Consider the following 93,274-nt stretch of genomic DNA (forward strand, 5'->3'; position numbering starts at 1 on the left):
GGGGTGAGGGTCTCGGCCTCGATGCGCGGGCGCGTTGCATGGCTGTTGTTGTAGAAGTCGACATAGGCGCGACCGAGAGAGTCGGTCTCCAACGCCGGATTCCAATAGAGCGTGCGACGGTAGTCTGCCTCATCGGGCAACACGCCGTGGCTGTAATCGGCATGATAGAACTCCGCCGGCATGGAATAGCCTTGCAGGCGCGTCAGCCGGTAACCCGGCTTTTCGTATTTATACTTGTCGTCGGGATAGGGTATGAGCCGTATGACTACACTGTCCATATTTTCCGTAATCTGTATGCGTTCTATACTCCGCAATGGTATAGTCTCTACACAATTCAAACTGTTCCAATTATCGCCACAGAACTTATAAACTTCGTCCCGTAACAAGAAATGGACGCGACGTCCCCGATAAAAACAATCGCGTATAAGTTTTAAACGCAACGTTATCGGATCCATAACATACATATACCTATCGAGAAAATAGGGATTGGTGCGACGGAGAAAATCGACGATATTATCGGCATAGTCGCGCACCTGGGTGTCGATCATCTTATCGACCTCCTCGGCCACGACATACTCGATGGCCGGACGTTGGGAGGCCATTAACTTTCGGGCCTTGACCTCCACTTCGCCAAGGTTGTGCACCTTGATGCTGTCGGGCAACTCCGAGACCAGGGTATCGGGCAGGTCGTAGGTTTCATCGGTGTAGGTGATGGACGAGGGGCTCTTCTCGGCCAGCTCCGTCTCTTCGGCATTCAGGCTCCGGGCCGTAGGGCTGAAATACCGGTCGAGTTCGACCAGGTAGGGGGCGTTCTTCTTTTTCCCCCGCTTGTTGGTGATTTGGGTCTGTATCACCATGTCGTTTTTCCCCCAGATGTCGCTGTCGGAGAGGAAGGTGAAGCGTCCCAGCGAATCGGTGAAGCAATGCCCCCGGCTGTTGGTCAACTCGGAATAGACCCAGACCGACAGTTCCACGCCGGCTTTGGCGCGGGCACCGCGGAGACGGTAGTCGTAGACCTGTCCCTGCACCATGATGCCCTCTTCGACCCGGTGGACGGGCTCGAAGGGTTCCACGCCGGCCTGCTGACGCCACTCGTAACGCCGCCAGCCCTGCACCAGCAGCAACAGGTCGAGTGCCGCCCGGTGTTCGGCGTCGTCGGACTCGAAGTAGTATCCGATGTCTTCGATGTATCCCTTGACGTCGGACTCCAACAGCAGGTTGGCCGACAGCGTGCTGGCGTAGTGCGTGGGTATCTCGGTGACGGCATCGCGCACCGATACCGACAGGGTCGTTGCCACCGGGCTGCCTTCCGCATCTGTGACGTGCAGCGGCAGGGTGATTTTTTCGTAAGGCCGGTAGCTGCTTTTCTGCCCGTCGGCGGTGATGTGCAGCTGTTGGTCGTCTCTTTGATGGTAGGCCAACCGCTCGCCGAGGACTTCGCCTGCGGGGGTGAAGAGCGTGATTTGCTGCACGCCGGCGGGAAAGTCGGCCTTGCTCAGGTGAAGCTCGGCTTCTTCCTGTCCGCGCAGGTCGGCGACTTCGAAGGCGTGGGCAATGCCCCGGCAACTGACGGTGAGGCCGACCCACCCGCCTTTGTGGTTCTGGCTTCGCCTTATCTTGATGTGCAGGCTGTCCCGATGGCTGTTGTCGACCCGGAGGGTGTAGCCTGCGGCTTTGGCCTCGGGCAGGGTGTAACGGTAGGTCTTTCCGTTATAGCTGATTTCGGCACGGCAGGGTTTGTCGCCGGGGGTGAGGGTGAAGCTTCCCATACCGCAGTGCAGGGTTTCCAATGTTGCAACGGGGCGCTCGTCGGAGTCGTACACGGTGCCGCTTACCGCCACGCTGCGACCTTCGTCGTCGACGGCCTTGAAGGCCACTCGGCCGGGCAACCCCTCGACCAGCTCTCCGCCTTCGGGGTAAAAACTCAGGTTCAGCGATTTGTAGTCGGGTGCGGCCGCGCGTTCTTCGGGCACTCGCTGGGAGCGCGGGTAGCGGGTGATTTTCATGGCATACTGCCCCGGCTCTTCGGGTCGGTCGAAAACCGGGAACACCCGCGTATAGTAGCTGCCTTCCCAGTTGAGCATCACCCGTGTGTAGGCGCGCACTTCGTAGAAGCCGCCTACCAGCAGCGGCGAGGTGAGGTCGAACTCGCCGTGACACCGCCCCTCCTCTATCTTCAACTTCTTCGTCTCGACGATACGCCCCTCGGGGGTGAGCAGCTCGACATAGAGCACCTTACTCATCTCGGTGGGTCGCAACTGCGGCGCGGTGACCACATAGGCGGCAAACCACATGGTCTCGCCCAGGTAGTAGCCCGTATTGTCGAAGTGCAGGTAGACCTTCTCCTGCGGATTATACTTACCGAAATGATTGTAGGCCTTCACCCAATCGGCCATCGCCAGTATGCTGCTGTCGACCTGGGATAAAAGTCGCTCGGGGAAACAAACCCCCAACATAAGCAAAAGCCCTACTAAAAAACATCGGCCATTCATCTCTTTCCTGAAATTTCTGATTGTTGCAATTTATATAAAAAAGGAGGATTTATCAAGCTTTTTGCCAACAATTTGTCACCTTTTTGTTCATCATTAAACAAGAAGCCCTCTATCCCCAAAAACGGGCAGAGGGCTTCGTATCGGAATCGGGGAAACGAGACTCAGGAAACTTCGGCAAAAAGCTCGAAAGGTTGTGCCGAGGTTATCGTCACCTCATAAAAACGGCCGATGTGCAAAGGCTTCGTCTTCTCGATGAGAATTTCGGGGTCGACTTCGGGCGAATCGTACTCGCTGCGCCCCACATAGTAGTCGGCCTCCTCGCGGTCGACAATGACCCGCAGGCGCTGCCCTACCTTGGACCGGTTCACTTCGAGGGAGATTTCTTCCTGCTCGGCCATCAAGGTGTCGAGCCGTTGCTGTTTCACGGCATCGGGCACATCGTCGGTGTAATGGCCGGCCGAATAGGTTCCCTCCTCCTCGGAATAGGCAAATGCTCCCATGCGCTCGAAACGGGCTTCACGCACGAACTGCAACAGTTCACGGAAGTCGGCCTCGGTCTCGCCGGGGAATCCCACCATGAGGGTCGTGCGCAGGTGAATGCCGGGTACCTCCCTGCGGATACGGGCCAACAGCTCTTCGGTCTCGCGGCGGGTCACATGCCGGTGCATGCGCGCCAGGACGCTGTCGCTGATGTGTTGCAGGGCGATGTCGAGGTACTTGCACACGTTGTCGTGACGGGCCATGACGGGGAGCAGGTCGAGCGGGAAACGGTCGGGGTAGGCATAGTGCAGCCGTATCCACTCCACACCGGGAGTGGCGGCCATGCGGTCGACGAGCTCGGCAATGCGGAACTCCCCGTAGAGGTCTTTTCCGTAATAGGTCAGGTCCTGTGCGATGATTTGGAACTCTTTTACGCCCCGGGAGACGAGTATCTCCATCTCGGCCACGATGTCTTCGATGGGTCGTGAGACGTACCGACCGGTAATGATGGGTATGGCACAGTAGGCGCACATGCGGTCGCACCCCTCGGCAATCTTCACATAAGCATAGTGGGGAGGAGTGGTCAACTCGCGTTGAAGGCGCAAATCTCCGTGGTAGGCTTCGCCCAAATCGGCCAGCAGGTCGGTGTAATCAAATTTTCCATAGAACTTGTCGACCTCGGGTATCTCGCCCATCAACTCGGTCATGTAGCGCTGCGAAAGGCAACCCATGACATAGAGCTTGCGAATCTTGTGACGTGCCTTGGCCTGCACGCACGAGAGAATCATGTTGATTGACTCCTCCTTGGCGTCGCCGATGAAGCCGCAGGTGTTGACGACGACTATTTCACCTTTGACCTCGGGTGCGTCGTGATGCACGTCGTAACCGGCCTCGCGGAATTGCCGCATGAGAAACTCCGAGTCGACGAGATTCTTGGAACAACCGAGGGTAATGAAATCGATGCGATTCTTTATCATGTCGGGGGGGGGTATTAATTATCGCCGAAAAGCGAATCGACAAATTCGCGGCGACGGAACGGCTGCAAATCCTCGATGCCTTCGCCGAGGCCGATATATTTCACCGGGGTCTTGAACTGGTCGGAGATGCCGATGACGACGCCGCCCTTGGCGGTACCGTCGAGCTTGGTAATGGCCAGTGCCGTGACCTCGGTGGCAGCGGTGAACTGCCGAGCCTGCTCGAAGGCATTCTGCCCCGTAGAGCCGTCGAGCACGAGGAGGACCTCCTGCGGGGTGCCGGGCACCACCTTGTCCATCACCTTCTTTATTTTGGTAAGCTCGTTCATAAGCCCCACCTTGTTGTGGAGACGGCCGGCGGTATCGATAATCACGACATCGGCATTGTTGGCCTTGGCCGAACTCAGCGTATCGAAAGCGACCGACGCCGGATCGGCACCCATCTTCTGCTTCACGACGGGAACACCCACCCGCTCGCCCCAAATCGAAATCTGCTCGACGGCGGCGGCTCGGAAGGTATCGGCCGCACCGAGGTAGACGTTGAGGCCGTTTTTCTTGAATTGGTAAGCCAGCTTTCCTATCGTGGTGGTCTTCCCCACTCCGTTCACACCCACCACCATGATGACATAGGGACGGGTAGCCCCCGCGGGAACGACAAAATCGTTTTCGTCGCCCGTGTTGTTCTCGGTGAGCAGCGCAACGATTTCCTCGCGTAGGATATTTTTCAACTCCGAAGTCGAGAGATATTTATCGCGGGCCACACGCTGTTCGATGCGTTCGATGATGCGCAGGGTCGTCTCCACCCCTACATCGGAGGTGATGAGAATCTCTTCGAGGTTATCGAGTATATCGTCATCGACGGTCGACTTCCCGGCTACGGCACGGGCCAGTTTCGAGAACATTCCCTCTTTGGTCTTGGCCAGACCTTTGTCGAGGGTCTCTTTTTTCTCTTTTTGGAAAAAATCAAAAAATCCCATATTGGTTTGGTTTTAACGCACACCGCCCGGTCGATGGAGAGAAAAGACTTGACGGCCGCTATTTCTTTTTTCGGTTTCTCAATCAAAAATGCCTTCTATCGCCTCCTCTTCGAGATTGACATCGGGCTCGGGCAGATTTTCCTTCGGCACACTCGGGTCGATCAAGCCTTCGCAAGGTATGAATATCGTCGAGTCGACCGCAAAAGTATCGACCGGTGTATAGATGAGAGTCGAATCGGCATAAACTTTCTTTATATACAGGGCATATATGGGCAACGCCGTGTTGGCACCCTGCCCGTCGGCCATCTTGTCAAAATGGATAGAGCGCTCTTCACCGCCCACCCACACGCCGGTGGCCAGCGAGGGTGTGAAGCCCATGAACCAACCGTCGGAGTTGTTGTTGGTGGTTCCCGTCTTGCCGCCCATCTGTGCCTTGATGCCATAGCGGTAACGCAAGCGGATTCCGGTTCCGTGGTCGATGACATCGCACATCATGGGGAGCATTTTGAGGTAGGTCGACTCGCTGAACACCTCCGACACCTGGGGGGCAAAGTCGGTGATGACATTGCCGTAGTTGTCTTCGATGCGGGAGACGTAGATGGGGTCGATGCGCAACCCGTGGTTGGAAAAGGCGGTGTAGGCCGTCACCATCTCCTCGACCGACACGTCGGCCGAGCCGAGGCAGAGAGCCATCACCGGGTCGATGTATCCCTTGATGCCGAACGAGTGCATGAGCCGCACGAGAGACTGGGGCGAAAGGCGGCTCATGAGATAGGCCGAAATCCAGTTGACCGACTTGGACAACCCCCAACGCAAGGTGACATATTCACCCGAGCGTTCGTTGGTCGAGTTGCGGGGCGACCATACTTCGCCCGTGGCCCGGTCGAAAATATTGGGCTGCACGTTGGGCGCCAAGTCGCAGGGCGAATAGCCTTCCTCCATGGCCAACGTATAGAGATAGGGTTTGATGGTCGAGCCGACCTGCCGACGGCTGTCGGAGACCATGTCGAACTTGAAGTTGCGATAATCGATGCCCCCCACATAAGCCTTGACATGCCCGCTGCGGGTATCGACCGACATCATGCCCGTGCGCAGCAGGGTCTTGCAATAACGTATGGAGTCCATCGGCGTCATCGTCGTGTCGAGGGGCCCGTTCCACGAGAAGAGGCGCATGGGCACGGGTGTCGAGAAAGAGGCTTCGATTTCGGCATCGGTGGCGTCGTTGGCTTTCAACACCCGATACCGCTCGCTTTGCTCCTTGGCCCGCGTCATGATGGCAGCCACCTCATCGGGGGTAAGGTCCTCGGTAAACGGCCCGTATGGCTTATCTTTTGTCTCGGCTTCGAAACGCGGTTGGAGATAGCCGCCCAGATGCTCGGCTACGGCCTCTTCGGCATAAGCCTGCATGCGGGTGTCGATGGTGGTGTAGATTTTAAGTCCGTCGGTATAGAGATTATAAGGCGTTCCGTCGGCCTTGTGGTTTTTGTTGCACCAGCCATAAAGCGGATTGGTGGCCCAGGCTATCGAGTCATCGACAAACTGCTGCCGTTGCCACCCCCTGTAATTGCTCCGTTTGGGCTCACGCGCCGTCATCATTTGGCGGATATGCTCCCTGAAATAGGGTGCCACGCCGGCTTCATGGTTGACCCGGGTGAAATGGGTCGTTATGGGAAGCGCCTGCAAAGAGTCACGCTCGGCGAGCGTAAGGTAGTCGGCCTTATACATCTGGTCGAGGACAACGTTGCGGCGTTCGAGCGAACGGTCGGGATAAAGTATGGGGTTGTAGATGCGGGGGTTCTTGCACATGCCCACCAGCACGGCAGCCTCCTCGACAGTAAGTTCCTTGGGGCTCTTGCCGAAGTAGATGGTCGCCGCCGACTGCAACCCCACGGCCTCGAAGAGGAAGTCGAACTTGTTGAGGTACATGTTCACAATCTCTTCCTTGGTGTAGAAATACTCCAACTGCACGGCTATGACCCACTCGATGGGTTTCTGGAAAAGACGCTCCTTGACATTCCCCGCCGTGGGCGAATAGAGCAACTTGGCCAACTGCTGGGTAATGGTGCTACCGCCGCCGGCGCTCTTCTGCCGCAACAGTCCGCGCTTGACAACAGCCCGCAACAAAGCCTTGAAGTCGATTCCCGAGTGTTCATAGAAACGCACGTCTTCGGTGGCCAACAGCGCGTCGATGACCGGCTGCGAGATTTGGTCATAGTCGATGGAGATGCGGTTGCCCTGTTCGAGGTAATACCGGCCGATGGGTACCATATCGGCCGAATAGATTTCCGACGCCAATTTGTCTTTGGGGTTCTGCAACTCCTCGATGGGGGGCATATAGCCGATGCGGCCTTTGGAGATGGCCGAGAAAAGGCAATAAACACCTATGGCCACGGCCACAAAGAGCGTCCACAATACGATGACAATGACCCGGGTTATATCTTTTTTCCCGCTCTTTTTCGGGGGAGAAGAATCGGCTTTCTTTTTCGGAGGAAACAGTGTTGACATCTGTAATGTATTTTATTCGGCGACAAGGCAGATACAGACGACCTACGCGTCGGCACATATTCGTGTCAAAGATAATACAAAAAATCTTTCCCTGCCGAAAAATGGCAGGGAAAGATTTTATTTCGCATTCGCAAAATGGAATCTCTATTCCTCCCCGGCGAGGGAGAATTTGGCGGCAGCGGCCCGGCGGTCGAACTTCAACAGGTAGGTGTCGGGGGCAGGCAGACGTGAAACGACGGGAAAGAGCTCGGGATTCTTCTGTATGGCGGGATAGAGATAAAGCGGCGTGGAGCTGAATCCGAGTTGTTCGAGTATGACATAGTCGACCTTCTTCTTGCACAAGTCCTTCACCACGTCGTCGGGATTCTGCGAGAAAAGATAGCGCTCGGGAAAATGCGACGGGGCAAAGTAAGAATACAGTTCGGGTTTGCGGCAGGCCACCACGGTACCGGCAGGGAGCTGCCGCTCCATGGCCTTGGCCAACTCGAAATAGTTGCGATAGGCCGGCGGGAAAGGCCGACGAGCTGCATCGGACTGTGCCGAGAGGGGCTTCATCACGGGGATAGCCAACAAGAGCAACACATAGACCCAACGTCCCAAGAGCACCTTGTCGAGCGACATCTTGAAGAAATAGCGGCCGACCAGCACAACAAGGTTATACACCCCGTAATAGAAGAAGAGGTAAAGGAAGGGAGCCACAGGCACCACATAACGGCTGCCGTTGCCGCCGTGCCAGAGGGCAAAGAGGCCGATATTGGCCAAGAGGAACCCGAGGAACGGGAAACGGAGATTTTTCCCGCCCAACACCCAGCAGCCATAAACAATCACCGCCAGGACAAGCAGCCCGGCCACCCAGCCGCCGAAACCCGACGGGTGGGCATAGTCGATGGTGAGGAACGGAAAGAGTATCTCACGGAAACCTTTGAGCACCGTTTCATCGAAATTGGTTACCATCTTCGACATCATCTCCCCGACACTCGAAACCGTACCCATCTCGGGGCGCCACGGATTGACGGTCATAATCGTCCCGAAATAGCGCGACTCGATGCCGTATGCCGCATTGCGCAACGACCACGGCAGGAGCAACAACACGATACCTCCCACCGAAGCCACCGAGGCTCTCCACTCCTTGCGGAACAGGAAAAACAAGACGACGGCAAAGAGTATCGAAGCCCCCACCGTGCGCACATAATAGGCGGCCACCGCCGTCACGATGGCCACATAGAACCACGGCGAACGGTAAAACGCCACCGGCTTGCCCGCCGAATAGAGATACAATGCCGCAAAGGCAGCCACGGTGCAGATGAGATAGAGCATCTCCGACATGGCCATCGAGGCAAAATGCAGCAAGTGGGGAGACAGGCAGGTCAGCAACATGGCGGTGAGAGCCACGGCCGGTTGTTCCGACAAACGCCGCGAAAGCCCGAAAAGCATCATCAGCGAAAGACACAGCAAGATGCCGTTGAGTATCTTGAAAAATATCAAATTATCGATGCCCAGCATCATGAAAAATGAGAGGAAAGCGGGATAACCCGGCGGGAAATGACTGGCCGGGGTAAAGCCCGAGGGCGAAGCATTGGAATAGCCGTGCCCCTCGGAAAGGGTGCGCGCCAGTTGTATGTAGGAGGCATTATCGCCGTTCAGGTCGAGTTTCGAGTCGAAACAGAACTGGTAAGAGGCCACAAAAACAAGGGCGAGTACCAGGTAGGGAAGATACTTTTTCATCATGGCATGCTATTTTTTCTTTTTGGGGAAAAGTCTCGATGTAGCCAGGTGCCACTTGCACAGGCGGTAAACTATCGACACCCGCAGCACACCCAATCCGTAGATACTGCTGCGAATCATATTGATGGAAGAAGCCTCATCGAAATATTTGGTGGGGCAGGTCACCTCTCCTATCTCGTAGCCGGTCCAGAAGATTTGCGCCAGCATCTCGTTGTCGAAAACGAAATCGTCGGAGTCGGTATTGTAATTGATTGCCCGCAGCACCTCGGCCGAGAAGGCCCGATAGCCGGTGTGGTATTCCGAGAGTTTCTGGTTGAGCAGGATATTCTGCGTAAAGGTCAAGATGCGGTTGGCCACATATTTCACCCACGGCATGCCGCCTTTGCGGGCCCCTTTGCCCAGTATGCGGGAAGCCAACACGACGGGATAGACATCGTTGGCAATGACGTATGCCATCGAGGCTATGAGCTTGGGGGTGTATTGGTAATCGGGGTGCAGCATGATGACGATGTCGGCACCCAGCTCCAACGCCCGGTTGTAACAGGTCTTTTGGTTGCCGCCGTAGCCCTTGTTGCGCTCGTGCACGAGAATCTCCTTTATGCCAAGGCGGGCAGCCTCCTCCACGGTATTGTCTTTGCTGCAATCGTCGGTGAGAATGACCTCATCGACAATGTCAAACGGTATTTCGTCATAGGTCTGCTTCAAGGTCTTCTCGGCATTGTAGGCCGGCATCACCACGACGACTTTCTTGTTTCCTATCATATACAATGCATCATTTTACGAAGCAAAGGTATATAAACAAATTTTTACTACCAACTCTATATAAGAAAAAGGCGGCAAAAGTTCCGGGCCGTACGCATGGCAAAGGCATAACCACCGAAGCAGTGAAACTTGAAAAGCGGCAAGCCCGATTGGTCGCGCCGCCGGCTTGCACAGATAAAAAAGGGGTCAAAATTTTTCGGAACCAAACGTTGGCGGAACCATTTTTTTTGTACTTTTGTGTGATATATGGACGGGAAGTTGAGACATAGGGCCGAAACACATCGTAAGGAGCGGCAGCTCGTTGCAGAAGAGGCTTTTTTCTTTTTCCCGAACGCCGACCGACCGGAACACTGACAAGGTGACCGCATCGGTCTTTTTTGTGTCTTATCCTTACAAATAATAAACGTTATGAGAAGAAACGAGAGTTTAGTATCCATTACCGATTATTCCAAAGAAGAAATTTTGGAAGTGCTCGAAACAGCCAAACTCTTTGAGAAGAACCCCAACCGCCATGTTCTCGACGGCAAGGTCATCGCCACCCTGTTTTTTGAGCCGTCGACACGCACGAGACTGAGTTTTGAAACAGCCGTGAACCGATTGGGCGGCCATGTCATCGGATTTTCCGATGCCTCGACGACCAGTTCGACCAAAGGGGAAACGCTGAAAGACACCATCATCATGGTGAGCAACTATGTCGACCTCATCATCATGCGCCACTATCTCGACGGTGCCGCCCGCTACGCCTCGGAGGTATCGCCCAAGCCCATCATCAACGCCGGAGACGGGTCGAACCAACACCCGTCGCAGACGATGCTCGACCTCTACTCCATCTACAAGACACAAGGCACTCTCGAAAATCTCAACATCACCATGGTGGGCGACCTCAAATACGGCCGCACGGTACACTCGCTGCTCATGGCCATGTCGCACTTCCACCCCACTTTCCACTTTGTCGCTCCCGAAGAGCTGAAAATGCCCGAAGAGTACAAGCTCTACTGCGACAAGCTGGGCATCGCCTATGCCGAGCACCACGACTTTACCGAGGAAATCATCAACCAGGCCGACATCTTGTATATGACCCGTGTGCAACGCGAACGATTTACCGACCTGATGGAGTATGAAAAGGTGAAAAACGTCTATACCCTGCGCAACGCCATGCTCGAAAACAGCAAACCGAACCTGCGCATTCTGCACCCGCTGCCCCGTGTCAACGAGATTGCCTACGACGTCGACGACAACCCCAAGGCTTACTACTTCGAGCAGGCCAAGAACGGCCTTTATGCCCGACAAGCCATCATCTGCAAAGTACTGGGCATCAAAATCAACGACTAACTCCACCCCTCAAAAACATTCACTATGGAACTCTCTGATAAAGAACTGAAAGTGGCCGCCCTCGAAAACGGCACCGTCATAGACCATATACCCTCGGACCAACTTTTCAACGTCGTGACCCTCCTCGGCCTCGACAAGCTCGACAAGAGCATCACCATCGGCAACAACCTTTGCAGCCATAAAATAGGGAAAAAAGGCATCATAAAAATCGCCGATACCTACTTCAAGCAAGACGAGATAAACAAAATCGCCATTTTGGCCCCCAACGCCAAAATCAACATCATAAAAAATTATACCGTCATCGACAAGCAAACCGTGTCACTGCCCGACACCCTCATCGACACCATACGCTGCGCCAACCCCAAGTGCATCACCAACAACGAACCGATGCCCACGGTCTTCGACGTCATCGACAAAGAACACATCGTCGTGAAGTGCCGCTATTGCGAACAAGCGATTGCAAAAAACGAAATCAAGCTCAAATAAGCTCGCGGAATGGCCAAAGAGAGAATCACCCCATCGGGTGAAAAAGTAGAATGGAAACCCGGCACGATGATATACCCGCTGCCGGCCGCCCTCATCAGTTGCGGGGCAACGCCCGACGAATACAATGTGCTCACCGCCAGCTGGGTGGGAACGATATGCAGCAATCCGCCCATGTGTTATGTCTCGGTGCGTCCCGAACGCCACTCCCACCCCATCATCGAGCGCAACATGGCCTTTGTCATCAACCTCACCACCGAAGAGCTGGCCCGCGTCACCGACTGGTGCGGCGTGCGCTCGGGCAAAGAGTTCGACAAATTTGCCGAATGCGGCCTCACCCCCGTCGCCTCGAAAAAAGTCGCCGCGCCCTACCTGAAAGAGTCGCCGCTGAGCATCGAATGCAACGTGCGGGAGGTCCTGCACCTCGGCAGCCACGACATGTTCATCGCCGACGTAGAGGGAATACTCGCCGACGCCGCTTTCATCGACACCGAGACCGGAGCCTTCGACATGGAAAAAGCCGGCCTGCTGGTCTATTCCCACGGCCACTACTACAAGACGGGCGACCCTATCGGGAAATTCGGTTGGTCGGTCGAGAAAAAAAGGAAATGATTTTCGACCCCACCTGCACCATAACCCACAAAAAAAGATTATCTTTGCCGCTTCTTACAATAAACACCGCAACGTATAAACTTTAATCCAAAAACAATGAAGAGAGACAACGCCATCTTCGACATCATCGAGAGCGAACACCAACGCCAGATGAAAGGAATCGAACTTATCGCCTCTGAAAATTTCGTTAGCGACCAAGTGATGCAAGCCATGGGCTCGTGCCTCACCAACAAATATGCCGAAGGCTATCCCGGCAAACGCTACTACGGAGGTTGTGAAGTGGTGGACCAAGCCGAGCAACTGGCCATCGACCGGTTGAAAGAGATTTTCGGCGCCGAATGGGCCAACGTACAACCCCACTCGGGTGCACAAGCCAACATGGCCGTATTCATGGCCGTACTGAATCCCGGAGACAAATTCCTCGGTCTCAACCTCTCACACGGCGGTCACCTCTCGCACGGTTCTCCCGTGAACTTCTCGGGATTGATGTTCCAACCCTTGGAATATGGCGTAAAAGAAGATACCGGCTATGTCGACTATGACATGATGGAAGAGGTCGCCCTGCGCGAACGCCCGAAACTGATTGTCGGCGGTGCATCGGCCTACTCCCGCGAATGGGACTATGCCCGCATGCGTCGCATTGCCGACGAGATTGGCGCAATCCTCATGATAGACATGGCACACCCGGCCGGTCTCATTGCCGCCGGATTGCTCGACAACCCGTTGAAATATGCCCACATCGTCACCTCGACCACCCACAAGACACTCCGCGGCCCGCGCGGCGGTATCATCTTGATGGGCAAAGACTTTGACAACCCTTGGGGCAAAACCACGCCCAAAGGAGAAATCAAGAAAATGTCGGCCCTGCTCGACTCGGCCGTTTTCCCCGGCGTACAAGGCGGCCCGCTCGAACATGTCATCGCAGCCAAAGCCGTAGCCTTCGGCGAAGCCCTGCAACCCGAATACAAGGAATACCAAAAACAGGTGAAGAAAAATGCAGCCACCATGGCTCAGGCCTTCATCGACAAAGGCTACAAAATCATCTCCAACGGTACCGACAACCACTGCATGCTCATCGACCTGCGCACCAAATTCCCCGACCTCACCGGTAAAGTGGCCGAGAAAGCCCTTGTTGCCGCCGACATCACGGCCAACAAGAACATGGTACCCTTCGACAGCCGTTCGCCGTTCCAGACATCGGGTATCCGCTTGGGAACGCCGGCCATCACCACCCGCGGCGCCAAGGAAGACCTCATGCTCGAAATCGTCGAAATGATCGACACCGTGCTCAAAGCACCCGAAAACGAGGCCGTCATCAAGAGCGTCCGTGAGAAAGTAAACGCCACGATGAAAAATTATCCCATCTTCGCTTACTAAACGGAAATCACATATAGACAGATAGGGCAGGTACCGAACCTGCCCTATTTTTTTACCCATTTGCCCCAAAAGTCCACCCAAGATAGGGGGAGATATCGTATATTTGAGGAAATTTAAAAACCGAACTTCATACAAATACACCTTTCAACCATGAAAACAAAGTCACTCATCTGTGGCATGACAGCGCTCCTGTCTCTCGGCCTTGCCCCGATACAGGCCCAGCAATACGACCCGCCCTGTGTCGTCGAACAGTGGAGCAATGCTTCGACCTGCGAAAAAGTCATCGACATCAATTTCTCCGACGCCGACATGCCCGACACCTGGCCGGGCGGCACCGGCATGGCCTGCCCCTCATACAGCGAAGGTGGCTACTACAACGGCATTCTCGAAGTGCCCCTCTACGAGGGTGGTGAGAAAAGCGCGCACACCTATCCGCTGCTTTTCCACAACTGCACCTTTGCCAACCGGAATTCCAACAACGGCTATGCCGCTGCCACGGCCGCCTTTGCCCGGCAGTACTACGAAGGACAGAATGCCACGCAGAAAAACGACTGGACACAACCGGGACACACCGTCTATCTCGAAGACGAAATCACCTACGCCAACGGAAAACCCAATCACGGCATCGCCGGCTACGCCCACCTGTGCCGCGACGGCGCGACGACCGATGGCAACGGCAACAAGGTGAGCATGCACGGGTGGATTGAAATCGACCACATACCCTACGTCGAACGCGTGCAATGGTCGTGGTCGTCATCATCGTGGGGGCGTGGCATGAAGTGCGACTACAAGATAGGCGACGGCGAGTGGCAACCCCTCGTGTGGATGGGCAGCAACCGGCAGAAAAACGGCTACACCGTATACAGCGACCAGGGCTATTTCATGGAGAACATCATCGACGCCCCGGACGTCTCACTGCGCTGGCGCATCTGGGACGGCGACCCGGGAACCACCACGTTCCAGACCGACGCCTCGGGCAATCCCCTCTTCAACGTCGCCATCGACCCCTACGGACAGCAACAGCCGGTGAAGATACACAAGATACAAATCTTCGGCAGTCCCATCTCGGCCGAGCAAGCCTCGTATGCCCGTGAAAACCCGGTTTCGGACGTGGGCGAAATCACCTTCGGCGGTGACGAGACCGACCCCGACGACCCCGAGGGCTCGCAAGATGAAGATGTGCCCTGCACATTCGGCATCGTGGCCCAGGACGGCAGCGGCGACTACACCACCATACAGGCCGCCATCGACGCCGTGGCCGACGGTACACGCGGCATCATCTTCATACGCGACGGCATCTATGACGAAAACATCTATGCCGGCACATCGAACGACAAGGACAAATACATCAGCCTCATCGGCGAAAGCCGCGACGGCACGATACTCACCTCGTCGACCGACCGCGGCAGCGGCAACCCACAAAACAACTACACCGATTGCGCCGCGCTGAACGTCTACGTCAAGAAATTCTACGCCGAGAATCTCACCATACGCAACACGGCGGGCAACGTGGGGCAGGCCGAGGCCCTCTACACGGCCGGTGACGCCCATATCTTCAACAACTGCAAAATCAGCGGATTCCAGGATACCTACAAATCGAACTCGGGCAGCCGCGGCTATTTCTACAACTGCCTCATCGAAGGCGCCACCGACTTCATCTACGACAGCGGGCTCGAATGGTTCGAGAACTGCACCATCAACTGCCTGCCCGGCGGCAGCTACATCACTGCGGCAGCCGACGCCTCGCTGAAAATGACGCAAGTGCTTTACCCGCAACTCTCCAACGCCACCTTCTATGCCGGACTCTTCTTCAACCGCTGCCACATCACCGCCGCTGACGGGGTGGCCAATGGCAGCTACTACCTGGGACGTCCGTGGAAAGAAATGTGCGGAACCGCCTTCCTCAACTGCACACTGGGCAACCACATCAAAGGGGCAGGCTGGTCCACCTGGAACGGTGCCGAAAACTCGGCTTCGTACTATGAATACAACAACACCGACACCGAAGGGAACCCCGTCGATGTGTCGCAACGTGCCGCATGGAGCCGCCAGGCCACCCAAGCCGAATATGAAACCTACTTCAACACCACGTTCCTGTATGATGCACAAAACCCCAATGAGCTGTTCGACCCCGCGAGCCTGCTGGCCGGCATCAAAGCCCCCGGCCGTGCAACCATTAGCGGGAAAGAACTCTCCTGGGAAGCGGTGGACAATGCTGCCGGATACATGGTTATGCGCAACGACAAGGTGGTAGCCTTTACCACCGAAACCGTTTACGAAGCCGACGACAACACGGCCGCATGGAGCGTAAAAGCCGTTTCGCAACGCGGCATCACCAGTGAGGCAGCCTCGTGCAAATCGCCCTTGCTGGCCTTCCCCACCGCCGAAGGATTCGGCAAGTTCGCCACAGGAGGCCGCGGCGGCAAAGTGGTAACCGTGACCAACCTCAACGACAGCGGCGAAGGGTCACTGCGCTGGGCTTTCGAACAATACAAGGACCAACCGCTGACCATCGTATTTGCCGTGTCGGGCGAAATCGTCCTGCAATCGGAAATGAAGATCAACCGCAAGAACTGGACGCTGGCGGGACAGACCGCTCCCGGCGACGGCATTGTCATCACCCACCACAAGATGAACTTCGGCAGTTCCGAAAACTTCATCGTGCGCAACATGCGTTTCCGCATCGGGCAGAAAGACGCACAAGGGAACATTCTCGCCGAGAACGCCTGCGGCGCCGAGAACTGCACCAACTTCATCTTCGACCACTGCACCTTCGGCTGGTCGGTCGAAGAGAACATGAACGTCTTCGACTCACACTTCCACACCGTGCAATACTGCATCATACATGAAGGGCTCTACGACGCCGGCCACTCCAAGGGCGCCCGCGGATATGGCTGCCAATGGGGCGGCTCGCCGGCCACCTACCACCACAACCTGTTGGCCCACAACAACAGCCGCAGCTGCCGCTTCAACGGCGCGCGCGGAGAAGACTATGTCGTGTATCTCGAATACATCAACAACGTCAACTACAACTGGGGCAGCCGACTGGGGTGCTACGGCGGTGAAAACACGGCCGACATTACCGAATTTAACGGATTGAACTCGGCGCACGAGTGCAACTTCATCAACAACTACTACCGTCCCGGCAAGAACACAACGAGCCAGACCTTCGTGGCGCCCTCCTACGCCCGCGACGGAGCCACGTCATGGGGCCCCTCCCAATGGTACATCAACGGAAATGTCATGCACGGGAACACGTCGGTAACCAACAACAACTGGAACGGCGTTGCTCCCGATGCCGGCTACTCGCTCGCCCAACTGCGTGTCGACACCCTCATCGTGCCGCAGCTCAACTACTACCGCTGGACGCTGCCTGTCAAGTATGGCGAATACGACTTTGAGACCTACGCCTACGCTGCCAGCGAATACGAAACCGCACAAGAGGCTTACGAGACCGTTCTCGACAAAGCCGGCACCATCAACCGCGACGCCATAGAGCAACGCATCGTCAGTGACGTGCGCAACGGAGTCACCACCAACAATGGCGGCAGCAAAGGCAACGGCATCATCGACACCGAAAACGACGCCGAGGGATTCATCGCTTACTCGACCGACTACACCGTACCCGCCGACAGCGACGGCGACGGCATGCCCGACGCTTGGGAAACGGCACACGGGCTCAACCCGCAAGTGGCCGACAACAACATGGTAAACAGCGACGGATACACCGCTCTCGAAGTCTATCTCAACAGCCTCATGGGCGAAGAGATGGATACCCACTTCACCAGCGGCATCGTTGCGCCCGAGACCGATGAATGCGGCGTGTGGTATGCCGACGGTATGCTGCACATCGGCTCTGCCGCCGGACAACCGGTCGTTGTTTCCAACAGTGCCGGACAGACAGTGCTGCTCACCCGGGCCAACACCGAAAGCCTCAGCCTCGAACACCTGCCAAGAGGGTTCTACATCGTCAGCCTCACACAAGCTACCGGGAAACGCGAAACCCTGAAAATCATTCGCTAAACAATATCCCATTCAATCCAAGAGCCGTCCCCGGACAAGTCGGGGACGGCTCTTGTGATATATCCGTACCTCAAAAAACGATGCGGCAAAGAGAGCCGCTACGCTTGAATCCTACATGAGGTGTTGGGGAAAGCGCATAAAAAAAGCCCTCGTGAGAGAGCAAAAAAAGAGATTGCGCCGTATGATGCGATGAAACTCCGAACGACAGGTTTTGAGTGCCCCTCCCCCTTTGTAATCCACCGTGCTAAGCATACCATAAAGGCGTGGCCCGCCATTGGAGAAGAAAGCTTGTCTCGGTATTTCATAAGATTTGAAGAGTTTCCCAATCCAATACGACGCAATCTTATGTCTTAACCGTAATTGACTATGACAAATATATAGGAATAAATCGAGAAAAACAAATTTTACGGCAAAAAAATAGTCCCACCATGACTGATGGGACTTATTTCTATTGCAAATTGCTCTTTTACTGGGCATTTTTTGCTTGCAACACGATAGCGCGGAATGCTTCGGGATTGTTCATGGCCAGGTCGGCAAGAACTTTGCGGTTGATCTCGATTCCGGCTTTGTGCAGGGCACCCATCAGTTTCGAATAAGAAAGACCTTCGAGACGGGCGGCTGCGTTGATACGCTGAATCCAAAGGGCGCGGAAGTTGCGTTTTTTGGCTTTGCGATCACGGTAAGCATAGGTAAGACCTTTTTCCCAGGTATTTTTGGCAACGGTCCACACGTTTTTGCGGGCACCGTAATATCCGCGGGTAAGTTTCAGGATTTTTTTTCTTCTTGCTCTTGAAGCAACGTGATTGACTGATCTTGGCATAGTTTTAGTTGTTTTGAATGTTAGCGTCTTCTCGACAGGGAGAAGCTCTTCGGGCTAAGGCATTCGGTTAATACTGCTTTGTTGGAAAATCGCTTTTAAAGACTGAATGAAATTTTCTCGGTATCGGAGTTTATCTCAGGGTGAGCAACTCTTTTACGTTCTTCATGTCGGCACGATCAACGAGACCAAAATGGGTCAAATTTCTTTTTTGTTTCTTGGTCTTCTTGGTCAGAATGTGACTTTTGAAAGCGTGTTTTCTTTTGATTTTTCCTGATCCGGTAAGGGTAAACCTTTTTTTGGCACCGGAGTTAGTTTTCATCTTCGGCATTTTGCTAATTTTTAATTTTGTTTTTTATGTTGCTGAGTTTCCTCATTTTTTATTTTTTCTTGGGGGTAAGCACGATAATCATGCGTTTCCCTTCGAGAAGGGGCATCTGCTCCACTTTTCCGTAGTCTTCGAGGTCATTGGCAAAGCGCAGCAACAGTACCTCTCCCTGCTCCTTGAAGAGAATCGAACGGCCTTTGAAAAAGACATAAGCCTTTACCTTGGCGCCTTCTTCGAGGAAGCCTTTGGCGTGTTTGAGCTTGAAGTTGTAATCGTGGTCGTCGGTCTGCGGTCCGAAACGGATTTCCTTGACAACGACTTTCGTCGATTTGGCCTTTTGCTCTTTCAGTCGTTTCTTCTGCTGATAGAGAAACTTCTGGTAATCGATGACCCGGCAAACCGGGGGGACGGCATTGGGAGAAATCTCGACCAGGTCGAGACCTTGTTCTTCGGCAATGCGCAGAGCGTCGTGTGTGGAATAAACTCCCTGTTCGACATTTTCTCCGACAAGGCGGACTTCACGCGCCCGTATTCTTTCGTTGATAGAATACTGGTTTACACCGTCTTTTTTGGGGGGAACGTTTCGCTTGTTATTATTCCCTACTTCGTTGTTTTTCTCCATTCAATTACCATTGGTTTATCATATCCTCGACCTCTTTGGTGAGAATTTCGGCAAAGGTAGTAATTTTCATAATACCTTTATCACCTTCGCCCTGTTTTCTTACAGAAACTTCATCATTTTCTGCTTCTTTCTCTCCAACGATGAGCATATAGGGTATTTTTTTCAACTCATTGTCGCGAATTTTGCGTCCGATTTTCTCGTTGCGGTCATCGACGACGGCGCGTATATCTTTTTGTTTGAGCTCGTGTGCCACTTTGGCGGCATAGTCGTTGAATTTCTCGCTGATGGGCATGACCACCACCTGCTCGGGGGTGAGCCACAAGGGGAACTTGCCGGCGGTGTGCTCGATGAGCACGGCCACGAAACGCTCCATCGAGCCGAAGGGGGCACGGTGAATCATCACGGGGCGGTGTTTCTGGTTGTCGCTGCCGGTGTATTCGAGTTCAAAACGTTCGGGCAGGTTGTAGTCGACCTGAATGGTTCCCAACTGCCAGCGGCGGCCGATGGCATCTTTGACCATGAAGTCGAGTTTCGGGCCGTAGAAGGCGGCTTCGCCGTATTCGATTTTGGCTTTGAGCCCCTTCTCCTCACAGGCTTCGATGATGGCCTGCTCGGCTTTTTCCCAGTTTTCTTCGCTTCCGATGTATTTTTCGCGGTTGACTTTGTCGCGCAACGAAATCTGGGCTTCGAAGTTTTGGAAGTTCATCGAACGGAAGACGATGGAGATGATATCCATCACGCGCAGGAATTCGTCTTTTACCTGGTCGGGGCGGCAGAAGATGTGGGCATCGTCCTGCGTGAAACTGCGCACACGGGTAAGGCCGTGCAACTCACCGCTCTGCTCATACCGGCACACGGTTCCGAACTCGGCCAAGCGCAGAGGCAGGTCCTTGTAGGAACGGGGTGAGTTCTTGTATATCATGCAGTGGTGGGGGCAGTTCATGGGTTTGAGGAAGTACTCTTCGCCCTCCTCGGGGGTGTGTATGGGCTGGAACGAATCCTTGCCATACTTGGCATAGTGTCCCGAAGTGATGTAGAGGAGCTTGTTGCCGATGGGCGGAGTGATGACCTCTTGGTAATCATAGCGGGCCTGTATGCGACGGAGGAACGATTGCAGACGCAGACGCAACTCGGTACCTTTGGGCAACCACATGGGCAGACCCTTGCCCACGGTGTCGGAGAACATGAAGAGCTCCATCTCCTTGCCTATCTTGCGGTGGTCGCGTTTCTTGGCCTCTTCGAGCAACGTCAGGTACTCATCGAGCATTTTTTTCTTGGGGAACGTGATACCGTAGAGGCGGGTGAGCTGGTGACGTTTTTCGTCGCCACGCCAATAGGCTCCTGCCAACGAGAGTATTTTCACGGCTTTGATGGGAGCGGTATTGGGGAGGTGCGGGCCACGGCAAAGGTCGGTAAACGCGCCTTGGGTGTAGGTCGAAATCGTACCGTCTTCGAGCTCGCTGATGAGTTCTACCTTATATTCTTCTCCACGGTCGCCAAACATTTTGAGGGCGTCGGCCTTGGAGATGTTCTTGCGCACGATTTCTTCCTTGCGGGCGGCCAGTTCCATCATCTTGGCCTCGATGGCGGCAAAGTCGCCTTCCTTAATGGGGGTCTCTCCCGGGTCGACATCGTAATAGAATCCGTTCTCGATGGCCGGACCGATACCGAACTTGATGCCGGGGTAGAGCTCCTGCAAGGCTTCGGCCATGAGGTGTGCCGAGCTGTGCCAGAAAGCGTGTTTGCCCTCGGGGTCGTCCCATTTGTATAATTGTATGGTGGCATCGCTCTCGATGGGGCGAGTAAGGTCCCATTCTTGTTCATTGACTTTGGCGGCCAACACGTCTTGTGCCAACCGTTGACTGATACTCTCGGCGATTTGCAGCGGGGTGGTTCCGGCAGCGAATTCCTTCACCGAGTTATCGGGGAAAGTAATTTTTATCATAATCTTACATCTTTCTTCACCGCGACTCTTTACGAGGGAGCCCGGCGATGGTCGTTATTGATTTTTTCCGGGTGAAACGCACGCATTTCCCCGTGGCGGATCTCCTCACGAGGGAAAAGCGTACTTTTCAAGCGTACAAAAGTAGGGATATTTTACAATTCAGACAAACCTATGCGTCATTATTTTTTCGGATTTCTTTCTCAAAAAGAGAGACAAAGCCCGCCGGAGAGAAAAGGTCAGCCCCCTACACGACGATGCCGGCCGAAGAAAATATTAAAAAGTAAAGGCTTAGGAGCATGAAGAAAATGGTAATCACCGGCCAAATGAAGCAAAATATAAGCACATTTATTTCTTCATAACTCATATCAAACCGTTTACCTGTGTGCATCAGCCACTGTACGCATAGATTGAACAGTGTCTTAGGCATATCCATGGTATGGTATTTGTTCCAAAAGTGAGTAAACAGTCTCTTGGAACAGACACTCAACGGAAGTATGAAAAACAGTTTTATCCCTTCTATTATTAACAGGGGAATTTTTATAAGAATTTTTCCCATTTTACAGACGGAAAGGTGTATTTATTGAAATCTTCAAACTGAACCCATTTATAATCATCTGCATCTATACGCAGACGACAATGTCCAGCAGCAAGAACCTCTTCCAGTTTTGCCTTATAGATTGAGAAATGATAATATACATATATATTATCGTCTACTATAACATGATGAGGAAATTGTTCCACAATTTCAGGACGAAGATTCTCTTGTAACCTCATGCCTTCCATGTCCTTGGTACAAAGATAACACAATGCTTCCGCGGGAGTCAGATCAAGAGCGAGATGTGCCTTAACTTTTGCGTGATTAAATTCATAACAGTCATCTCTAAAAAAGAGGTCGGACAACCATTTTTTAAATCTTTTCATATTATCTTATTTTTAAAATTTCAACATTTTCCTCCTTCTATAAAGGACTTCTTTTTGTTTTAATAGCTATCTTATCAGGCTCAGACATATAAGGTAATACCATATCCTGAGTGAATACTACGGGGTCTTTCGTTGTGCCTATAAGAGAGAACCGACCCACGCCTCAATCTCGGGCATAAAGTACGAGGGAGTGCCTCAGCCCCACAAGACGCGCAGCACATGTAATTATTAAAGATAAAAATAATGTAAAAGGTCTTTTAGTCGCTAAGCCGCTTGATGACGTTGTAAGCGGCAACGATGCCCAGCTCGCCGGCCTTGCTGAGATCGGCAATACCTTCATCGTTCCGACCGAGATAGATATACACCAGCCCACGGTTGTAATAGGCTTCGGCAAAATCGGGATTGCGCTCTATGGCGGCCGTGTAATCGGCAAGGGCGGCCTTGAAGTCTTGACGGCCGCACCGCACATTGGCCCGGTTATAGTAGGTATAGGCAAAGCGGGGTGCCAGAGCTATGGCCATGTCGTAGTCGTGCAGGACCATTTCATACTCGACCGTGGAGGGCTCCCGCACGAGGCCGAGGTCGGCGAGCTTGCTCGGTTGGGTGACGACACCGGGGGTCGATGAGATGGAATAGGAACCGATGGTCTCGGTCGTGGTCGTCGAAAGCTGGTAATCAATCTGCTTGCAACGGACGTAGGCACGCAGGAAATAGGCAAACATGAAATCGGGACTCAACGTCACCACGCGGTCAAGGTCGGCCAAGGCATTGTCGAAGTCTTGCAGGAGCATGAAGTCGATGGCCCGTCCGAAGAAGGGCACGGGATTGGACGGATTGATGGCGATGAGACGCGAATAGTCGGCCACCGACGTAAAGTGCGAAGCGGCTTGCAAGGAATCGAGCGGCTGTGAGGCATTGGAGAGAAGCAACCGTTTGGCAAAAAGACGGGAGCGGTTGAGCTCGGCCAACTCGGGCACATAGGCGACGTTGCGTCGAACGCCGTCGTTCTTCTCATAATAGGTGAGCGCAAACTGCGGAGAAATTTCGACTTTCTGCATGCGGTCTTGTATGCGGCCGCGAATGTGGCTGGCATACTCTTGCTCTACGCCGGCGGTGTTGTCGGCCACCAAAAGGCGGTCGAACTTGTTGATGTTGCGGTCCGACTCCTTACGCACTTTTCCGTCGGCATCGTTTTGGCTGGCCTTTGTCGTATCCGTGACGGCCACGCCCGATTTTTTCGACGCTTCATAGAGAGCCATGGCGTGGTCGTAATCTTTTTTCCCGCCCGACGCGTCGCCCGACAGCCTTTTGGCCTCGGAACGGGCATAGAATCCCTGGTAAAAATCGGGATAGGCTTCGAGCACGGCATCGAAATCACCGACCGCCGCGCGATATTCGCCCAAGTCGCTCAGAAGAATGGCGCGATTGTAACGAGCCATAAGGTTGTCGGGTTCCCGTTGGAGGTAATAATTAAAATCGGAAAGGGCATCGTTCTTGGCACCGACCGTCAACGAGAGCAGTCCCCGGTTGTAACGGGCAATGAGATTGGTCGGGTCGAGCGAAATGACCTTGTCGTAATCGTCCATGGCACCGCGCAAATCCTCGCGGTAATAACGTATGAGTGCTCGGTTGATGTAGTGCGAGGGGGTGTTGGGTTCGAGGCGCAACGCACGGTCGATGTCGGCCAGTGCCGCATCGTAATCGTTGCGATAGAGTGCCGTGAGCACTCCGCGTTGGGCATAGGCTTGCGCCCGGTTCTTGTCGACCCCGATGGCCTTGTCGAGGTCGGTCAGGGCGGCCAGCGTATCGCCCCGCAGGATATGGTACTGTCCCCGGCTCACATAGGCGTTATAATAAGACGGGTGCAGCGCGATGAGGCGGGAGAAAGAGCTGTCGGCCCGGGCATATTGCTCCGACTGCACCTCGGCGATGGCCTTATTGAGCAACATCTGCCGGTTTTCGGGCGCATAGCGCAAACCCGCTTCATAATCGGCTATGGCTCCCTGGTAATCACCGCTGTTCTGCCGGGCGATACCGCGCACCTGATAGGCATCGACAATGAACGGATTCCGCTCGATGGCTTCGGTGGCATCTTCTTCGGCACCGCTGAAATCTTCGAGGCTCAGCTTGGCGACCGAACGGTAGAAATAGGGTTCGGCCAAATAGGGTTTCACCTGTATGACGCGGTTGAAATATTGAATGGCCAGCACATAATCTTCGAAATAGAGTGCATTGCGCCCGATGTAGGTAATACGCTCGGTATTGAGCTGCGCCACAGTCGGCCGGAAAGCTGACATGAACAACAAAAACAAAAGTATGAATCGGCGCATGATGTTGGGGCTGTTTTTATGTCATATTGCAACATTTCATCGCAATAAGGCACAAATGTACATAATTTCCGACAAAACAATCAGAGAATAACAGTTTTTATGGCTTTCGGGGAACGGACAACGGGAACAGATTCCCCCTACCGGGTCAAGACCGGGTAATGACAAGATTTTTAATATCTCTTTTCTGTTTTTTACCCGTTCACCTCTACCGGCTTACAGAGAAAGGTCGTATATTTGTGGTTGAAAAAACGGCTATAACCATGAACGAGAACTTTATCATAACCATCGGCCGGCAGTTCGGCAGCGGAGGCCGGGAGATAGGACGGCTCCTTTCCCGCATGATGAACATCGGTTACTACGACAAGGAGTTGATGCAGGAAGCCGCCCGGGAGAGCGGCATCGACACGCACTACTTCGAGAAAGCCGACGAGACGACGCCGACAGGCTTCTACCATGCCATGTTGGGACTCTCATCATTCAATTACGGGAACACGCTATGCAACGAGACCATTTTCAAGTTGCAGGCCGATGTGATACAAAACATCGCCCGCAAGCACTCTTGCGTCATCGTGGGTCGGTGCGCCGATTACATTCTAAGGGAAAATCCGCGTTGCATTTCGATTTTCATACACGCCTCCATGAGCGACCGCGTGGCCCGCATTCAAAAACATGAAGCGTTATCGGAAAAAGAGGCGATAGAAAAGGCAAACAAGACCGACAAACGACGTGCCAGCTACTACAACTTCTACTCCGACAAGGAATGGGGAGTAGCTTCGTCATACAATCTCTCGGTCGACTCTTCGCTTTTGGGAACCGAAGATACCGCCCGCATGATAAAAGAGTTTGTCGAGAAACGCCTCTCCCTTATCGACAGGTACGGCGTCCTTCTGCCTCGTCAATAATACAAGGTAGCCAATATACGCCGGTCGCCGCCATAGTCGCGGAACTCACACAGGTAAATGCCCTGCCACGTTCCAAGGGCCAACCGGCCGTCACGCACAGGTATCGTCAGCGACGGACCGATAAGCGAGCACTTGATATGTGCCGGCATGTCATCGCACCCTTCGAGCGTGTGGGTGTAATAGGCTTCTCCCTCGGGCACAAGGCGATTCAGGGCCGACTCGAAATCGGTCCGCACCGAAGGGTCGGCATTTTCGTTTATAGTCAGTGCCGCCGAAGTGTGCTGAATGAAAAGATGGAGCAATCCGGCCTCGGGCAATTCGCCCAAAGCCTTCGATATAGAAGAGGTAATCAGATGGTACCCCCGACAACGAGCCGGGAGGACGATGAGATGCTGGCGTATCATGCTTGCATGTTTTATGTTTCCACAAAGATATAAATAAGTTTTTAGTATCGAAATAGTCTTCATGCAAATAAAAAATGCTACCTTTGCGGCAAAAATGAAGACATTTTTAACCTATTAACGATAAAAGTATAACAAAATGAAAAGAATGAGAGCTGCCATCGTAGGTTATGGCAATATCGGAAAGTATGTCCTCGACGCCCTGCAAGCCGCCCCCGACTTTGAAATCGCCGGCATCGTGCGCCGAGACGCCACCAACGTTCCCGACGAATTGAAATCCTATCCTGTCGTTTCGGACATCGAAGCACTGCAAGATATCGACGTCGCCGTGCTGTGCACCCCCACCCGCAAAGTCGAAGAGTATGCCGAAAAGATTCTTGCCCGCGGCATTCACACGGTCGACAGCTTCGACATACACACGCAAATCGCCGGTCTGCGCAGCCGACTTGACGCCATCTGCAAAAAGCACGACACCGTAGCCATCACGGCCGCCGGTTGGGATCCGGGAAGCGACTCGATTGTGCGCACCCTCATGCAGGCCGCAGCGCCCAAAGGGGTTACCTACACCAACTTCGGCCCGGGCATGAGCATGGGTCACACCGTCGCCGTAAAAGCCGTTGAAGGGGTAAAAGCCGCCCTCTCCATGACCATTCCCCTCGGCACGGGTATCCACCGCCGCATGGTATATATCGAATTGAAAGAGGGCTATAAATTTGAAGAAGTGGCACAAGCCATCAAAACCGACCCCTACTTTGTCAACGACGAGACGCATGTGATGCAAGTCGAGTGCGTCAATGACCTGCTCGACATGGGTCACGGCGTGCACATGATACGCAAAGGCGTCTCGGGCAAAACCCAAAACCAGATTTTGGAATTTAACATGAAAATCAACAACCCCGCCCTTACGGCTCAGATATTGGTGGGCGTGGCCCGTGCGTCGTTCCGCCAACAACCGGGCTGCTACACGATGATAGAGATTCCCGTCATCGACATGCTCCACGGAGAGCGTGAAGACCTCATCAAGCACCTGGTTTAACCGACATCTTGCATCATGTTGATTGACGCCATAACCTGGACGGCCGACCCGGCGATATTCTCCATCTTCGGACGCGAAGTGCGCTGGTACGGCCTGTTCTTCGCCATCGGATTCCTGGTGGGTTACGCCATCGAAGAACGCATCTACAAGCACGACAATGCCCCGGCAGGGTGGTGCGACAAGGCTTTTATCTACACCATCGTGGCCACCATTGTCGGTGCCCGGTTGGGGCACTGCATCTTCTACGGTTGGGAGTACTACTCGGCACACCCGCTCGACATTCTCAAAATATGGGAAGGCGGGCTGGCCAGCCACGGAGGAACCATCGGTATCCTCATCGCCCTCTATATCTTCTCCCGCAGGGTGACACACCGCGGCATGCTCTGGGCCGTAGACCGCTTGGCCATACCCACCGCCCTGGTGGGTGCCCTCATACGCATGGGCAACCTCATGAACCATGAAATCTACGGTCATGTAACCGACCTGCCCTGGGGTTTCCGCTTTATCGAGAACGTGGGAGCCTGGCACACTTACGGCGCACAACCGGTCTTCACCGACCCGTCGCACCCGACGCAGATATACGAGGCGCTGTGCTATCTCGCCGTTTTCGGATTGCTTATGTATCTCTACTGGAAACGCCGTGCCGGTGACCGTCCGGGGCTGATACTGGGCATATTCTTCATCGGCGTCTTCCTCAGCCGCTTCTTCATCGAGTTTGTAAAGAACGACCAGGAAGCCTTCGAGGCCGACATGGTCCTCAACATGGGCCAATGGTTGAGCATACCATTCGTCATTGCAGGAATATGGCTCGTCATCAGGGCATTGATACGCCCCGAGGTATCGGGACGCATTGAAGGCCCCCATGACCGGAAGAAGAAACAATAATTTTCTATTCGCTGAGCATCAGCGACAGATAAGGTGCCGGCGTGACGCCTTCGACCAACAACCATCGGGTGAACGTCCGAATGTCGAAATCATAATCACACACGGTATCCCGTGCCACAGAGAGGGGCTGCTTGCAAGAGCGCCCCTCTTTTATGGTATAGACCCCGGCGTTCGAGGGCAAAAGCCCGTCACGCAACCTGAGGGTGAAAGAGCGCCCGGGACAGGCCGTGGCATAAGAGCCGAGCAATCGTCCGGCATCGACAATGCGCACCATGCCCGACGGGCATCTCACGGCCGATTCACACACGAGCCCGGGAAGCAAGCCGGCAAGGGAATCCTCAACGCCCGCGCCTTCGGGCAGGGAAAACGAGATTTCCCGCACGCCGTACCGGGCAGCGAGAGCCATGAGCATTTGTGCCAGCGAAGGAGCGTCGAGTGCACACACTTCGAGCAAATGCAAGGCCGCATCACGCGGGACGGCAACGGCAAGAGCACAAAGGGTCGCATCGGGTCGCCGGGCCTGCCACACCTCTCCGCCGGCCAAGCGGGCATCGGCACAAATCACGGCAAAATCGTCGGCATCGTGCAGCACCCGGCAGGGAATGGCTGCCGTGAGGCAAGCCCAATCACGGCTCAACTGCGCCATGTCATGGCCGACGGCCGTGAGCCCGGATCCGTTGCAGGAGAGCTCCCCTCCCACCACATAACGATAATGCCGGCGGAAAAACGTCGTCTCAAAACCAAACCGCGCATAGTAATCATATAACGACGCCTCGGCCGGAATGAGTGCGACCAGCGGGAAGCCGCGCCGCCCCAACAACGAAAAGGCATGGGTCATGAGGGTCGCCATGAGACCTCGGCCGCGTTCCCCGGGGACGGTCGACAAGCCGGCCCAATAAGAGAGAGGTTCTTCCCCGCCCCACAAGGAGAGCATATAGGGCAGATGATGCAATGCCGAACAGAGCTTGTCTCCTCGCACGACAAGGTAGCTCCTCTCGGGCGAGAACTTCCTGTCGAAGAAGAGTCGGAGGAAACGGGGGTCGTCGTGAAAACAGGTCTGCCACAAATCCATTACCGCCGGGCGGTCGGCATCGGTAGCCCGGCGCAACGACAGCGGAGCAGAGCCATCGGCCACCCGCGCTTCGAGGGGGAGTGCCTCGGGCGGAGTTCCTTGTCGGGCATGCCAACAGATGGCAGCCATCTTCTCTTGCAGACGGAACGGGTGATATGAGAGCTTGGCTTGACGCAAACCGGGAATGCCAAGGTCTTCTTCCCGGTTGACATAACGATAGGCGACCGGTAAGGTACGGGCAAACTCGCGATTGATCATGGCATAAGCGCCCTCGAACGAAGCGTCGGCCTTTTCGACATGCACGCCGAAAGTATCGTCGGTAATGGGGGAGCCGTAGGTGAAAGCCACCAAGCGGCCACCCACCCAAAGCGTTCCGCCGGAAAGTTCCAAGTCGTCGAAACGGGTCAAAGCCCGGGTTATTGCCTGACGTTCGAACGAAAGGTCTTCGCCCGAGCCGGTCTGACTCGCCAACCACTCGTCTTCAAAACGCAGACATTCCGCGACAAGCTCGCTCGTCAAAGGCAAATAGCGGTAATCGGGATATTTTTTGAGAAACTGGTTGATGTGATTGCGTTTGGGCTGGAAACGTTTTCCCGAAAGCGCGGCCAACTCCTCCCGCAAATAAATATAATCGGCATAATCGCGCTCGACCACAAAACGGAATTCCCCGGGACAGGCATCGTCTATGGCCGCACGGCCTTCTTCTGAAATACCCAACAGGCACAACGTATGCCCCAATGCCGAAGCATCGGCTCGCAACAAAGCGATACTCTCCCGCAAGGGCCGGGTGCCACGGGGAATCATGTAGGCCGGCCGACGACCGTCGAGATAGAAACGAATGAACAAGGTATCCTCGACAACGGCATACTCGCTCCGGTAAAGAAACTGCCAACTGTACATGTTGGCAAAAGCGAAGTCGCAATTACGATAAGGTCCCGAAAGCGTATAACACATGATTTCGGAACGGGCATTGAGCGTGATGGGACGAAACGGTATTTCCATATACAAAAAACAACAACTGCGAAGATACATGGTTTTTGCATTCGACGTGCTCGTCACGGGTTTTTCGATGCCGATTTTTCTTTACGCCGGCCGGAACGCAGGGTCAATTCTCCCGTTCCAAGATGCGACGGAAAGGGTCGACAACCTTCCCGGCGGACTTCCGTGCTTACCGGCAGCCGATGAAGATACCCGCAAAAAGCAAGGGTTGCCCCTCGACGGGCAACCCTTGCCATTATATAATAATGTATGCTCGGAATCAATCGATTTCTTCGTCAGCCTCGTAACCACCCATTTCGCGAAGGGCATTTTTGAGCATGACATATTGCTGGAAGAGGTGATTGACGGGAACCTCACCCTGCGTATAGTCGTGCATCGGGCTTTTGAGGAAGAAACTCAGGAAACGTTGTGTCCCGTAACGGCCGGCACGAGCAGCGAGGTCGCTCAACAAGACGAGGTCGAGGCAGAGGGGTGCGGCCAAGATGGAGTCACGGCAGAGGAAATTGATTTTTATCTGCATGGGATAACCCATCCAACCGAAGATGTCGATATTGTCCCAGCCCTCCTTGTTATCGTTGCGCGGAGGATAGTAGTTGATGCGCACCTTGTGATAATAATCGGTATAGAGGTCGGGCTGATTTTCGGGAACGAGAATCGATTCAAGGGTAGAGAGCTTGCTCACCTCCTTGGTGTGGAAGTTGGCCGGCTCATCGAGCACGAGACCGTCGCGGTTGCCGAGAATGTTGGTCGAGAACCAACCCGAGAGGCCTAGGCAACGGGTGCCGATGATGGGAGCGAATCCCGATTTCACAAGGGTCTGCCCCGTCTTGAAGTCTTTACCTGCAATGGGCATCTTGGTCTTCTCGGCCATCTCCCACATGGCAGGAATATCGACCGTCGTGTTGGGAGCACCCATGATGAAGGGAGCACCTTCGGCCAAAGCGGCATAGGCATAGCACATCGAGGGAGCAATGTGTTTGCGGTCGTCGTCTTTCATGGCCTTTTCGAGATGAGCCAAGGTATCATGCACGTTCTCATCGTAGGGCACATAAATCTCGGTCGAAGCCGCCCACAGCACGACAATACGCGAGCAGTTGTTTTCGGCCTTGAATTTGCGAATGTCTTCACGCAACTGCTCTACCATTTCCCAACGGGTGGCACAGTTTTTCACATTGTCACCATCGAGGCGTTTTGCATAGTCGCGATCGAAAGCCGCTTTCATCGGAACGATTTTTTCCAACTCGTCTTTTACCGGATTGATGTCTTTTTCTTTCAACACCTCGGCATTGATGGCCGACTCATAGGCATTGGCGGGATATACGTCCCAAGCACCGAAAACAATGTCGGACAACTGTGCCATAGGCACAATTTCATTATAATGAAGATACTTTTTCTCGGCACCGCGACCTACACGGATTTTATCATATTGGGTCATCGATCCAACGGGTTTTGCCAAACCTTTACGAACCATCAACACTCCTGTGATAAACGTTGTGGCAACAGCGCCCAAGCCTACACACAAAACGCCCAATTTACCGTCTGCCGGTTTTACATTCATTTTTTCCATTTTCTTATAAATATACTTTTTCTTTTTTCTATTTTTTCCCGCAAATAATTGCGAGGCAAAGATAGCTCTTTTTTTGCAAAAAAAGAGTTTTATGCAGTTCTTTTCTGAGGCTTAAAGAGAATACCCGATACATTGCGATAAAACGAGCAGCGGCTGCGACAAAACGACCAATATCTACAAAACACATTTTTCAACAGCTTTGTTCGCCCTCCTCCAAAAACAGAAAGGATATTAACGCCAATTCTTCATTTTCCCCAATCGAACCCCCACATTCAGGACCATGCAGTCGGCTTTTGAAAGATGGGCTTTTACATGATATCCTATATAGAGCCATTCGAGCCGCGGGATATAGAATCGCAAACCGATGGTTTCATAATAAGGGGTCTCTTTCTCGGTCATGCCATACCGCGACTCGTCCGCTTCGTCGGGGACTTTTCCCATCTGACGGAACAGATAATACCCCAAACTGAAATAGAGTGAAAGATGCTTGTAGAATACCTCATGCCGCAGCGAAACGCCCAAGGAATGGGGGCTATACAGCAGACCCGGCATCGACTTCTCCTCGTTTATCCTTTTAAGTTGCTCGGCATAGGGCACATACATATAGTCGACACCGATGCCCGAAGCAAATTTCAAGCGATAGCGAAACATGGGTGCCACGGACACTGACAGGGCCGAATATATCGGATAATCGGCCGTTCGGTAACGAGCATCTTCGGGCGAAAGCAAATAGTAATACAGGAACCACTCGTCGAGAAATGACTTGGCCGCCCAACCCACCGAAAGGTCACAATAAAAATTCTTCCCGTAGGCTCTTTGGAATTTGTTCCGAACTGGCAATTTCGGCTGGTCGCCGGCCGGATAATAACGCACGCCGGCCGACAGGCCCACCGTGTTGGCTCCCTTGTTGGGACGGTCCAGCGCGCCATTGGAGAAATGCTTGAACTCTCCCTCGACAAAGACTTCACACGACGGAGCCACCCGCATGCGCGCCTGCACGCCAAAGCCGAAATATATCGACAACGGCGAACCGATTATTTCGTTATCGACATTATCGGCCGGATTGTAGGGTCGCGTGCAAAAGCCCAATCCGTTCTCGAACGAATAAGCCAGCGTAAAACGCGACGCGCGCACCACGTCGCGCTTGAAAGCGGCATAAGCCGCCACCATGTAACCGAGCTCCGAATCATAAGGCGTGTGCCGATTGTCCATGTGCAGACGCACCCGGCTGTAATCGACCAGCATCAATCCGCCCCTGATGGTGGGATAGCCAAACGCCATATCATACCGGCTGCTGTCTGACAGCAAGGCCCGATAGGCTCCATACACATTATACACAGCCCCATGAGGCGATTTTATCAATTCACGGGCGTATTTATCCACACCCAGGAGATAGACCCAGCCGGCCGAGGCTCCATACGACAGCCGCGACCTCTTTTCTTGCATTTCCTCGGCTTGCAGGCCGTGAGCCACAAGAAGCATGGCAATGACAAAAGTCCCTATTCTCCGCATAATAAACTCTTCGGAACAAAAACGTGTGCGGCACGCCAAAAGCGCAAATGCTTTCGCGCCGGAGCCTGTTTCTCCCTCATTCCGGTGAAATAGGGACAAATATACCTTATTTTTTTTATTGGCCGGAGATTTGTTCTCAAATTCGGCAATCTGAATAATTTATTGGATTATTCCGACGAATTTATCTAATTTTGTATGCCGATAACCGGAGCCCCTCCACGTCACTCATCGGGAAGTGCCTCAAATACATTGTACAACAATCATTATAATCCCTGACACGTTTTGTCGGCAAAACAGAAATCGGGAACAACAACAGAATGGAATATGCCATCATAGCGGCCGGAGAAGGGTCGCGTCTCGCCCAAGAAGGGGTCGCTTGGCCCAAACCGCTGGTACCGGTATGCGGCGAGCCCCTGCTCGACCGCCTGTGTCGAATATTCGCCGCAAACGGGGCATCGCGCATACACATCATTATCAATGAAGAACGCGACGAAGTGCGCCGCCACGTCGAGGGGCTCCAAGACCGGTATCCGATACGCCTCCTCATAAAAAACACGCCCAGTTCGATGCACAGTTTCCACGAACTGGCCGCAGGCATCACCGCCGACCGTTTCTGCCTCACAACGGTCGACCCCGTTTTCGACGAAGAAGAATTTTCCCGATATATCGGCACCTTTTGCAACGACACGTCGCTCGACGCCTATATGGCCGTAACCGACTTTATCGACGACGAAAAGCCCCTCTATGTCAAGACCGATGAAGAAATGCGCATCAGAGCATTCAACGACACGCATACCGGCAACAGTCTTTATGTCTCGGGAGGCATCTATGCGTTCACCCAAGCTGTGGTGCCGGTATTGCGGCAAGGTATCGCAACAGGCATGTCGCGCATGCGCAACTTCCAAAGGGCCCTCCTCTCGGCCGGCTTGCGTGTAAAAGCACACCCTTTTTCCTGCATCATCGACATCGACCATGCAGCCGACATCACCAAGGCCGAATCGTTTCTCCTCACCCACAAACGTCCTACGCCATGAACCATTCCTGTGCCGGCATAAGCCGGGCAAGCCGATTCTCTCCCAATCGTGAATGCCACGATGCCGCCGTTTTTGTCCTCACAGCCGAATACCTGCGAGAGGAAGGGTGGCAGGTCGAGCTTTTTACCGAGGAGTCTTTCCTGACGAGCCGTGACGACCGGCCATACATCTTCCACATGGCCCGAGGGTGTGAAACGCTCGACCGTCTCAAAGAACTGGAAGACAACCACGCCTCGGTCATAAACACGACACCCAGTATCAGGAACTGCCGCCGCGACCGTCTCACCAGTATCTTGCTGCAAAACGGCATTCCTTATCCCGACAGCTTCATCATCGATACCACCGGCTCCATCGAAGAGCGTTTGCGCCAAAAGGGAATGGAGTCGTGCTGGCTGAAACGAAGCGACGCCCACACGACACACCCCGAAGACATCGGGTTTGCCCCGACCGCCGACGCCGCCCGGCGCCTGCTCGCCTCCTTCGCCGCCCGAGGCATCGGCCAAGTAATCGTGAACCGCCATCTGCCGGGCGATGTCATAAAATTCTACGGCGTGGAGGGTGAACCGTTTTTCTACTGGTGCTATCCCACAAGCAAGGGCCTCGACAAATTCGGCAACGAACGCATCAACGGGACGACGACCCGAATCCCGTTTGAAGAAGAGGCTTTGCGCGACATCGCTTCTCATGCCGCCCGGCTCCTGGGTCTCTGCATCTATGGCGGAGACGCCATCGTCTCACCCGACGGGTCGGTATATCTTGTCGACATAAACGACTGGCCGAGTTTCTCGCCCTGCCTCCACGAGGCGGTAGCGCACATCGGCCGGGCCATCATAAAAAATTTCACTCGCTAACATGTCTGCCCAACCAACCAACACCCCGGCCTCTCCCCGGAAACGCCCCTCACTGGCATCGACACTGAAATCGCGCGATACCGAAGAGACGTTCGACCTGATTTTCTATCGCCCCATCGGTTATGTGTGGGCACTGCTTTGCCGCCGGCTGGGCATCGTCCCCAACGCGGTAACCATCGTGGCCATCATTCTGGGAACCGCCGGCGGCATCTTGTTGGGGTTTGGGACGCTCTCCCTCACCCTGTGGGCCATCGCCTTGATTGTCCTGGCCAACTCACTCGACAGCGCCGACGGCCAGCTGGCCCGCATGACCGGCCAATACTCGCGACTGGGTCGTTTCCTCGACGGCATGTGCGGCGACATCTGGTTCATTGCCATATACGTCTCGGTGGCCTACCGCATCTCCGTCGAAACAGACTGGGGCATCTTTTCTTGGCCGCTGGGCGTGATTACCGGCGTGTTCCACGCCAAACAGGCGGCAATGGCCGACTATTACCGCAACTTCCATCTCTTTATCCTCAAAGGAAAAGCGCAAAGCGAATGGGACGAATCGGTCCAACTCGCCGTCACCTACCGCAACACGCCGTGGTTTCCCCATCTCTTTGCCAAACTTTCGGCACTTTCTTATTGGAGGTACACCCGCGAACAAGAGCGTTCCACCCCCGCCCTGCAACGACTCCGCCGGCTGCTCGACAGCCGCTACGGCGACGAGTGGCCCCTGCCGTTGCGCGAGGCATTCCGGCAGAAGAGCAAGCCGCTGATGAAGTACACCAACATTCTCTCCTTCAACACCCGCATCTTTGTCCTCTTTGCCGTCATGCTGCTCAACAAGCCGCTCTACTATTTTCTTTTCGAACTCACGGTCATGAATCTCATACTGGGGTATATGATTTGGCGCCACGAACGCATTTGCAAGGAATTCATTGCCAAAATAGAAAAAGGAGAAACGATATGAATGGCACAACCGTCAAAGGGATTCTTTTCGACTTCGGGGGGACACTCGACACCAACGGCACTCACTGGGGCATCGTATTGCAAGAGGCATACCGCGATGCCGGTTTTACACTCGACGAGGCGGCATTCAGAGAGATGTATGTGCAAGGCGAACGCCAACTGGCCGCCCGTCCCGTCATCTCCGACCAAGACACATTCGACATCGTGTTGCAAAAAAAGCTCGACCTCGAATGTGCATACGGCATCGCCCACGGTTTTCTACCCGATGAGCCCGCGACCCGCACACGCATCGCCGGCATCGCCTGGCACTGTTATGAATCGGCCCTTGAAAACACCCGCCGGGCAGCCGAACTCCTGCGAAAACTGCAAACCGGTTACCGGCTGGCGCTGGTCTCGAATTTCTACGGCAACTTGCAGGCGGTACTGGCCGATTTCAACTTGACCGAGTGCTTCGAAGCGGTCATCGAATCGGCCCGGGTCGGCGTGCGCAAACCCGACCCGGCCATCTTCGCACTCGCACTCGACACCTTGCATCTCGCCCCGTCCGAGGTTGTCGTCGTGGGCGACAGCTACAAAAACGACATCGCTCCCGCTCTCGCGCTGGGTATTACTCCGATTTGGCTCAAAGGACGCGGTTGGGACGAGAACGATGCCCACCGCACGGCGCCCCACATCATCGGCGACCTGGGCGAGCTCGCCGACGTGTTGCAGAACCGGCCCGACGCAAGGTGACCACCCGCCGGGGAAATGGCCATACGCCGTGCGACAAATCTTCCCTCAGAAATACAACACAGGAAGCCGGCAAGAAGAATCACCCCCACCCATTCTCAAACGTGGCGGCAGCCGGGGCGGGAATCCACCCCGCAAAAAAACAAGTCAAAGATGAGAAAACAAAAAAAGGAGACAACCCTTGGCTGTCTCCTTTCAAGGTGATCGAGGAGGGATTCGAACCCTCGACCCACAGCTTAGAAGGCTGTTGCTCTATCCAGCTGAGCTACCCGACCGGCCACTCTTTCAGAATGCATAACCCTAAAAAAGCGTTGCAAAGGTAAGTGATTATATTGTAAACACCAAATCCGCATTCGTTTTTTTGACAAAGCCGCCACACGGGCGTGCAAGTCTCCGGTTTTTCGGCAGGGCAGAAAAGGGCATCGGTTTCCACGCGACAATCCGCGCCGACGACCGGGGCTGCCACACCCCGTTCCTGCCGGCAAAAGCAGGAGCACCAAGACGGCACACTTCCGCCCCCAAAGGGAGCAAATAAAGAAAACCGCCGATATTCAGCGAGAAAACTGTTGGAGATACCAAAAAAAACACCTACCTTTGCGGTGCTTTTTTAAGTATTCCGTGCGATGGGAAATTAAGAAGCTTATAATCTTAATTTTGAGTAACACAAAAACCAAACAAAATGAAAACATTCCAATTAGTAGGAACCCCCAGAACCGACTTGGGCAAAAAGGCTGTAAAAGCCTTGCGCAAAAACGACCTCATTCCTGCCGTACTCAATGGCGGAGAAGTATTTAACCTCCCCTACACCGGCACGCTGAAAGAAGGCGAGAAAATCGTAGAAATCGGCAACAACCAAGGTCTCATCGTTACCGACTTTGCCGTTTCGACCAACGCCGTTCGCAAACTGGTCTTCACCCCCGAAATCTTCGTAGTCGAACTCACCATCGGTGAAAAGAAAGTGATGGCTGTCGTCAAAGACATACAATTCCACCCGGTAGAAGAGAGAATCCTCCACATGGACTTCCTCGAAGTTACCGAGAAGAAACCCGTGGTAATGGAAGTTCCCGTTGCCCTCGAAGGTCACTCCGAAGGTGTGAAAGCCGGTGGTAAACTGAGCCTCGAAATGAGAAAGCTCAAAGTAAAAGCCATTTACACCGCCATTCCCGAGAAAATGGTCATCAATGTCGACAACCTCGGTTTGGGCAAAACCATGCAAGTGGGCGACCTGCACTTCGACGGTCTCGAAATCATGAACGCCAAGAACGCCGTGGTATGCGCAGTGAAACTGACCCGCGCCGCCCGTGGTGCCGCTGCCAAAGCCTAATAACAAGGACAAGACAGCATGAAATACCTGATTGTAGGCCTGGGCAACATCGGAGACGAATATGCTGCCACCCGGCACAACATAGGTTTCAGAGTATTGGACGCCTTAGCCAAGGCGTCCAATCTCGTTTTTGAAGACAAGCGATATGGCTTCGTGACCCAAATGCGACTCAAAGGCCACATTCTTACGCTGCTGAAACCTTCGACCTATATGAACCTCAGCGGCAACGCCGTGCGCTATTGGTTGCAAAAGGAGAACATCCCCGTCGAAAACCTCCTTGTCGTAGTCGACGACCTCGCCCTCCCGTTCGGCACCCTGCGCCTGAAACCCCGTGGAAGCGACGCCGGGCACAACGGGCTGAAACACATACAACAAATCCTCGGCTCCGACGCCTACGCCCGCCTGCGTTTTGGCATCGGCAACGACTTTCCCCGTGGCGGACAGGTCGACTTCGTCTTGGGCACCTTCCCGCCCGAAGAAGAACAGCTACTGCCCGAACGGCTCGAACGTGCCGGCGAAATCATCAAGGAATTCTGCCTGTCGGGCATACAAAATGCCATGAACCATTACAACAACAAATAGCACCATGCCGAAAAAAGAGGGAGAAATAAGGCTCGACAAATTCCTGTGGGCGACCCGCATCTTCAAAACCCGCACCATCGCCACCGAAGCCTGCAAAAAAGGGCGCGTGTCGATAGGCGGTGCCAATGCCAAACCGTCACGCCCGGTGCAGATAGGCGAAATCATCGAGGTACGCAAGCCACCCATCACCTACTCCTTCAAGGTCCTGGACCTGGCCGAAAACCGCATGGGAGCCAAACTGGTGCCGCAATACCTCGAAAACGTAACACCTCCCGAGCAATATGAACTCATAGAGATGATACGCCTCAGCGGTTTTGTCAACCGGGCCAAAGGCGAAGGTCGCCCCACCAAGCGAGACGGACGCGAGTTGAAAAAATTTACCGACGAATGCTACTACGGTCCCTCGCCCGAAGAGAACGACGACTTCGATTTCGATTTTGACATGGACGACCTCAACCCCTAAAAAGTTGAGGTCGTTCTCGTTGTTATCGCTCCCGGCAAGCCGGTCCAAAAGACAAGGGGGCTCAAAACATTATAAGACATCACCACAAAAAAGAGGCAAAAAAAGAGCGATTTTTGGCAAAAAGTTTTACCTTTGTGACTCTCTATAAGTAAAACCCTAAAAATAAAAACATCATGAAAGATATAGATTGGTCGAACCTTCCGTTCGGATACATGCGCACCGACTATAATGTACGCTGCTACTACCGCAACGGGGCATGGGGCGAGTTGGAACTCTGCTCCGAAGAAACCATCAACCTGCACATGGCCGCCACAAGCCTCCACTACGGACAAGAAGGTTTTGAAGGTCTGAAAGCCTATCGCGGCCAAGACGGCAAGATACGCATCTTCCGTCCCGAAGCCAACGCCGAGCGTCTGCAAAGCACCTGCCGCGGCATACTCATGCCCGAATTGCCCACCGAGTTGTTTGTCAACGCCGTGAAGAAAGTGGTCAAAGCCAACGAACGCTTTATCCCGCCCTACGAAAGCGGAGCCGCCCTCTACATACGACCGCTGCTCATCGGCATCAGCGCCCAAGTGGGAGTACACCCCGCCAGCGAATACCTCTTCGTGGTGTTTGTAACCCCCGTAGGGCCATACTTCAAAGGCGGATTCGCCACCAACCCCTACGTCATCATTCGCGAGTTCGACCGTTCGGCCCCTCTCGGCACCGGCATCTACAAAGTCGGCGGCAACTACGCGGCCAGCTTGCGTGCCAACAAAATGGCGCATGACTTGGGCTACTCCTGCGAATTCTACCTCGACGCCAAAGAGAAAAAATACATCGACGAATGCGGTGCGGCCAACTTCTTCGGCATCAAAGACAACACCTACATCACCCCGCTGTCGACCTCGATTCTGCCCTCCATCACCAACCGCAGCCTCATGCAGCTGGCCGAAGACCTGGGCATGAAAGTCGAACGTCGTCCCGTTCCCGAGGAAGAACTGGCCACCTTCGAAGAAGCCGGCGCCTGCGGAACCGCCGCCGTCATCAGCCCCATCGAGCGCATCGACGACCTCGAAAACAAGAAATCGTATGTCATCGCCAAAGACGGCAAGCCCGGCCCCGTGTGCACCAAGCTCTACAACAAGCTGCGCGCAATCCAGTATGGCGACGAGCCCGACACGCACAACTGGGTAACCATCTTGGACTAAAAACAAAAAACGCACCGAAATGGACCCGTTTACCCTCATCGACAAATACTACACCAAAGGCACAAAGCTCTATGACATACTGGTCACGCACAGCCGGAAAGTAGCCGAGAAAGCAATAGAAATAGCCCGCTTGCACCCGGAACTTGATGCCGACGAGACCTTTCTCCACGAAGCGGCCATGCTGCACGACATAGGCATCTACCTCACCCATGCCCCCGACATCGCCTGTTTCGGCACCCGCCCCTACATCTGTCACGGCTCGTTGGGCAGCGAATTGCTCAAAAACGAAGGGTTACCCCGACATGCCTTGGTGTGCGAGCGGCACACGGGAGCAGGGCTCTCACTCGACGACATCATCAGAGAAAACCTGCCCATTCCCCATCGCGACATGTTGCCGATAAGCATCGAGGAACAAATCATCTGCTACGCCGACAAATTTTACACCAAATCGGAACCCGACTGCGAAAAAACACCCGAAGAAATCAGACGGAGCCTGTCGAAATACGGAGAGGCATCGGTAAAACGATTTGAGCAATGGGACTTATCTTTCTCATCTAAAAATTATTAAAACATCTGCCCGACACCCCAATGTCGGGCAGATTGCCTATCTTTGCGGACGGATTGCCCACACAAGAAGTGAATGCCACCGAAATATAAGATTTTCTACCTCATACTCTTCTTTCTCGGATTATTCTCTACCGCCATCTCGGCTGCCACAGATAGTCACGAGAGCACCAGCGGCATATCCCGTCATGACATCGAAGCCTATCACGCTTACCTGAGCACACTCTACGCGCCAAGCGCCGAAAGCGTCGGCAAGGAACGGAAACGGAGAAAAGACAAAAAAAGCGAACTGGCCGACTCGACCGCGACGGTCGACACGGCCCTGCAAACGACCGGCCCCCTTCGGCAAGAACCGGTCGACACGGCCACGGCAGGCTCGGCACTTTCCCGCGGCGGCCTCATCTCCGACACCACAAACCGGGCAAGCACCCCCTCCGACTCGACATTCTCCCTCGTAGCCGACACGACCGGCATCGGGCTCGACACCACGTCCCTGGCACCCGACACGGCCGCCACCGACTCGGCCCGCGCACCGCGCAAAGAGGCGTTCGAAGACGTCATCACCTACCATGCCAACGACTCGGCCGTCTTCACCAGCAACAACATGGGATTCCTTTTCGGCGGCGGCGTCGTAACCTATCAAACGATGGAACTTACCGCCGACGAGATGCACATGGACATGGACAGCAGCCAGATTTTCGCGACCGGGCGTCCCGACTCCGTGGGTGACATCGTGGGCAAACCCATATTCAAAGACCCCAGCGGCGAGTATGAGACCTCGACGATGAAATACAACTTCGACACACAGAAGGCATTCATCACCAACGTCATCACCCAACAAGGCGAAGGATTCCTCACGGGCGGCAAAACCAAAAAGAACCCCGACGACTCCTACTTCCTCAAAGACGGGAAATACACGACTTGCGACAACCACGAACACCCGCACTTCTACCTGCAACTGACCAAGGCCAAGATGCGACCCAAGAAAGACGTCGTGGCCGGTCCCGCCTACATGGTGCTGGGCGGCGTACCGCTACCGCTGGCCATACCGTTCGGATATTTTCCCTTTTCCGAGAAATACAGTTCGGGTATCATCATGCCCACCTTCGGAGACGAAAGCGCCCGAGGGTTTTACCTGCGCGACGGCGGCTACTATTTCGCCATCAACGACTACATCGACCTGGCACTTACCGGGGAGATTTACACCAAAGGGTCATGGGGCATCAACGCCCAGTCGGCCTATGTAAAACGGTATAAATTCTCGGGCAACTTCTTCATCAGCTACCTCGTCACCATACTGGGCGACAAAGGAATGCCCGACTACTCGAAACAGACCAACTTCAAGCTCACCTGGTCGCACACCCAAGACCGCAAGGCCAACCCCAACCTCACCTTCTCGTCGAGCGTGAACTTTGCCACCAGCGGTTACAGCCACAACAACCTGACCAACTACGGCAACTCCACGGCCTTCACCAACAACACGACCAGTTCGACCGTGAGCCTCTCCTACAACATACCCAACTCTCCTTTCAGCTTCGCCCTCACGGCAAACGTGACGCAACGCAACTCCGACTCCACCCTGAACGTCTCTTTCCCCAACCTCACCATCAACATGAGTCGCATTTACCCCTTCAAACGGAAAAACCGTGTAGGAAAAGAGAAATGGTACGAGAAAATCAGCCTCAACTACTCGGGAAACTTCAAGAACTCGATACAGACCAAGCAAAACCAGTTCCTCAAATCGAATCTTATCAAGGATTGGAGCAACGGCATGCAGCACAACATACCGATATCGGCCACGTTCACGGCATTCAAATATATCAACATCACCCCGTCGTTCTCCTTCACCGACCGCATGTATACCAACCGCGTCATGCAGTCCTGGGACCCGCGCACCTCATCGGTCGTCAGAGATACGACCTACGGTTTTTACAACGTATATAACTACTCGTTCAGCGTGAGCGCACAGACCAAACTCTACGGTTACTACCGCCCGTTGCCCTTCATCGGGAAGAAAATCCCCATGATACGCCACGTCCTCACCCCCACCGTGCGTTTCTCGGGAGCCCCCGACTTCGGTGCTTCACGCTATGGTTACTGGCAACGCTACATGCGCATCAACTCCGACGGCACCCCCGAAGAGGTCTACTATTCACCCTTCTCGGGCAGTTCCTACGGCGTGCCCGGTCGAGGCAAGACCGGCTCGGTGAGCCTCTCGGTGGCCAACAACCTCGAAATGAAAGTCAATACCGACAAAGACACTACGGGTGTGCGCAAAGTAAGCCTCATCGAAAATCTCTCGGCCAGCATGAGCTACAACATGGCGGCCGACTCACTCAATTGGAGCAACCTCAACACATCACTTCTCATCAAACTCACCAAGCAGTTCAACCTGCAAGTGAGCGCCGTCTTCGACCCCTACACCTACCAGCTCAGTTCCAACGGCTCACCCGTGAAAGTCAACGTGCCGCGCTGGAAAGCCGGCAAAGGGTTTGCCCGCCTGTCGAGTGCCGGCACCTCGTTTTCCTACACCTTCAACAACAGCACTTTCCAACGGAAAGATAAAAAGAACCAGCCTCAAAACGAGGAAGAACCCATCAACCCCGAAGATGAAATCCTCTCAAACGCCGACCAAATAACCGAATCGGAGAATAACGAGTCGAAAGAGAAAGATGAACCCATGAAGATGCGCGACGGGTATATGGTGTGGGAAGTCCCGTGGAGCTTGTCGATCAACTACTCCATCAATTACAGCTACGGCAACTTCAACAAGGAGAAAATGGAATATGACGGCCGCATCAACCAGAACCTGAGTATTTCGGGCAACATTCAGCCCACCAAGAACTGGTCGTTCTCCTTCTCGGCCAGCTACAACTTCGTAACCAAACGCCTGGCTTACATGAACTGCAACATCACCCGCGACATGCACTGCTGGTCGATGAGTGCCAGCCTCATACCCGTGGGTGCGTTCAAGTCCTACAATTTCAGCATACGCGTAAAATCGTCGATACTCAGCGACCTGAAATACGACAAGAGCGGCAACTCCTACGACGCCCTCGACTGGTATTGACGATACTTTGCGACCGTCCCGCGAAAAAAGCGCCACCGCAACATCGATATTCGCACAGAAATTTTTACATTTGCCCTATCACCATCTAATCCTAATCTTGTCATCATGAAAGCAAAGATACTCGTCACCGGCGGTGCCGGATACATCGGGTCGCACACGACGGTCGAACTGCAAAATGCCGGTTATGAAGTGGTCATACTCGACAATCTCTCCAACTCCAACGCCGATGTCATCGACGGCATCGAACGCATCACAGGCACCCGTCCGGCCTTTGAGAAAATGGACATGCAAGACAAAGACGCCCTGCGGGCACTCTTTGAGAAACACCCGGGAATCAAAGGCGTCATCAATTTCGCGGCCAGCAAGGCCGTGGGCGAATCGGTCAAGAAACCGCTGCTTTACTACCGCAACAACCTCGTGACCATACTCAACCTGCTCGACCTCATGCCCGAATACGGGGTCGAAGCACTCGTCTTCTCGTCGTCGTGCACCGTCTACGGTCAACCCGACGTGCTGCCGGTCGACGAGTCGGCCCCCATAAAACCGGCATTGTCGCCCTACGGGAACACCAAACAGATATGTGAGGAAATCATCACCGACACGATACATGCGGGAGCCCCCTTCAAGTCGATACTGCTCCGCTATTTCAACCCCATCGGGGCTCACCCCAGCGCCGAAATCGGAGAGCTGCCTCTCGGCACGCCCCAAAACCTCTTGCCCTACATCACGCAGACGGCCATCGGCATACGGCCGCAACTGAGCGTCTTCGGCGATGACTACGCGACCCCCGACGGCTCGTGCATACGCGACTACATCAATGTTGTCGACCTGGCACAAGCCCATGTGAAAGCCATCGACCGCATGCTGGGAAACCAAAGCGACGAGAAGGTAGAGATTTTCAATCTCGGAACCGGCCAAGGAGTATCGGTATTCGAACTGATTCACACCTTCGAGGAGGCAACCGGCGTGAAACTCAACTACAAAATCGCACCGCGCCGCGAAGGCGACATCACCCAAGTGTGGGCCGACCCCCGGAAAGCCAACACGGTATTGGGGTGGAAAGCCGAAACCTCCCTGGCCGACACCCTGAAATCGGCTTGGAGATGGCAACTGCACCTGCGCGAAAAAGGCATCATGTAAAAAAGATTCTCCCCCATACGTTCTCACGGCGGGCCGCTCTTGACAATGAGCGGCCCGCCGTTTTTTCCCGTCCCGCCCCCTTGCGCACATCGGCTCCATGCCCCACAGCGGCGACATTTTTATCCGCCGCCGATTAACAATATATAACTAATTATTTTATTAGAACATTTCTTAGATTAGAATTATTATCGTATCTTTGCAACAAGAAAAAACAAGAGACATGAGCGACAACGACATCATAGAACTGTTCAGGGAAAAGAAACTGCGGCTCACACCGCAACGCATGAGCATCTATCGAGCCGTGCGGGAACTGCATCACCCGACAGCCGAAGAGGTATGGGAGCTCGTGCGCAAGAAAATTCCCGCCCTCACCGTCGCCACGGTCTACAACACCCTCGAATGCCTGGTCAACGCCGGGCTGGCCGAAAAGGTATTCACGCTCGACAACAAAATGTATTTCGACGCCGACACCCGGCCACACCAACACCTCTACGACAATCGCACCCACAACATCAGCGACCTGCACGAAAGCGGTCTCTCCGAGGTGATCCGGCGGCACATCGAGGGTCTCGAAGAACTGAAAGACTTCGAATTGGAAGACATAAAAATACAACTCATCGGCCACTACAACCGGCCGAAAAAATAACCCCGTTATTCACCCCATAACACTCACAATCATGAAAAGTATCAAAGGAACAAAGACCGAACAAAACCTGTTGAAATCGTTTGCCGGCGAATCGCAAGCACGCGGACGCTACGTCTATTTTGCCAGCATCGCCAAGAAAGAGGGATACGAGCAAATCTCGGCCATTTTCAGCGAAACCGCCGAACAGGAAAAAGAACACGCCAAACGCTTCTTTAAATTCCTCGAAGGAGGCATGGTGGAAATCACTGCCTCATTCCCCGCAGGCATTCTCTCGACCACCCTCGAAAACCTGAAAGCCGCTGCCGCCGGCGAGAACGAAGAGTGGAGCGAACTCTACCCCGAATTTGCCAAAGTGGCCGACGAAGAGGGATTCCCCGAAATAGCAGAAGCATGGCGCCGGATAGCCACCGTAGAAGCCGGGCACGAGGCCCGCTACCTCAAACTCTATGAACGTATGCTGAACGGCACCGTATTTGAAGATGAGGAAGAAATCGAATGGCAATGCCGCAACTGCGGATACATTCACAAAGGGAAAAAGGCTCCCGACATGTGCCCGGCCTGCCAACACCCGAAAGCCTATTTCGAGCGCAAAAAGAACAATTATTAAGCCGGGAGGGTTATATAGAAAAATCCTATCCCCTGCCATCGTGAGGGGAACCGTTAAGGTATTTATGTCACGATAAGGTAAAAAAAAGATTGTTTGCATCGACGAGGGGGATTACCGCGACAGCGATAATCCCCCTCACTTCTTATTTGAACTTCCTCCCACAAGTTTTGAGTCTACCATTTCAGGACACGCCGACTGCATAGGGAGCGGGAAATCTATTTTACGGGAATCTTTTCGATACGACGCTGGTGGCGCCCGCCTTCAAATGCGGTACGAAGGAACACTTCCACCACAGCCCGAGCCTCGTCGACAGAGATAAAACGGCCGGGCATGACACACACATTGGCATCATTATGCTGACGGGCCAGGCGGGAAATTTCTTCACACCAACAAAGGGCGGCCCGCACCCTCTGATGCTTGTTGAGGGTAATGTTGATACCGTTCCCACTCCCGCAAATGGCAATTCCGGGATAACATTCTCCCCTTTCTATGGCACCGGCCAAGGGGTGAGCATAATCGGCATAGTCGCAACTCTCCGACGAATAAGTACCAAAATCTTTGTAGGAGATGCCCCACTCGGTGAGCCAGGCCATCACATGCTGCTTCAACTCATATCCGGCATGGTCGCAGGCCAATCCTACCGGAATGCCGGGTTTCAAAATACTCATAATCAAGATTTTTTAATGACACCTATAAAAATCTCTTCAACGATACTTTCTTCCACAAAGGTAAAAGATAACAGGCACATAACCAAGAAAAAAGAAAATTTATCACTATTCGCGGCATATTGAATAGATTTAATCACTCTCCGACATGACATTACAGAAAAGTTTTGCTTATCTTTGAGACGTGCAATATCTATTCTTGAAAAACCGGTCATCATGAAAACATTCCTGAAAATCTTTGCCATCATTATCTTGGTCATTGTCGCACTGCTCATCGCCATACCCTTGATACTGAAAGGGAAACTGGCCGACATCGTAAAGGCCGAAGCCAACAAGATGCTCAATGCCAAGCTCGACTTTGAAGAACTCGACATCAGCCTGCTGCGCAACTTTCCCCAAGCCACGCTCGTGCTGAAAGAGCTGTCGCTCACGGGGGTCGGCGAATTTGAGGGCGACACCCTGGCAACTGCCGACGAGGTCGCAGCTGCCGTAAACCTGATGAGCCTCTTCGGCGACACCGGCTATGAAATCACCTACATCACCTTGGACCGGCCCAAAGTACAAGCCCTCATTCACTCCGGCGGAGCGGTAAATTGGGACATCATGAAACCCGACAGTACCGCCGCGGAAGAAAACCCGGCCGAAGAGGAAAGCAGCAGCTCGTTCGACCTGCAATTGCGGAAATTCCGCATCAAGGACGCCTGCATCGCCTACATCGACGAAGCGGGCGACATGGCCTTCTCCACAAACAAATTCAATCTTGCCCTCACCGGAAAACTGAGCGGAATGGAGACCGCCTTGCAATGCAAAGCCATGATGCAAGACATCAACTTTACCATGGAAGGGGTGAGGTATCTGCATCAAGCCGAACTGGAAGCTGAGCTGAAATTAATTGCCGACCTCGACAACTACAAATTCACTCTCGATGAGAACCATCTGCGTCTCAATGCCATAGAAACGACACTCGATGGTTGGGTGGCTCTTCCCGACGACGGCATCGAGATGGACATAAAACTGTCGACCCCGAAAATCAATTTCAAGGACATACTGTCGATGGTTCCGGCCATCTACCAAAACAACTTTGCCGACTTGCAAACCTCGGGTAACGTATCTCTCACGGCCGAAGCCAAAGGACGGTTCGACGACAACTCGCTGCCGGCCTTCGCCATCGCCCTTGATGTCGACAAAGCCAAAGTCTTCTACACCGGCATGCCCCGCTCTGTCGATGACATCGCCATTGCCCTGCGAGTAGCCAACAACGGCGGCGACCTCGACTTGACGACCATCGACGTCAACACGTTCAAGTTCACGTTTGCCGGCAACCCGTTTGCCTTGACCCTCCATGCCTCGCACCCGATGTCGGACTTACAGTTCAACGCCTCGGCCAACGGCACCATCAACCTCGGCGAAATCGAGCAAATCTATCCCTTGGGCGATTCCATTTCGCTGAACGGCATCATAACGACCGACATCACCCTCGCCGGCCGCATGTCGGACATCGAGAAGAAGAACTACCAAAACATCAAAGGCAAAGGCGACCTGTCCATCTCGAAGATGAGCCTCTCGCTCACGGGACTTCCGCCCATTGTGGTAACCCAAGCCGACGCCCAAATAACCCCCGAAGCCATGAGCCTGACCCGCTTTGACCTCACCGTAGGGAAAAGCGACGTGAAAGCCACCGGAAAAATAAGCAATTACCTGCCTTATGTCATGGCCGGAGGCACCCTGCAAGGAAACCTCACCCTCGCGTCGTCACAGCTCGACCTCAACGAATTCATGACCACCGAAGAGGGCTCAGGCAACGAAACAGAAACCGACACCCCCACACCCGACAACGACACCACCTCGCTCAGCGTCTTCGTCGTGCCCGAAAACTTGCAGCTCTCTTTACAGGCCCAAGTGAAAAAGATAATTTTCGGCGACATGGAGCTGAAAAACTTCGCAGGGAAAGTTTCGCTCAAAGAGGGGAGCTTGTCGTTGAACAATGTCGCAGTCGACGCCCTCGGCGGAAACATCTCGGCCAGCGGCTCTTACAGCACCGCCTCGTCGGCGACATCACCCGACGTCGCCCTGTCGCTACGCATCAAAGAAGCCTCTTTCAAAGAGACATTCGAGCAACTCGACCTCGTGCAGCAAATGGTACCGCTGTTTGCCAAGACCGGAGGCAATTACTCGATTACGGCCGACCTCAACACGCGCCTCGACCAACAGATGTCACCGATACTCAACAGCCTCTCGGCAAAAGGAACCCTGCAATCGAAAAACATCGAGATACAAAACCTTGAAGTTTTCGACCTGCTGGCCAACCTCCTGCAAAACGACAAGTTGCGCAAGGTCGAAGCCAAGGACATCAAAATCGCATTTACGATTACCGACGGCCGGGTACGGACCTCTCCTTTCGACCTGAAAATAGGAAACACCAAACTCACCCTCGCGGGAACCACGGGGCTCGACCAGACCATCGACTACACGGCCACCATCGACCTCAGCCAGGAGAAAGTCATCAGCGACTATGTGGGTGTCGTTGAAGCCCGCATCGGCGGCACCTTCACCAAACCGACCATAGACATCGACACCAAGGAAATCGTGAAGCAAGCCGTCACCAACAAAGTCGTCGAGGCCATTGCCGGGAAAGGCTCCACAGATGAACAAGTGGCCAACATACGGAAAAAAGCCGAAGAGGCCGGACGCCTACTGGTAGAAACGGCCGAAAGAGAAGGCGAGAAACTGGTGGAAAAAGCCTCGAACCCCCTGGCTAAAATTGCGGCCAAAGCCGCCAAAACGACCATGGTCGAAGAGGCCGAGAAACAAGCCAAGCAATTAGCCGATGAAGCCGAAAAACAGATACGTCAACTCAAAGGCGAATAATCGAAAACCGGCCACAAAAGACCCTTTTATGTAAAAAAGGGTAAAACGAAATCTTATTTCGACATTTATTCGTAGATTTGCAAACCTTTACGTCAAGAAGGCGGCATGACAAACTTGCATGCACAGATGCAAGAAATGCCCATAAAAAACAGTGGATTATGAAAAAACTTATCACCTTAGCCAGCATATTCGCCCTCGTACTGACAACGGGCTGCAAGCCATCGGCCGGGCAAAGAGAGGCGGTCAATCCCGCTGCTGCAAACGACACGCTGACCGGAGAAATCTCTCTCTCAGGAGCCTTTGCCCTCTATCCCATGGTTGTAAGATGGGCCGACGAGTTCAAGCAACTGCACCCCAACGTGCGCATCGACATATCGGGCGGCGGAGCCGGCAAAGGCATGACCGACGCCCTGGCACAAGTAGTCGACTTGGGCATGGTCTCCCGCGAAATCTATGACGTGGAAACCGAAAAAGGAGCCCTTGGTTTTGCCGTCGTGAAAGATGCCGTCGTGGCAACCATCAATGTAAACAACCCCCATTTCACCGAAATATGCGCCAAAGGGCTGACCAAAGCCAGCGCAGAAGCCCTATGGGACAACCGATATAACACCTACGGCGATTTTTTGGGAACAACGAGTACCGTACCGGTACACGTTTACACCCGTTCCGATGCCTGTGGGGCAGCCGAGACATGGGCCGTGTGGTTTGGCAAACGGCAAGAACAACTGCAAGGTACGGCCGTATATGGTGACCCGGGCGTATCGGCCGCCGTACAGAAAGACCGTGTAGGCATCGGCTACAACAACATCGCATACGCCTACGACATGCGCACGCACCAACCCTATGAAGGACTGGCCGTCATTCCCATCGACGTAAATGAGAACGGCCAAATCGACGAAGACGAGAAATTCTACGAAAACAGCGCCGACCTTATTGCCGCCATCGGCGACGGCCGTTACCCCTCCCCTCCCGCTCGCGACCTGTATTTGGTAAGTAACGGCGTACCCGACAAACCCGCTGTGGTAGAATTTATCAAATACGCCCTCACCGAAGGGCAAAAATATGCCATCGAAACAGGATATATTCCGTTGCCCGAGACAACAATAAACAAGAGTCTTCAAAAACTCAATCTCTAATCGCCGACGATGGATTTATCGCTGTTACAACGACGCATATTCAAGGACAAGGCAGCCCGCTGGGTCATGCTCGCCCTCACGGGATTATCACTCTTCCTGCTCATCGCCATAGGCATCGGGCTTTTCTTTAAAAGCCGCCTCATCTTGTCGGAGCACTCCTTGTGGGATTTGCTCTCGGGTTCGTCATGGAAGCCACTCAGCGGAGAATTCGGCTTCCTGCCGTTTATCGTGGGAACCCTTTTCGTAACCGCCCTCTCCATCGCCATTGCACTCCCCATCTCGCTGCTCTCGGCCATATTCCTCACCGAGTATGCCAACTCATGGGTGAAACGGGTCGTATTTCCCATCTTCGACATCTTGGCCGGGATTCCTTCGGTCGTCTATGGCGTATGGGGCACCCTCATCATCGTACCTTGGATTGCCGACAAACTGGGACCTCACTTTGTCGACTACACCAGCGGTTATACCGTACTGGCCAGCGGTATCGTATTGGGTATCATGATACTACCCATACTGGTGAGCCTGCTCATCGAGATATTTACCATCGTGCCGCAAGACTACCGCGAGGCATCGGCCTCACTGGGTGCAACCAAATGGCAGACCTGCTCGAAGGTGATTCTGCGCAAGGCCATGCCGGGTATCGTCGCCGCCGTGGTGTTGTCCATATCGAAAGCCTTCGGCGAGACCATCGCCGTGCTGATGGTGTGCGGCAACTACGCCGCCATACCCCGGTCGCTCTTCGACCCCTGCTACCCGCTGCCGGCTCTCATCGCCAACAACTACGGCGAGATGCTGTCGTTGCCGCTTTACGAATCGGCCCTGATGTTCGCCGCATTCATATTATTCTTTATCATTTTGATATTCAACATCATATCGCGATGGATATTGCGCAATATCGAACGAAGCTACAAGATGTAACCGGAGGAACGCTGACCTATGAAAACCAAATTTATCGTTGAGAAAATTTTCTTCGGGCTGATGATTATCTCGGTCATTATCGTCTTTGCCTTCCTGGGCAGTATCCTCATCACCATCATACGCAACGGTTGGCCGGCCATGTCGTGGGACATGATTACCCAACTGCCGGGCGGAGGTTTCTACATCGGCAAGGAAGGCGGCGTACTCAATGCCATCGTGGGCTCCATCTACATCGTGGGCGCCTCGACCATTCTCGGACTGCTCATCAGCATACCCATCGTCTTCTTCATCAACATCTACCTGAAAAGCGACTCCAAACTGGCCAGTATCACCCGGCTGTCGTTTGACGTGCTCTACGGTATCCCGTCGATAGTGTACGGTGCATTCGGCTTCACCATCATGATATTCCTGGGATTGCGCACCTCGCTGCTGGGCGGAATCATCGTCATCACCCTACTGATAATCCCCATTTTCGTGCGTTCGATGGACGAAGTGGCCCGCCAGTTGCCCAAGCATCTGCTCGATGCCACCTATTCGCTGGGCGCCACCCGCTACGAAACCATCAAAGTGGCCATACGCCAAATCGCACCGGGCATCGCCACGGCCACCCTGCTGTCGATAGGCCGCGCCATCGGCGACGCGGCCGGTGTCATGTTCACCGCCGGTTTTACCGACAGCATTCCCACCTCGCTCGACCAACCGGCCGCCACCCTGCCGCTGGCCATCTTCTTCCAGCTGAGCAGTCCGCTGCCCGAAGTGCGTGAACGTGCCTATGCAGCCGCCCTGCTGCTGACACTAATCGTCCTTGTATTGAGTATCGTGGGACGCATGATTACGCACCGCTTCTCGAAAAACAAAATTAAGTAATGGAGAAAAATCGTTCTATGTTGAGTCATATTTTCGGTCATAAAAATCAGGCTGCCCAACAAGACAATGCCGGTTCTCTCTCAGAGGCAGTAACCCGAGACGAAGATTCGGTCATCAAAATCGAAGGTCTGAACATCTATATCCACAACAACCATATTCTCAAAGACGTCAATCTCACCCTGCACGACAAGAAAATCACCTGCATCATCGGACCGTCGGGGTGCGGAAAAACCACCTTGCTGCGCAGCATCAACCGCATGATCGACACCACCGAGCACCTGCATGTCGAAGGACGCGTATTGGTAGGCGGCGAAGACATCTACGACCGCAAGGCCGAAATCACCCACATACGGAAGAAAATAGGGCTGCTCTCGCAACGCCCCACGCCGCTGCCCATGTCGATATACGACAACATCACCTATGGCTGCCGCATACACGGCGTGCGCAACCGCAAAGTCCTCGACGCCACGGTCGAGAAATACCTCAAAGGCGTCAACCTGTGGGAAGAGGTGAAAGACCGCCTGCACAGCCCGGCATCGGCCCTTTCCATCGGCCAGCAACAACGATTGTGCCTGGCTCGCGGACTGGCTGTGGAGCCCCAATTTATCCTGGCCGACGAGTCGACCTCGGCACTCGACCCCATATCGAGCAAACACATCGAAGACCTCTTTGCCAAACTGCGTGAGCGCTACGGCATCATCATGGTCACCCACACTCTGCGACAAGCCCTGCGCATTGCCGACTATGTGGTGTTCATGTATATGGGAGAGGTCATCGAACAAGGCACGGCCGAAGAGTTGTTCAAAAACCCGCAAAACGACCTCACCAAACAATATCTGAGCGGCGTTTTCAGCTAAACGCAAAACAAAGTTACAACAGCGAGGCTTCCAAGAAGGAAGCCTCGCTGTTTTTTGCTGAAAACAAATATTCCCCGCAAAAATCTTTTTTAGAACGGATAGCCAATGGCCAGGTGGAAGGCCAGGCTTTTACCGAAACTGTCCATGTTGTAATAGTGCGGCTTGTCGTTGTTGTAGGGGGCATGCAAGCCTATTCCCATGTCGAGGCGGAGTATCAGGAAACTGATGTCATAACGCAACCCCACACCGGTACCGAGGGCGATGTCGCGCCAGAAGGTTTTCTTGTTGAGCGTTCCTCCGGGACGGTTCGCCTCGGCTTTGAGCAGCCAGATATTTCCGGCATCGAGAAAAACGGCTCCATGAAGGTCTCCCAAAATGGGGAAACGCAACTCGACATTGCTTTCGAGCTTGAAGTTTCCCGTCTGGTCGAGATAGGCATCGGCCTCGTCTTTCGGTGGTGCATAGCTGCCGGGGCCGACGGTGCGTATGGTAAAGGCCCTTATGCTGTTGGCTCCGCCGATGTAGAACTGTTCGCTATAAGGCAACACCGACGAATTGCCATAGGCCCAACCCGCCCCCACGAGGAACCGGGTGGCCAACTCCACATCGCCCCACAGGTGTCGGTAATACCGGAAATCGGTCGTGGCCTTGGCAAACTGGGAGAAGGGTATGCCGAGGAATTTTTTCTGCCCTTGGGTACCCGGTACGACCCATGACAACAGATTGCCGGCCGTGGAGACCGAGGTCTGCCAATAGATGTGGTTCCAATCATGGCGGCCCAATTTCTTGTCGAATCGATAGGTATAACCCACGGTGGGTATCAACTGGTTGCGGAAACTCAGGGCAATGGCCGGATTCTCTTGCAGGGTACTGTCGAAAGAGGCGGTCGAGTTCATCAGGTAATTATAACCGATTTTGGGTAGTTGCAGGGTGTGCGAACTCACCTCGGAGGTCTGGAAGTCGAACGCGAACGAGGTATTCAACGACATCATGCGGAAATATTGCGGGCGGTTCATCAACTCGGCACTGAGCTGCACCGTTGTCTTGCCGCCGTAACGGCGCTCGACCCGGGAATCCCAAAAGAGAGCCGAGGGCAGGAGGCGGGGAAAGGCCAACGAGGCTTTGAGCCCGAACTCATAGGAGTTGAGCAACGACGACTTGGTGGCGGAGGCCTGCCGTTTTCCCGTCTGCCACTCATACGAGCCCGTGAGTTCGAGCGACAACCGTTCGCCCCCGCCGAAGACGTTGTTGTGAGCCAAACCGAAGATGACCCCGGGGCCGATAAAGCTGTTGGTCGAAGAGGTGACATTGGCCTCGAACCACGCCTCCATGGGCGTATCCATGGCCGCATCGAGGGTGATGTCGAGTGCATCGGAGAGCGTATCGGGTCGGGATACCGCGACGTTGACATAGCGGAACACGCCCATGCGCACGAGGCTGTTGAGCGACTCGGTCTGCCGGTCGAGGGTATAGAGGTCGCCGGTGCGGAGGGTGATGTTCCGCTCGACAAAGCGTTTCCGTATTTTAAGCGGAGCCTGGTAGATGAAGGTCACGTTGGAGAGTTCGACCGTATCGACAGCCCCTTGCCCCGAAGCCGACTTCAAGTCGAAGGTTACATGCCCCACCCGATAGGGCCGCAACGCCTCGGGGGGGAGTTGATTCAATAATTGCAAACGCAACGCGACCTCATAAGAGGCAATCGTCGTATCGGCCAAATAGGAAAGATATTCGGGTCGGAAGAAGTAATACCCCCGATTGCGGAGCACCGAGGCAATGCGCGACCGCTCCGAGGCCAAAACGTCGGCCTGATAAATGTCTCCAACCCGAATCAGCGAGGAGGTGCGTGTGGAATCGATGAGGGCGGTCAACGGCGTTAGCGGTTCGGGATAGGAAACCGTCTTGTAATGCCACGGCCGGCCATAAGTCACGTCGTAGGTGACACGGGCTTTCCGGGGGTTCTTCTTGTTGTAATCGAGCCGGTAGGTCGCCGACGAGGAGAAATAGCCGTAATTGGCCAGTATGTCGGGGACGACGGCAACCCGCAGGTCGGGCTGCACGGCCGAGATGAGCACGGGCGTCTTGGCAAAACGCTCATAGAACCAGTGTTTAAAGCCTTTGTCCCGTTGGGGGGTTACATGATTGTAGACCCACAGGCCGAAGGGGAACGGCCAACGCACATAAGGGCTATACAGGGCGTTGTTGGGTTTTACCGAGAGGGCATCGCGCACCGCCGATTCGGCATCGGGCAAGAGTTTCACCCCTTCTGCCTCGGGCTCGATGCGCATCTTCTTCACTCCGGTGTAGAGTACCTCCCCATCGCCCAACTTGCTCGTCGTGTCGCAACCGGCGACGATGAGCAACAACAATACCGACAAAAGGATTTTTTTCATGGCTGCTGCGATGGAGGGTTCGACGATTGTTGTTTGCGGGAAGAGCGTCGGAAAAGGTCGGCAAGCCGCGACAGTTTCTTGCGCACGGCAAAGCCCACTCCCGTCTCGGTCACCTCGCCTTCGAGAATGGTCTCCTGCCCGGTGTGGCGGAATATCTTCAACACCATGTTGTCGCGCCGGTCGAGCTTGTATTCGAGCGCGATGTCGTCGACCAGATTCTCTTTCAATGCCTGTGTCGAATTATCGTCGGGCGAATAGCTGCCACCGACCACGATGCGCACCCGGTCGTTGAAAAGGTCTTTGGAGAGCTGGTAGGAGTAGTCGGTGTGCGTTGTCCCGTCGGCTTCGCCACGGCTGTTGATGCCGAAACTGAGGTTGACGTTTTTGAGGTTGTTCCGCGACCACTTGTTCAACTCATTTTGCAGGAACTGGTTGAGCGGGTTGCCCGAGAAGAGGTCGCCCTGTGAGGCGCTGGGACCCGTATAGGCATTGTAAATGAGCAGGCTCATCGCCTGCGAAGCCCGTTGTTCGGCGGTCATGGAGGTGAGCTCGTTCTGAATGGTCATGTCGCCGGGCGCTGCCACATCGAAAACGATGGAGAGATTGTCGAGCGACTGGGTGATGGCAATGGATACCTGGAACTGTACCGTACGGGTCGAGCCGCCCGAAGCGACATCGACCGACAACCGGTCGATGGCCGTGATGTCGAGCACGGGGTCGGCTATGTCGCCCTCCCATACCACCGAGCTGCCCTCCTTGATGGAAAACAGTTTCTGCCCGATAAGCGGGGGCGTGTAGCAGACCGTTCCGCCCGAGAGTTCATAACGGCCGGTAAAACGGCTGTCGCCCAGCTCGTTCATCGAATAGGTGAGGCTACCGCCCCCTTGCAAGTCGATGCGGCTGTTCCCGTCGGGAGTAAGTTCCACCGAGAGCGACACCGCATTGCCTATGTCGACATTCACCAGCATATCCATACCCGACACCGGTCTGAAAGCGGGCGCAGACTCTACGTCGGCCGTATCGGCAAACGTGGTGAAGGTCACCATGTCGCCGTAATTGCTGACGCCCGGCAGCGTATTGCTTTCCTGCAAGACATAAGTCGCCTCGGTCCCGTTGAGCAGGACAAGATTCCCGCGCAACGACAACGCGTCGGTATATCCGCGCACCGATGCGGCGACATCGGCCGCCGCTTTGCCGTAAAGCATCGACGTGCGGTTCTTGGGCAGATTGAAAATTTCGAAGTTGTGACCGGCGACACGGGCATCGACAAAAGGTCGGGAGAGGTCGGAAACATCGACACGTCCCGAGATGTTCAACGGCTCATTGTTGGGGCCCGACAGGCAGAAGGTATCAATCTGTATGCTATTCCCCGCCATCGAGACAACCGCCGGTGAGAAACGGAACGAAGCCCCCACCATCGGTATCACGGCACGTCCCTCGTCGATGGCGAGCCGTCCGGCAAGGCGGGGTGCGTCGATGCGTCCCGAGACGGACACATCACCCCGCAACCGTCCCTCCACCCTCGCCATGTCGTCGGGCAGGAAAGCATTGGCCACCGACAGGGGGAACGACGGGAATCGTACCGTCAAATCGAGCGGCTCGGCCGACAAGGTATCGGTATCGTAACGGAGCGCCAGGTCCACGGCATCGAGCGTATCGACTGCAAGTGCCGCCCCCACCTGCATGAGCGACGGCGAGAGTTGCCGGTAATCGAGGGCAAGAGCCATGTTCCCCACCCACTTGGTGTTGTAAAATGCCGAGTCGAGACGCACCGTCCCAGCGACCATCGGACGGCCATCGGAGAAATGGGCCGACAAGGCCGTGGAGAGAAGCGCCGACACCGGGGGCGTGCCGGGCAAGGTCTGTAAGATGGGCGCCAACCTCAGGTTCTCGACATCGAGATATATCGTGTCGGCACCGGGGTGCGCGCCCGACCGCAGCGAAAACGACTGAATGTCGTGCTGCAACAGCACATCGGCCGCCAGACGGCCGTCGAAATAGTAATCGATAAAGTTTCCGGCGTTGAGCGACCAACCGGGTACCCCCAATGTGGGAGAGTCGGGAGCCAACGTCAGGTGCAAAAGGGAATCGGACGCTCGCGCATCGATGTCGAGAACCAATCCCGCCACCTGTTCCTGGTCACACTGCCGCAAAGCGGCATAAAGTTCGTTATGCCCCACATATCCCGAGACGCCGGCTCGCGCCAACAGCGTCGATGTAGCCGGCGTATTTCCCATCTGCACGGCATAACGCAACACATCGTCCTCCTGCCGCAAAGAGGCGGTAAGCGTATCGGCCGCAAACGAGGAGAGCGCCAAACCGTCGACCTGCGCCTCAAATGCAAAGGGAGCCGCAGAGGAGTTACCCGCCGAGAAGCGGAGAGAGTCGAGCGCGAAGCCGCTCTCCGACAATATTTTCTCGACGACCTGCTCGGGCACCAATCGTCCCTGCACCTGAAAATCGGGCAACAGGGCACACAACGCCGAGGGCTTGACCTGCATCGTCCGAAGCGACTGCGCAACCGAATCGCCAAACGCCGACACGCACGACAGGAACGAATCGATGCCCTGAGACGACGAGAACGCCATCTGCATGCCGGGAAAATCGACCCGGGCGTCGAGCGAATCCTGCAACACATCGGCCGTGACGACAACATGGTCGAAAAGATTGTCCATATCAAGGAGATACAGCCCCACCATATCGAACCGCGTCTTTACCGCATATTCGTTTTTATTGTTGGCCCACGCCCGCACATCGACCGAAGAGGAGATGGTCAATGAATCTTCAACAAGGCGGGCGGTCTTCAAGTCGAGCCGGTCTATCTCCCCGGCAAGGCGCGCCGTGTACTCGGTCGGTGTCAAAAGACCCGCCAACTGCAAATCGAGACGAGCGGCACTGTCGACACACAGTATTTGTGCCCCCACCCGGCCGGAATCGAGCGCGACATCGAGCCCGAAATCCCGGAAGCGGTAGCCCCGGTAATCGAGACTGTCGACATAGAGAGCCGCCTCGGCCTGCATTCGGGGTGAAAAGGGGTCGGCCCCACGCCCATCGGCCGACAGGGAAAATGTAAGCGGACCGACGCCTTCGTGCGGCAAGAACGCATCGATGGGGAAGTCATGCCACCGGGTCTCCACCCGATAGGCCGTGTCGGCAAAGCGATAGGAGGCATCGAGGTCGGCTCTGCCCTGCAAGGCTTCCCAGGCCAACTGCAACCGGGCATCACGGCCATTGCGGAAAATGACATTGGTGCTCAACGTCATCGAATCGGGCAAAGCAAAACGCGCCGCCGCCTCGGCACCCGCCAAGCGCGGGAGGAAGCCCAACTGATAGAGCCGTGCCGTGAGAGACGCCTGCGCCAGGAGACTGTCGGCACAGGTGAGCGACTGCACCTCACCGACTGCCGAAAAATCGGCCGTGCCGGGCAACCCGGCATGGAAACGCGTCAGCCGCAAGTCGTCCAACGCCCCTTCGGCTCCTACCTGCAACGTGAGCGACCTGAAAGGCAGCGCCGACAACAACGTATCGAGCGCAGGCAGGAACAACTCGACATCACCGAGCCCCGCCTCCATGTCCATCGTCGCCGAGACGACTGCTTCACCGTTCATGGCAAGAGCCGTCGCATCGGCCGCCAAAGAGGCCGTGAGAGAAGAGTTGCGGGTATCCAGCCGCAAGGCATCGAGCCGCACGGCGGCTGAATCCATCGAAAACGAGGCTTCGCCCCGGTCGACCGCCAAGCCCGAACGTTCGGTCAACGACAACGAACGCAACCGCGCCGCCACCTCACCTCCTCGGTTATAAACCGAGTCGAGCCGCAAAGACAAATCCTGAATTTCTATGAAAGAAGCATCGAAACCCTTATGGGGGGTATGGCCCTTCAATCCGTAAACGACATGCGTATCATCGATGCCGACCTGCCGGGCCATGACCGTCCACGGAGCCGACGGAGATTCGGTCACGGCAGCAGAGGGTGCGGCGGGTGCCGGCACGACAACGGAGGTATCGGAAAGCATCGACACGCGGCCGCCCTGCAACGAAAGGCGCTCCACATCGACCCACTGCCGGGACAGGTCGACCGAGGCGCCAAGAGCCTCCACGGCATGAGCTCCGGCCGTGAGGAATGACTCCCGATAGGAGCCTTCCATTCGATAACCGATGTCACGCAAAGCTATCGAATCGACCACGAACCGGCCTGACAAAGGAGCCGTCGACGACGTATCGACAGCCGGCGGGTCTGCGGGAAGCCCCAGCGTGAGGGCGACGTCTCCCCCACTCAACGCCAGAGAACGCGCATGGAGGGAGGTTTCGACAAGGTGTACCTTCACGGCCGTGACCGAGGCACTATCGAGACGCACGGCGATTGAGAAACCGGCCGTATCGGCATAGGCAAAGAAAACGTCCCGGAGCGAAAGCCGGGGTACGGCCGCCACGCCGCGGAGCAGCGGCATCACCGGCACCTCGGTATGCAGGGCATGCAAGGCACACAAGGTATCCCCGCCGGTGACCACACACACGTCGGAGAGGTCGAGGCGCAACGGGAAACGCAGACGGAAGTCCGAGACCGAGACCGACATCGCCGAGTCGGACAGCGCGTCACAGGCCGTCTTCACCACCGCCCGCTGCACGGGCGGCACATAGAGCGACGCCACCACCAGGAACAGCAGTCCGAGAACAGACAGCAGCGTCATGGCCATATATCGAAACAAACGCCTCATTCCTCCGCAAATAAAACACGACGAATTTACTAAAAAAGAGGTAGCGGAAAGTAGTTTTTCGAAATTTTTCATTTCCCGCTCGGGGAAAACGTCCCACCGGGAAGGTTTGTTTGAGCCGACACTCAAAAAAATAAGGCAAAGGCCCCGAAGGCCCCGCCTTATTTCCTACCTAATATTAAAAAAAGAGAATCAGTTGTTTTCGGGACGAAGTTTGCGAACCACGGCTCCGGTGCGCCACATTTCGCTTTCACGCAGGGCGGCGAGTTCTTTTTCGAGACCTTCGCGATAGTCGGGTTTGCTGTTGGTGTCGATAGAGCGTTGTGCCTCGTTTCCGCAAGCCACTTCGTTGTAGAGTTTTTCAAAGACGGGTTTCACGGCATCGTGGAACGGGCCCATCCAGTCGAGAGCGCCGCGTTGAGCGGTTGTCGAGCAGTTGGCATACATCCAGTCCATACCTTTTTCGGCGAAAAGGGGCATCAACGACTGGGTAAGTTCCTCAACGGTTTCGTTGAAAGCCTCGGAGGGTTCGTGGCCGTGCTCGCGGAGCACTTCATACTGAGCCAGCAGAAGGCCTTGGATAGCGCCCATGAGGGTTCCGCGTTCGCCGGTAAGGTCGGAGTAAACCTCTCTCTTGAAAGTCGTCTCGAAAAGATAACCCGAACCTACGCCGATACCGAGCGCGATGACACGGTCCTTGGCACGGCCGGTAGCGTCCTGGTAGATGGCATAGCTCGAATTGAGGCCGCGGCCTTGGAGGAACATGCGACGCAGGCTGGTGCCCGAACCTTTGGGGGCAATCATGATGACATCGATGTCGGCAGGAGGAATGATGTGGGTGCGCTCCTTGTAGGTGATGCCGAAACCGTGCGAGAAGTAGAGGGCTTTACCGGCCGTGAGATAAGGTTTGATGCGGGGCCAAACTTCGATTTGAGCAGCGTCGGAAAGCAAGTATTGAATGATGGTGGCACGCTTGCAAGCCTCTTCGATTTCGAAAAGGGTTTCGCCGGGTACCCAACCGTCGGCAACCGCCTTGTCCCAAGTCTTACCGCCTTTGCGTTGTCCTACGATAACATTGAAACCGTTGTCGCGCAAGTTGAGGCTTTGGCCGGGACCCTGCACGCCATAACCGATTACTGCGATAACCTCATCTTTGAGGACTTCTCTTGCTTTTTCCAAAGGAAATTCTTCACGGGTAACGACATTCTCGTCAACACCGCCAAAATTAATTACTGCCATTTGTGTTTGTTTTTAAGTATGAAACAATTATATAAATATCACTTTACTGCGGCAAATGATTTCGCCGTCATCTTTTTTCACTTCTACATGGTACTCTCCCGCCCCCTTGTCGTCGCAATAGAATTGCAGCGTGTCGCCATAATGGCTCTCGTTGGCATAGGCAATCTCGAAACGTTTCACCCGCCGGGTCTTGTAGAGGTCGAGCGGGAAAAGGTCGAGTATGTGGTCGATATACTTGATGCTGTTGACATGACCGTTGATGTCGATGTCGCTATACTTGATGTCGCGTGTCGCAACAGGAGTGGCGGTGGTGTTCTTCACCTTACCGGGACGTTCTATGGGACAAGGCTTATCGCAAATGTAATCGGTAATGCCGCCTTCGTGCATGGAGAGCAGGTCGACCGGTTTGCGGGTATCGATGTCGATCATGGCCCATACCGAACGGGCATAGCCCGTAGGTGTCCCCGACGAATCGAGTATGGCAAAGTCGCGCTCGGTAAAGAGTCGATAGACACTCTCGACCCACGTCTGAATGGTGAATTTCTCGGTCTTGCACGGGGTATCGTCGAGGAACTCCAAGACCAATCGCGACAAGACCCAGGTGTAATGGCCTTCATTGATGGTTACGATACCGAATCCGCGGTCGGAGGCATGGAACTCGGCCACATTGAGCAGGAGGTTTCCCAAGACGCCAATGGACATGTGTCCTCTGAAATCGGAGCAGAATGGCTCTACCACGAAATCATACGAACCGACTTTTTGTTCTTCTGATGACATGACAATCTTCAATTTTCGGCACAACCTTGTTTGGCTCTCAGATAGCGGGCTTCGCGGTCGGCCAAGAATTCATTTACGCGTTCTACGCAACTCTTGGTAAGCGCGACACGCCCCGAACGCACAAATTGGAGGACACACCCCAGTTGCTGCAATTCGTCATAGAGAGATGTAATATCTTCTGTGGTCCCGTCCTTTTCGAGTGCCGAATAGGTGGGATTCACCTCCACGACACGGGCGTTGTAACGGCGTATGAGTTCCGAGACCTTCGGCTCGCGTTCGAGTACGGGAGTCGAGAGTTTGTAGAGGGCTATCTCATGCGAGAAAATCTCATCGTCGGTAAAATAATGGGCCTGCAAGACATCGATTTTTTTCTCGATTTGCCGCACGATTTTCTTGATGTTCTCCTCATCGACCCATGCGGTAATGGTGTACTTATGCACCCCCTTTATCGAGGAAGCCGACACATTGAGGCTTTCGATATTGATTTGCCTACGGGTGAAAACGGCCGTAATCTGGTTGAGCAGACCGGCGATGTTCTCGGAGTAGACAATCATCGTATATAATTTCTTGTCCATAGGTTCTTGATTTTTTTAACATTCGAGCAACATGGCATTGACCGAACCTCCGGGAGGCGTCATGGGCAGGACGTTGCCCTCCTCTACCACGCAGGCTTCGAGAAGGTAGGGTCCGTCGGTTGCCAACATTTCGGCAATGGCCGAGGCCAAATCGTCCCGTTCCATCACCCGGCGAGCCGGTATACCGTAGGCTTCGGCAATCTTCATGTAATCGGGGTTGAGCATCGGCGTGAAAGAGTAACGGCGATTGAAGAACATCGCCTGCCACTGACGGACGTTTCCCAAATAGTTGTTGTTGAGCAATATCATCTTCACCGGCGCTTTCTGCTCCATCACCGTACCCAGCTCCTGCAAGTTCATTTGCAAGCCACCGTCGCCCATGAACGCGCACACCGTGCGGTCGGGTACCGCGAAGGTGGCTCCCACGGCGGCGGGAAGGCCGAAGCCCATCGTACCAAGGCCGCCCGAGGTTATAATGCTGCGGCGACGGGAGTACTTGAAGTAACGTGCCGACATCATCTGATTCTGCCCCACGTCGGTGACCAGCACCGCCTCGTTGCGGGTGGCTTCGCTCACGGCACGCACCACTTCGCCCATGTTGAGAGGACCGCAGCCGGGGTGTATCTCGGGCTCGATGACCTTGACCCGTTCCTCCTCGGCATAGGGGGCAAAAGAGTCGAGCCACTCTTTGTGGCGAGCCGGCACCATGAGTTCGGTCACGGCTTTGAGGGTATCTTTGCAATCGCCCAAGACGGCCACGTCGACTTTCACATTCTTATTGATTTCGGCCGGGTCGATGTCGAAATGTATGATTTTGGCCTGCTTGGCATAGGTGGCGAGATTGCCCGTCACCCGGTCGTCGAACCGCATGCCTACGGCGATGAGCACATCGCACTCGTTGGTCTTCACATTGGGAGCCAGATTGCCGTGCATGCCGAGCATTCCCACATTCAAACGATGGTCGCTGGGAAGTGCCGAGAGTCCCAAAAGGGTACACCCGGCAGGCATTTCGGCTTTCTCGATGAACTGAATCAACTGCTCTTGTGCATTGCCCAGTTCAACGCCTTGGCCGACGAGGACCAACGGGCGTTGAGCCTTGTTGATGAGGTCGGCGGCCATGACAAGCGACATGGGGTCGGTATCGGGAACGGGTACATAGCTGCGGACAAAATCGACCGTTGTGGGTTGATATTCGAACGTTTCGACTTGCGCATTCTTGGCAAAGTCGAGGACAACGGGGCCGGGACGTCCGCTCGATGCGATATAGAAAGCACGAGCTACCGCCCAAGGCACGTCCTCGGCACGACGTATCTGATAGCTCCACTTGGATATTGGCTGGGTAACGCCCACCAAATCGACCTCCTGGAAGGCATCGGAACCCAGGAACGAAGTACCCACCTGGCCGGCAATGACCACAATGGGAGTGCTGTCGATCATGGCATCGGCAATGCCGGTAATCGTATTGGTGGCACCGGGGCCGCTGGTTACCAGGCACACGCCGACACGCCCGGAGGCGCGGGCAAATCCTTGTGCCGCATGGGTGGCACCTTGCTCGTGACGCACCAAGATGTGGTGCAAGGTGTGGCGATGGTCATAGAGAGCATCGAAAACAGGCATAATCGACCCCCCGGGATACCCGAAGAGGGTGTCGACGCCCTGATGTTCGAGCGAGCGCATCATGGCTTCTGCGCCGGTTATTATTTCTTTGTTGTCCATTGTCTTCTTGGTTTTCAATCAGAGGAATTCCTCTCATTAATCGATGATGCGGGTAGCGCCTTTGTCGGCCGAACTTACCATGGCGGCATAAGCACGCAAGGCTTTCGAAATCTGACGTTGGCGGTTGCGGGGCGTAAACGCCTCCTTGCCGCGCTGTTCTTCTTCCTCGCGGCGACGCTGCAATTCTTCGTCGGAGAGCTTGACCTGTATGCTGCGGGCGGGAATGTCTATTTCGATGATGTCTCCGTCGCGCACCAGTCCGATGTTTCCTCCGGCGGCGGCTTCGGGCGATATGTGTCCTATCGAGAGCCCCGACGTCCCTCCCGAGAAACGGCCGTCGGTTATAAGGGCGCATTCCTTGCCGAGGTGGCGGGACTTGATGTATGATGTGGGATAGAGCATTTCCTGCATGCCGGGGCCGCCTTTGGGCCCTTCATGGGTGATGACCACGACATCGCCGCTCACCACTTTGCCGCCCAGGATTCCTTCACACGCGGCTTCTTGCGACTCAAAGACTTTGGCGGGGCCGGAGAATTTCCAGATGGAGGCATCGACACCGGCAGTCTTCACGACACAACCGTCGAGGGCAATGTTGCCGAAAAGCACGGCCAGACCGCCGTCTTTGCTGTATGCGTGGTCGACATCGCGTATGCACCCTTCGGCGCGGTCGGTATCGAGGGTCGGATAGGTTTCACACTGGGTTCCCATGTTATTGCTGAACACGCCACCGGGAGCGCTGGAATAGATGCGAAGGGCTTCGGGGTCGACAACAGCCTTGTCGATGTCGTATTTCTCGATGTCCTCGGCCAGTGTCGCACCATTGACACGACGGCAGGTGGTATCGAGCAGGCCGGCCTTGTCGAGTTCTCCGAGAATGTTGAGAATGCCTCCGGCGCGGTTGCACTCCTGTATGGAATACTTCTGCGTGTTGGGAGCCAACTTGCAAAGGCAGGGTACATGACGGCTCAGGCGGTCGATGTCGGCCATTTTGAAATCGACGCCGCCCTCGTTGGCAACGGCCAGCAGGTGGAGCACCGTGTTGGTAGAACCGCCCATGGCTATGTCGAGAGTCATGGCGTTGAGGAAGGCTTGGCGGGTGGCAATGCTGCGGGGCAGTACGCTCTCATCGCCTTCTTCATAATATTTATAGGCGTTTTTCACGATGAGACGGGCTGCATCACGGAAGAGTTGCACCCGGTTGGCATGGGTCGCCAAGATTGTTCCGTTGCCGGGAAGGGAGAGACCGATGGCCTCGGTGAGACAGTTCATCGAATTGGCGGTGAACATGCCCGAGCAGCTGCCGCAACCGGGGCAGGAACAGCCCTCGATGCGGGCTATCTCCTCGTCGCTCACCGACGTATCGGCGGCTTTCACCATCGCCGTGATGAGGTCGGCATTCTCGCCGTTGTATTTGTGCGACTCCATGGGTCCCCCCGAGACAAAGACGGCGGGAATATTCAAGCGCATGGCCGCCATGAGCATGCCGGGGGTTATCTTGTCGCAGTTGCTGATGCACACCATGGCATCGGCTTTGTGGGCATTGACCATGTATTCGACGCTGTCGGCGATGAGGTCGCGCGAAGGGAGGGAATAGAGCATTCCGTCGTGCCCCATGGCGATACCGTCGTCGATGGCTATCGTGTCGAACTCGGCGGCAAAGCAACCGAGTTTCTCGATTTCGGATTTGACAACCTGCCCGATTTCATGCAGATGCACATGACCCGGCACAAACTGGGTGAATGAATTGACGACAGCGATTACCGGACGTCCCATCTGCTCTTCTTTCATGCCGTTGGCGCGCCACAGGGCTCGCGCGCCGGCCATTCGTCGGCCTTGTGTGCAGGTCGCACTACGCAATTCGTGTTTCATATATTTCTCTTAAAAAAGGAACCTTTCTTCTTTATGGTTGAAGAAAGGTTCCCTCGTCGTTATATCCTTATGTTTTACATAAACATCTGCATAACCTTTCTTCCTTATCATGCGCCCACGACGACGATAATCACTGATAGTAGACCGGAAATATGCAGAATCGAGCTAATCATAATCAAGCTGTGTTATGGCTTATCGTAATGACGTTGCAAAGGTAAGTCTTTATATGAATATTCCAAAATAAAAGAGAGAAAAATAAGGCTTCAAGTAGAAATATATCCAACTTTACATACTTTTTCTATCAATTTATCGAAAAACCGCCGCCAGAGGCCAACATTTTTCTTTTGAGGACTCCCGCCGGCGACCCGACATACGGGCCCCGGCCTCCCCTTCTCCTGAAAACCTTCACGGGAGGCCGGGCGCGAGATGTGGCGAGCCGGGTGCCGGCACGGCAGGGCAATCCGAGGGAAGGAAGTGCATCGGATTTGCTTTTTTTGAAAAGCAAGAATTTGTGTATCCGATGAGAATTATGTACGTTTGTAGCTATAATTCCGGCTGTCGTTTTTTTCTTGTGGAAACACCTTTATGAAACTTCGCCTGTTGCTGCTCATTCCGATTCTTGTCCCGCTGCTATATTCGTGCCGGGCCACCAAATATGTGGGTGAGGGCGAATACCTGCTCGACCGCGTGTCGCTGTCGACCGACAACCGGGAGCTGAAAAACAGCGAACTCAAATCATACATTCGCCAAGAGCCCAACCACAAGACATTCGGGCTCATCGGGCTTCCCCTCTTTTTCTACAACCTCTCCAACGACAAAGACAACGGCTGGAACCGCTGGTTGCGCCGCATCGGAACGCCACCGGTCATCTATGACAGCCAGCTGACCGAGAAATCGCGCAGCCAAATCGAAAAGGCGCTCAACAACAAAGGCTATACCGACGCCATCGTGACCGTCGACACCGTAAAGCACAAAAAACGCATCAAGATAAAGTATGAGGTAAAATCGGGAACGCCCTACCACATCGACCGCATGACCTACCGCATTCCCGACGACTCGATCCGGAGCATCGTCATGGCCGATTCGGCCAGCTCCCTCATACGCCCGGGCAAGCTCTTCGACCGCAACGTGCTCGAACAGGAACGCCAGCGCATCACCGACCGGCTGCGAAACGAGGGTTATTTTGCATTCAACAAAGAATACATATCCTATGTCGCCGACACGACCATCGGGCACAAGGGCGTGGACCTCGAACTTTTCCTTTCGGACATTCCCGTGGCAGACTCTTCACAAACGGAACTGGTCTCGTTCAGGAAGCACAACACCTACACCGTGCGGAATGTCTACTTCATCACCGACTATAATCCCATGGGCGGTACCCCCGAAGAAAAATATGCCATCAAAGACACCATCTTCTACAAGGGCTACTACATTCTTTATGGAGAGAAAGAATACCTGCACCCCGGGACTTTGGTGGAGAACTGTTATATCATGCCCGGCGCAAGCTATTCGACCCGCATGGTAGATCATACCTATTCGGCCTTTTCGAGGCTTGAAGTGCTGAAATACGTCAATATTCAATTCACACCCGTACACGGTAGCGAAACGCCGCAACTCGACTGCCACATTTTGCTCACCGAAGGGAAGACCCAACTGGTCACCACCGAGGTCGAAGGCACCAACTCGGCCGGCAACTTCGGGTTCTCGCTGGGTCTCACCTATAAACACAGGAACATCTTCCACGGCTCACAGACGTTCAGCGCTCGTTTTAGAGCCGCCTACGAAAACATCACGGGCGACCTCGGCGGGCTGCTGGCAAACAACTACCTCGAACTAAACGGCGAAATGGGGGTTTCATTCCCCAAATTCCTTTTCCCGTTTGTCAGCACATCGTTCCTGCGACGCATGCGGGCGACAACCGACTTCACCATCAACATCGACTACCAGCAACGTCCCGAATATGTGCGAGTCATCTCGGGTGCGGGGTGGAACTACAAGTGGTACACGAGGGGCAACCGGTTCCGTCACCACTTCGACCTGGTAGACATCAACTATGTGTATCTGCCCCAAATGACATCGGCATTCAAAAACAACCTCGACAGTATCGCCGCCGACAATCCCCTGTTGCGATACAGCTACGAAGACCACTTCATCATGCGGTCGGCCTATGTCATGTATATGTCGAACTTGAAGAGCAACATTGCCTCATCGGCCAAACAGCGAGAAATCTATACCCTGCGGTCGGCATTCGAAATCGCCGGTAACCTGTTGTATGCCATCTCTTCCCTCTCTTCGATGAAACGGGCGTCGTCGGGCGAATACGAGATACTGGGCATCAGCTACTCGCAATATGCCAAAGCCGACCTCGACTACGCCTACACGATCAATCTGAATGAGAAGAATGCCCTGGCCTTCCACATTGGAGCGGGAGTTGTGTACCCTTACGGCAACTCCGACATGGTACCGTTTGAGAAACGATACTATGCCGGTGGCGCCAACAGCGTGCGAGGGTGGTCGGTGCGGACTTTGGGGCCGGGCACCTACTCGGGCAACAACCCGCTGGCCGACTTCATGAACCAGTGTGGCGACATTCGCCTCGACATGAATGCCGAATACCGAAGCAAATTGATTTGGAAACTCGAACTGGCGCTCTTCCTCGATGCAGGAAACATCTGGACCATCAAAGATTATCCTTCCCAACCGGGCGGGGCGTTCAAGTTCAACTCTTTCTACAAAGAGATTGCCTTGGCTTACGGCTTGGGCGTACGTTTCGACTTCAACTACTTCTTGATACGAGTCGACATGGGTCTCAAAATGTATGACCCCTCCCGCATAGGGAACCGCCCGTGGGTGATTGCCCACCACTCGTTCAACCGCGATGCCTCATTCCACTTTGCGGTGGGTTACCCGTTCTGACAATCCACCTGCCTCCCGATAAAAAACACGCCGCTCGAAGGTTGCTCCGAGCGGCGTGTTTTTTACTGTCTCGCAAATCTGTTATGGACATTTGTGGGTCATAATGTCGAGCACAAGGCGATCGGTCTCGTTCATGCCCTGTGCACCGATGCGGGTCAGGTTGTGTATCGTGCGATCGACATCGTTTTCCACAATACCCTCGACCGCGGTCACGCACTTGTGTTCTATGGCCAACATGGCCGAAAAGACGGCCGTCGAGACTCCGCTGGTGAGCTTCATGGCACAACTGGGTTTGGCACCGTCGCAAATCATGCCGGTGAGATTGGCAACCATGTTCTTGACAGCATACGTTATCTCTTCATATCCGCCACCCATCAGATAGGTTATTCCACAACTCGACCCTGTCGCGGCTACAACACAACCGCACAGTGCCGAAAGTCGCCCAAGGCTCTGTTTGATATAAATCACCGTGAGATGGCTGAGCATGAGGGCGCGTATCAACTCTTCCCGGGGCTTGTTGTTTTCTTCGGCATAAACCACGACGGGAAGGGTGGCCGCAATACCTTGGTTTCCACTACCGGAGTTGCTCATGACGGGAATCATGGCTCCGGCCATGCGGGCATCGCAGGCTCCCGAGGTATAAGAAAGTATGTGGGTAAAGACGCTGTCGCCCATGACCCGTCGCTCGTTATCATCGCGCAGGGAACGGCCCAGCGAGTGCCCATAATCTCCCGTGAAGGAGGTTTCTGCCGCCGCCTTGTTGAGACGGGCCGATTCGAGAATGAAATCGATTTCTTCAAGAGGAGCCGTCATGGCAAAATCATAAACCTTGCGCAAGGAGAGAGATGTGTCGTCATCTTCTTCCTCATCGGCCGAGGCCGAACGGCGATCGAGCAACACCTGCCCCATCTGCTCTTCATACACAAAAGTGGTGTGTCCACCGGCGATGATGGCCGCGGCCTTATCGGACCCTGCCGAAACATGTATCTCGATATATAGTTTTTCGGTAATGTCTTCTTTCAGTTTTATGTCGATGCGATTCTCGGCGATGAACTGTTTTCCCCGTTCCACATCGGCCGGAGTGATGTCTTTGAGCACTTCGAGTTGATAATCGGGATTCCCGGCCAACGCACCGAGAGCCACGGCAATGGGCAATCCGATCATGCCCGTCCCGGGTATGCCGACCCCCATGGCGTTTTTCAGGATATTGGCACTCAGCAGCACTTCAATTTTTTCGGGTTCTTTGCCCAGTAATTGCGCGGCTTTCGATACACAAAGGGCTACGGCTATCGGCTCGGTACAACCAATGGCCGGGACGACTTCACGTTTCACCAGCCGTATGATGGCATCTCTTTCTGTTTTTTCCATGTTTCGGATAGGTTTTAATACCTGCAAAAATACGAAGAATCGAGATAAATAAGAAATTTTACCGTCGGAGATTTGTGCCTTAACAATTGTTTATGGGGAAAGCAGCGATTCCGAGTACCGAATTTTATATATTTGGCAACTTATCTTTCTCGCATCACAATGAAACACATCTGTTATCTGGCTTTTCTTATTCTCGTGTCGGGGTTATGGCTGCCGGTCGACGGCCTCGCCGCAATCGGCAAAGAGTTGCCCGAAAATCCGACCGACAGCCTGCAACGCACCCAAACGCGTCTCGAAAAAGCGTTGTCCCGAAAAGATTATCGGGCAGCGACCGGATACCTCATCGACGGCTGTGAATACCAACTGCTACTGAGCGAAGACAGCCTGCCATCGCTGATAGGGCATATCAACCGTCAGGCGCGGAATTGCCCCGACACCGCGGCACAATCGCTCCTGTATGCCTACGAAGCCTCGCTGTTGCACCGCTATTACGAGAGCCATCGCCGAGAGATACAGCAAAGGGGAACTTTGACCGAACCGCCGGCCGACATGCGGGAGTGGGACACCGAAAGTTTTGCCGCCGCCATCATCGGACTATCCGAGCAATCGTTGCAAGCCGAGGAGCTCCTGCTGGCCACGCCGCTGGCACGCTTTCCGTTCCTGCCGCAGAACGACTCTATCGGCACGCCTCAGGTCTCGACCTTATATGATTTTTTGGCCGGGCAAGCCATCGACCTATACAAGACCCTGATAGTCCGTTATCCCACGCCACGGGTTGTCGAAGAGTGGCCGCTCCGCATCGACACCACCATGCTGTCGAGCCCGGAAGGGTCGCTGAGCCACAACCTGCGTCGCCGCATCATCGGCCTCTACGAGCGGCGCTATGCCTTGCACAGCGACACGCCGCAATCGCCACTTGCCTTCCTGGCACGGCTCGACCGGGAACGGTTCCTGCAAGAGCAGGCTCCCGACTCGACCTACGCCCGCCGGCTGCTTGCGCTCTACCGGGAATACGAGACACAACCTTACTCGACCGAAGCCCTGATAAGCGCGGGAGAGGCGATGACCGCCCAAGAGCCGTTGTTGGCGACCTGGCTCTCGGCCTGTGAGGAACAGATGCAACGATTTAGCGACTATTCGCGCATCAGCTGCCTGCGGAATCTTTATCTGAGTATCACCGCCCCGCTCTTTTACGCGACCGTTCCCGAGGTGGTCTACCCCGACAAAGTGACGGACTTCACCTTCACCTATTCCCGGGCCGACAGCATCACCCTGCACATCTTCCCGCGACAGGACTCCACACCCCTCTTGTCGCGCGACCTGACCGTGGCCGGCACCCGGATAGGGGAAACGCGGGAATGTGAAGAGAGGATTCCCGCTCTCGCCCCGGGCCGTTACCGCATCGCTTTCGATGTCAAAGGCACAGCGGCCACGACCACCGAAGCCCGCTTTTCGGTATCGCGGTTTTTTGCCTATACCCAGAACCGCACAGGCAACGGCTCGGCCAACATCGTCGTAACCGACGGTGCGTCGGGAGCCCCCCGAAGCAACTGCGAAGTGAGATTATACACGGCCTCTCCCCGTTATTCCGACCATTATGTCTACTTGAAAAGCCTCTTTACCGACCACAACGGCATCTTGACGCTCGACGACCGGGAGGTAGTGGCATTCAGGCCCGTGACCACCCAGGACACGCTCTACCCCATCACCCGCATTTCCGTAGGAGAACGCCTTCACGGCAACCCCTCGGGCAACGAAATATGCACGGCACTCTTTACCGACCGCTCCATCTACCGTCCCGGCGACACCTTGCATTTTGCGGGCATCGTCTTTTCCCGGGAGATAACCGGGAGCCGAGCCCTTGCCGGTGAGAGCCAGACGGTCGAGTTGTATGGTGTCAACGGCAAAATCGCCGAATGCCCGGTCGAAAGCGACGCTTACGGCTCGTTCGCGGGACAATTCGTCTTGCCGAAACAGATTTCGGGCTACTTGCGGCTGCAAGGGTACAACGGCACCCAGAGCGTGCAGGTGGCCGAATATAAAAAAGGGTCGTTCGACATTTCACTCGACACCCCCGCCACGACTTATTTCTCGGGTCACCCCATCAAGTTGTCGGGACGCATCACCGGTTATGCGGGAGAGGCCATCGCCCATGCTCCCGTCAGGTTCCAAATCAAAGAGTCGGTCTACTATCGCGGAAACAGAGCCGGACAGACCCTGTCGGGTATGGCGGTAGCTGACGCCGAAGGGAAATTTCATCTCACATTCGAGCCTCAACCCTCCGACCCTCGCGCTTCGTTCCGCATGTACCAAGCCGAATTTTCGGCCACCGCCGCCAACGGCGAGACACAGAGCGTGCAGCATTGGTTCGGCGTAACGGACAAGCCGCTGCAAATAGAGCTGGAACTACCTGAGCGGCACGACAAGCAGACGCCGCTCTCCCTCTCGGCCACGGTAACGGCCGCTCCCAACGCCGCACCCGTCACGCGTCGCACCTACGAAGTTTTCGCCTTAGAGCTGCCCCGGGACGGAGCGGACGACACACGGTTCCTCACCGAGAACCGTTATGACACGCTGCGTAACGGGCACCGCGTCGACGCCGGCGAGATAAAAGGCGACGGGACATGCCGGTTGAAAACCCGCAAATGGGCATCGGGCGTGTACCGCGTCGTCGTAAGCGCAGTCAACCAGGAAGGGAGCGCCGACAGTCTCAGCCGTCACGTCATCATCTATGGCGACAACGACAAGCGTCCGCCGCTGCCGACGGCCCTGTGGGTTCCCCGGCGGGAAATAACGGTGCACGAGGGCGAAAAGATGCGCATAGCATGCGGAAGCTGTTGCCCCGACGTGTCGCTCCTCTGCCAACTTTTTGAGCAGGGTGAGATGAAGTGCTGTTTCCGGACATCGGTCGACAACGAAAACATCGAACTCGATATTCCTCATGCAGTCTCGGCCGACTCACCCGCGACCCTCGTGCTATCGCTGGTCAAAGGGAACCGGCTCCATACCTCCGAGGTCATCGTGCGGAAAGCGAGCCACGACCACACCTTGAAAATCATACCCCGCACCTTCCGCGACCGACTCACCAGCGGGAGCCGGGAAGAGTGGACATTCCGAGTGAAAAACAGCCGGGGCAAAGCCGTGCAGGCCCGCCTCATCGCCACCCTGTATGACCAGGCGCTCGACGCCATCGCGCCCCATGCGTGGTATTTCAACCCCTTCATTACCCCGATACCCACACCCGTCTATACCCAATCGCCCGGCCACCTGTACCTCTCGGCACAGGTGACTCCGGACGAAGGGTGCCCTGCCCGCGAAGAGTGGCAAACGGGGTGGTTCCTTTCCTCCTCCGGCCTGATGTGGGGGAACGGCCTTGCCCGGCCGAACCTGCGAGCCGACGCCGCCCTCCTTACCGCCAACAAAAGCGAAAGCCGGTTGTCGACGACCGACGGAAGCGCCACAACCGAGCCGATTCTGCGTCGGGATTTCAGGGAGACCGCCTTTTTCTATCCACACCTCAAAAGCGACAGGAAAGGATTTGTCGACCTCTCCTTCACCCTCCCCGACAGCCACACATCGTGGAGGCTGATGCTGCTGGCCGCGACGGAAGATATGCACAACGGCTTCTACGCCGACACTGTCATTGCTTCAAAACCGCTCATGGTGTTTCCCAACCTGCCCCGATTCGCCCGCATCGGCGATCGGGTGTCGATAGCGACCCGCATCAGCAACACCTCGCGACAAGCCTACAAAGGACATTTGTCGATGGAGCTGTTCAACCCCGAGAACGATTCACTCCTGTACCGTAGCAAAACGCCGTTCGAAACCGCACCCGGAGAGACGCAAAGCCTCACAAGCACATTCGCGACCGGGGCATGGAGCGACATGCCGTGCGTGGGTGTGCGCATCGTCGCCACGGCCGACGACGGGACGTCGGACGGCGAACAACGCCTGCTGCCGCTGCTGCCCCGCAAGATATTCCTGACCGAAGCCGCCTCGCCCGAGAAACGCGGCGATGAGGGGTATGAAATCGAGATGCAAAGCCTCATCACCCCGCCCGAGGGGGAAAGCCTTTTCGACGTCACCCTGAGCTACGCGCCCTCGCCCTTGTGGTTTGTCGTGCAGGCGCTTCCGGGGCTGACCGACCTACCCGACGAGAACTCGACCCCCGACCTTCTCGCCGCCTTCTACGGCAACACGCTGGCCGCAGCCCTGGTAGAGAAGAATCCTTCTTTTGCATCGGCCATCGCTTCACAAAGCCAGTCGGCCGACACCCTCGCATCGCCCCTCTCGCAAAATGCCGACCTGAAAATGCTCCTGCTCGAAGAGACTCCCTGGCTGCTTGAAGCCCGCCATGAGAACGAGCGAATCGAGCAACTGTCAGCGCTGCTCGACCGGGAACGTTGCGCCGCGGCACAATACCGGGCATTGGAACAACTGCTCGCCTTGCAAAACGACGACGGTGGGTTCCCGTGGCGGAAAGGCATGGAAAGCCACATCGGGCAGACCCTCCCGGTCATGGAGAGTTATGTCCATCTCCATCGCCAAAACCTGCTCCGCGAGGACGAGTCACAGGTGCAACTCTACTCCCGGGCCATGAGCTACCTCAGCCGCAACCTGGCGGGCGATACCGCGCGGATAAGGCAACAAGAAAAGGTATCGACGCAACAGCTCCGTTACTTGGTCTTGCAAGCGGCATTTCCGCAATCCCTGACCGAAAATGAAGCGGCCGGATACGCCCTGCTGTATAAGAAAGCCACCGAAGAGTGGCGTCAAATGGACCTCATCGACAAGGCACTCACCGCACGGCTGCTCTACGACACCGGCCGGGAAGAGGAGGCCCGACGCATCGCCGCTTCGCTCATCGGCTATGCCACCACCCGCGACGAGTCGACCGCATGGGCCAATAACAAATCGGGCAACAGCACCATGGGCGACATCGAACGCCATACCCTGCTCATGCAGACGGTCGCACAGATTCTCCCCGGCGACGAGCATCTCACGGGTATGGCCACCTGGCTGTTGCAACAGAAAGAGACACGCGACTGGGGTTCGACCCCGGCGACTCTCGATGCCATCTCGGCCTTGGTCGCCCACTGCGGCCTCTCACTCGACGAGACGGGAGGAGCGGCCACCCTCATTTGGGGGAACGATACCCTACACACCGACCGCCACGCCTATGGATATGTGCAACTGAGCCACAGAGGTGAGACGTCGAGCCCGGAACTGGGTCGAGTTTTTTTCCCGGCCGACCGTGAAAGCGGCCACGCGACCAAGCCCTGGGCCGGACTATACCGGCAATATTTTGCCGACGCCGACAAGATTGTGAAACGGGGAAACGGCGTGTCGCTCGAAAAACGATTGTACCTCGTGCGGGGCGACTCGCTCGTTGAACTGTCGGAGGCCACGCCGCGAGTCGGTGACAAGATACAAACCCGGCTCGTCATCATCACCGACCGCGACCTCGACTTCGTTGTCGTCAAGGATCACCGGGCCGCCTGCCTCGAACCGGCCGACCAGACCACAGGCACGACCTTCCAAGGAGAGTTGCGCGCCCTGAGGGAGACCCGCGATGCCGCCACCCTCTTCTACCTCGAACACCTGCCCAAGGGACATCATATCCTCTCCTACGAGGCATACATCGACCGCACGGGACACTACCTCGACGGCAGCGCCGCCCTGCAATGCCTCTACGCACCGCAAGAGACCGCCCACAGCCGGGGAGGCCGCATCGACGTCGGCAACGACTGAGATTACAGATTCTTGATTTTGAAAATATTGTACGACACGCCGTTGTCATACACATCGGCTCCCGAATAGCGCTTTACCCAACGTACCACACGCACGGTCAGGGGAAGCGCTATTACTTCATAGGCCGACTTCAACAACGTCTGCGAAAGAATCATCACCCCAAGCGTTTCGACGGGGAGAATGCCGCCAAAAGCCAAGGGAAAAAACAACAGAGAGTCGGCCCCTTCGCCCAAGAGGGTGGAGACGATGGCCCGCAACGAGAAACGACGTCCGTGCGAAGCCAATTTCATGCGGCTCATCACATAAGCATTGATAAAAGAGCCCACCAAAAAAGCGATGAAACTTGCCAAGGCAATGCGAGGGGTGAGCCCGAAAAGCGAAGCGAAGGCGTCCTGCTGTGTCCACACCGGTGCCGCCGGAAGCCAAATGGCCAACTGAATAAACGCCACCGCAATGAAGTTGGCCGCAAACCCCGCCCAAATAAGCAGTCGGGTCTTACGGTAGCCCCACACCTCGGCTACACAATCGTTGATAATATAAGAGATGGGAAACACGATAAGGCCGGCCGTCATGGTGAGCGAACCCACCGAAACGATTTTCACCTCCAAAATATTGGCCATCGTGAGGCACACGCAAAACAGTATGCCCATCAAGGCAAACGCCAAATTCACAGTCTGTTTCATCGTTCTTGTTTTTTACGTGGTTGTCCTGGAATACACGACCGCCCGCAGGCGGTATCTGATAGAGGCGACAAAGGTAGGCTTTTCTGCCCTTTCTCACAACCGGGCGAGAAAATAAAGTCGATTTATCACCGTTTTGACGGCAAAATCACTACATTTGTCTTTACCCCGAGGCGGCACGCAAGAAGGCGACGTGCCGCCCACCGGAACCAAACCGAATATCTACCATGAAAAAACAGCTTCTTTCCGCAATTCTGCTGGGTGCGACCCTGTTTGGCGCCAAAGCCCAACTGTCGCCGCATGACCTCAACGCCCCGTTCGGTTGGGCAACCTGCACCTCCCTGACCACGGGCGACACCTACCCCGTGACAGGCGGGAACGACGGGTCGCTCACTACCCTGAAAAGCAACGGAGGTGACATGAAAGCCGCCCTCAATGACGCCATACAGCACTACGACATCGTTGTGCTCGACGGTTCGGACGGCGACTTCACGATTTCGAGTTCGCTCACCCTGAAAGAGCTTCGCGACAAGACCATCGTGGGCATCAACAACGCCCGTCTCCGCTCGCAATTCCATGTCACCGACGAGATAAAGGCCGCCCTCGACAGCGTCGGGGTGAAAAACATGAGCGGGAACGATGGCGGCGGCACCCTCGTCAACGGGGTGTCGGTAAAGGAAGAAGGAGAATATTACACCCGCAAGACGCTCATCGAACTCCTCGGCGACGAAAAGGAGAGTTATCGCAAATCGGGCATTTTCACCCTCAACCAGTGCGAGAACATCATCATTCGCAATCTCGCCTTTATCGGGCCGGGGTCGGTCGATGTGGGCGGATATGACTTGATTTCGGTCATTGGCAGCACCCACCTGTGGATAGACCACTGCGCGTTTACCGACGGCATGGACGGGAACATGGACATTACCCAAAAAGCCGATTTCGTCACCGTCTCGTGGTGCACATTCGCCTACACCGAGCAAAGCTACGCCCACGCATTCAGCAACCTGATTGCCGGTTCCGACGACCCGAGCCAAGGCGAGTTCAACCTGAACGTCACCTGGGCCAACTGCTGGTGGCAAGCCGGCTGCCAAAACCGCATGCCCATGGCCCGCTTCGGCGTGATACATCTCTTCAACAACTTCTATGACTGTCCCGGCGCATCGCGGTGCATCAATCCGCGCAAAGACAGCGACTTCCTCATCGAGAACAACTATTTCGCCCCGGGAGTGACCCGCATCTTCTCCCAGACCGACGCGGCGGCCTATGTGTGGCGAGGCAACCTTTTCAGCGAAGCCTTCACACCCCAAGATTACGGCACGGTACTTGTTCCCTACACCTACACGCTCTATGAAGCCTCCGAAGTGGAACCGGTCGTAAGCGACCCCCAAAACGGAGCCGGTGCCACCCTGAAAAATCCACTCGACATGACGCCCGGCACTTCGGCCATGGAAACGGCCGAGACAGCGGCGCCCTTGTGGCGGAGCGGCTCCTTCATCATTGCCCGCGACGCATCGGCGACCATCGACCTGTACTCGATGAGCGGTTCTTTGCTCGACAGCCAAAAGGGACGACTCGACACCGCACCCCTTCCGCCGGGGAATTACCTGACGCGCTGCCGGGGAGAGGTGATGCGCGTCATCTGCCGCTGAGCCGGCTCCCCAGGGACAAGGAAAAGGCAAGCGACAAAATCTGCCTCAGCAGACAAGACCGACAAGGCCGCCACGCAACAGGACAAACGCCACGGCAGAGATTCCACCCCGCGTTACGAGAGGCACGCCCGAGAGGCAAACAGTTTCTACAAGCGCACCCGAAAAAGGGGGAAAAACAAGAAAAATTTTCCACGAAACGGTTTTCGATAACAATTTATTTTCCTACATTTGCGATACCTGCAAATAGGTTTTGTAAGAAAGATTGTTTTATTAAGGTAAAAAACATCATGGACGAAACAGTAACAAAAAAAGAAAAATTCTGTATTGGAATCCTCACTTCGGGGGGTGACGCCCCAGGTATGAACGCAGCCGTCAGAGCGGTAACCCGTTCGGCCATATACAACGGATTCGGAGTAAAAGCCATATACCGAGGATATAAAGGGCTGTTGAGTGGCGAAATCGTCCCGTTCAAGACCCAAAACGTGAGCAACATCATACAACAGGGAGGCACCATTCTCAAAACAGCCCGCTGCAAAGAATTCGAGACGCCCGAAGGCCGTAAAATCGCCTACGAGACCCTGCAACGCGAAGAAATCGACGCGCTGGTGGTCATCGGCGGAGACGGCACACTCACGGGGGCCCGCATCTTTGCCAACGAGTACAACTTCCCCATCGTGGGATTGCCCGGCACCATCGACAACGACCTTTTCGGCACCGACACGACCATCGGCTACGACACGGCATTGAACACCATCATGGAAGCCGTCGACAAGATACGCGACACCGCCACTTCGCATGAGCGACTCTTCTTCATCGAAGTCATGGGGCGCGACGCCGGATTCCTCGCCCTCAACGGCGCCATCGCATCGGGAGCCGAGGCAGCCATCATTCCCGAAATCGCCACCGAGGTCGACCAACTGGGAGAACTCATCAAGAACGGATTCAGAAAATCGAAAAACAGCAGCATCGTGCTGGTTGCCGAAAGCCCCGTCACCGGAGGCGCCATGCACCTGGCCGAACGCGTAAAGAACGAATTTCCGCAATACGACGTGCGCGTATCGATACTGGGACACCTGCAACGAGGCGGCTCCCCCTCGGCACACGACCGCATCTTGGCCAGCCGCATGGGTGCGGCAGCCATCGACGCCCTCATCGAGGGACAGCGCAATGTCATGATTGGCATACAGAACGACGAAATCGTGTATGTACCGTTCTCGAAAGCCATCAAAAACGACAAGCCCATCAACCGGGAGTTGCTCAATACCCTGCGCATACTCTCGATTTAAGAGACCCTGCAACGCATCGATAAATATTCTACCTATTTCCTTATGAGCGAAATGATGGACAACAAACAGACTCCCGCTGAGGTCTCCTCGACAGACGCGGCCTCGACCGAAAAAGCAAACGCAATCGAGCCTCAACAAGCAGCAACGGAGCAACCCGGCGGAACGGTTCCCGCCGAGCCGTCGGTCGCCCCAAACGCACCGGCAGCAACGCCCCCGAGCGAGGAGGAGGAAGATGCCATGATAGAGCGGGAATTCCAGGCCCTGCTGGTCGAGTACCTCAACTCCAACCATAGGAAAAAAGTAGACATCATCGAACGAGCCTTCCGATTTGCCAAAGAAGCCCATCACGGGATTCGGCGGCGGTCGGGAGAGCCCTATATCATGCACCCCATTGCCGTGGCAAGAATCGTGTGCGAAGAGATGGGACTGGGCTCCACCTCCATCTGTTCGGCCCTTTTGCACGATGTGGTAGAAGATACCGAATACACGGTCGAAGACATCGAAAACCTCTTCGGCAAGAAAATTGCCATGATTGTCTCGGGACTGACAAAAATTTCGGGCGGAATCTTCGGTGACCAAGCCTCGGCCCAAGCCGAGAATTTCAGGAAATTGCTGCTCACCATGTCCGAGGACATTCGCGTCATCTTGGTAAAAATGGCCGACCGTCTGCACAACATGCGCACCCTGGGGTCGATGCTGCCCAGCAAACAATACAAAATCGCCGGCGAAACCCTCTACATCTACGCACCACTGGCTCACCGGTTGGGACTTTTTGCCATCAAGACCGAGCTCGAAGACCTCAGTTTCAAATACGAGCACCCCGAGGCATACGCCGAGATACAACACAACATCGCATCGAGCGAAGCACACCGCCAAAAGGTATTCCAGCATTTCGCCGCGCCCATTACCGAAAAGTTGCACGAGATGGGCGTGCAATTCGAGATGAAAGCCCGCGTAAAATCGATATACTCGATATGGAATAAAATGCAAAGCAAAAACATTCCATTCGAGGAGGTCTACGACCTCTACGCCGTGCGCATCATTTTCGACCCCAAGCAGGAGGAAAACGAGAAGACCGAATGCTTCAACATCTACTCGGTCATCACCGACATCTACAAGGTGCACCCCGAACGCACCCGCGACTGGGTGAGCCACCCCAAGGCCAACGGCTACCGGGCCCTGCATGTGACGGTCATGGGCCCCGACGGCAACTGGACCGAGGTGCAGATACGCAGCCGCAAGATGGACGAGATTGCCGAACGGGGATTTGCCGCCCACTGGAAATACAAGGTGGGAGGCGCCGACGAGGAGTCGGAACTCGACATCTGGCTGAAAACCATCAAGGAAATCCTCGAAAATCCCGAGCCCAACGCGCTCGACTTCCTCGACACCATCAAACTCAACCTCTTTGCCTCGGAAATTTTCGTCTTTACCCCCAAAGGCGAATTGAAGACCCTCCCCAAAGACGCCACGGCACTCGACTTTGCCTTCTACCTGCACTCCGACCTCGGCTACCATTGCATCGCCGCCAAGGTCAATCACAAACTGGTACCCCTGAGCCAGAAACTGCAAAGTGGAGACCAAGTGGAGGTGCTTACCTCCAAATCGCAAACCCCCAAGGAGGAGTGGATCAACTTCGTCAATACGGCCAAGGCCAAGACCCAATTACAAGCCGCCCTGCGCAAGGAACGGAAAATCATTGCCGCCAAGGGCGAGGAAATCTACAACCGGTTTATTTCGGACAATCACCTCATCACCAACGACCTGAGCGTTCTCGACCGCATTCTCAACCACTTCGACATCGACAAAAAGGAAGAAATGTTCTATCAGTTGGGCAAAAACGAAATCACACTCGATGACGATGTAAAGAAACTCTTCAAGGGAAACAACAAAAACGTGTTCATGCGTTATTTGCGGAATCCTTTCAGCAACAACAAGAACGCCAACAAACTTCCCGAGAAGAAAAAACAAGACAACAAGACAATCGTCGTTCCCGAAAAAATCGACCGCAAAGCCACCTATATCCTCCAAAGCAGCGAAACCGAACGCAACTACATCATTGCCGCCTGCTGCAAACCGATACCCGGCGACGACGTTCTCGGGTATGTAAATGAAAAGGGCGAGGTCATCGTGCACAAGCAATCCTGTCCGATAGCCATGAAACTGAAAAGCAGTTTCGGCTCACGCCTCATCTCGGTCAAATGGGACAAACACCTGAGCGAATCGTTCCTCGTCGAAATCGAAATCAACGGCATCGACAGCCTCGGCGTACTCAACCGCATCACCCACATCATCTCCGACGACATGGCCGTGAATATCCGCAACCTCACCATTACCACCAACGAGGGCCTGTTCCACGGCGAAGTAGGCGTGATGGTGCACGATGCCCGCGACATCGAGAAGCTATGCAACCGGTTGAAGAAAATCGAAGACGTGCAATCGGCCGCCCGCAAGAACTGAAAAATATTCTTATAAACCTCAAAGGGAAATAAAGCATTCTTCATGCTCTCAATTTAATTTTATCCCATGACCGATCGTTTACAAAAACATATCCATTTACCTTTGGTAACAGCCATTATTGTCAGATTATGGATAATTTTCCAAATTTTTTACATATGCATATATTGGGGTGCTCCTCAATATAGCGATGCCTATAATTATCAAAAATGGGCTTTGGATTGCTATAATAGTGGAAACTGGTATCCTAAGACTGAACAATTTTATTCCGAACCATATATCTGTTATGCTGGATACATTAACTTTCTCATCGCCTGCTTGCACATATTTGGATCTTTTACGTTTGTCCCGATTATCAATTTATTTCTAAACATATTGCAACTCTTTGCTCTATATCAAATTTGTAAAAAAATTTGTAACCAAACAGTAGCATACTACTTTACTATTTTTTATTGTATATTACTGAGTAACATTTCAATCGTTGCGGTAACAACAAGTGATCTATTTTTTATGACATTTATGATGTGCTCCATCACTCTAATAAAAAAAAATCATCTTTTACTCATCTTGTCGGGTATGCTTATAACATATGCCAACTATGTAAGGCCATTTGCTGTATTATACCTCCTACCAATATTTTTTTATGTTCTGTACCATAAATTCAACTGGAAATATTATGTCAGCTATTTCAGCGGTATTATATTAATGACTCTGTTGTTACTAACTTTCAGCTACACAATAAACGGAACGACTCATATATCATCAACCACAGGAGGTATAAACCTGATTATTGGAGCCAATGACGACCTAAATGGCTCATACACCGATAAAGTCTTGCAAGAAGGGAATATTGGATACATCGAAAACTCTACGACATATGATGTTTTCCAGAAAGATTCTATTTGGAAATCAAGAAGCATAGAGTGGATTAAAGAAAATCCAAGGAAATATATCTTATATGCTCCCGTAAAAATGGCCCGCCTATGGTGGGCCGATAGCTATTCGCACTTACTACTATCTAACGAAAAGCACAATAATAGCGGAACGGCTCACATTATTTCTGTTTTAGTAAACTCCACCAGTTATTATCTCATTCTCATATTTTTCTGCATTGGTATTTTCAAATTAGGCAGAAAAATTTGGGGGTATTGGGGGATTTTTCTGATACCTCTTTTAGGAGGTTGTATTTTACACATGATTATGTATGGAGGCATGCGTTACCATTACCCGTTCATGCCTATAATTATATTTTATGCCGCCTTAGGGCTTTGCCTACTTCAAAAGAAAGAAATATGCAATTACGAAACTAAGCCTTTATCACAGGAAGTTTGAGGCGCGACACCGAAGAGATGGCACCGCACAACGTGAGCACACCGGCCAAGAGCATGGCATCGTGGGGAGCCGTGTCGCCGAAGATGTGGAACAAGAGCGCCACCAATGCCGCGCCGGTCGTCTGGCCGAGCAGACGGGCCGTCGCCAGCATGCCGCTGGCACTTCCCGTGCGGTAGGTCGGTGCAGAGCTGAGCAACATGTGATTGTTGGGCGACTGGAAGAAACCGAAACCCATACCGCAAAGCATCAACCGCCACGCCAGCCCGAAATGGGTCGTATCGACCGGGACAAAAGCCAACGAAAAACAACCGATGCTCATCACCGTGAGCCCCACGCCGCCCAATATGCCGGGGTGCACCCGCCCCACCAGCCAACCGGCCAACGGTGCGACAAACACAATCACAAAGGGCCAGGAAGTCATGAGCAAACCGGTGCCTACGGCTTCGTAGTGGAACGTATCGACCAACATAAAAGGCATGGCAATCATGGCCAACATCTGCGAGGTAAACGACAATATGCTGGTTATGACCGAGAGAGAAAAGGCGGGAATCTTCAATAGGTCAAAGGGTAGCATCGGATAGCTGTCGTGCAGTTGCATGCGCACATACACAATGCCGACAAAAAGCAAAAGCAATCCTCCCGACAGAATCGCAGAGAGAGGCGCATCGTGCGAATAAGCCTCGATGCAGCCGATAAGCAAGCCAAAGGTCAAGGCATTGAAAAGAGCCTCTTTCCACTTGAAGCGGCGGCCTACCACCCGCGCAGGGTTTCCCGGCAGGTATTTCCGTCCCAAATAAAAGGTCACCAACCCCACCGGCACATTGATGGCGAAGAGCCACGGCCATGAGGCCACCGAAAGAATCGCGGCAGCCAAGGTGGGCCCCGCCACCGAAGCAATAGCCACGACCGTGGCGTTGAGCCCCACCCCTTTTCCCAAATGGCGCTTGGGATATATGATACGCACCAGTGAGGTATTCACGCTCATAATCATGGCGGCGCCGACACCCTGGAAGAGGCGAGCCACCACCAGCAGCGGCAAGGTGGGGGTAAGGGCACAGAACAACGAACCGGCCGTGAAAACTGCCACGCCCCACAGATAAATGCACTTATAGCCAAAGAGCTCTCCCAGCGAAGAGAAGGGCAAAAGCGTCATCATAATGACCAGCTGGAAGGCATTGATAATCCAAATGGAATCGGACGAGGAGACCTGCAAATCGTCGGAAATACTGGGCAACGCCACATTGCAGATGGTCCCGTCGATAACCGCCAGGAAAAGGCCGGCAAAAGTGGCAATCATGGCATAATAGATGCGTGGGCGATGCAATCCGTCCCAATTCAAATCACCGACAATTTCTCCTTTGGTTTCCATAGATTCCGAAAATTCAGCTGCAAAAGTAGCCATAATTCCGCAGCCCGATAAGAGATTTCATCATTTTTACACAAAAGACAGCGATTCCTTTTCGATTTCTGTAAACGCACAGGAAAAAAACAGAAGTACCGAAAGCCTCCGCACTCCTTTTGCGATATGAAATATTTTCTATAAATTGCAACCGTTTTGGCTCCTGCGGCCCCGACCGCAAGGCCATTCAAAAAAAGGTGTAATTCGGTCATCACAATGAAAAAAGCTTTACGACACATTTTCATGAGCCGTGTCGGGTTGCTGCAAGCAGCCTATTTTGTCGGCACCATCGCACTCATTCTCTATTTCTTTCCCAGAGAAGAGAAATCGGAGTATGTTTTTCAGGAAGGGAAGCCTTGGAAATACGGGCTGTTGACAGCCTCTTTCGACTTTCCCATTTACAAAAGCAAAGAACAACTGAAACACGAACAGGACAGCATCATCAAGACCCTGCGTCCGTTCTTCACCGAAGAACCCCGTGTGGGAACCGAACAGATAAACAACTTCAAGCGCGAACACCAGGACATGCTCCAAAACGCCGAATCGGCCAACGCCTATCGCTATGTACTGGGAGCATTGGCGGAAGTGTATAAAAAAGGCATTATCGACACCGACACCTACAACACGCTGATAAACAACGAAACGCCAGGCATACGCATCGTCAGCCGCAACACCGTGAAAGGGGAGAGTGAGGTGTCGCAACTGCTCTCGTTGCGGTCGGCCTACGAATATATCATGGCCCATGCGACCGCCCAACAGCAAAACATACTGAACTCGTGCAACCTGAACAATTACCTCACCGAAAATCTCACCTACGACAGCCTCAAATCGCAAAATGCACGATTTGAACTGCTGCAACGCATTCCCTCCTCGATAGGCATGGTACAAAAAGGGGAGAAAATCATCAACCGCGGCGACATCGTCACCCCCCATACCTACCTTATCCTCAAATCGTTCGAGACAATGAACCAGCGCAACAACACGCGCACCCAACAACAAGACATGATCATCATGCTGGGACAGGGCATTGTCATCATCTGCCTGCTGATATTCCTCTACCGTTATCTGGCCATATTCTACCCGCGCACCTTCAATGACCCGAAGAAACTCGCCTTTGTCATGATCATGATTACCGGAACGACGGTCATCTGCTACCTCTTGTGCGGCATGTTCACGACGTCGGGCATGTATTTGGTGCCGTTTGCCATACTCCCCATCACCATCGTCGTCTTCCTGAAAAAATCGATTGCGCTGATTTCGAGTCTCATCTCGATTCTGCTGTGCGCCTTTGCCGTCCCCTACCCGCTCGAATTCATTTTCCTGCAAATGGCCGTGACGGTGACAGCCATCAACAACATGAAGGAGTTGGTGAGACGTTCCCAACTGTTGCGTTGTGTCATTCTCATATTCCTCACCTACTGCTTCACCTACACGGGCTATACCCTGATTTTTGAAGAGTGGACCAAACTCGACCCCCAGCTGTTCTTCTATTTGGGTATCAACTGCGGATTGTTGTTCTTTACCTATCTGCTCATCTATCTGCTCGAAAAGGTCTTCGGTTTTGTCTCGACCGTAACGCTGGTCGAGCTTTCCGACATCAACCTGCCGATATTCCGGCAACTCTCCGAGACCTGTCCCGGTACCTTCCAGCACTCGATGCAGGTGTCGAACCTCGCCACCGAAGCGGCCGACTGCATCGGGGCACAAGCCCAACTCGTACGCACCGGAGCACTTTATCACGACATCGGGAAAATGGCCAATCCGGCCTTCTTCACCGAAAACCAAAACGGCGTGAATCCGCACAACAGCCTGCCCTATGAAGAGAGTGCGCAGATTGTCATCAACCATGTGAAAGACGGCGTGAAAATTGCCGAAAAGCTGAACCTGCCTCAAACCATCACCGACTTCATCAAGACCCACCACGGCCGCAGCAAAGCCAAATATTTCTACAACTCCTATGTGAACGAACACCCCGACGAGGAGGTAAATGAAGAACTATTTACCTATCCCGGGCCCAACCCCTTCACCAAAGAACAGGCCATACTGATGATGGCCGATGCCGTGGAAGCCGCTTCGCGCAGTTTAAAGGAATACAATGAAGAAAATATTTCAAAACTGGTCAATGCCATTATCGACAGTCAAATCTCCGATGGCCTGCTCAACAACAGCCCCATCAGCTTCCGCGACATCTGCGACATAAAGAAGGCTTTCATCGAGAAACTCAAAACGATGTATCACACCCGCATCAGCTACCCCGAACTGCACAAAAAATAACCGATCTCCCCTCCCGGTGACATCACGGGGGGGGAAGGTGAATAGAAAAATTGTCGGGGCAAAGCGACTATGTGCGCTTTGGCCCGACTTGATTGTTGACACTTCCTCGCAAAACGAAGCAGGCGCCTACGCCACGAGGTGTCTTATAATTTGACTTTCAGAGCCGAAAGGATACGGGCAAAAATCTCGGTATTATCTATCACCCCACAGAAATCTTGGGCATGGGGGCCGTAGGCATAAACAGGCACCAAGACAGGCGAATGACCGCCGGTTGCAAAATGTCCCGATACTTCCCTGCGTGAAATATCGCCATCGCCCAAAGCCAGTCCGCCGGTCTCATGGTCGGCCAAGACAATGACCAACGTCTCCCCATTGCTGTCGGCAAAACGCAAGGCTTCGGCCACGGCCTTGTCGAAGTCGAGGGTTTCACGCACCACTCCCTCGATATTGCCATTATGGGCAGCATGGTCTATCTCCGCCCCTTCGACCAGGAGGAAAAAGCCTTTCTTTGATTTCTGAGAGAGGAACGAAAGAGCATACCGGGTAACGGTTCTCAAATAGGCGGTGTCCCGTCCGTCTTTGATTTGTGCGGCATCACGGTCGCAAGCTATGAGCGCGACTTTTTCGGGAGCCGGGGCGGGCAACTCCTCGAAGTCGTGCAACACGGTAAAGCCCTGCGCCCGCAACGAATCGAGACGTTCGGTCCCGGTCGACTCAAAAAGGGAGACGCTGCTACCGGCCACGAAAAGAGCCTGAGTGCGCAACAGGTCGGAGAGGATTTCCCGGGTCATGCTACGCTGGGGTTGGTGGGTATAGAACGCCGAGGGAGTGGCTCCCGAGATTTTGTCGGTGGTAACAATTCCGGTGGCATAGCCTTTGCCCGAAAGTATCTCGGTCATATTCGGCAACCGGCAACCGGCCGTATCGACACCCAAACTGCCATTGCGGGTCTTGCGGCCGGTGGCATAGGCCGTCCCGGCTGCCGCCGAATCGGTAATGTACCGATTGGCCGACTGGCTCTTGACCAAGCCGATGTGTCGCATGCGCGCTATCGTAAGGTCGCCTTCATTGGCATGGAGGGCGGCCGTCATGTGCGCCAAGCCCATGCCATCGCCGACCATAAGGATAACATTTTTTACTTTACGGGCTGAACCGTCGTTGCGGTAGGTCGGGACATAAACTTCCTGCCGGGCAGGAGAAGCATAACTGTCGAACTGAGCCCATACCGGGGTCGTAGAGAATGCTGCCACGACCAACAGGCTGACAAAAATAATCTGCTTTTTCATATCAAGTCAAAATGAATATTTCAATCCTTCACATGCAAGTATTGTCTCGGGGAATTCTTCCCGGGCCTCTGCCAACAAGGTTTCCTCGTCGTTGTAACGAGCCGAGAAGTGGCCTATCATCAACTTCTTCACCTGTGCGTTCCGTGCCAATGTGGCGGCTTGTCGGGCCGTGGAGTGAAACGTGCGGCGGGCCATGGCCACGGCTTCGTCGCCGAAGGTAGCTTCGTGGTAAAGCAGGTCGACCCCTTCGACAAGGGGTATGAGCTTCTCGTTGTAGGCGGTATCGGAACAGTAGGCATAACGCACCGGCGGCGCAGCCGGACGCGTCAGGCGGTCGTTGGGGACAACCGTCCCGTCGGGTAACACGAAATCGGCTCCGGCCTTGATTTCGGCCCGGCGATAATGGGGTATCTTATAATATTCGGCAACATCGCCCAAGAGATGTCGCGGAGCCTCCTTTTCCTCGAAAAGGAAGCCGGCTGCGGGAATGCGGTGTTTCAAAGGGAGGGTCTTGACCGTGAGGGTGTCGTCTTCATAGACCACCTCCGACGCAAAAGGCGAAAAAGGCTCGATGCGCACCTCAAAGGGCAAGTCCTGGCAAAAGGTCTCGAACAAGGGAGGAAAGATGCGCAAAGCGTCGGGTACCGTGTGTATGACCACCTCACCGCCCCGGTCGAGAAGCCCCAGCGTCGAGATGAGACCGACCAAACCCAGGCAGTGGTCGCCGTGGAGATGCGAGATAAAGATGTGCTGCAACCGCATGAGCTTCAACCCCTGCCGGCGGTAGTGCTGCTGCGTGCCCTCCCCGCAATCGACAAGGAACACGCGGTCGCGGTGGGTCAACGCCTGGGCACTGGGATTATGGCGAAGGGTGGGGAATGCCGAGCCGCACCCCAATATCGACAATTCAAATCGGGTCATTGCACGTCGTGTCGTTTCGTTTGGCGGTACAAAAATAGCGATTCAACAGCGGTATCGCAAATTTTACCGATTTCGATTCGATGACATTTTCGGCCGTGAGGCCGGCATTGGCAACCGCTATCGTCATAGGCCAAGCGACACAAAAAAAGCGCCGCACTCATCGTGCGGCGCTTTCGGGACTTATAATACAGGGTGTATTATTTGTTGTCTTTGGAGAGTTTCTCTTTCAAAGCGGCCAACTCTTCGATGTCTCCGAGAGTGGTTTTTTCTACGGGAGTCGAAAGGGTTGCAGATTCTTCGGCTTTGGCAGCTTTCTTGGCGGCCTTCTTGGCCGAAGCCTCTTTTTGAGCCTCAGCTTTGGCTGCATCTTCGAAAATGCGGCTGTGCGAAAGAATGATGCGTTTGGCATCTTTGTTGAACTCGATAACTTTGAAGTTGAGTTTCTCATCGACTTGTGCCTGGGTTCCGTCTTCCTTAACGAGGTGTTTGGGAGTGGCAAAACCTTCTACACCGTAAGGCAAAGCGATAACGGCACCTTTTTCGAGCATCTCGACAATCGTACCTTCGTGTATCGAACCTACCGTGAATACGGTCTCGAATACGTCCCAGGGATTTTCTTCGAGCTGTTTGTGACCGAGGCTCAGGCGACGGTTTTCCTTGTCGATTTCGAGTACTTGCACTTCGATGTCGGCACCGATTTGCGTGAACTCAGAGGGGTGTTTGATTTTCTTCGTCCAAGAGAGGTCGGAGATGTGGATAAGACCTTCTACGCCTTCTTCGATTTCTACAAATACACCGAAGTTGGTGAAGTTACGCACTTTGGCGTGGTGACGCGAACCTACGGCATATTTGGTCTCGATATTTTCCCAAGGATCGGGTTTGAGCTGTTTGATACCCAACGACATTTTGCGTTCTTCGCGGTCGAGGGTGAGGATAACGGCTTCTACTTCGTCGCCCACCTTCATGAAGTCTTGTGCGCTGCGCAGGTGTTGCGACCACGACATTTCCGAAACGTGGATAAGACCTTCTACGCCCGGAGCGATTTCGATGAATGCACCGTAATCGGCCATGACAGCCACTTTGCCTTTGACTTTGTCGCCCACTTTGAGGTTGGGATCGAGTGCGTCCCAAGGGTGCGGGGTGAGTTGTTTCAGACCGAGAGCGATGCGTTTCTTCTCGTCGTCGAAGTCGAGAATAACGACATTGAGTTTCTGGTCGAGCGAAACGACCTCTTCGGGGTGGCTTACGCGGCCCCACGACAGGTCGGTGATGTGGATAAGACCATCGACACCGCCAAGGTCGATGAATACGCCGTAAGAGGTGATATTCTTGACCGTACCTTCGAGTACCTGACCTTTTTCGAGTTTGGCGATGATTTCTTTCTTCTGTTGTTCGAGCTCGGCTTCGATGAGAGCTTTGTGCGAAACAACAACGTTTTTGAATTCCTGGTTGATTTTAACCACTTTGAATTCCATGGTTTTGCCAACGAATACATCGTAATCGCGAATGGGTTTAACGTCGATTTGCGAACCGGGCAAGAAGGCTTCGATGCCAAATACATCGACAATCATACCACCCTTGGTGCGGCACTTGATGTAACCCTTGATGACTTCGTCGTTTTCAAGAGCAGCGTTCACACGATCCCACGAACGGGTAGCGCGGGCTTTTTTGTGAGAAAGTACGAGCTGTCCTTTTTTATCTTCCTGGTTTTCGATGTAGACTTCGACCGTGTCACCCACTTTGAGATCGGGATTGTAACGGAATTCGTTCATCGAAATAACGCCGTCGGATTTGTAACCGATGTTTACAACAACTTCGCGTTTGTTGATAGAGATAACGGTTCCTTCGATTACCTCTTTGTCTTTTACAGTGTTGAGCGATTGGTCATAAGTGGCCACCAGCTCTTCGCGGCTCTTCTCGCCGACAACTTCGCCTTTTTCATAGGCGTCCCAGTCGAAATTTTCAACGGGAGTGATTTGTTTTTCTTCCATAATTGTTAAATAATTGATTTTCTTACTACTAAATTAGACATTATATGGTCTCAAAAATCGGGGCAAAGATAAGTCTTTTTTTTTACCCGGCAAACCTATTATCAAGATTTTCGCTTCCTTACAAAAAAATCCGGGGCAGGCCCTCTTGGTCTGCCCCGGAACAGGGTACGGGATTGGTTCGCCGTTATTTCTTGATGAATCGGTAGCGCGACACGCTCCTGTCGTCGGACTCAACCACGACGATGTACTGTCCGGCAGGAAGTTCGTCGAGCGAGACAATCGACCGCGGTGCAATGACACGTTTCACTTCGGCACCGCTCAGGTCTGAAATCAAGAGTCGGCCTACACCAGCAGAGACATGGAGGTTGCCTTGTGCATAATAAACCAAGGTTCCATCGGTTGCCACCCAAGGCATATCGGAGAGGGCCGTGACAGTCAGGGTTCCCGATTGATAGACGAAGTCGTAGTGCTCCGAGACTCCACCCGAAACCGTGATGTCATATTCTCCGGCCGAAGAGGCATCGAGCGCCTCGCAGGTAATTTGCGGCACGACGTCGAGCGAGGTTTGGTCTTCGCCCATGGCAAAGCCCTTGTATTGAATTGTCAGCTCGGGCAACATGTCGCCTTCGCAACAGCTCTTGTTCTCGGCAATCACCGTAAGGGTGGCCTTCGACACGACAATCGGCACGGAGACTTCGGCCGAAGAGAAGGTCGATGTAGCAGCTTGCCGCACGATGAGCGAGGTTTCGCCCACGCCGTGAATATAGATGCGGCCGTTGGCAATAAGAGCCACGTTGGCATCGGCAACCTCATAAGTAATCTCACCCCGGTTGTTGTTGCTCGTCACTACGGGCAGGGCAAACGGCAGGTCGTTATACGCCTTCGGTGCGATCTCGGCCACCGTGAGTACCGTCTCGGTGAAATTACCGATGGTGAGGGTTCCCGAATAACAGGTCAAATCATAGTTCTCGGCCTCGCCGCCCGTGAGGGTAATGAGGTAGGTGCCGGCTTGTGTGGTCTCCGATACCTCGCAGGCGATCTCGGGCAACTGGGTGAAGACACTCTCATCGTCGCCGTTGACAAAGCCCACACAGGTATAGGTGAGCTCGGGCATCTCGTCGCCCTGGCGGCACTCCTGG

64 protein-coding genes and 1 tRNA gene are annotated in these 93,274 nt (G+C 54.4%); 33 read left to right on the top strand and 32 right to left on the bottom strand.

The genetic code is table 11. The features are described 5' to 3' along the window. From IAD09_00980 to IAD09_01005, 6 genes are all read right to left on the bottom strand, one after another. Positions 1–2,492: hypothetical protein (locus IAD09_00980; protein ID HIT80806.1), on the bottom strand; the 2,492-nt coding region annotated here is incomplete at its 3' end. A gap of 161 nt (positions 2,493–2,653) precedes the next feature. Further along, the gene (gene rimO / locus IAD09_00985; GenBank protein ID HIT80807.1) at positions 2,654–3,949 is read right to left on the bottom strand and encodes a 30S ribosomal protein S12 methylthiotransferase RimO; all 1,296 of its coding nucleotides are present in this window, start codon (positions 3,947–3,949) and stop codon (positions 2,654–2,656) included. Between the two features lie 14 nt (positions 3,950–3,963). Further along, positions 3,964–4,923 carry a signal recognition particle-docking protein FtsY gene (gene ftsY, locus IAD09_00990; GenBank protein HIT80808.1) on the bottom strand — a complete coding sequence of 320 codons (960 nt, stop codon included), beginning with the start codon at positions 4,921–4,923 and terminating at the stop codon, positions 3,964–3,966. A gap of 78 nt (positions 4,924–5,001) precedes the next feature. Next, positions 5,002–7,428, bottom strand: coding sequence for a transglycosylase domain-containing protein (locus IAD09_00995; GenBank protein ID HIT80809.1), 2,427 nt, complete (start codon positions 7,426–7,428; stop codon positions 5,002–5,004). A 144-nt stretch (positions 7,429–7,572) separates the two neighbouring features. Then, on the bottom strand, positions 7,573–9,156 hold the full coding sequence (locus tag IAD09_01000; GenBank protein HIT80810.1) for a hypothetical protein: 1,584 nt from the start codon (positions 9,154–9,156) through the stop codon (positions 7,573–7,575). Between the two features lie 6 nt (positions 9,157–9,162). After that, a complete protein-coding gene (locus IAD09_01005) occupies positions 9,163–9,915 on the bottom strand; it encodes a glycosyltransferase family 2 protein (protein ID HIT80811.1) in 753 nt (250 codons plus the stop codon). 408 nt (positions 9,916–10,323) lie between these two features. Between IAD09_01005 and pyrB the strand changes: the two genes are divergently transcribed. The 5 genes from pyrB to IAD09_01030 all read left to right on the top strand — a co-directional run bounded on the left by pyrB (position 10,324) and on the right by IAD09_01030 (position 17,742). Next, on the top strand, positions 10,324–11,247 hold the full coding sequence (gene pyrB / locus IAD09_01010) for an aspartate carbamoyltransferase (GenBank protein HIT80812.1): 924 nt from the start codon (positions 10,324–10,326) through the stop codon (positions 11,245–11,247). 24 nt (positions 11,248–11,271) lie between these two features. Continuing rightward, on the top strand, positions 11,272–11,733 hold the full coding sequence (locus tag IAD09_01015; GenBank protein HIT80813.1) for an aspartate carbamoyltransferase regulatory subunit: 462 nt from the start codon (positions 11,272–11,274) through the stop codon (positions 11,731–11,733). 9 nt (positions 11,734–11,742) lie between these two features. Then, positions 11,743–12,342, top strand: a complete 600-nt coding sequence (locus IAD09_01020; protein ID HIT80814.1) for a flavin reductase family protein — start codon at positions 11,743–11,745, stop codon at positions 12,340–12,342. 96 nt (positions 12,343–12,438) lie between these two features. Then, positions 12,439–13,719 (top strand): serine hydroxymethyltransferase, encoded by a 1,281-nt coding sequence (locus IAD09_01025; protein ID HIT80815.1) that lies wholly within the window; start codon positions 12,439–12,441, stop codon positions 13,717–13,719. Positions 13,720–13,869: 150 nt separating this feature from the next. Continuing rightward, on the top strand, positions 13,870–17,742 hold the full coding sequence (locus IAD09_01030) for a hypothetical protein (GenBank protein HIT80816.1): 3,873 nt from the start codon (positions 13,870–13,872) through the stop codon (positions 17,740–17,742). A 466-nt stretch (positions 17,743–18,208) separates the two neighbouring features. On the opposite strand, the gene rplT is transcribed toward IAD09_01030, so the two are convergent. The 6 genes from rplT to IAD09_01060 all read right to left on the bottom strand — a co-directional run bounded on the left by rplT (position 18,209) and on the right by IAD09_01060 (position 24,705). After that, positions 18,209–18,562, bottom strand: coding sequence for a 50S ribosomal protein L20 (gene rplT, locus IAD09_01035; GenBank protein ID HIT80817.1), 354 nt, complete (start codon positions 18,560–18,562; stop codon positions 18,209–18,211). A 130-nt stretch (positions 18,563–18,692) separates the two neighbouring features. Next, complete coding sequence (gene rpmI, locus IAD09_01040) at positions 18,693–18,890, bottom strand: 50S ribosomal protein L35 (GenBank protein HIT80818.1); 198 nt, start codon at positions 18,888–18,890, stop codon at positions 18,693–18,695. Positions 18,891–18,939: 49 nt separating this feature from the next. Then, positions 18,940–19,509 (bottom strand): translation initiation factor IF-3, encoded by a 570-nt coding sequence (locus IAD09_01045; GenBank protein HIT80819.1) that lies wholly within the window; start codon positions 19,507–19,509, stop codon positions 18,940–18,942. Between the two features lie 4 nt (positions 19,510–19,513). Next, positions 19,514–21,454 carry a threonine--tRNA ligase gene (gene thrS / locus IAD09_01050; GenBank protein HIT80820.1) on the bottom strand — a complete coding sequence of 647 codons (1,941 nt, stop codon included), beginning with the start codon at positions 21,452–21,454 and terminating at the stop codon, positions 19,514–19,516. A 537-nt stretch (positions 21,455–21,991) separates the two neighbouring features. Further along, a complete protein-coding gene (locus IAD09_01055; protein HIT80821.1) occupies positions 21,992–22,375 on the bottom strand; it encodes a hypothetical protein in 384 nt (127 codons plus the stop codon). A gap of 257 nt (positions 22,376–22,632) precedes the next feature. Next, on the bottom strand, positions 22,633–24,705 hold the full coding sequence (locus IAD09_01060) for a tetratricopeptide repeat protein (protein HIT80822.1): 2,073 nt from the start codon (positions 24,703–24,705) through the stop codon (positions 22,633–22,635). A 260-nt stretch (positions 24,706–24,965) separates the two neighbouring features. Between IAD09_01060 and IAD09_01065 the strand changes: the two genes are divergently transcribed. After that, positions 24,966–25,607, top strand: coding sequence for a cytidylate kinase-like family protein (locus IAD09_01065; GenBank protein HIT80823.1), 642 nt, complete (start codon positions 24,966–24,968; stop codon positions 25,605–25,607). Here IAD09_01065 and IAD09_01070 read toward each other — a convergent pair. Continuing rightward, the gene (locus tag IAD09_01070) at positions 25,601–26,011 is read right to left on the bottom strand and encodes a YjbQ family protein (protein ID HIT80824.1); all 411 of its coding nucleotides are present in this window, start codon (positions 26,009–26,011) and stop codon (positions 25,601–25,603) included. The genes IAD09_01065 and IAD09_01070 overlap by 7 nt on opposite strands. Positions 26,012–26,147: 136 nt before the next feature. On the opposite strand from IAD09_01070, the gene IAD09_01075 reads away from it, so the two are divergent. Further along, entirely contained in the window at positions 26,148–27,044 is an 897-nt protein-coding gene (locus IAD09_01075) for a diaminopimelate dehydrogenase (protein HIT80825.1), read from the top strand. Positions 27,045–27,062: 18 nt separating this feature from the next. Further along, positions 27,063–27,929: a prolipoprotein diacylglyceryl transferase gene (gene lgt, locus IAD09_01080; GenBank protein HIT80826.1), complete on the top strand. Its 867-nt coding sequence runs from the start codon at positions 27,063–27,065 to the stop codon at positions 27,927–27,929. Positions 27,930–27,933: 4 nt separating this feature from the next. Here lgt and IAD09_01085 read toward each other — a convergent pair whose 3' ends face one another. The 3 genes from IAD09_01085 to IAD09_01095 all read right to left on the bottom strand — a co-directional run bounded on the left by IAD09_01085 (position 27,934) and on the right by IAD09_01095 (position 33,079). Then, entirely contained in the window at positions 27,934–30,003 is a 2,070-nt protein-coding gene (locus IAD09_01085; GenBank protein HIT80827.1) for a GNAT family N-acetyltransferase, read from the bottom strand. A 256-nt stretch (positions 30,004–30,259) separates the two neighbouring features. After that, positions 30,260–31,567 carry an inositol-3-phosphate synthase gene (locus IAD09_01090; protein ID HIT80828.1) on the bottom strand — a complete coding sequence of 436 codons (1,308 nt, stop codon included), beginning with the start codon at positions 31,565–31,567 and terminating at the stop codon, positions 30,260–30,262. Positions 31,568–31,798: 231 nt separating this feature from the next. Then, positions 31,799–33,079: an acyloxyacyl hydrolase gene (locus IAD09_01095; protein ID HIT80829.1), complete on the bottom strand. Its 1,281-nt coding sequence runs from the start codon at positions 33,077–33,079 to the stop codon at positions 31,799–31,801. A gap of 317 nt (positions 33,080–33,396) precedes the next feature. Between IAD09_01095 and IAD09_01100 the strand changes: the two genes are divergently transcribed. The 4 genes from IAD09_01100 to IAD09_01115 are packed head-to-tail and all read left to right on the top strand — an operon-like array spanning position 33,397 to position 36,650. After that, entirely contained in the window at positions 33,397–34,113 is a 717-nt protein-coding gene (locus IAD09_01100; protein ID HIT80830.1) for an NTP transferase domain-containing protein, read from the top strand. Then, entirely contained in the window at positions 34,110–34,964 is an 855-nt protein-coding gene (locus tag IAD09_01105) for a hypothetical protein (protein ID HIT80831.1), read from the top strand. The genes IAD09_01100 and IAD09_01105 overlap by 4 nt, the downstream gene beginning before the upstream one ends. Before the next feature lies 1 nt (position 34,965). After that, the gene (locus tag IAD09_01110; GenBank protein HIT80832.1) at positions 34,966–35,919 is read left to right on the top strand and encodes a CDP-alcohol phosphatidyltransferase family protein; all 954 of its coding nucleotides are present in this window, start codon (positions 34,966–34,968) and stop codon (positions 35,917–35,919) included. After that, positions 35,916–36,650, top strand: a complete 735-nt coding sequence (locus IAD09_01115; GenBank protein HIT80833.1) for an HAD family hydrolase — start codon at positions 35,916–35,918, stop codon at positions 36,648–36,650. Before IAD09_01110 ends, IAD09_01115 begins: the two co-directional genes overlap by 4 nt. 198 nt (positions 36,651–36,848) lie before the next feature. Here the strand turns inward: IAD09_01115 and IAD09_01120 are convergent. Continuing rightward, positions 36,849–36,922: transfer RNA gene (locus IAD09_01120), tRNA-Arg, on the bottom strand. Positions 36,923–37,326: 404 nt separating this feature from the next. Between IAD09_01120 and IAD09_01125 the strand changes: the two genes are divergently transcribed. From IAD09_01125 to IAD09_01165, 9 genes are all read left to right on the top strand, one after another. Further along, on the top strand, positions 37,327–37,971 hold the full coding sequence (locus IAD09_01125) for a 50S ribosomal protein L25/general stress protein Ctc (protein ID HIT80834.1): 645 nt from the start codon (positions 37,327–37,329) through the stop codon (positions 37,969–37,971). A gap of 18 nt (positions 37,972–37,989) precedes the next feature. Beyond that, positions 37,990–38,553: an aminoacyl-tRNA hydrolase gene (locus IAD09_01130; GenBank protein HIT80835.1), complete on the top strand. Its 564-nt coding sequence runs from the start codon at positions 37,990–37,992 to the stop codon at positions 38,551–38,553. A 4-nt stretch (positions 38,554–38,557) separates the two neighbouring features. Continuing rightward, positions 38,558–39,016, top strand: a complete 459-nt coding sequence (locus IAD09_01135; protein HIT80836.1) for an RNA-binding S4 domain-containing protein — start codon at positions 38,558–38,560, stop codon at positions 39,014–39,016. 173 nt (positions 39,017–39,189) lie between these two features. Beyond that, the gene (locus tag IAD09_01140) at positions 39,190–40,209 is read left to right on the top strand and encodes a branched-chain amino acid aminotransferase (protein ID HIT80837.1); all 1,020 of its coding nucleotides are present in this window, start codon (positions 39,190–39,192) and stop codon (positions 40,207–40,209) included. Between the two features lie 19 nt (positions 40,210–40,228). After that, positions 40,229–40,777: an HD domain-containing protein gene (locus IAD09_01145; protein ID HIT80838.1), complete on the top strand. Its 549-nt coding sequence runs from the start codon at positions 40,229–40,231 to the stop codon at positions 40,775–40,777. A 72-nt stretch (positions 40,778–40,849) separates the two neighbouring features. Then, the gene (locus IAD09_01150) at positions 40,850–43,843 is read left to right on the top strand and encodes an LPS-assembly protein LptD (GenBank protein ID HIT80839.1); all 2,994 of its coding nucleotides are present in this window, start codon (positions 40,850–40,852) and stop codon (positions 43,841–43,843) included. A gap of 105 nt (positions 43,844–43,948) precedes the next feature. Beyond that, complete coding sequence (gene galE / locus IAD09_01155) at positions 43,949–44,983, top strand: UDP-glucose 4-epimerase GalE (protein HIT80840.1); 1,035 nt, start codon at positions 43,949–43,951, stop codon at positions 44,981–44,983. Between the two features lie 220 nt (positions 44,984–45,203). Continuing rightward, a complete protein-coding gene (locus IAD09_01160) occupies positions 45,204–45,629 on the top strand; it encodes a transcriptional repressor (protein ID HIT80841.1) in 426 nt (141 codons plus the stop codon). 31 nt (positions 45,630–45,660) lie between these two features. Further along, positions 45,661–46,236, top strand: a complete 576-nt coding sequence (locus tag IAD09_01165; GenBank protein ID HIT80842.1) for a rubrerythrin family protein — start codon at positions 45,661–45,663, stop codon at positions 46,234–46,236. A gap of 215 nt (positions 46,237–46,451) precedes the next feature. Here IAD09_01165 and rpiB read toward each other — a convergent pair whose 3' ends face one another. Beyond that, positions 46,452–46,904 carry a ribose 5-phosphate isomerase B gene (rpiB, locus tag IAD09_01170; protein HIT80843.1) on the bottom strand — a complete coding sequence of 151 codons (453 nt, stop codon included), beginning with the start codon at positions 46,902–46,904 and terminating at the stop codon, positions 46,452–46,454. A 213-nt stretch (positions 46,905–47,117) separates the two neighbouring features. On the opposite strand from rpiB, the gene IAD09_01175 reads away from it, so the two are divergent. The 5 genes from IAD09_01175 (at position 47,118) to IAD09_01195 (ending at position 53,547) form a co-directional block, all read left to right on the top strand. Continuing rightward, positions 47,118–49,769, top strand: coding sequence for an AsmA family protein (locus IAD09_01175; protein ID HIT80844.1), 2,652 nt, complete (start codon positions 47,118–47,120; stop codon positions 49,767–49,769). A gap of 158 nt (positions 49,770–49,927) precedes the next feature. Then, complete coding sequence (locus tag IAD09_01180; protein HIT80845.1) at positions 49,928–50,905, top strand: PstS family phosphate ABC transporter substrate-binding protein; 978 nt, start codon at positions 49,928–49,930, stop codon at positions 50,903–50,905. Between the two features lie 9 nt (positions 50,906–50,914). Next, on the top strand, positions 50,915–51,823 hold the full coding sequence (gene pstC, locus IAD09_01185; GenBank protein HIT80846.1) for a phosphate ABC transporter permease subunit PstC: 909 nt from the start codon (positions 50,915–50,917) through the stop codon (positions 51,821–51,823). An 18-nt stretch (positions 51,824–51,841) separates the two neighbouring features. Next, positions 51,842–52,690, top strand: coding sequence for an ABC transporter permease subunit (locus IAD09_01190; protein ID HIT80847.1), 849 nt, complete (start codon positions 51,842–51,844; stop codon positions 52,688–52,690). After that, positions 52,690–53,547, top strand: coding sequence for a phosphate ABC transporter ATP-binding protein (locus tag IAD09_01195; protein ID HIT80848.1), 858 nt, complete (start codon positions 52,690–52,692; stop codon positions 53,545–53,547). The genes IAD09_01190 and IAD09_01195 overlap by 1 nt, the downstream gene beginning before the upstream one ends. Positions 53,548–53,636: 89 nt before the next feature. Here IAD09_01195 and IAD09_01200 read toward each other — a convergent pair whose 3' ends face one another. The 7 genes from IAD09_01200 to ilvD form a co-directional block, all read right to left on the bottom strand. Then, entirely contained in the window at positions 53,637–55,937 is a 2,301-nt protein-coding gene (locus IAD09_01200) for a BamA/TamA family outer membrane protein (GenBank protein ID HIT80849.1), read from the bottom strand. Next, positions 55,934–60,625: a translocation/assembly module TamB domain-containing protein gene (locus tag IAD09_01205; GenBank protein HIT80850.1), complete on the bottom strand. Its 4,692-nt coding sequence runs from the start codon at positions 60,623–60,625 to the stop codon at positions 55,934–55,936. Before IAD09_01205 ends, IAD09_01200 begins: the two co-directional genes overlap by 4 nt. Before the next feature lie 216 nt (positions 60,626–60,841). Then, on the bottom strand, positions 60,842–61,888 hold the full coding sequence (gene ilvC, locus IAD09_01210) for a ketol-acid reductoisomerase (GenBank protein HIT80851.1): 1,047 nt from the start codon (positions 61,886–61,888) through the stop codon (positions 60,842–60,844). 27 nt (positions 61,889–61,915) lie between these two features. Beyond that, the gene (locus IAD09_01215) at positions 61,916–62,665 is read right to left on the bottom strand and encodes an acyl-[acyl-carrier-protein] thioesterase (protein ID HIT80852.1); all 750 of its coding nucleotides are present in this window, start codon (positions 62,663–62,665) and stop codon (positions 61,916–61,918) included. Positions 62,666–62,673: 8 nt separating this feature from the next. Beyond that, positions 62,674–63,240, bottom strand: coding sequence for an acetolactate synthase small subunit (gene ilvN / locus IAD09_01220; protein ID HIT80853.1), 567 nt, complete (start codon positions 63,238–63,240; stop codon positions 62,674–62,676). A gap of 15 nt (positions 63,241–63,255) precedes the next feature. Further along, complete coding sequence (gene ilvB / locus IAD09_01225; protein HIT80854.1) at positions 63,256–64,956, bottom strand: biosynthetic-type acetolactate synthase large subunit; 1,701 nt, start codon at positions 64,954–64,956, stop codon at positions 63,256–63,258. 36 nt (positions 64,957–64,992) lie between these two features. Then, positions 64,993–66,825, bottom strand: a complete 1,833-nt coding sequence (ilvD, locus tag IAD09_01230; GenBank protein ID HIT80855.1) for a dihydroxy-acid dehydratase — start codon at positions 66,823–66,825, stop codon at positions 64,993–64,995. A 585-nt stretch (positions 66,826–67,410) separates the two neighbouring features. Between ilvD and IAD09_01235 the strand changes: the two genes are divergently transcribed. Then, positions 67,411–69,741 (top strand): BamA/TamA family outer membrane protein, encoded by a 2,331-nt coding sequence (locus IAD09_01235; GenBank protein HIT80856.1) that lies wholly within the window; start codon positions 67,411–67,413, stop codon positions 69,739–69,741. 81 nt (positions 69,742–69,822) lie between these two features. Here IAD09_01235 and IAD09_01240 read toward each other — a convergent pair whose 3' ends face one another. Continuing rightward, positions 69,823–71,109, bottom strand: coding sequence for a serine dehydratase subunit alpha family protein (locus tag IAD09_01240; GenBank protein ID HIT80857.1), 1,287 nt, complete (start codon positions 71,107–71,109; stop codon positions 69,823–69,825). Between the two features lie 159 nt (positions 71,110–71,268). Between IAD09_01240 and IAD09_01245 the strand changes: the two genes are divergently transcribed. Next, positions 71,269–76,860, top strand: coding sequence for a hypothetical protein (locus IAD09_01245; protein ID HIT80858.1), 5,592 nt, complete (start codon positions 71,269–71,271; stop codon positions 76,858–76,860). 2 nt (positions 76,861–76,862) lie between these two features. Here the strand turns inward: IAD09_01245 and IAD09_01250 are convergent, their stop codons facing one another. Further along, the gene (locus IAD09_01250) at positions 76,863–77,543 is read right to left on the bottom strand and encodes a queuosine precursor transporter (protein ID HIT80859.1); all 681 of its coding nucleotides are present in this window, start codon (positions 77,541–77,543) and stop codon (positions 76,863–76,865) included. A gap of 224 nt (positions 77,544–77,767) precedes the next feature. Here IAD09_01250 and IAD09_01255 point away from each other — a divergent pair, with 224 nt between their 5' ends. From IAD09_01255 to IAD09_01270, 4 genes are all read left to right on the top strand, one after another. Then, a complete protein-coding gene (locus IAD09_01255; protein HIT80860.1) occupies positions 77,768–79,189 on the top strand; it encodes a hypothetical protein in 1,422 nt (473 codons plus the stop codon). 287 nt (positions 79,190–79,476) lie between these two features. Continuing rightward, on the top strand, positions 79,477–80,475 hold the full coding sequence (gene pfkA, locus IAD09_01260) for a 6-phosphofructokinase (protein ID HIT80861.1): 999 nt from the start codon (positions 79,477–79,479) through the stop codon (positions 80,473–80,475). Between the two features lie 54 nt (positions 80,476–80,529). Beyond that, the gene (locus IAD09_01265; GenBank protein ID HIT80862.1) at positions 80,530–82,935 is read left to right on the top strand and encodes a bifunctional (p)ppGpp synthetase/guanosine-3',5'-bis(diphosphate) 3'-pyrophosphohydrolase; all 2,406 of its coding nucleotides are present in this window, start codon (positions 80,530–80,532) and stop codon (positions 82,933–82,935) included. Between the two features lie 66 nt (positions 82,936–83,001). Next, a complete protein-coding gene (locus IAD09_01270; GenBank protein HIT80863.1) occupies positions 83,002–84,264 on the top strand; it encodes a hypothetical protein in 1,263 nt (420 codons plus the stop codon). On the opposite strand, the gene IAD09_01275 is transcribed toward IAD09_01270, so the two are convergent. Continuing rightward, complete coding sequence (locus IAD09_01275; protein ID HIT80864.1) at positions 84,239–85,633, bottom strand: MFS transporter; 1,395 nt, start codon at positions 85,631–85,633, stop codon at positions 84,239–84,241. The genes IAD09_01270 and IAD09_01275 overlap by 26 nt on opposite strands. A gap of 246 nt (positions 85,634–85,879) precedes the next feature. Here IAD09_01275 and IAD09_01280 point away from each other — a divergent pair, with 246 nt between their 5' ends. Next, positions 85,880–87,937, top strand: a complete 2,058-nt coding sequence (locus IAD09_01280; GenBank protein HIT80865.1) for an HDIG domain-containing protein — start codon at positions 85,880–85,882, stop codon at positions 87,935–87,937. A gap of 143 nt (positions 87,938–88,080) precedes the next feature. Here the strand turns inward: IAD09_01280 and IAD09_01285 are convergent, their stop codons facing one another. The 4 genes from IAD09_01285 to IAD09_01300 form a co-directional block, all read right to left on the bottom strand. Beyond that, positions 88,081–89,223, bottom strand: coding sequence for an alkaline phosphatase (locus IAD09_01285; GenBank protein ID HIT80866.1), 1,143 nt, complete (start codon positions 89,221–89,223; stop codon positions 88,081–88,083). Between the two features lie 6 nt (positions 89,224–89,229). Continuing rightward, entirely contained in the window at positions 89,230–90,144 is a 915-nt protein-coding gene (locus tag IAD09_01290; protein ID HIT80867.1) for a ribonuclease Z, read from the bottom strand. 197 nt (positions 90,145–90,341) lie between these two features. Continuing rightward, complete coding sequence (gene rpsA / locus IAD09_01295; protein ID HIT80868.1) at positions 90,342–92,135, bottom strand: 30S ribosomal protein S1; 1,794 nt, start codon at positions 92,133–92,135, stop codon at positions 90,342–90,344. 184 nt (positions 92,136–92,319) lie between these two features. Then, on the bottom strand, positions 92,320–93,274 hold a 955-nt coding region (locus IAD09_01300; protein ID HIT80869.1), incomplete at its 5' end, for a hypothetical protein.

The organism is Candidatus Caccoplasma merdavium (assembly GCA_018715595.1).
Taxonomy (GTDB): Bacteria; Bacteroidota; Bacteroidia; order Bacteroidales; family UBA11471; genus Caccoplasma; species Caccoplasma merdavium.

Bases quoted from the DNA above. Each gene is read 5' to 3' on its own strand.
- rimO (HIT80807.1), bottom strand. From the start codon at position 3,949: ATGATAAAGAATCGCATCGATTTCATTACCCTCGGTTGTTCCAAGAAT.
- ftsY (HIT80808.1), bottom strand. From the start codon at position 4,923: ATGGGATTTTTTGATTTTTTCCAAAAAGAGAAAAAAGAGACCCTCGAC.
- IAD09_00995 (HIT80809.1), bottom strand. From the start codon at position 7,428: ATGTCAACACTGTTTCCTCCGAAAAAGAAAGCCGATTCTTCTCCCCCG.
- IAD09_01000 (HIT80810.1), bottom strand. From the start codon at position 9,156: ATGATGAAAAAGTATCTTCCCTACCTGGTACTCGCCCTTGTTTTTGTG.
- IAD09_01005 (HIT80811.1), bottom strand. From the start codon at position 9,915: ATGATAGGAAACAAGAAAGTCGTCGTGGTGATGCCGGCCTACAATGCC.
- pyrB (HIT80812.1), top strand. From the start codon at position 10,324: ATGAGAAGAAACGAGAGTTTAGTATCCATTACCGATTATTCCAAAGAA.
- IAD09_01015 (HIT80813.1), top strand. From the start codon at position 11,272: ATGGAACTCTCTGATAAAGAACTGAAAGTGGCCGCCCTCGAAAACGGC.
- IAD09_01020 (HIT80814.1), top strand. From the start codon at position 11,743: ATGGCCAAAGAGAGAATCACCCCATCGGGTGAAAAAGTAGAATGGAAA.
- IAD09_01025 (HIT80815.1), top strand. From the start codon at position 12,439: ATGAAGAGAGACAACGCCATCTTCGACATCATCGAGAGCGAACACCAA.
- IAD09_01030 (HIT80816.1), top strand. From the start codon at position 13,870: ATGAAAACAAAGTCACTCATCTGTGGCATGACAGCGCTCCTGTCTCTC.
- rplT (HIT80817.1), bottom strand. From the start codon at position 18,562: ATGCCAAGATCAGTCAATCACGTTGCTTCAAGAGCAAGAAGAAAAAAA.
- rpmI (HIT80818.1), bottom strand. From the start codon at position 18,890: ATGCCGAAGATGAAAACTAACTCCGGTGCCAAAAAAAGGTTTACCCTT.
- IAD09_01045 (HIT80819.1), bottom strand. From the start codon at position 19,509: ATGGAGAAAAACAACGAAGTAGGGAATAATAACAAGCGAAACGTTCCC.
- thrS (HIT80820.1), bottom strand. From the start codon at position 21,454: ATGATAAAAATTACTTTCCCCGATAACTCGGTGAAGGAATTCGCTGCC.
- IAD09_01055 (HIT80821.1), bottom strand. From the start codon at position 22,375: ATGAAAAGATTTAAAAAATGGTTGTCCGACCTCTTTTTTAGAGATGAC.
- IAD09_01060 (HIT80822.1), bottom strand. From the start codon at position 24,705: ATGCGCCGATTCATACTTTTGTTTTTGTTGTTCATGTCAGCTTTCCGG.
- IAD09_01065 (HIT80823.1), top strand. From the start codon at position 24,966: ATGAACGAGAACTTTATCATAACCATCGGCCGGCAGTTCGGCAGCGGA.
- IAD09_01070 (HIT80824.1), bottom strand. From the start codon at position 26,011: ATGATACGCCAGCATCTCATCGTCCTCCCGGCTCGTTGTCGGGGGTAC.
- IAD09_01075 (HIT80825.1), top strand. From the start codon at position 26,148: ATGAAAAGAATGAGAGCTGCCATCGTAGGTTATGGCAATATCGGAAAG.
- IAD09_01085 (HIT80827.1), bottom strand. From the start codon at position 30,003: ATGGAAATACCGTTTCGTCCCATCACGCTCAATGCCCGTTCCGAAATC.
- IAD09_01090 (HIT80828.1), bottom strand. From the start codon at position 31,567: ATGGAAAAAATGAATGTAAAACCGGCAGACGGTAAATTGGGCGTTTTG.
- IAD09_01095 (HIT80829.1), bottom strand. From the start codon at position 33,079: ATGCGGAGAATAGGGACTTTTGTCATTGCCATGCTTCTTGTGGCTCAC.
- IAD09_01100 (HIT80830.1), top strand. From the start codon at position 33,397: ATGGAATATGCCATCATAGCGGCCGGAGAAGGGTCGCGTCTCGCCCAA.
- IAD09_01105 (HIT80831.1), top strand. From the start codon at position 34,110: ATGAACCATTCCTGTGCCGGCATAAGCCGGGCAAGCCGATTCTCTCCC.
- IAD09_01110 (HIT80832.1), top strand. From the start codon at position 34,966: ATGTCTGCCCAACCAACCAACACCCCGGCCTCTCCCCGGAAACGCCCC.
- IAD09_01115 (HIT80833.1), top strand. From the start codon at position 35,916: ATGAATGGCACAACCGTCAAAGGGATTCTTTTCGACTTCGGGGGGACA.
- IAD09_01125 (HIT80834.1), top strand. From the start codon at position 37,327: ATGAAAACATTCCAATTAGTAGGAACCCCCAGAACCGACTTGGGCAAA.
- IAD09_01130 (HIT80835.1), top strand. From the start codon at position 37,990: ATGAAATACCTGATTGTAGGCCTGGGCAACATCGGAGACGAATATGCT.
- IAD09_01135 (HIT80836.1), top strand. From the start codon at position 38,558: ATGCCGAAAAAAGAGGGAGAAATAAGGCTCGACAAATTCCTGTGGGCG.
- IAD09_01140 (HIT80837.1), top strand. From the start codon at position 39,190: ATGAAAGATATAGATTGGTCGAACCTTCCGTTCGGATACATGCGCACC.
- IAD09_01145 (HIT80838.1), top strand. From the start codon at position 40,229: ATGGACCCGTTTACCCTCATCGACAAATACTACACCAAAGGCACAAAG.
- IAD09_01150 (HIT80839.1), top strand. From the start codon at position 40,850: ATGCCACCGAAATATAAGATTTTCTACCTCATACTCTTCTTTCTCGGA.
- galE (HIT80840.1), top strand. From the start codon at position 43,949: ATGAAAGCAAAGATACTCGTCACCGGCGGTGCCGGATACATCGGGTCG.
- IAD09_01160 (HIT80841.1), top strand. From the start codon at position 45,204: ATGAGCGACAACGACATCATAGAACTGTTCAGGGAAAAGAAACTGCGG.
- IAD09_01165 (HIT80842.1), top strand. From the start codon at position 45,661: ATGAAAAGTATCAAAGGAACAAAGACCGAACAAAACCTGTTGAAATCG.
- rpiB (HIT80843.1), bottom strand. From the start codon at position 46,904: ATGAGTATTTTGAAACCCGGCATTCCGGTAGGATTGGCCTGCGACCAT.
- IAD09_01175 (HIT80844.1), top strand. From the start codon at position 47,118: ATGAAAACATTCCTGAAAATCTTTGCCATCATTATCTTGGTCATTGTC.
- IAD09_01180 (HIT80845.1), top strand. From the start codon at position 49,928: ATGAAAAAACTTATCACCTTAGCCAGCATATTCGCCCTCGTACTGACA.
- pstC (HIT80846.1), top strand. From the start codon at position 50,915: ATGGATTTATCGCTGTTACAACGACGCATATTCAAGGACAAGGCAGCC.
- IAD09_01190 (HIT80847.1), top strand. From the start codon at position 51,842: ATGAAAACCAAATTTATCGTTGAGAAAATTTTCTTCGGGCTGATGATT.
- IAD09_01195 (HIT80848.1), top strand. From the start codon at position 52,690: ATGGAGAAAAATCGTTCTATGTTGAGTCATATTTTCGGTCATAAAAAT.
- IAD09_01200 (HIT80849.1), bottom strand. From the start codon at position 55,937: ATGAAAAAAATCCTTTTGTCGGTATTGTTGTTGCTCATCGTCGCCGGT.
- IAD09_01205 (HIT80850.1), bottom strand. From the start codon at position 60,625: ATGACGCTGCTGTCTGTTCTCGGACTGCTGTTCCTGGTGGTGGCGTCG.
- ilvC (HIT80851.1), bottom strand. From the start codon at position 61,888: ATGGCAGTAATTAATTTTGGCGGTGTTGACGAGAATGTCGTTACCCGT.
- IAD09_01215 (HIT80852.1), bottom strand. From the start codon at position 62,665: ATGTCATCAGAAGAACAAAAAGTCGGTTCGTATGATTTCGTGGTAGAG.
- ilvN (HIT80853.1), bottom strand. From the start codon at position 63,240: ATGGACAAGAAATTATATACGATGATTGTCTACTCCGAGAACATCGCC.
- ilvB (HIT80854.1), bottom strand. From the start codon at position 64,956: ATGGACAACAAAGAAATAATAACCGGCGCAGAAGCCATGATGCGCTCG.
- ilvD (HIT80855.1), bottom strand. From the start codon at position 66,825: ATGAAACACGAATTGCGTAGTGCGACCTGCACACAAGGCCGACGAATG.
- IAD09_01235 (HIT80856.1), top strand. From the start codon at position 67,411: ATGAAACTTCGCCTGTTGCTGCTCATTCCGATTCTTGTCCCGCTGCTA.
- IAD09_01240 (HIT80857.1), bottom strand. From the start codon at position 71,109: ATGGAAAAAACAGAAAGAGATGCCATCATACGGCTGGTGAAACGTGAA.
- IAD09_01245 (HIT80858.1), top strand. From the start codon at position 71,269: ATGAAACACATCTGTTATCTGGCTTTTCTTATTCTCGTGTCGGGGTTA.
- IAD09_01250 (HIT80859.1), bottom strand. From the start codon at position 77,543: ATGAAACAGACTGTGAATTTGGCGTTTGCCTTGATGGGCATACTGTTT.
- IAD09_01255 (HIT80860.1), top strand. From the start codon at position 77,768: ATGAAAAAACAGCTTCTTTCCGCAATTCTGCTGGGTGCGACCCTGTTT.
- pfkA (HIT80861.1), top strand. From the start codon at position 79,477: ATGGACGAAACAGTAACAAAAAAAGAAAAATTCTGTATTGGAATCCTC.
- IAD09_01265 (HIT80862.1), top strand. From the start codon at position 80,530: ATGGACAACAAACAGACTCCCGCTGAGGTCTCCTCGACAGACGCGGCC.
- IAD09_01270 (HIT80863.1), top strand. From the start codon at position 83,002: ATGACCGATCGTTTACAAAAACATATCCATTTACCTTTGGTAACAGCC.
- IAD09_01275 (HIT80864.1), bottom strand. From the start codon at position 85,633: ATGGAAACCAAAGGAGAAATTGTCGGTGATTTGAATTGGGACGGATTG.
- IAD09_01280 (HIT80865.1), top strand. From the start codon at position 85,880: ATGAAAAAAGCTTTACGACACATTTTCATGAGCCGTGTCGGGTTGCTG.
- IAD09_01285 (HIT80866.1), bottom strand. From the start codon at position 89,223: ATGAAAAAGCAGATTATTTTTGTCAGCCTGTTGGTCGTGGCAGCATTC.
- IAD09_01290 (HIT80867.1), bottom strand. From the start codon at position 90,144: ATGACCCGATTTGAATTGTCGATATTGGGGTGCGGCTCGGCATTCCCC.
- rpsA (HIT80868.1), bottom strand. From the start codon at position 92,135: ATGGAAGAAAAACAAATCACTCCCGTTGAAAATTTCGACTGGGACGCC.